The organism is Rhodobacter sp. CZR27 (assembly GCF_002407205.1).
Lineage (GTDB): Bacteria > Pseudomonadota > Alphaproteobacteria > Rhodobacterales > Rhodobacteraceae > Cereibacter_A.
The window spans coordinates 1-105,000 of the sequence record NZ_CP023550.1 but is presented as its reverse complement, the minus strand read 5'-3'; the positions used below and the strand labels follow the sequence as shown (position 1 = coordinate 105,000).

Here is a 105,000-nt window from a genome sequence, read left to right as displayed (position 1 = left end):
AGGGCGCGCCGGGCCTGCCGCCCGAGATCGGAGAGCGTCCTGCGGCCGAGCAGCACCAGCCCCCCGAGCAGCGCCCCCGCGCCGAGGATGGCGAAGACGGGCTGCCCCGCCACGTAGAGAAGGCGGCGGACGAGCGAGGCGGGACTGCCCTGCAGGAGCTCGATCAGCATGCCGTTCCGGTAGGCGTCCGGATAGTTGGCAATCTGCAGGTGCGTGAGCGGACGGAACAGGCCCAGGTACAGCAGCCCCCAGGTCGCGCTGAAAAGCAGGACGGCCAGCGCCCAGTGCCGGCGCTCCGCTCCCTTCGCACGGAACAGCACGACATCGGCCATGATGACGACCGCGACCAGCATGACCGAGAAGGACAGGAACGACAGCAGCAGCGACAGGGCGACGAACAGGACCGGCTCGACCCGCCCCCGGAGTTTCAGCGACAGGGCCGACTGCACAACGACGAGGGCCGCAAGAAGCTCGAAGACATAGTGCTTGATCTCCAGGGCGTAGCGCAGGGTGATCGGGGTAAGCGCCACGATCGCCAGAGCCAGCAGCATCACGGTCAATCCGCGGCGGGCGGCCGACAGGGCGAGGCAGGCGAGACAGGCAAGGGTGGCCGACAGCACCGCCAGGCGCATCACCGGGATGTCGCCGCCGGCGATCCGCCACAGGCCGTCCAGCAGGATCAGCGCAAGAGGCGGTGCCGCCTGATCGTGATAGGGAAGCACCTCGAAATAGCGCCCCCAGGCCTGGCCCAGATTGGCGAGAAGCTGGGTCTCGTCCTGCCAGAGCGGCCGGTCCGCCTGCAGGATCCCGAGCACGGCCAGAAATCCGAGGCTGATGGCCAGGGCGATGCCGACAACCTGTCCCGGAGCCGCCGCGACGCGTTCCTGCGCGACCGCCCCCGCTCCTGCGCCTTCCCTGCGATATGCCACGTCTGTTCATCCCCCTTGAAAGGCTGAAACGTCTTCCGGATCGGTTTCCGGGAAGGGTCGCAGGGGACGCGGCCGGAAGTGCTGCCTCGGTCCCCTGCGGGACCGGAAGGGGAAACACGAGGCCGGGAAGCCCTTTCCATGCATCCTCACCCGGGCAGTTCCCCCGGTGCCGGGCACGGCGCGACGAACGGCAGGCTGGCCCGGCCGGGTTCCAGACTTCGACAGGCGGCCCGCCCTCGTCAAGCATCTTCGGATCCCGGTTGATGCCCGCGCGTCGCGGCCGGGTGGCAAAGGTCGCATTACCCCTCGCAGGCCATCATCCCCGGCATGTCCGGGCCGGGGAACCCGGGCCGCGCCCGCCTTTACAAAGGGCCTTCCCCGGACTAGTCGGCACAGCCAGCGGCGAAACCTCAGCGGGCGGAACAGAGTGCGCTACCATCTTGTCCACGTCGGAAAATGCGGGGGCGAGTCCGTCATCCGCGCCCTCTCCCCCCAGGTCCGGAATCTATCCGTCCATCACGTCGGCGAGGCCAACCAGGACATCGCCCGTGCCGTCCTGCGCCGCGAGGCCGAGGACGTGTTCATCGTCCTGACCCGCGATCCGGTGTCCCGGTTCGTCTCGGCCTTCGAATGGGACCTGCATTCCAAGAGCATCGGCGGCGACGGGGTCCAGATGAAGAACGCGCAATGGGCGCGGGTCTTCCGCAACTTCCAGACCGCCAACGACCTGGCCGAGGCTCTGACCTCGCCCGACGATGCCCGGCGGCAGGTGGCGCATTTCGCCCTGCGCGGCAGCAAGCTGCATCTCCAGTTCGATCTGGGGTGGTATCTGCCCCCGCATATCGCCGCCGAACTGCCCGCGGGACGCACCCACCTCGTCCGGACCGAGCGGATGGAGCAGGATCTGCGGGCCTTCATGGCCTCGCAGGGAATGACATTCGCCGGCGTTCCGGTGACCAAGAACAGCTACAAGCACCGCCTGCCGCCCGAGCGGCTGACCCCGCGGATGAGCGATCTCGCGCGGCGCAACGTGCTGCTGGCCAGCCATGCGACGGCGGCCACCCTCCGGGTGCTGGAGGCGCGCCTGGTCGGCCCGGAGGCCTGTGTCCTGAGCTGACCGGCCACCCGGGAGGGGGTGGTCAGGAGGCGGCCGCCCGCTTCGCCTTCTGGGCCGCCTGCCACAGGTCCACGACGAGATCGGCCATCCGGTCCAGGTCCCGCTCGTCCAGCGAGGGGGCGGGGCAGGCCGCGTAGGACCTGGCCGGGAACAGCCGGTCGCGCCCGGGGAAGAAAGTCTGCCGGACCCATTCGTTGGACCCGGCAAGAACCGCCTGGCACTCGGCCAGAAGCGCCGGATCCGGCGTGATGCGGGCGCCGTCGGCGAAGAAGCGCTCGAAGAGCCCGACGATGTCGCCCCGCATCCGGTTCGGGCTGCCGTCGGGCCTGTATCGCGGCAGCCGGCGGTTGACCCGCAGCAGGATCTGCTGGCCCAGGACCCCGAGCGAGGGGTTCTTGACCTTCACCTCCGTGAAGCCGGCGGCATCGATCCCTGCGGACTGGACGAAATCCGTCAGGATGTCGCCGCCGACCAGCTCCGCGCGGTCGAAAAGCCTGACCGTCATCCGGTCCCGCCCGAAGGCGTCCTGCCAGGTCTTCAGGATATGGGCATAATCCGTGGGACCGCCGGCCACGGGCGCGGCCGGGGCGAGACTGGTCGAGCCGATCTTGAGGGCCGTGTCATACATCGACATGGCGTAATCGACCGGATCGCGCAGATAGGCGAGGATCCGGACCTCGTCGAACAGCGGCGCCAGGCGGGACTGGAGGGCCGCCACCTCCTGCGCACCCAGCTGCCACAGATGCTCGGCCGAGATCAGGCAGCGGTCGCAGTCGCCGGCCGAGGCGATCTCGGCGCGGAACTCCTGCCACCAGGCCTCGCGGGCCGCATCGCGCGAGGCCGCATCGCGCAGGCCCTGCTCGCGGAAGTACCTTGCGGCGCGTTCATCCTTCTGGACGAGGGCAGGCAGGCGGCGGTGGTTCTTCGCCCCGAGCGTGACGGGGTAGTGGATCCCCTGCTCGCGCAGCCTCTGGCGGTTGACGGACATGTATTCCTGGATGGAGGTCGTGCCCGTCTTTCCCGAGCCGATATGCAGTAAGGCTTTCATCAGCACTCCAGAAGAAATCACCCTGCGGCCTTCGGCCGGTCCGGATCCTGCCGGCTGCGGGCTCGCGATCCCGCGCGGGCCATGCGGCCGGCCGGCCGGGATGGGTCGAAGACAAGGCCCGGCCTTCAGGCCGGCGAGGCCGCCGCGGCGGCGGATACGGGCTGCAGGACGGCGTCCGGATCCCCTGCCCCGGCGCTGCCGAGCAGCAATGCCGCCGACCTCTCGTCGAGATGGCGCCGCGCGAAGCGCTCGTTCGACAGCTGGTAGCGTTCGATGACCGCCCTTCGGGCCGCCGCGTCGTAGAAGGGGCTGTTGTCGCCCTTCACATCGGTGCCGCGCAGGTTCAGCGCCACCTTCCGCGCCTTGTCCCGACCCTTTGCGAGCGCGACCTGGATGACCTGGCGCGTGGCGGCGGGCGTCAGCGAGATGTTCCTGTGGCTTGCCGGCCGGTCCGTCCATTCCGGCAGACCGAGGATCCGCTCGAAATGTGTCACGACATCCCGGCCGACGATCTCCGGATGGTAGAGATGGGCGACGATGGCCCTGTCCCCCAGGGCCTGGCGCCAGGGCTCGATCCGGTCATCGAAGTCGAAGCCGCGGACGAAGCGGGCCATGTACTCGCCCGGATCAACCCAGGCGCCGGGCTGGTGGCACTGCCTCTGCCGGAAGGAGCTTTCCATCAGGTCGTCCTGGCGCCGGACGTAGTAGACCACCCTGAGGTCGTGCCCGGCCAGGTTCCGCACGATCTGCCTGACCTTGGCCGGGGTGGCATGGCAGAGATGCTCGGACGAGATCACCACCGGCTTCCCGGCATCCCTGCTCTCCGCCGCAATGGCCTGCAGCTCCTCGACGACCCTGCGGTCGTAGGCATTGCCCTTGAGCGGAAACAGGTTGTGGTGCGCTTCCTGGCCCTGCTGTCGCCCCCGGACGGGGTAGATCACGTCGCCCAGCACGCGGCTGCGCTCGTGCAGCGCCCACTGGATCGCGGTGGTGCCGGTCTTTCCATGTCCGATGTGCAGCCAGATCCGGGCCAAGTCAGCCTCCGCCATTCAAGCTTTCGTTGGGCAAGGTCACGCCTTTCGCGTTGTCTAGCGCATACCCGCGCGGGTGCAAACCGGGGGCCTCGGGATCTTGCGCCCTATTTGCCCGTATAGTCGCGATACCACGCCACGAACCGGGCGATGCCATCGCGCACCTCCGTCTGCGGCCGGTAGCCGGTCAGGCGCTGCAGCAGCGCGGCATCGGCCCAGGTCGCCGGCACGTCGCCCAGCTGCATCGGCATGTAGTTGCGGATCGCCTTTGCCCCGAGGCTCTCCTCGATCGCCTCGATGAAATCCAGAAGCCGCACCTTTTCGGAATTGCCGATGTTGACGATGCGGAAGGGCGCGGCAGGCGAGAGGCTGTCGCCCTCGACCGCCGTCTCGGGGCCGCCCGGCACGGCATCGATCAGCAGCCGGATCGCGCGCACCAGATCGTCCACATAGGTGAAGTCGCGCCACATCTCGCCGTGGTTGTAGATGTCGATCGGCCGGCCGTCGAGGATCGCATCCACGAACCGGAACAGCGCGAGGTCCGGCCGTCCCCACGGCCCGTAGACCGTGAAGAAGCGGAACATCGTGACGGGCACGCCATGCACATGGGCCCAGGCATGGCCCATGCTTTCGTTGGCCTTCTTGGTCGCGGCATAGATCGTGAGCTGGCTGTCGGCCTTGTCGGTCTCGCGGAACGGCATCTCCTCGTTCGCGCCATAGACCGACGAGGTCGAGGCCATCATGAGGTGACCGACCTTCAGCCGCCGCGCTGCCTCCATCACGCTGAAGGTGCCGATGATGTTGGCATCGAGATAGGCGCGCGGGTTCTCGACCGAGTAGCGCACGCCGGCCTGCGCCGCGAGATGGACGATGACCTCGGGGGCGAAGTCATCGGCCACCCGGTCGAACAGCGCCTGGTCCTCGAGCATCCCCTCGGTGGCCGAGAAATTCCCGTCCTGCAGCAGCATCGCATGACGCCGCCGCTTGAGGGCCACGTCGTAGTAATCCGTCATCCCGTCATAGCCATGGACGCGGAACCCCTCGGCCAGCAGGAGCCGCGCGAGATGGAAGCCGATGAAGCCGGCCGTGCCGGTGACGAGGATGCGTGTCAAGGAAGGGCCTCACGGGGTTCGCCGGAAGGACCGCCGTCCCTCCGGCCGCGACCATAGCGGGCCGGCCCGGCCTCCGGAAGCCCGGCCTGTCCGGGAAGACCCCCGCCGCGCCGGCGCCCGGACGAAGGGGCTACCGATTGTCGATCGCCGCCTCGTCGCAGAGGATGTCGATCGTCTTCTGCATGTCGCGCACATGCCTTGCGGCAAGGGTCTCGGCCGCCTCGACCCGCCGGGGTCGCGGAGCGGCCGCCGCCCCGTCGGTGAAATGCCTGACGAACAGCCGCATGACGTGCTCGACGCCTGCGGGCAGGACTTCCCGGCAATCCTCCGCCAGGTACCGGCCCCGGACATGCGGGCTGGTGATGATCTCGTAGGACGGGAAGTAGGCGCAGTCCCGGAAGGTCCGGACCGCCTTCTCGGCCACGATCCTCAGGACCGCCTTCGACCAGGTCGTGGACAGCAGCACGTGCCGGTTCTCGTAGGTCGCGGCCAGCGGCACCGGGGAAACCGTGAGGATGATGCGGACCGAAGGGTTGATCTCGCGGATGAACTGCAGCGCCCGCTGCAGGTCCTCCCAGGTCTCTGTCTCGTCGAAATTGACGAAACGGACCGTCGCGGGATCGTAGGTCCCGCCGGCAATTCCGGGCGCGATGGGGAAGATGGCGCCATCGCGCGTGTCCTCCCAGGCCTCGGTCAAGCCGAGGGTGAAGACGAAGACCTCCATCTCCTCGATGGCCTGGCGGATGCACCGGAAATGGTGCGCCCGGTCCGCCTCGAGTTCCGCCTCGCTCAGGAAGCCGCCGGGCTGGATCTGCGGCCGGAACGGATCGACGACCCCGCCGGATTGGGGCGCGCGCCATGCCTGCGCGATGGGCGTGAACTGTCCATGGGCGCGCTGCAGCAGCTGCTTCAGTTGCCGCGCGGTGTAGACATTCCCGTAGCGCGCGGAGAACATCCCGTAATTGTGCTGTTCCGCCAATCGCTTCGGAATGATCGGATGCGCGCGTTCGGTGACGAGGTGGTTGAACCCGGACCTGGCCATGAACCGCGCGACATGCTGCGCAAAGCAGCTTCCCGCGGTGACGATCCGGTCGTCCTGGCCGATGCGGAAGGGAACATCCGAGACCGGATCGAGCAGGGCGCCGTCCCTTATGCCCGGCTCCTTCTTCCAGAACTGGCAATCGGGAAGACCGACATAGGGATGTTTCACTTGCTGGCTCCAACGACGTCGAGAAGGGTTTTCAGCACGATCTCTCCATAGACCGTATTCGCATGCGTCGGATCGGGGCCGTAGCAGTGCCGCGCCAGGAACCCGTCCCTGTCGCAAAGCTGTGGCGGGATGTCGATGAACCGGGCACCCTCCGCCTCGGCACATTCCCGAAGGACCTCGGTCTGGCATCGGTAGAGCTGCAGCTTCAGCTCGTGGGGCGAGGGGCCGAACCTGAGTTCTTCGCTGAAGGAGCTCGGGTTGGCCTGGATGTAGTCCCAGTCGGAAACGGGCGGCGGAGCGTTCAGGTAATAGCGCGCCGCATCCGGGAAGGAATTGTAGAGCTCATGGATCATGTCCCGCGAGATGATGTTCCTGAAATGCGCCTTCATGAGCTGGTAGGGAATGAAGTGGCGCCGGCTTCCCTCGCGGGGGGCCGACCCGAATTCGGCCTCCCCGATCGAGAAGGGCGTCGGGTTTTCGGTGATGCCAAGGATGTTGTGCTGGTTTCCGCGGATGCACAGGCAGAGGGCATCCGGCTTGGACAATCGGGCGTGGTTCACCACCGCCCGGACGATCTCGGGCTCGGGCAGTTCCTCGCGCCCCCGTTTCCCGACGACATTGGCGACGCTGATGACTTCGAGCTTGTCCGAATTGAACGTTCTGGCGGCCGCGGCGAGGCATCCGACATGGCTGTGCCCGATGACGAGCACGCTCTTTCCCGCCGCCATGGCGGATGATCCGGCCGGATCCGGTTCCTTGACGATGGCGCCGTCACCTGCCTGCATTGCAATTACCTTCGTGCATGAGGGTTTCGGCCCCTGTCCTGCTATTCACGCTGATGGCGTTCCGGATCGAATGCGACACGCGGTCTGTCGGCCGTTCCGGGACATAAACCCTGGAAACGCTACAGCCGGTGACGCCCCGGTTCAACCTCTCGCTGTGCCGCGACATCGCGGATCGCCCCGGCCGGTGGCCACCGCCGGCCCGCGCAGGACCCCGCCCGAAGGGGCGGCGGGGACCGCCGCAATCCCGGGACGGGAACAGGACCTGCCTGATCGTGGTCGGGGCTCCGGAGCCTTTCCCCGGCAGGGCCGGCGGCGATTGGCCGACCCTGGCCCCGCGGGACCCCGACCGCGTCCCGAGACCTTGCCGCCCCGGCGTCGTCCACGGCATCCTGCGGCAAATCCGTCAGGAGGCCTTCATGACAGCATTCCGGAAGATCCTGCTGGCCGCAGCGCTTGGAGTCGTGCTGGCCCCCCCGCTCGAGGCGGCGCCGGAAGCCATCTACGGACCCGGACCCCGCGCCCTCGACAACCGCGAGATCTTCAGCCCGTCCAACCTGCCGCTCTGGAAGAAGCTGGACCGGGCCGGCGTGGAAGGCATCGTGCTCAACCCTTCCTTTCTGGTAGAATCGACCTTCCAGCGGCAGACGGAGCGCCCCCGCCCCGCGGGCAGCCATCTCGACGACGGCGATCTTGCGGCCCTCGCCCGGATGGTGGCCGAGACGGGCCTGACGGTGACCTACGCGGCGGGGATCGGCCTGTCCTCCGACCGGTGCGACCGGGATCTCGGGCCCGAGGACCTGGGCCGGCAGGCCGCGGCCTTCGAGTTCGAGCGCAACGTCGCCCGGCTGCTGGACGCGGGCGTCCGGGTGTCCGCGATCAACGTCGACGGGGCCTTCCTGCGGCTCCTGGCGGATACCAACAAGCGGACCAGTTGCCGGAACGCCTCGGGCGGGTTCGACCTGCCCTTCACGGTGCGCGCGGCGCAGGCCTACATGCTGGGGATGCGCGACCGGATCGAGGCGGCCCAGGGAGGGCGGCGCCTGGTGGTGCGGATGCTGGTGAACCTGCCGAACTGGCAGGCAGGGACCATTCCCCGCATCGGCAACGACAAGCGCATCGTCACCACCGACATCGCCGACGTGCTGCGGGCCTTCGCCCGGCTGCAGGCCCGGGGGGTGTCCGGAACGCGGCCGCTCGAGATCGCCGAGATCGTCATCGACTACCCCTATGCGATCGTCCGGCACAATCCGAGGCACTTCGTCGCCCGGGTCCGCCACCTCTGGGCCGCCTCGCGCGACATCAACGCCTCGGGGCTGGAGCCGCCCTTCGGCTTCATCGTCAACAGCCGCAGCTTCGTGCATGCCTGCATGGACCGGGAAACCGACACCGAGGCCGAATTCCTGGCCTTCCGCCCCGCAGGGCGGACGGTCAGCCCGGCCTGCCGACGGGCGCAGGTCGGCGAGGACACCGCCGCGAACGCGCAGGACGGGATCTTCGACAACGACACCGACTACCTGCGTGACAGCTTCACCTATGCGGATGCGCTGCAGCCCGGCGGCGAGCTTGCCCGGCAGCTCGTGGACCGGGACGGCGTCCGGATCACCGACCACGTCGCGCATCTCTACTTCCAGTCCTGGGGGGTCAATCCGATGAGCAATGCCTGGTACATGGAGCGGCTGATCGGCCGCCTGTCGGGCGGGCGCTGACGGACCCTGCACCCCCGGACTGGCCGGGCGCATCTCCTGGCCGGTTGCGCGCTCCGGCGCAGGCTTTCCCGGCCGGTCGGGCAGGGCCGGGGCGCAGAGCAACGGCGCCCGCCAAGGGGGCCGCCGCGCGACCGGGCCTCCCCCCTCGCCCCGCCGGCGACCCGATGCCGCGCCGGTGGCGGCCGTCTTGAGGCGCCGGGCAAACCTCCTATCTTGGGCGCACCCGCCACCCGGAGCCCCGCCCATGACCGATGGCCCCGCCCTGACCGCGATCCGGTTCGGATACGGCCTGCCGCTGCCGGAAGGGGCGCCGACCACGCCCGAAGGCATGCTGACCCTGCTCCGCGGCCCCGATCGTGCCGCGGAGGACCGGCCGCTGCCGCGGCTGCCGGACCTGCTGCCCGCAATGCGCACGCTCGCCGAAAGCCAGAGGCTGCCGGAAAGCGATCCCGCAAAGACGGCGCGCCTGCGTGAGGCGCGGGAAGCGATCCGCGATCAGGCGCGACGGTCGGCGGCGGTCTCGATCGGCCGGGCGCTGGCCTCGCCCGATGGCTTCCGCGAGCGGCTGGTGCAGTTCTGGTCGGGCCATTTCGCCGTGGTAGCGCGCAGCGCCCGCGACGGGGCGCTGCCGGGCGCCCTGGTCGAGGAGGCGATCCGCCCGCATCTCGCCGGGCACTTTGCCGAGCTCCTGGCCGCCGTGACGCTGCACCCGGCCATGATCTCCTATCTCGACCAGGACAGCTCGGTCGGGCCCGGCTCGCCCGCCGGGCGAAAGCGCGCGAGGGGGCTGAACGAGAACCTGGCCCGCGAGCTGATGGAGCTGCACACGCTGGGCGTGGGCGCCGCCTATTCGCAGGCCGACGTGACCGAGATGGCGGAGCTTCTGACCGGGCTCGGCTTCAGCATCGAGAAGGGCTTCACCTTCCGGCGCAACGCGGCCGAACCGGGGGCCGAGACGGTTCTGGGCACGAGCTACGAGGGCCGCGGCCTCGGGCCGATCCGCAGGGCGCTGGCCGATCTGGCCGCCCGACCCGAGACCGCCCGCCACATCGCGACCAAGCTTGCCCGGCATTTCGTGGCCGACACGCCCGACCCGGATCTGGTGGCGGCGATGGAACGCGCCTTCCTCGACACCGGGGGCGATCTGCCCGCGGTCTATGGCGCGATGCTGGCCCATCCGGCCGCCCGGGCCGCGCCGCAGGCCAAGGTGCGCCAGCCCTTCGACTATGTGGTGGCGGGGCTCAGGGCCTTCGGCATCCGGCCCGAGGAGGTGGAGCGGCTTCCGGGCAAGCGGCTCGACCGGCTGATCCTTGTCCCGATGGCCGGGATGGGCCAGCCCTGGCAGCGCCCCGCGGGACCCGACGGCTGGCCCGAGGAAGCCTCGGCCTGGATCACCCCGCCCCGGCTGTCCTCGCGCATCCTCTGGGCGCTCGAGATGCCGACCGCCTTCCGGCGCGAATTGCCCGATCCCCTGGCCCTCGTCGACCGCGCGCTCGGCCCCTTCGCGGGGGCGGAGTTGCGGCAGGCGGTGAGCCGGGCCGAAAGCCGGCGCGACGCGGCGGGCCTCGTGCTCGCCTCGGCCGAATTCAACCGGCGATAGGAGAACCCCGATGATCGACCGGCGCATCTTCCTGCAGGGGCTCACCGCGCTCGGCTGCTCGGCCGCGGCCCATCCGCTGATCACCACCATGACGCTCGCGGGCGATGCCGCCACCCTGGGCGAGAACCGGCTGGTGGTGGTCGTGCTGCGCGGCGCGATGGACGGGCTCGACGTGGTGCGCCCCTTCGAGGACCCGCTTCTCGCGACCTATCGCCCGACGCTGGCCCGCGGGAACGGGCTTGCGCTGTCGCAGGGCTTCGCGCTGCATCCGGCGCTTGGCGGCCTGTCGGATCTCTGGCAGCGGGGCGAGCTCGGCTTCGTCCACGCCGTCTCGACCCCCTACCGCGACAAGCGCAGCCATTTCGACGGGCAGGACCTGCTCGAGGCCGGCACCAGCCCCGACGTGCCGCGGGGGACGGCCCGCGATGGCTGGCTGAACCGGATGCTGCAGGCGGTGCCGGGCCTTCGGGCCGAGACCGCCTGGGCGGTCGGGCGCGACCCGCTGCCGGTGATCGAGGGCATGGCGCCGGTGCGGTCCTGGTCCCCGGACCTGAGGCTCGACCTTTCGGCGCAGAACCGCCGGCTTCTGGGCGAGCTCTATCACGACGACCCGCTGTTCCGCGACGTGGCGGCCGAGGCGCTGGAGCTTGCCGCGGCGATCCCCGGGGCCGCGGAGGGCGGGGCGCGGGGGCGGAAGGGAAAGGGCAAGGGAAATCCCTTCGCCGACATCGACGGGCTGGCGGGCTTCGCCGCCGAGCGGCTGCGCGGCGAGGCGCGGATCGCGGCCTTCTCGCTCTCGGGCTGGGACACGCACCGCAGCCAGGCCCGGTCGATCCTGAAGCCGCTCTCGCAGCTCGAACGCCTGCTGCTGCGGCTCAGGGACGGGCTGGGACCGGCCTGGGAGAGGACGGCGGTCCTCGCCATGACCGAATTCGGCCGCACCGCGCGCGAGAACGGCTCGGGCGGGACGGACCACGGCACGGCGGGGGCGATGCTGGTCGCCGGCGGCGCGGTGCGCGGCGGGCAGGTGATGGGGCGCTGGCCGGGGCTGGGGGATGCCGCCCTCTATGCCGGGCGCGATCTCATGCCCACTTCGGACGTGCGCGCCTGGGCCGCCTGGACGATGCGCGCGCTCTACGGCTTCGACCGGGGGCTGCTGGAAGGCAGCGTCTTCCCCGGTCTCGACATGGGGGACGATCCGGGGCTCGTGCTCTGACCGGAGGCCCCGGATCCGCGATCAGTACCAGCGCCCCATCGAGATCAGCTCGACCCTCACGGCGATACGCGCGTTCGAGGTGTTGAAGGCCGAGACATTGGCGCCGGTCGCGGTGCGCGCGGTGATGCGCGGACAGATCGAGCTGGCCGCGGTGCCATTGACGCCCATCGTCGTGATGAGGCCCGAGGTGGAGGAGAACGGAGCCGGAAAGGTGATGGCCGCCTCGCCCGAGGTCACGGTGGTCACCGACTGCCAGCAGGTCTGCGTGCCGTCCTGGTGGCGGATGTAGCGGCCGTTGGCATTGCCTGCGCTGTCCACCACGCCACCCGCGAACCAGCCGGACCATGCCCCGCCGCTGCGGGCCCGCGAGAACAGGATGCCCGGCAGGCAGCCCGCCCCGGCCGCGCTCTCCACGAGGAAAAGCTGCACCTCGCCCGCGCCGGACGTGCGGCTCTGGTGCAGCAGGATCCCGCACTGCACCCCCGAGGGCCCGCCGCTGCTGCCCTGGGCACTGTCATAGCCGTAGAAGCCCGGCGCGATCGAGCCGTCCGTCACCTCGGCATTGCCGATCAGCGGCGCCGTGCCCCCCAGCCCGAAGGCCCCGACCGCCAGCAGCCGGCCGGCCGTCGCATCCGCGGCCGAGGCCTGCACCGCCGTGCCGGTGACGCTGCCGGTGACGGTCATGCCCTGCGGCAGCATCACCCGGCCCGTGCCGCGGTCCACCCGGAGCGCGGTGCGGAAGGTATCGCCGTCCGGGCTGACCTTCACCGAGAGGTCGTCGCTGCCCGCCAGCCCGATCTCGGCCCGGCCCGACCAGCCGGTCTGGAACAGCAGGCTCGCCGTATCCCCGGCCGCGGCCTTGTTGACCTTGAGCTGATGCCCCTCGCCGGAATGGGTGAGCAGCGTGGCCGAGGAGGCGACGGCCAGCCGGTTGGTCTCGTCCGCAGCAGTGGAGATGCCGAGCGAGGCGAATTCCGGCGCGAGCTGGTTCAGCGTCTGCCAGCCCGTCACGGTGAAGACGAGGCCCGCCCCCTCGGCCAGCACGAAGGTCTGCCAGCCGGGCTGCGGGGCCAGGAAGCGCCAGACCGCCGTCTCGGCCTCCCAGACCGCGATCTCGTCCGTGTGGCCGGCCCAGGCACCGCTGGCCCCCGCCGGCACCAGATGGCGCGCGCCGGCCGCCGGAGAGGCGGGCGGCGCCGTGCGGTCCCGGTCGAGGACCGTGGGCTGCACCAGCACGTCGAGCAGCCGCAGTGCCTCGTTGTGGGTGACGTGCTTCTGCGCCTGCGAGGGCAGGATGTAGGGAAGCTGCAGGATGGGAGACGTGTCGGACATGGAAACCCCTTCGGCACCGGTTGGGCCGAAGGTTAGGAAGGAAGGGTGAAGCCATGGTGGGAGGAGCGTACGCTGGAGCCGCCGGAAGGCCGCATCCTGCGAGCGCAGGGCGCGGGTCCGCCCGGGTCCCGGCCCGCCCATCGGAAGGCTGGCGCGATCTTGCGGCCCGGAAGCCCGGCGCGGCCCCGTCAGCTCCGCCCGGAAGGCCGCGGACGATCCCGGCGGGCCTGCGGCTCGTCCGGCCCCGCCCCCGACCGCCCCGCCCGCGGGCGCAGGCCGGCCGGGCGGTTCCGCCCGTCAGGCCCGAAGGGTGTCCGTCGCGGCTGCCTGGCCCGAAACCTGGGCCCGGACCCAGGTCCAGGTCTCGGCCAGCCCCTCGTCCAGCCCGATCCGCGGCTCCCAGCCGAAGGCCCGGCGCGCCCTCGAGATGTCGAGCACCACGCGCGGCACGTCGAAGTCCCGCCCGGGCCGGTGCAGCGGCTGGACCGCCTCCCCGCCCGAGGCGCGAACCGTCCGGTCGATGCCCCGCACGATCTCGGCGACCGAGACACCGCTGCCGCTGCCGGCGTTGAAGCAGCCGCAGACGTCGGTCTCGACCGCGCGCAGGCAGAGCGCCGCGAGGTCGCGCACATGGATGAAGTCGCGCACGACGCTGCCGTCGCCCCAGACCTCGACCGGCTCCCCGCGCGCGGTGCGCCACAGATGGGTGCCGATGATGCCCTGGATGCCGGTATGGCCCTGGCGCGGCCCGTAGGGATTGGAAGCGCGCAGGATCACCGGGCGGAGCCCGTGCAGCGCCTCTTCCATGCGGATGTAGTTCTCGATCGCCACCTTCACGATGCCGTAGGAGCTGATCGGGCACAGCGGGTGGTCCTCGGTCACCGGGTCGGTGCGGGGCACGCCATAGACCGTGCCGCCGGAGGACAGATAGACCAGCCGCCGCTTGCCCGCCGCCCGCATCAGGCCCAGAAGCCGCACCGCCGCGACCAGATTGCCCTCGATGTCGGCCACCGGATCGAGGTTCGAGGTGGCAGGCACGGTGGAACTGGCCAGATGGATCACCGCCTCGACATCGTTCATCGCCTCGAACACCTGGGCCGGATCGCCGAGGTCGCCCAGCACGTATTCGATGCCCGGGAGCGGGGCCCGGAACGCCTCGGGCCGGCGGTCGAAGACCCGTACGCGAAGGCCCGCCGATGCCAGGGCATCCACGACATGCGAGCCGATGAAGCCGCATCCGCCGATCACCAGTACCTTCACGCCACCCTCTCGCATTCCGGCCGCAGCACAACTTCCGCGGCAATTTATCGCTTCCGCTTGCTCTGCCGTAAAGGTTCTGTCAACCTTTTCTGCGCCGCAGAAATGTGACTGGCCAGGCCCTCGAATTGTGGTGGACGCGCTGCGGGAGGGTCGGTATCAACGTCCCGATTCACGCTAAGCCGCCGCCTCCCCGGGCCTTTCGAGACCATACATGCTGACAGTGACGACGAGGGCATTCGCCGGAGTGCCGGATCCGGCGCCATTTGCCCAATGGCCGGAACCGCATGTCCTGATCGTCCTGCCGGATGCGGAACTCTCTCAGAAGGCGATCTCTCGGCTGAACCGGACCATGATCGTGATCGAGCATCTGGAGCCGCCGGCGGGCGCCTTCGCGATGCTCGCGGACCTGCCCGGCTGGCTCGGCCACCACCTGTTCGACATCGGGCGCCCGCTGCTGTTCCTCGACCGCCCCCCCGCCGAAGCGGAGATCGCCGGGGAAGCCCGGCGCGGCCGGGCCCAGCCCTACGGCATCGGCAGCGAGCTGGACGGATCCGGCCGGCTGCGCCTGCTGAGGATGGGCGGGATGGTCGCCTCCAGCCCGCTGCTGCCGCACTTCCTGCGCTTCCTGAAGGGGCGCGGGCTGGATGACGCCCTGTCGGTCGACCTTCTTCGCACCACCTTCCCGGATCCCGGAGCATGACCGACCTCGACCTTCTCTGGCGCCGCCATGCCCCCGCGGAGGTGCTGGCCCTCCGGCCGGACTTCCGCACCGACCCGCGCCGACCCGGAGCGCAGACCTTCTATCGCGAGTTGCAGGCGCAAGCGCCGGCCATCGACGAGGTGCTGGCCAGGCTGACGACCGATCCCGCGCTTTCGGCGGCCATCGCCGAGGGCCAGCCCGATGCCGGCCACCTGGTCTGCGAACTGATCCGGACCGGAGAGCCGGCGGATCTCGCGGTGTCGGACTTCTCGATGCGGGCCTATCTCGACTGGCATCCCGACATCGCCCGCACCGGGATGGATCCGCTGCGGCACTATCTGCTCTACGGCGCGCGCGAGGGACGGCGGACGCTGGCCACGCTGCGCGAGGCGCGGCATCCGGGGCGGCGGCCCTACAATCCCGATCTTCCGACCTGCCTGATCGCCGTGCATGAACTGTCGCGCACCGGGGCGCCCATCGTCGGGCTCGACCTCGCCCGGGAAGCGGCCGAGACGCACAACGTCATCCTGGCCACCCTGCGCGACGGGCCGCTGCTCGACAGCTTCCTCGATCACGTCTGCGATCTGGTGGTCACCTCGCAGCCGCTCGACGAACTGCCCTACTGCACCGGCGAGATCTTCCAGAGGATCGGCTTCGCCATCCTCAACTCGGTCGAATGCTTCGCCTTCGTGCCCTTCCTCGTCTCGCGCGAGATCCCCTTCGCGTCCTACGTGCATGAATATGCCGATTACACCTTCCCCGCCTACAAATCGACCTTCACCGCCCTCTTCGCCGATCTTCTGATCTTCTCCTCCGACCATGTGCGCGACAGCTGGACCGGCCGGCTGAAGGATATCGAGTTCGACATCGGCCGCGACACGATGGTCCTGCCGCAGCGCGGCTTCGCCGTGGGCGGAGTGGACGCCGCCCGCATCGCCGAGGCGCGCGGGCGGATCTCGGCGCTGATCGGGCGCGACTGCTCGCAGGTGCGGCTGGTCTGCGGCGCGGGCCATCTGCAATGGCGCAAGGGCTCCGACATCTTCGCCATGACGGCGCAGATCTGCCGCCCCCGGGATCCCGACACGGTCTTCCTCTGGATCGGCGACGGCCTGAACCCCGAGGACATGGGCTTCGGCGTCTGGATGGACTACCACCTGCGCCAGGTCGGCGCCGGACAACCCGAGGGCAACCTGTTCCTGCTGCCCGCCGGCCCCGCCTATCCGGACGTGCTGGCGGCCTCGGACGCGATGTTCGTCTCGTCCCGGCTCGACCCTCTGCCGAACGTGGTGTTCGACGCGCTGGACGCGGGCTGCCGGATCGTGCTGTTCGACGGGGCGAGCGGGTTCGGCGACGCGGTCTACCGCCGCTCGGACCACATCCTGCCGGTGGAATACGCCAATCCCGAGGCCGCGGCCACGGCGCTGCTCGGCCTGCCGCGCAAGACCGGGCTGGACCGCCCCGCCCCGCCCGCGCCGCAGGAGCGGCTCTTCGCCGGTATCCGCGCCGGGCTGGAGGCCCGCCTGCGGGCGCAGCGGTACTTCGTGCGGGGCGCGAGCCGGATCGACGTGCCGATGCTCTTCCCGCGCGAGGACCACGCGGCCTTCCGGGTGCGCGAGCGCGAGAAGATGCTGCGCTACGGCCGGCGCCTGGTCTGGCGGGACATCGGGACGGCCGAGGCCGCGCTGGAGGCCTCGGACAACTGGGTCCACCGCAGGCTGCGGCTCGCCCCCTATGCCACGACGACCGACGTGGCCGCGGTGCCGCCCTTCTCGATCCATGTCCATGCCTTCTACACCGACGACCTGGCCGAGGACATCCGCGCCCATTTCACCTATCGCCTGGCCCGGCGCATCGTCGTGACCACCGACAGCGAGCGGAAGGCCTGCGAGATCCGTGCCCTCATGGCGGCCGAGGGGCTCGTGCCCGAGGTGGCGATCGTGCCCAACCGCGGCCGGGACATCCTGCCCTTCATGGAACTGTTCCTGCCCGGCGGGCTGGCGGGCGAGGACGAGATCTGGTGCCACCTGCACCAGAAGAAGTCGTTCGCCACCACCGACAGCGGCGATGTCTGGCGGCAGTTCCTGCTGCGCATCCTGCTGGGCGACGAGGCCGGGATCTCGGATGCCGTGCTGCGGATCGCGGAAACCGGCACCGGGCTCGTCGCGCCCTTCGACCCCTACCACATCCCCTGGAACGCCTCGCGCGCGCTTCTGCCGAAGGTCGAGCCCCGCCTGCCGGGGCCGCTGCCCGACAACCCGCTGCTCTTCCCGGTCGGCAACATGTTCTGGGTCCGCCGCCAGGTGGTCGAGGCGATGAACGCGCTCTTCGGGCCCGGCTACCCCTGGCCGAACGAACCCATTGCCAACGACGGCACCGAGTTCCATCTGGTCGAGCGCCTCTGGCCGGCGATCACGACCGCCAGCGGGCTCGACTCGGTCTTCGTCCACAAGCTGGACCAGAAAAGGGTGTGAGATGGTGAAGCTGGTCATCCATGTCGGGCATGGCAAGACAGGATCGACCTCGATCCAGCAGAGCCTGGAGGCCGCCCGGGACCGGCTTGCGGCCCAGGGCGTGCAGTATCTCGGCCTGATGCTGGAACATGCAGCCACCGCCGAGCGGCCGCGCTGGCAGGTCCAGACCGGATCGAACGCCTTCTTCCAGGACACCCCGCCGGAGGAGGCCAATGCCCAGCTCCTGCGGGTTCTCGGAGACGAGGCCGACAGGCTCGCCGCCGCCGGGATCCGCACCGCGATCTGGAGCAACGAGTGGCTCTTCACCCGCAGCCGCTGGGTGCTGGGGGCACTTCTGGCGCTGCAGGATCGCGGCCTGGAGATCGAGGTCCAGTGCTACGTGCGCCGCCACGACGAATGGGCCCAGAGCGCCTATGCCCAGTGGGGCCTGAAGCACAAGAGCTACGAGGGGCCGGTGCGGGACTTCGCCTCCTGGCTCGAGACCTTCGGCGACCGCCAGTTCCGCTTCGCTCCCGCGCTTGCAGCCTGGGACGGCGCCTTCGGCCCCGCCTTCAAGGTCTTCAACTTCGACGCCGCCGCGGATGTGGTGCATCACTTCCTGAACCGGAACGGGCTTGGCGAACTGCCCACGGTCAAGGACAACATCTCGCCCGACCGGACGCTGATGGTGACCCAGGCGGTCTACAACGGCCGGCGCAGGGCGCAGGTCCCTCCGCATGCCTTCAACGCCATCCGGACCCTGCTCGAGCGGCACGACCAGAACAACGCGACGCTGCCGCCGCTGGACCAGCTCGCCCCCTCGGCCGAGGCCCTGCAGCAGCTGGTGCAGGAGCGCAGGGACGACATCGAGCGGATAGACGCCCTTCTGCGCCGCACGGGCGAGCCGCCCCTGTCCTTCGAACGCCCCCCGCGTCCGGCCCGGCACCCCAGTTCCTGGGAGATGGACCAGCTCATGCTGAAGCTGATCTTCGCCCTGTCGGAAGAGCTGGTGCAGCTGCGCCGGCAGGTGGCCGGGCTGCGGGAACAGGTGGGCGGCACGTCGCCCGGAGCGCAGGAATGAGGAGGGCCGGGAACGGCATCCCGGGCCGGGGCCGGCCCTGCGGCACCGTCCCGTCACATCCCGGAGCCTTCCAGTCCCCCCTGGCAGACCGGGCGGCGCCTTCGGGGCGTCACCCCTACAAGAGGTCATGACGTCGTGGAAATCATCCTGCATATCGGCATGGGCAAGACGGGAACCTCGTCCATCCAGAACGCGCTCAGGCAGAACCGCGAGCGCCTTGCCCGGCAAGGCGTCGATTACCTGGGCATCTGGTTCGACGCGGCGGACAGGCGCTTTCTCGGCTACGATGGCCAGGCGGCCTTCTTCAGATCCACTCCCGAGGAGATGCGCACTCACGCCGGGCGCTTCCTGGACACGCTGAAGCGCCGGGCCGAAGCCTCCGGCATCGACCGTTTCATCCTGTCGAACGAGGGGACCTTCGCGCAGGGCACCCAGATGCGCCCCTTCATCGAGGACCTGCGCAAGCACGCGACGGTCCGGCTGATCGCCTATGTGCGCAACCCGCGCGAATGGCTGCCCTCGGCCTACATGCAGTGGTCGATCTACCACAAGACCTATCCCGGCCCGATCCGTCCCTATGCCGCGGTCGCCCCCCAGCTCGTCCGGTCCTACGCCGCCATCCAGGTCTGGGGCGAGACGTTCTCCGACCTGCTGACCCTTCGCCCCTTCCGGAAGGACGTGAACGTGGTCGCGGATTTCGGCGCGCAGCTCGGGCTCGCCATCGACATCCCCGAGGCGCGGATTCTGGAGCGTACCGATGCCGGGGAAAGCATGCTGCGCGCCCTCTACAACAACCGGCAGCGGGACAGCGCGCTGCCCCATCTGTTCAACGCGGCCTTCCAGGGGTTGCGGTTCCCGAAGACGCCCCGGATCGAGGATCTGCTGAAGGACTCCTTCAGCTATGACGGGACCGAGGCCGCCATCGCGGAAAACCGCGCCCCCTTCGACTACATCCGCGAGACCTTCGGGATCGACCTCCTGGCGGACGAGGGCAGCCCGCCGAAGACCCCAGCCGCCGATGCGCTGCGCGACCGGCTGCTGGAGCACGTCCTGCAGATCGTGATGCAGCAGGCCGACCGGATCCGGGCACTGGAACAGCGGGTCGAGGAGATGAAGCCCGCCACCCAGCCGCCCGGCCAAGCCTGAGGGGGTCCGGGATGCGCGTGATCCTGCATGTCGGCATGCACAAGACCGGGTCGAGCTCGATCCAGGACCACCTTTTCGCGCAGGACCCTGCGGAGGGGGTCCGCTATGCCCGGTGGAACTCCGGCAACCACTCCGGCCTCTTCCTCCTGCTGTTCCAGGACGAGGAGCTTGTGGGCAGCCACCGCGGCTTCAGGATTCGTGGTCCCGATTTCATCGCGAGCCTGCCCGAGCAGAAGCGGACATGGATGGCCTCCCTCGAGGAGGATTGCGAAGCCTGCCGGGATGGGACGCTGGTCATCTCGGCCGAGGCCGTGTCGGGACCGAATTTCGGGACGGCCGTGCAGCGCCTGCACGACTTCCTGCAGGCCCGGGCCGATGAGGTCCGCGTCATCGGCTATGTCCGCAGCCCCCGCTCCTTTGCGCAAAGCGCCTTCCAGCAGATCCTCAAGGACAAGGGGATGACCTTGCTGGACATCATGACGCTCTGGCCGCAATACCAGACGCGGTTCGCCCGGCTCGATACGCTGTTCGGCCGGGAAAACGTCACCCTCCGCCCCTATGACCGGAAGAGTCTTTTTCATGGGGACGTGGTGGCGGATTTCATCCGCGAGGCCGGCCTTCCCTATCCTCAAGGCGGTTCCGGAGAGGCCAACCGCTCGCTGAGCGCCGAGGCGACGGCCCTCCTCTTCCTGCAGCGCAGCCAGGGCGAGGGCCATGTCTCGGGCTTCAGGGGAGCCCAGAGGCAGAACAGGACCTTCGTCGAAAGCCTGCGGTCCATCGGTCAGGGCAGGTTCGCCTTCGCCGACAGCCTGTGGGCTCCCGTGCTCGAGGAGAACCGGGCCGATCTCGACTGGATGGAGGACAGGCTGGGCGTCTCCCTGGACGACCGGGCCGATCCCGAGGCGATCCAGGTCGGCGGCGAGGCGGACCTGACGCGGATTGCCCTGCAGGCCCAGCCGGCAGTGCAGGAAATCCTGCTTGAACGGCTGGCATCCGGCCCGCCCTCGGTCGCGACCCTGGTGCGCAACCTCGATCTGCTGCGAAGGCTCTGCTACTGAGGTCGCCGGATTCCGGTCGGGCATCCGGCCGGAGAAGACAGCCCCCGCTCGCGCCGGGGCATCCCCTGCCGGGCCGGGGCGGAAACGGACGAGGCCCGTGCAGGCACGACAGCCGCAGGGGAACGCGGAGAGGGACGGGGAGGCACGGGATGCGCATGATCCTGCATGTCGGCATGCCGAAGACGGGGTCGAGTTCGATCCAGCGGCACCTGCACGGGACGGACCTCGGCCACGGCGTCTCCCTTGCCCGCTGGTCGGAACCCAACCATTCCACGCTCGTCTGGCTGCTGTTCCAGGACGAGGAGCGCCTGGGCGACTACCACGGCTTTTCCGCCCGGGGGCCCGCCTTCATGGCGAAGCTGCCGGCAATGAAGCAGCGATGGCTCGCCTCGCTGGAGGAGGATTGTGCCGCGAGCCGGAACGGGACGCTGATCCTCTCGGGCGAGGGGATGGCCACCCACGCCTGCGACAGTGCCCTGCACCGCCTGCGGGCCTTCCTGCGGGACCGCGCCAGGGAGGTCCGGGTCATCGGCTATGTCCGCAGTCCGCGCTCCTTTGCGGCGAGCCACTTCCAGCAGCTCCTGAAGGGCGGACGGATCTCGACCCTGGACGTGGCCTCGCTCTGGCCCGGATACCGCGAGCGGTTCGCACGGCTCGACGAACTGTTCGGACGGGAGAATGTCACCCTGCGCCCCTACGACCGGGACCGGCTTCGGGACGGCGACGTCGTGGCCGATTTCCTGCATCTGGCCGGCCTCGCCCCGCCCGCCGGGAAGAGCCCCGAGGCCAACACCTCGCTGAGCGCCGAGGCGACGGCGCTGCTCTATCTCCAGCGCAGCCGGGGAGAGGGTTTCCCGGCGGGCTTCCTGGGCGCGCTGCAGAGGAACGCGGACTTCATCAGCAGGCTCCGGACCATCGGACGCCGGAAGTTCGACTTCTCCGGGGAACTCTGGACGCCGGTGCTCGAGGCCAACCGGGCCGATCTCGACTGGATGGAGGAACGGCTGGGCGCAAGCCTCCCCGACCGGGCCGATCCCCGGGCCATCCAGATCGGCTCGGAAAGGGATCTGACGAGAACGGCGATGCAATCATATGCCGCGCTTGAAGAACTTGTCGCAAGCAGCATAGTCGAGACGGACCGCCTGGCAGCCGAAGACACCGCCTGCGCCGTCGATCTGCTTCGAAGACTTTCCTAAGAGAACAGGTTACCGAACATCCATGCCGCTCGACCAGGCTCCTCCGCCCCGCATCGCCCTCGTCGTCCTCGGCATGCACCGCTCCGGCACCTCGGCGCTGGCCGGGGTTCTCGGCCACATGGGCTGCGACCTGCCGCAGGACCTGATGCCCCCCACCGAGGCCAATCCCCGGGGCCATTTCGAATCCCTCAAGGTCTATTACCTGAACGACGCGATCCTGGCCTCGGCAGGCTCGTCCTGGGACGACTGGACCGCCTTCAACGACGAATGGTACCTCTCGCCCCGCTTCGCCGAGTTCCGCGCCCGGGCGGCCGAGGTCCTGACCGAGGAATTCGGCCGCTCCAGCCTGATCGTGCTGAAGGATCCCCGGATCTGCCGCCTGCTGCCGTTCTGGAAGCAGGTGCTGGCCGACGCGGGCTTCCGGCCGCTGTTCGTCTGCACCCACCGCGCGCCTTCCGAGGTGGCGGCCTCGCTCACCCGCCGCGAAGGCTGGCCCGAGGCACGCGGCCATCTGCTCTGGCTGCGGCACGTCCTCGAGGCCGAGGCCGGCACGCGCCGGGACGAGCGCATCTTCGTCTCGTATGATTCGCTCCTGTCGGACTGGCGCGCCACCGTGCAGCGCATCGCGGAGGGGCTCGGGCTGCACCTGCCCCGCAGCCTCGAGACGGCGGCCCCCGCCATCGACGACTTCCTGTCGGCCGAGCTGCGCCATTTCCGGCCCGGCGACGACCGGGGAGCGGCCAGCCTGCCGGACTGGATCCGCGAGCCCTATCGGATCCTCGGCCGCTGGTCGGACGACGGGGAGGCGACCGGGGACCAGGCGGCGCTCGATGCGATCCGCGCCGAGGTGGAGCGGGCGATGCCGATGCTCGACATGCTGGGCCGCGCCGTCGAATCCCGCTCGAAGATCGAGGAGTTCCGCTCCAGCCTGACCCTGCGGGAGCAGGAGATCGCGGAGCTGCGGGGCCAGTTGGCGAGCGATGCGGCCGCGAGGGCGGCCCTGCAGGAAGAGCTGGAACGCGCCCGTCAGGCGCAGGCCGAGTGCGAGGCCCGGCTGCGCCATGCCTCGCAGCATCTGGAATCCATGACCCGCCGGCTCGCGGCGGAAATGGAGCGCGGGCTGGCCGCCCAGCTGGCGACGCGGGAACGGCTGCCGCTGGTCGAGCGGCAGCTCGCCGACCTGGAGCATCAGCTGCTGCACAAGACTGCGCATGTCGCCGAACTGGAACGGCACGCAGGTGATCTCGAGACGGAACTCGCCCATGCCCGGCGCCATGTCGCCGAGATGGAGGCCCGCCACGCGGCGATCCTGTCCAGCACGTCCTGGAAGGTGACGCGCCCGATGCGGGCGGTGACGCAGGTCCTGTCGCGCCGGTCCTGACGGGCGCGCGCCCCGAGCGCCGAGGGTCCTCTGCCGCCGGACCCTCGTGGCGCCTCCCGGGTCCGGCCGACCGTGGCCTCAGCCGCTCAGGGCAGGCTTGCGGGCCCGGTACATCCAGCGGCAGCACCGGGTCCAGAACGAGGCCGCAAGGCCGTCGCGGAAGACCACCGTCTCGCCCGGCTCGCTCTGGCTGATGCGGAAGTCGGGCTGGACGGCCTTCACCCGCTCGGAAAGCCGGTCGTTGCGCCGCCGGGAATAGGTCGTCAGCTGCGCGAACTCGCCCCGGGTCCAGAGGCAGGGCGTCGCCTCCTCGCCATGTTCGGCGCGGAAGGCGCCCGTGGTGCTCTCGATCAGCCAGGCGGGGGCGCGGTCCGGTTCCGAGATGGCGCAGGCCGCCCATGTCGGCAACGACAGGGGCGAGACGTTCGACTGCCCGCCATGCACCACCTGGAGGGACGCACCGGACAGGCCGCATCCGAGATGATCGAGCATCGCGCCCACGATGCCGTCGGGATGCCGCCGGCAGGTGTCGAAGTCGAGGAAGGCGATCTCTTCCGGGGCGAAGGCCTCGAGCAGGTGATCGTAGAGCAGGTTGTAGTCGGTCCAGAGCCCGTCGGTCATGTCCTGCTTCAGGACCGACTGGATCATGACCGAGGGCTTGGGCGGCTGCCGCTCCTTGGAGGCCTGCAGATAGATCGACTGCATGAACTGCCACTGCTCGCGCAGGACGCAGACGACCGAGATGCCCTCGAACCCCGACAGCAGCTCGCGCACGGCGCGGAAATCCACCCGCGCCCCGGGCTTGCCGCGCGAGAATTCCTCGGAACTGAGGAACAGCGTGCCCGGGACATGGGCATAGTCCTTCGAAAGCTGCTTCAGCGTCTCGATGCTGCCGTTCGGGACGGCATAGATCTCGGGCAGCCGGTTCCATTCCATCACCAGCCCGTGGTGCCCGGCCACCCGGCTGAGCCGCGGGTAGATCACGCCGTGCTGCCGCAGCAGGGCGGCATTGTGCGCGAACATGTCCTGGATCGTGGTGGTCGCCGTCTTGTGCGTCCCGATGTGCAGAACGACCCGTGCCATTCAGTTCGACCTCATGCCTTGCGCGGGCGGCTCCGCGGGACGGGCGGCGGGCTCCGCCGCCCCCAGATGCTGCCGCATCACCTGGAGATTGAGATCGCCGAAGGTCAGGCTCGGCTCGAGCACCGCCTTTTCGGCCCATTCGTTCCAGGCGTTCACGAACAGCTCGCGGCGATAGGAGGCCGGCACGCGGCGGGCCAGCGCCCCCTCGAGCCAGAGGTTGAAGGTGGCGGGGTTGGCGCCATAGGCGACATGGGCCGCCGCCCCGCGGCGGGCGGTGTTGTCCCAGCCCGGCATGATGCCGGCGATGGTGTTCCTCGGCAGCGTACGGACATAGGTCTCGGACAGCGCCCGGCGCGCGACCGAGGCATAATCATAGACCAGCCCCCTGAAGGCGGGATCGATCTCGGCCGGCATCCGGTTGCCCTCGGGCCCCCCGAACAGGAAGTCGGGCCCCTTCACCAGCCCGTGCGGCGGCATCTCGACCCAGAAGTCGAAGACCCCCTCGGGCACCGGATGGGCGCCCTCGACATGGAAGCGCACGGCGCCCAGCTCGACCTCGCCGATCCCCTCGCGCCGCCAGGCCTCGCGCAGGCGCGCGATGCTCGCCTCGGGGTCGGGCATGTCCTCGGGGCGGTAGATCACGAAGCGCGGACGGCGCCCGTCGGGGCGGGCATAGCGCGGGTCGCGCAGACAGGGCGCGGTGTCGGCGGCAAGCTTCGCCTCGAAGCCCTCGGCATAGGTCTGCTCGAGCAGCACCGTGCCCGAGAGGCCGTCCCAGTTCCGCCGCCAGCTCTCGTTGGCCCAGCAGAGATAGAAGGGGAAGTCGATCCCGGGCCGCGCCATCAGCCGGTCGATCGGCGCCTCGAGGATGCGGCGGCCGTCGAACCAGTAGTGATAGACGCAGAAGGCGTCGATCCCGGCCGAGCGGGCGAGGCGCGCCTGCTCGCCCATCACCTCGGTCACGCGCAGGTCGTAGAAGCCGAGGTCCGAGGGCAGCATGGGCTGGAGGTGCCCGGCGAAGGCGGGCTGCGCCAGCACGGCCGAGCGCCATTCGGTGAAGCCCTTGCCCCACCAGGCGTCGTTCTCGGGCACCGGATGGAACTGCGGCAGGTAGAAGGCGCTGACGAAGGCGGGCCGCGCCGGGGCCGCCGGCAGCGCGCCGGGGCGGATCTGGCTGGTCTGCAGGATCTTCTGCCCGGCCCGGGCCGCCAGGTAGCCCAGCACCCGCTCGATCGCATGGGCGATGGTGCCGTCGACCTGGCCCTCCTCGGGGTCGAAATCCTCGGGGCGCAGCCGCAGGCTGCGCAGCAGCCCCAGCACCAGCGGCTTGACCCAGTAGATCGAGCCGGCGGGGAAGGAGAGCCTGTCGCGCTCCATCGGGATCTCGATGCGCTGCAGCAGGCGGCGCGTCGCCTCGACGTTCGAGCCCCACCATTCGGTGCCGGTATAGTGCTGGCCGTCGGCCACCCAGAAGGCCGCCGTGGGGTCGTTCACGAAGGCCTCGAGCTTCTCCTCGAGCCCCTTCTCGGGCAGGATCCCCTCGATCAGGTGGCGCCGCCAGATGTCGCCGTCCTGCCGGTGCGGCGACTTCTTCGTGTGGAACTTGCAGACGGCGCGGTAGCCGTCCAGCGCGCCCGCGTTGAGCAGCGTGAGGAACGGCAGGATGTCCCGCCCGCGGTTCGGCATCGGCGTGACGAAGGCCGCGGGAAACTCGGCGCGGATCGCCCGGGCCAGCTCGTCCGTCTCGTCCCCCCGGTAGGTCAGGGTGACGTAGAGGTCGAAGGGAAGGGTGAGCCGGCGCAGCCGCTCGGCGAATTCCGGCCAGAGGTCGGGATAGTAGACATGCACCACCACCGCATGGGGCGCGGTGGCGCGGCCCTGCTCGAAGCGGATCTGCGGCAGGCCGGTCGCGGGAAGCACCACGACCTCGGGCAGGTCCTTGGTCAGGCGCTGCTCCGCATGCCCGATGCGGATATAGTGCAGGAAGGGCGCGACCCTGGCCGCCGCCACGTCCGGGTGGTAGCGCAGATAGGCCTCGGGCGAGAAATCGGGATTGGGCCGGTAGCCCATGCGCTCGCCATAGGCGATGTAGTGCTTCTCGGGATAGCGCAGGTAGAGCGGGTTCAGCCCGGGATAGGCGCCGCGGTAATAGGTGCGGTCGAACAGGCCGCTCCTGCGGATCGCCCGGAGATAGCGCCGCTCCGACGGAGTCAGGGTCATCACCCTCGCCAGCCTGATCAGACGGCGGAGGGTTGCGGGTACGGACTCGGACATGGCCATCTCCAGGGTGAACGGCCGCTTCCTAGCAACAGCCTCAGGGGGACGCAAACCCGCCCGGTCAGGCGCCTTCGTTCAGAAGCATGCGGTGATGGCGCGTCAGCAGAAGCATGCCGAAGAACAGGCAGACGAGGGCCACCGAATAGGCATAGAGCGGAGAGGCCAGCCGCGCGTCATAGGTGGAGTAGAACCCCTCGCGCATCTTGGCGATGACATGGACGAGGGGGTTGAACCACAGCATCGAGCGGAAGGGCTCGGGCGTGGTCTCGAGCAGGAAGAAGATCCCCGACAGGATGAACATCGGCCGGTTCAGGATCGACCAGACCCGCTCCCAGACCGGGGCCACGCTGAAGAGATAGCAGTTCAGCGTCCCCACCCCCAGGGCGATCGCCCCCGCCATGCCGAAGGATTCGAGGATGGCCGGGATGTTCAGGCTGACGTTGAGATCGTAGAGCGCGATGATCCCGCTCATCACGATGACGAAGACCACGAGGGTGGTGATCGTGTTCAGCAGGAACCGGCTGAGGATCGCGTCGAAATAGCTGACCGTCGGATAGGCGAGGAGCGGCTTCGAATAGCGGATCGCCTGGCCGAGCTTCGAGGTGAGCGAGGCATAATAGGTGAAGGGCAGGAAGCCCGTGGCGTAGAAGAGGGCGAAGTTGCTGCCCAGCGGCGGCGTGCGCAGGACGAAGGAGAAGACGATCGTCATCAGCGCAAGCCCGCCCACCGGCTCGGCGATGGCCCAGAGATACCCGCCGGGCGAGCGGCCATAGCTCGTGGCCATCTCGCGCAGCATCAGCGACAGGACCGAGCGGCCCCAGACGAAGCCACGCCCCGAGAGAAGGCCGGAGAGGGTCACCATGATCTTCTGCGTTCCGTCCGTTGGAAGCGCCGCCCTTCGCCGGGCCGGCGGCGGCCGGCATAACATCACTTGCACCCAGCCATGTAAAGCTGGCATACCTTGCCCCTGATGATCCATCCCGAGCCAGCGAAACCGCCCCTGTGAACGCGTCCAAGCCGTCGGTGCCGCAGGCGACCCCTGCAGACCTGCGCTCCTCCCAGCCCTCCGCTTCGCCCGACGCGCCCGAGGCAGCGCCGGCCGCCCGGCCTGCGCCGCTGCAGCGGCCGCGGCCCGCGGGGGGGCAGGCGGCCGCAGGGCCACGCGGGGCCGGGGCCGCTGCAGCGGCGCGCGAGGCCGCGGGGACGATCCAGCCCGCCCAGGCGAAGGTGCCCCCGGTTCCGCCGCGGATGCCGCCGCTCACCGCTCCCGCCCCGGAGGTCGCCGCCCGCGGGGCGGAGCCTGCGACCCCCGCAAGGGGTCCGGGCCGTGCCAGGGCCGCGGCGAAGGCGGCAATGCTGCAGGACTTCAGCATCCCCGCCGTCGCCCCCGCCGCCACGGCCCGGCTGCGCCACCACGGCATCCTGGCCAGTTTCCTCGGCATCGTCGTGGCCCCCACTCTCGCGGCCAGCCTCTATCTCTTCGCCGTCGCGGACGACCAGTACACCTCGACCGTGGGCTTCTCGGTCCGGTCCGAGGACATGAGCTCGGCGCTCGACCTGCTCGGCGGCCTCGGCAGCCTCGGGCTTTCGGGCACGGGCGAGGCCTCGGATTCCGACATCCTCTACCAGTTCATCCAGAGCCAGGAGCTGGTGCAGCGGATCGACGCGACGGTCGACCTGCGCGCGATCTATTCCAAGCCGGCCTTCGACCCGGTCTTCGCCTTCGATCCAGACCGCGGCATCGAGGATCTGGTCGAGTACTGGCAGGACATGGTCCGCATCAGCTACGACAGCACCACGGGGCTGCTCGAGCTGCGCGTCCATGCCTTCGACCCGAAGGACGCCCAGACCGTGGCGCAGCTGATCCTCGACGAGTCGACCCGGATGATCAACGACCTCTCGGCGATCGCCCGGGCCGATGCCACGCGCTACGCCAAGGAGGAGCTCGACAAGTCCATCGAGCGGCTGCGGGACCAGCGCGTCGCCCTGACCGAGTTCCGCTCGCGCACCCAGATCGTCGATCCGAAGGCCGACATCCAGGGCCAGATGGGCCTGCTCAACACGCTGCAGCAGCAGCTGGCCGCCACCAGCATCGACATCAACCTGCTGCGCCAGACCACCCAGCCGAACGACCCCCGCATCGCCCAGAACGAGCGCCGCATCGCGGTGATCGAGGAGCTGATCCAGCGCGAGCGCGAGAAGTTCGGCATGGGCGGCGGGGCGGACGGCAAGGAAAGCGACTATTCCACCCTCGTGGGCGAATACGAACGGCTGAGCGTCGATCTGGAATTCGCCGAGAAGGCCTATGTCGCGGCGCTGACCAACTATGACGCCGCGGTCGCCGAGGCGCAGCGCATGAGCCGCTACATCGCGGCCTATGTCCGCCCGACGCTGGCCGAGGAATCGCTCTATCCGCAGCGCGGCCTGCTCAGCCTGCTGACCGGCGGCCTCGCGCTTCTCGTCTGGTCGATCGGGCTGCTGATCTACTACAGCGTGCGCGACCGGCGCTGAGCCAGGGAGGCCGGCCCTTGATCGAACTGCGCAACGTCTCCAAGAGCTATGTCCTGAACGGGACGCGCAAGGTGGTGGCGCGCAACCTGAACTTCACCTTCCCCACCGGCGAGAGCGTGGGTCTTCTCGGGCGCAACGGCGCGGGCAAGTCGAGCCTTCTGAAGATGATCGCCGGCACGATGCTGCCCGACAGTGGCGAGATCGTCTCGACCGGCACGATCTCCTGGCCGGTCGGCTTCTCGGGCAGCTTCCACCCCGAGCTGACCGGGGCGCAGAACGTCCGCTTCGTCGCGCGCCTCTACGGCGTCGACACCGAGGCGATGATCGAGTTCGTGCGCGACTTCGCCGAGATCGGCGAGCATTTCCACCTGCCGGTGCGCAGCTATTCCTCGGGGATGCGCTCGCGGCTGGCCTTCGGGACCTCGATGGCGGTGCCCTTCGACACCTACCTGATCGACGAGGTGACGGCGGTGGGCGACGCGGCCTTCAGCGCGAAAAGCAACGCGATCCTGCGCGAGCGGCTCGAGCGGAGCGGGGCGGTCATCGTCTCGCATTCGATGCCGCTGCTGAAGAAGCTCTGCACCTCGGGCGCGGTGCTGCATGAAGGGCAACTGTTCTACTACGACCGCATCGAGAAGGCCGTCGCCCATCACGAGCACATGATGCAGGGCGTGCTGCCCCCCTGGATGCGCAAGGGGGGTGGCCGGCGCGCCGCCCTGCGCCGGGCCGCCGCCGCCCGGGGCGAGGGCCGGATGGGGCGCAGGGACGCGGCCCCCGAGCCCGCGGCACCGGAGACTTCCGGCACCTGAGCGGGTGGCACGGCCCCGATGCCGCAGCGCGGCAAGCGGGCATCCGGCCAATCTATACAGCGTCTTCGGGATGAGGCATGGTCCGGCTCAACCTTTGGTTGGAGCCCTTCTTGCCGATGTCCGATGCCGTCCCGGCCCTGCCTTGTCCTGCTCCCCTCGCCCTCTTCCGGCCGGAGAGCCGGGCATGACGGAGACGGTCCTGGCGCCGTCCGACGGGCTGAAGCGCAAGACCGTCGTCGCGGTGCTCTGGTCCGTGCTCCGGACGGGCTGGACGACCCTGGCCACCTTCGTGCTCTTCGTCGTGCTGGCGCGCCTGCTCGGCCCGGCCGACTTCGGCGTCTTCGCCCTGGCGAGCCTCGTTCTCGAGGCGGCGCGGATCCTGGCCAATGCCGGCCTTGCCGATGCGGTCATCCGCGAGCGGGAACTGGACGAGACGCTGGCCGACACCGCCTTCTGGGCGGTTCTGGGCCTTTCGGCGCTGGCGGGCGCCGCGGCCTTCGCGGCGGCCCCGCTCTATGCGCGGATGCTGGGACAGGAGGAGGTCGCGGCGGTCATCCGCTGGCTCGCGGTGCTGCTGCCGGTCTCGGCGCTCGGCGCGATCCATGGCGCAAGGCTCGCGCGCGAGTTCCGCCAGAAGAGCCTCGCGCTGCAGGGCATGGTGACCAGCCTCGCCTCGGGGGTCGCCGCGGTCGCCGCGGCCTGGGCCGGCTGGGGGATCTGGGCGCTGGTGGTGCAGTCGGCGGTGGCCTCGACGCTCGGCGTGGGTCTCGCCTGGTGGAGCTTCCGCTGGCGGCCGGGGCTCGGCTTCCGCTGGTCGCGGCTGCGCGGCCTTCTGGGGTTCAGCGCCAGCATGGTGACGACGCAGCTGCTGTGGATGCTGCTGGTGCGGGTGCAGGACCTGTTCCTCGCCCGCTGGCACGGCACCGAGGCGGTCGGCACCTACCGCATCGCCTGGCGGCTGATCGAGCTGATCGGCCAGTCGGTGCTGGCGCCGGCGGGGTCGGTCGCGCTCGTGGCGCTGTCGCGGCTGCAGGGCGATCCCGTCCGCTTCGCCCGCGGCTACAACCGCATCCTGGGCGCCGCGGGGCTTGCCGTCTTCCCGATGATGTTCGGCTTCGGCGCCCTCGCGCCCGAGGTCTTCCCGCTGCTCTTCGGCGAGACCTGGGCCGGCGCCGCGCCGGTCGCCATGGTGCTGGTGCTGATGGCCGTGCCCTTCGTCACCAACTTCTTCGCCGGCCCCGCGCTGGCCGCGGTGAACCGGGCGCAGTCGGTGCTGGCGGTGGCGGCGCTGCAGTTCGCGGCGACACTGGTGCTGACCGCGGCGCTGGTGCCCTTCGGGCTGATGGCGGTGGCCGCGGCCTATGTGCTGCGCGCCTATCTCACCCTGCCCGTCCAGCAGGTCGCGCTGAGGCGCCATGCGGGCGTCGAGCCGCGCGACACGGCGGCGGCGCTGGCCCCGCCGCTTCTGGCGTCGCTGGGCATGGCGGCGGGGGTCTGGATGGCCAAGGACCCGCTCGCCCTCTGGCTGGGCGCGGGCTGGCCGATGGTGGCCGGGGCGGTGGTGCTTGGCGTGCTGCTCCATGCCGGGCTGATGCTGCTTCTCGGCCGGCCGATGCTGCGCGAACTGGCCGACCTTGCCCGGTCGATGAAATCCGAACCGAGGGACGCCGATGCAGGCCGCTGACCCCCTGACCGCCCCTGCCCCCTCCGTCACCCACCGCGAGGTGATCTTTCGCCTGCAGGCCGCCATCGATGCGGCGCTGGCCCCCGTCCTGCCCGCGCTCGCGGCGGAGCCCTTCGCGCTGCTCGACTTTCCCGACCATGCAAATGTCGGCGACAGCGCGATCTGGCTGGGCGAACTGGCCTGGCTGACGCGCAACGCGGGCCGGGCGCCGGCCCTCACCTGCCGCTTCGACGATCCCGCGGATCGGCTGGACCGCCTGCCGCCGGGACCGATCCTGCTGCACGGCGGCGGCAATTTCGGCGATGTCTGGCCACAGCACCAGCTGTTCCGCGAGGCGGTTCTGGCCCGCTTCCCCGGCCGCCCGGTGGTGCAGATGCCGCAATCGATCCATTACGGGGATGCCACCGCCCTCGCCCGCACCGCCCGCGTCATCGAGCGCCACGGCGCCTTCACGCTGCTGGTGCGCGACCGGCCGAGCATGGAACTCGCCCGGCGCCATTTCCCCTGCGAGGCCCGGCTCTGTCCCGACATGGCCTTCGCGCTGGGAGAGCTGCCGCGCCCGGCCGCGCCGGACCTCGACGTGCTGCTGCTGCTGCGCACCGACAGGGAGGCGGTCGGCGGGCCTGCGCCGGCCGACCTGCCCGCGGACTGGCCGGTCGAGGACTGGCTGACGGACGATCCCGGCCTGTATCGCGCGGCCCTGCGCCGGACCCGCCTCGGCGCGGTCCTGAGCCTCGACCCGCCCGCCTGGGCCGGGCGGCCCGCGGGCTGGACCTGGCGAACCGGCTGGCCCGGGCGCGGCTCGGGCGCGGGGTGGCGCAGCTGTCGCGGGCGCGCTTCGTCATCACCGACCGGCTGCATGTCCATGTCGTGGCCACCCTGCTCGGGCTGCCGCATGTCTTCCTGGACAACAGCTACGGCAAGATCGGGCGGTTCGCGGACAGCTTCGGCACAGGGTGGAACGGATGCAGCCGCGCCGCGAGCCGCGCCGAGGCGGTGGCGGTCGCCCGGCGCCATCTGGCGACCGCCGGGGGCTGACCCGCGCGGATCGACGGGACGCCCCCGGCCCCGGGGTGCGCGGAGCGGCGGCCCGTGACGTCCGCGCGGCACGCGGGGATCAGGCGCGGCGCCGGTCCTCGGCCGGACAGGCGGGAACCGGAACCCGCGCCAGGGCCTGCGGGTGCCGCGGACGCCCGAGCGATGCGAGAAGGCGCCGACGCCACTCCGCCGCCCAGCCTGCGGGATGCGGGACGGCGGCCGCGGCTTCCCTCCGTGCGGTCCGGAAATCCCGCAGGGCCCCGCGCATGTAGTTGTAGTGAATCCAGTTCTCCAGCCAGTCGCGCGTGATGCTCCGGGACGCGCCGAAGTGGCAGGACGCACCCTTCACAAGCACCGTCCGCCAGATCCAGCCCGGCGCGCCCAGAAGATGCCTGCGCCCCGGCGCGGGCGGAGGCCCCATCGAGCTGGGCCTTCCGGTCCGGGCAAGGAAGGCCCAGGTCTCGCCCGCCGACCGGAAATAGGCGGCCACGTAGCGGGGCGTCAGGCGCTCGGCGGGGATCACGTGCCGGACAAGGGCGTCCGGGATCCAGATGCCCCGTCCGCCCGCCTCGAGGATCGCCAGCAGGACCGTGGTTTCCTCGCCCAGCCGCGGCCGTCCGGGCGCGACCCCCAGTTCCGGATCGTAGCGGTGGCGGCGCTGCTCGTCGGTGCGCACCGCGAAATTGGCCCCGAAGGGAAGATCGACCGAGCCGCGCTCGAAGACAAGCTCGGTCGGCGACAGGTCGCGCTCGGCCATCAGGAAGCGCAGCAGGTCACGGTTCCCCGACACCCAGCCCGGCACCTCGCCATCGAACACCGGCTCCACCCGGCCGCCGAAGAAGGAGGCGCCGGGATGGCGACGGAAGGCATCGGCATAGGCCGCAAGCCAGCCGCGGTCGACCAGCACGTCGTCATCCGTCCAGCAGATGTAGCGGCCCTGCGCCTCCGAGAGGCCGCGGTTGCGGGCATGCGACAGGCCGGGGACGGGCTCGAGGATGCGGCGGATCGGCAGGCGGCCGGAGAACGCGGCGACCACCTCGGCCGTGCGATCCGTGCTGGCGTTGTCGACGATCAGGATTTCCCAGTCCGCGGCGGGCCGCTGCATCCTTTCCGCCGTCCGGAGGGTGCGCCCCAACTGTTCGGCACGGTTTCTCGTGCACAGGACGATACTCAACAACATCGAATGAACGCCTTCTGCGCCCGCCACGACCCGATATGGCTAAACCCCGTAAAACCTGTCCGAATGGGACTATCGCCCCCTTCTACTTTCGGTGGTTTTTTCCGCCATTTCAATCCAAAAGCTTGCAGCCCCCCGAAGCGGATCGCTTCAGGATTGCGTCACCCCAACCTGCCCGGTGATATCCGCGAAAGGGGCCGCCGGCCCGGGCTAGCCCTGCCCGGCCAGCCAGTCGCGCAGCCGGTCCCGGAACCCCTCGTCGACCGCGGGGCCGAACAGCACCAGCTCGCCCCCGCGGGCGCCCTTCAGGAAGACGCCGGGCCGGATCTCGGCCGCCGCCGCCGCGGCGGGACGGGTCCGGCGGGGCGCGGGGCTGTCGCAGGGCGCGGGGGCGGCTTCGGCCGGGGCCGCGCCGGCCGAAGCCGGATCGGGCTGCCCTGCCCCGGCCACGGCCTCGGCGATCAGCGCCAGCTCGGCCTCGGCCGTGTCCGGCCCGGCGGCCGCCAGCCGCGCCGCGAGCCCCTCGGCGAAGTCCGGTTCCTCCTCGATCCGCCGCGCCAGCGCCAGCCCCAGCCGCTCCGGCAGCGCCGCCGGAAAGCGCAAGGCCCCGTCGAGCGCCTGGTAGATCCCGAGGAACGAGCCGATCTTCGACCGCCGGGCTCGGCTCGCCGAGGCGTAAAGCTGCTGGAGCGCCGCCTTCTCGGTCGGAAACACCCCTGCCTCGACCGCCTTGGCCGCGATCCGCGCCCGTTCGAAATAGGACAGCCCGAGGCGGATCTCGTTCTCCTCGACCATCGCCACATAGGCCTCGGCGGCGGTCTCGGGCCGGCGCAGGATGGCCAGCACGCTGGCGAAGCGTTCCTCTCCGGTCGTGGCCAGCAGGCGGCGCAGCGCGGTCACCCGCCGCCAGCCCGAGATCAGGCCGAAGCGGCCCTCGCCCATGTCGGCGACCTCGATCGGGCTGCGCTGGCCGTGGCTGGCAAGGCTCGCCATCAGGCTGTCGAGTTCCTCGGCCTCGATGCCCAGCCGGTCGCGCACCAGCCAGGACTCCTCGACCCGGTCAAGCGCCAGCCGCAGCACGAGACGCCCCTCGGCGCGGGCCGAGGTCAGTTCTTCCGCCACCTCGCGCAGCGCGGCGGTGGCGGCGGCCTCGCCGGTGACGCGGCTGATCGGGGCAGGGGCCAGGCCCGGGCCGAGCAGGGGTTTCGCCTCGGGCGCCGCGGGGGCGGCGAACCCGCCCATCGGCGGCACTGTCAGTCGCTTGCGCTTGGCCATGGGCCGATCCTTCCTGTCCCTGCGGCGGATTTGTTTCGCGCGCGAAACATTTTGCCCCGCCTCATCCCGCCTGCTTCCCCACCGATTTGTTTCGCGCGCGAAACATTTCCGGGGGTGCGGCTCACTCCGCCGCCTCGGCTGCCGCCAGTTCCTCGCGCCGCCAGATGCCCATCAGCAACCGCTTGAAGGCGGCATAGGTGGCGTCGAAGGTCTCGCGGCCGCGGATGTAGGTGTCGCGGTTGAAGTCGCGGTAATCGGCCTCGTAGATGCCGTTCACCTGCTCGCCGGCCTGGCCGATCAGCGCGGTGAAATCCTGCCGGACCGGGCTCATGGTGCGGCCCATGTAGGCCTGCATCAGCGCCGCCATCTCGCCCTGCTGCGCGCCGTCGAAGCGCGTCAGCACCGCCCGCACCGCATCCCATTCGAACGACAACTCCTCGCGGCCGAGCGCGCGGGCGGCGATGTTCTCGCCCTCCTCGATCGAGCGGAAGGTGGAATGCAGCATGTCGAAGAAGCGCCCCGTCGAGTCGAACTCCAGAAACGAGGCGCCGAGCGGCACCAGCAGGATGTCGGCCGCGGCCAGCCCGTTGATGGTCAGGTAGCCGAGGGCAGGGGGGGTGTCGATGAAGATCACGTCGTAGCGGTCAAGCACGCCATCCTCGCCCAGCACATCCGTGAGCGCGTCCCAGAGCTTCCAGCTGCGCCCCTGCATTCGCCACACGGGGATCTGGAACTCGGCCCAGTAGAGGTTCAGCTGCGCGCCGATCAGGTCGATGTTGGGCCAGTGGGTCTTTGCGATGAGATCCCCCGCGCGGATCTTCAGCGCCTCGGTCAGCGTCTCGTCCATCGGCACCGGCGCCTCGCCGCGCGAGACGCGCAGGCGGTTCTCGGACTGCAGGTGGCCGGCGTAGTGGCGCGCGAGGAGCGGGAAGACCGTGCCCCATTCGTCCGCCACGCGGCCGCCGAAGATCGAGGTCATCGAGCCCTGGCTGTCCAGATCGATCACCAGCACCCGGTAGCCGTCGAGCGCGGCCGACATGGCGAGATGCGCGGCGGTAGAGGTCTTGCCGACGCCGCCCTTGAAGTTCGCCACCGCCACCAGTTTCGCGGGCAGGCCCGCGGGGCGGTAGGGGCGGTATTCCTTGGCCTTGGAGCCTTCGGCGGCGAAGTGGGCGCGGAGCCGCAGCACCTCGTCCAGCGTGAACCACTTGGCGCCGCCCTCGGTCTCCGAGATGCCCTGCGGCAGGTCGGGATTGGCCTTCAGCACGCGGCGGAAATGCGCGGTGGCGACCGGGATCAGGTAGCGCGTGATCTCCCAGGTCGAGAACAGGCGCAGGCTCCGGCGGCCCTCCTCGTCCAGTCCGCGCGAGGCCAGGTCGTCGCGCCCCTGGGCGCAGGAGCGGGCGATCTCGGCGAAGCCCGCGGTGGTCAGCGGCGCCTCGAGTTCGGCCAGCGCCGCATCGGGCGAGATGTTGAAATAGGGCGGCAGCGGCACCTGCGGCTCGCGCGCGGGCGGCCCCTTGCGCAAGTCCACCCGGCCGCGCGCGGCGGTCTTCCGTCCCCTGGTCTCTGCCATGCCTGTCCCCTTTTCCGGGTCATCTGCTCATTTTACGGCAAAGTATCACCTTTTTGCTGACATGGCAATTTTCTGCGCACACGGTGCAACAACTTTCTGATTTTCATGGCTGATTTCCGCCACTTGCGCGGGCGGCCAGCTGGGTCTTTCCCGCGCGCCGTGGCCGGCCTGCATCAGTTAGTTTCGGGTTATATATAGTTACGCGATCCGGCGGATTCGTCCAAGCCCTTGAGGGGCCGGGGAAAACGGACGGGTCCGGAGAGGCCGGGCGACTCCGGAACCCCGAAGCTCCGACTCCGAAGCCACGCTTCCGCGACTCCGGAACCCCGATCTTTCGGAGCGCTGCGGGCGGGCCGTGCTGGACGGAGGGGGCGCTTGGGCGTAGGCTCGGTGTCATCGAAACCACGAAGGCGCGAGACATCCCGGGATCACATCGGGGGCCGCGCCGTCGAGCAGGCACAGGCGACGCGAATGCAGGAGACAGGCGGACGGCGGAAGGCCGCCGCTGCCCGGACGGGTGCGCAGGACACCCGGCGGGCGGGGCATCCTGCCGACCCGACCCCGACCGGTGAGACCGGGACGGGGCAGGGGGGCAGGGGGACGACCGGGACCGGCCCGGACCTGCGGGGCGATCCCGCCGAGGGCCCGACGGGCCGGATCGTCCGCGGCCGGCGGCCCGCGGCGGGGCAGGGGGAGGCCGGAGCCTTGGCCCGGACGGGCGCGCGCCAGGCCGCCGCGGTCCCCGAAGAGCCCGCTGCCCGGCCGCCCGAGACCACGGACTTCTTCATCTGCGACATCCTCGATGCGCTGCCCAAGGACGACATGGCCTCGATGGAGCATCCTGTCTTCTCGCTGGCCACAAGGCCCGACCTGCGCGTGCTCGACTATTCCCACAACGGGGTCCGCATCACGGTGACGCCCTCGGTGCGCGGCCTCGCCACGCTCTTCGACAAGGACATCCTGATCTACTGCATCAGCCAGCTCATGGCCGCGCTGAACGCCGGCCGCGCCATCAGCCGCACGCTGCACCTGACCGCGCATGACCTGATGACGGCGACGAACCGCGAGACCAGCGGCGACGGCTACCAGCGCCTGCGCGAGGCCTTCGAGCGGCTGGCGGGCACCCGCATCACCACCAACATCGAACAGGGCGGCCGGGAGATCACCACCGGCTTCGGCCTGATCGAGAGCTGGCAGATCGTGCGCCGCTCGCGCGGGGGGCGCATGGTGCAGGTGATGGTCACCCTCTCGGAGTGGCTGTTCCAGGCGGTGCTCACGAAATCGGTCCTCACGCTCAGCCGCGACTATTTCCGGCTGCGAAAGCCGCTCGAGCGGCGGATCTACGAACTGGCGCGCAAGCACTGCGGCCACCAGCCGGAATGGCGGGTCTCGATCGCCACGCTCGCCAAGAAGTCAGGCTCGGCTTCGCCGCTCCGGGTCTTCCGCAAGATGATCCGCGACATGATCGAGGCCAATGCGCTGCCGGGCTACCTGCTCGCCGAGGAGCCGGGCGACATGCTCTGCGTCACCCGTCGCGAGGCGGTGCTGGCGCCGGGCCTCGCGCCTTCGCTGCGCGAGGCCACGCTCGAGAAGGTGCGGGCGCTGATGCCGGGCTGGGACGTCCATGCGCTGGTCGCGGAATGGCAGTCCTTCTGGCACCGCAGCGGCCAGCCCCGGCTGAGATCCGCCGATGCCGCCTTTCTCGGCTGGGTCGAACGCCGGGCGGGAGCTTGAGGATGCTGCCCTTGCCGCAGCGCGGCGCTATAGGAGAGCCCATGACCGAGTCCCATCCTCCCCGGATCGCCATCCTGCTTGCCACCTACAACGGGGCGGCAAACCTCGACGAGCAGCTGGAAAGCTATGCCGCCCAGCATCTGCGCCCCGCGATGCTGATCGTGAGCGACGACGGCTCGGCCGATGCCACGCGCGAGCGGGTGGCGGCCTTCGCCGCGCGCCACCCCTGGCTCGAGGTGCGGCTGATCGACGGACCCTGCCAGGGCTCGGCGAAGAACTTCCTGCACCTCCTGGGCCAGGTTCCGCCCGAGGCCGACATGATCGCCCTCTCGGACCAGGACGACGTCTGGCTGCCCGACAAGCTTGCCCGCGGGGCGAGGGCGCTGGCCGCGGAGCCCGCCGACCTGCCCGTCCTCTATGGCGGTTCGAGCTGGATCTGCGATGCCGATCTCGGCAACCGCCGGCCCTATCCGCTGCCGCAGCGCGCGCCGGGCTTCCGCCATGCGCTGGTGCAGAACATCGCCGGCGGCAACACGATGATGCTGAACCGCGGCGGCATCGATCTGCTGGCCGAGGCCAGCCGCGAGCCCGGCCGCCTCGTGGTGCATGACTGGTGGATCTACCAGATCGTCTCGGGCGCCGGCGGGCGGGTGATCTTCGATCCGGTGCCGTTGCTGCTTTACCGCCAGCACGGCGGCAACCTGATCGGGGCGAACCACGGGCTTGCCGCGAAGAAGCGCCGGCTGATGATGCTGCTGAGCGGCCGGTTCCGGCAGTGGAACTCGATCAACATCCGCGCGCTCCGCGCCTCGGCCCACCGGCTCACCCCCGAGAACCGCCGGCTGCTGCAGGAGTTCGACGCGCTGCGCCGGGCGGGCCCGTTCAACCGGCTGCGCCGCCTGAACCGGATCGGGCTCTACCGGCAGGGCCTGCCGGGCAGCATGTCGCTCTGGCTGGCGGCGGTCCTGGGCCGGATCTGAGGCCGGGACGCGTGGACAGGCTCCGGCCGAGTTGCTATCCAGCAAGCGGTTCGAAGCAGGGGATTTCAGGTGAAGATCGAAGAGACGGAACTGCCGGGTGTCCTGATCCTGACGCCCAGGGTGTTCGGCGATGCGCGGGGCAGCTTCTGCGAATCCTGGAACCGGGCGACCCTTGCCGGCCTCGGGATCGACCTCGACTTCGTGCAGGACAACCAGTCGATCAGCGTTCCCGTCGGCACGGTGCGCGGCCTGCATTACCAGGCGCCGCCGCATGCCCAGGACAAGCTGGTGCGCGTGGGCCATGGCGCGATCCTCGACGTGGCGGTCGACGTGCGGGTGGGCTCGCCCACCTACGGCAAGTGGGTGGGGGTGGAGCTTTCGGCCGAGAACGCCCGCCAGCTTCTGGTGCCCAAGGGCTTCCTGCACGGCTTCGTCACGCGGGCGCCCGCGACGGTCGTGCTTTACAAGACCACCGACGTCTATGCGCCCGACTGCGACGGGGCGGTGCATTTCGCCGATCCCGACCTCGGCGTGGACTGGGGCATCGACCCCGCCACGGCGATCCTTTCCGACAAGGACGCCCGCGCGCCGCGCTTCGCGGACTGGACCAGCCCCTTCACCTACGAGGCCTGAGCCCCATGAAACTGATCGTGACCGGAGGAGCGGGCTTCATCGGCTCGGCGGTGGTGCGGCAAGCGGTGGCGAAGGGCCACCATGTCGTCAATGTCGACTGCCTGACCTATGCCGCCTGCCTGGAAAACCTGGCAAGCGTCGCCGATGCCCCGACCTACGCCTTCGAGAAGGCCGACATCCGCGATGCGGAGGCCATGGCGCGGGTCTTCGCCACCCATCGCCCCGATGCGGTGATGCATCTGGCGGCGGAAAGCCATGTCGACCGCTCGATCGACGGGCCGGGCGCCTTCATCGACACCAACGTCCGCGGCACCTATGTGCTGCTGGAAGCCGCGCGCGCGTACTGGGTAGGGCAGGGGAAGCCCGCGGGCTTCCGCTTCCACCACATCTCGACCGACGAGGTCTTCGGCACGCTGGGCGAGACCGGCCAGTTCACCGAAGATACTCCCTACGCGCCGAACTCGCCCTATTCGGCGTCCAAGGCCGCCTCGGACCATCTCGTCCGCGCCTGGGGCGAGACCTATGGCCTGCCTTACGTGCTGACCAACTGCTCAAACAACTACGGGCCGTTCCATTTCCCGGAAAAGCTGATCCCCGTCGTGATCCTGAAGGCGCTGGCGGGAGAGCCGATCCCGGTCTACGGGAAAGGCGAGAACGTCCGCGACTGGCTCTATGTCGAGGATCATGCCGACGCGCTGCTGACCGTGCTCGCGCGGGGCGAGAACCACCGCAGCTACAACATCGGCGGCGAGAACGAGGCGAAGAACATCGACATCGTCCGCAAGATCTGCGCGATCCTCGACCGGAAGCGCCCGAAGACCACGCCCTATGCCGAGCAGATCGCCTTCGTGACCGACCGCCCAGGCCACGACCTGCGCTATGCCATCGATCCGACCCGCATCCGCACCGAGCTTGGCTGGCGGCCCTCGGTCACGCTCGACGAGGGGCTGGAGCGCACGGTCGACTGGTATCTGGCCAACGAACCTTGGTGGCGCGCGCTGCAGGACCGCGCGGGCGTGGGCCAGCGGCTTGGGGTCAAGGCATGACGGACAGCCGGGGCCTCTCCGCCGACGAGGCCCGCCGGCTGCGGCCGGGCGACGAGCATTACCGCGCCTATGTCGGTCCGCCCGGTCAATGGGATTACATGGGGGCCACGCAGTTCCGCCTGCTGACGACGCTTGGCCTGCGCGAAGGGCACCGCCTGCTCGATGTGGGCTGCGGCGGATTGCGCGCCGGGCGGCTGCTGATGATGTATCTGGCCCGCGGCCATTACTACGGCATCGAGCCGAACATGTGGCTGGTCGAGGATGCGATCGAGCGCGAGCTGGGACCGCAGTTCGTGGCCCTGAAGGCCCCCGTCTTCAGCGACAGCGCCGAATTCGCGGCTGATGCCTTTGCGGTGAAATTCGATTTCATCGTCGCGCAGTCGATCTTTTCGCACACCGGGTCCGATCTTCTGTCGCGCGCGCTGGAGCGGTTCCGCACCGCGCTTGCCCCCGACGGGCTGATCCTCGCCACCTTCCTCCATTCCGAGGACCGGCCCGATCTTCCGGTCGAGGCTCCCGGCTGGACCTATCCCGGCTGCACGAGCTTTTCCCGCCCCCGCATTGCCGAACTGGTCTCGGCGGCGGGACTGGTCTCTCGCCCGCTGCCCTGGTTCCATCCGCGCCAGAGCTGGCATGCGCTCGCCCACCGGGTCGAGGCGCTGCCGCCGGCCGACCAGGACCATCACCTGACCGGCGCCGTGCTGCGCGACGCCGAATTCGCTGCAAGTCGGAAAGAGCTTCGATGAAGGACCTCATGGTGTTTGGCCGCACCGGGCAGGTGGCGCGGGAACTGGCGCGCCTTGCCCCCGATGCGCGCTTCCTCGGCCGGGACGAGGCCGACCTGACCGATCCGGAAGCCTGTGCCCGGGCGATCCGCGAGGCGATGCCTTCGGCCGTCATCAACGCCGCCGCCTGGACGGCCGTCGACCGTGCCGAGGACGAGGAGGCCGAGGCGACCCTCGTCAATGGCGAGGCCCCCGGCGCCATGGCGCGGGCCTGCGCGGACCTCGGTATCCCCTTCGTGCAGATCTCGACCGACTATGTCTTCGACGGCTCGGGCGAGCGTCCCTGGCGGCCCGGCGATCCGGTGGGTCCGCTCGGCGCCTATGGCCGCTCGAAGCTCGCGGGCGAGGAGGCCGTGCGCGCCGCGGGCGGGACGCATGCGATCCTGCGCACCTCCTGGGTGTTCTCGGCCCATGGTGCGAATTTCGTGAAGACCATGCTGCGCCTCGGCGCCACGCGCGAGCGGCTGACCGTGGTCATGGACCAGGTGGGCGGACCCACGCCCGCCGCCGAGATCGCCGCCACCTGCCTCGCCATGGCCGAGGCTCTGGTGTCGAAGCCCGAACTCTCCGGCACCTATCACCTGTCCGGTGCCCCCGACGTGAGCTGGGCCGGGTTCGCGCGCGAGATCTTCCGCCAGGCGGACCTTCCCTGCGAGGTGCAGGACATCCCCTCGGCCGAGTATCCGCAGAAGGCGCACCGTCCGGCGAATTCGCGGATGGACTGTTCCGACCTCTCCCGTTTCGGCCTCGCCCGCCCCGACTGGCGGCAGGGCCTGGCCCGCGTCCTTTCCGACCTGCAAGGAGTATCCTCATGACCGCACGCAAGGGCATCATCCTCGCCGGGGGCTCGGGGACGCGGCTCTACCCGGTCACCATCGGCGTCTCCAAGCAGCTGATGCCGGTCTATGACAAGCCGATGATCTACTATCCGCTGACCGTGCTGATGCATGCCGGCATCCGCGAGATCGCGATCATCACCACGCCGCAGGACCAGGACCAGTTCAGGCGCGTGCTGGGGGATGGCAGCCAGTGGGGCCTCAGCCTCACCTATGTGGTCCAGCCCCATCCGGGCGGGCTGGCCCAGGCCTATACCCTGACCGAGGATTTCCTCGCGGGCGCCCCCTCCTGCATGGTGCTGGGCGACAACATCTTCTTCGGCCATGGCCTGCCGGCGCTGCTTGCCGAGGCCGACGGGCAGGAGACCGGCGGCACGGTCTTCGGCTACCACGTGGCCGATCCCGAGCGCTATGGCGTGGTCGCGATGGACGAGCAGGGCCGCGTCACCCAGATCATCGAGAAGCCGAAGGTTCCGCCGTCGAACTATGCCGTGACGGGGCTCTATTTCCTCGACGCGCGCGCGCCGGAATTCGCCCACGGCCTGAAGCCCTCGGCGCGGGGCGAGATCGAGATCACCTCGCTGCTCGAGATCTACCTCGAGGAGGGCACGCTCGACGTCAAGCGCATGGGCCGCGGCTTCGCCTGGCTCGACACCGGCACGCATGGCAGCCTGCTCGACGCGGGCAACTTCGTGCGCACGCTGCAGAAGCGGCAGGGCATGCAGACCGGCTGCCCCGAGGAGGTCGCCTTCCACAACGGCTGGATCGACGCCGCGGCCCTGCGGACGCTGGCCTGCAAGCTCGACAAGAACGACTACGGCCGCTACCTGCAGGCGCTGCTCACCGAGCAGATGATGGAGGGCTGACGGCCCGGCTCCGGCCAGTGGCCGGGGCCGTCTCTGCGGCGCAGTGTCCACTTCTCCACAGGCGGTTGCCTCGTTCGGCCCGATCGACCAACCTGCCGGAGGCGCATCTGCGCCGATGCCGGAGATCCCTCACCCCGGAGACCTCATGCACCTCTCCTCGTTCGAGAACATGCAGCGCTGCATCGACTGGTACTGCCCGCCCGGAGCCCGGGTGGTCGACCTGGGGGCGGCCAGCGTCAACGGCTCCTACCGCGACCTCTTTCCACCGGGTACCGCCTATACGGGCTTCGACCTCGCCCCGGGACCCGGCGTGGATGTCGTGCTCGAGGATCCCTATGTCCTGCCGCTGGCCGACGGTTCGGTCGATCTGGTCGTCTCGGGCCAGATGCTCGAACATTGCCCGCAGTTCTGGCGCGTCTTCACCGAGGTGGCGCGGGTGCTCGCGCCCGGTGGGCTGGCCTTCATGATCGCCCCCTCCGAAGGGCCGATCCACCGTTACCCGGTCGATTGCTACCGCTTCTATCCCGATGCCTGGGGGGCGATGGCGGACTGGGCGGGTCTGAGGCTCGTGCATTGCTGGCGCGACCAGCGCGGGCCCTGGTGCGATCTCGTCGGCGTGTTCCAGAAGGGCGGCACGCTCGAGCGTCTGACGGCGCCGAAGCCTGCACAACCCATCCTGCTGCCCGCAGCCCCCCATCCCGATCCCGCGGCCGAGGCGACGCGGGGCAAGCGTCCCTATCGCGAGGTGCTGGAAGAGATGCACCGCCTGCTCTCCCCCCGGCTTTACTGCGAGATCGGGGTGCGCAAGGGCCAGAGCCTCGCGCTGTGCCGGGGCAGGGCGGTGGCCATCGATCCCTCGCCCGACATCGAGACCCTGCCCGGGACGGCGACGCTCCATCGCTGCACCAGCGACGACTTCTTCTTCTTCGCAGGCGACAGCCCCTTCGACGGGCGGGTGGACTTCGCCTTCATCGACGGGATGCATCTGAGCGAATTCGTCCTGCGCGACTTCATGAACCTCGAACGGCACATGAGCCCGAAGGGTGTGATCGTGGTGGACGACGTGCTGCCCAACCATCCGGTGCAGGCCCTGCGCGAGCGGCAGTCGCAGGTCTGGACCGGCGACGTCTGGCGCTTCGCCCGGCTGCTGTCCGAGATCCGACCCGACCTGCAGCTCACCTGGCTCGACACGGAGCCGACGGGACTTCTGGTGGTGCGCGGGCTGAAGCCGCAGAACCGCGTGCTGTGGAACCGCTACAACCCCGAGATCCGCAAGCTGCTCGAGGCTGGTGACGAGCCGGTGCCCGAGGATCTTCTGACCCGGGCCCATGCCCTGGACCCGACGGCGGAGGCGATCCGCGCGGCCATCGGCCGGTGAACGCCATGCCCGACCTGAGCCTCGTGGTCTGCGCCCATGACATGGAGCGGGAACTGCCGCGCACCCTCTTCAGCCTTTGCCCGCCCTATCAGCGCCTGCCCGCGGGCCTGTCCTGCGAGATCCTGGTGATCGATTGCGGCTCTGCCCGCCCGGTCGAGGCGGCAGCCCTTTCCTGCGGCGGGGTCGATCTGAGGGTCCTGCGGGTTCCTGCCTGTCCCTCGCCAGCGGCCGCGATCAATGCGGCCATGGCCGAGACGCGCGGGCAGCTGGTCGGGCTCTGGATCGACGGGGCGCGCCTCTCCTCGCCCGGCCTTCTTGCCCGGGCGGTCGAGGCCTGGCGGGCCGATCCCTCGCGCGCGATCGGCACCTTGGCCTTCCATCTCGGGCCCGATGTCCAGATGCGCTCGGTCGGGACCGGCTACGACCGCGCCGCCGAGGATGCGCTGCTCGCCTCGGTGCCCTGGCGGAAGGATGGCTACCGGCTGTTCGACATCTCGGTGCTGGCGGGCTCCTCGGCCGAGGGCTGGTTCGGCTGCATCTCGGAAACCAACGGCCTGTTCCTGGATCGCAAGCTCTGGGACCGCCTGGGTGGTCTCGACGAGCGGTTCCACTCTCCGGGCGGCGGCTATGTCAACCTCGACCTCTGGCAGCGCGCGGTGGCGCTGTCGGGGGACGAGCCCTGGATCGTGCTGGGCGAGGGGACGTTCCATCAGGTGCATGGCGGCGCCGCGACCAACGGCACGGCAGCGGCCCGCAAGGCGATGGCCGCGGAATACGAGACGCTGATCGGCCGGCCGCATCGCTCCCTGGTCTACCGCCCGCGCCTGATCGGCACGCTGTCCCCGACGGTGCTGGCCAGGGGGTCCCGTCCGCCACCCGAGCCCCCGCGCCGGGTGCAGTCTGTCGGCGGGCGCGCCTTCCGCATCGCCCTGCCGCCCGAGGTGCTCGACCGGGTGCAGGCCGGCACGCTGCGCACCCGCTACCGGGGGCTGAGATTTGCCAAGAACCCGTTCGACATCGCGCTCTACCTGCGGCTCATCGAGGCGCTGGCTCCGGCCACGATCATCGAGATCGGCACCTCCGAGGGCGGCAGCGCGGTCTGGTTCCGCGATCAGTGCCGCACACTGGGTCTGCAGACCGGGATCCTGAGCCTCGATCTGAAACGCCCGCCCCTCGAGGAGGAGGGCATCCGCTTCCTTGCCGTGGACAGCACCGATCCGGCGGGCACCTTCCCCACGGACCTGATCGACGCCGCCCCGCGGCCCTGGCTGGTCATCGAGGACAGCGCCCATACCTACGAGTCGGTGGCCGCGGTGCTTTCCTATTTCGACCCGCGCCTGCAGCCCGGCGACCGGCTGGTGGTCGAGGATGGGGTGGTGGCCGACATGCGCGCCGAAGCCTACCGGCGCTATGACGACGGTCCCAACCGCGCGGTGGCGGAATTCCTGCTGGCGCATCCCGGCCGTTACCGGATCGATGCCGAACTCTGCGATTTCTACGGGCCGAACGTGACCTGGTGTCCGAACGCCTGGCTGGAGCGGATCTGAGCGTCAGATCCGCTGGTCGTAGGCGCCGACCGACGGTTCCGTCCGGATCACCGCATCGAGATCGGCGAAGATCGCCCGAAGTTCGGCTGCACTCTCCGGGCTCTCGCAGACCACCACCAGGTTCGGCGTGTTCGACGAGGCGCGCACGAGGCCCCAGCCGCCGTTCTCCAGCATCACCCGCGCGCCGTTCACCGTGACGAGGCCGGTGATCCTCTGTCCGCCCAAGGATCCGCCCGTGGCCGCTATCGCCTCCAGACGCTCCACGATCCGCTGCAGGACGCCGTATTTCTCGGTGTCGGGGCAGAAGGGCGACATGGTGGGCGAGGTGAAGGTGGCGGGCAGGGCGCGGCGCAGGTCCGACATCGAGGTGCCCGGATGGCGGTCCATCAGCCGGCAGAGTTCCACCGCGACCCGCATCCCGCAATCGTAGCCGCGACCCACGGGCGGCGCGAGGAAGTAGTGCCCGGACTTCTCGAAACCCGCGATGGCGCCGGTCTCGAACACCCGCCGCTTCATGTAGCTGTGGCCGGTCTTCCAGTATTCGGTCGTGGCGCCCAGATCGCGCAGCACGGGATCCGAGGCGTAAAGGCCCGTCGATTTCACGTCCACCACGAAGCGCGCGCCGGGATAAATCCGCGCGTAGTCGCGCGCGAGGATCACGCCCACCTTGTCGGCGAAGATCTCCTCTCCCTCGTCGTCCACCACGCCGCAGCGGTCGCCGTCGCCGTCGAAGCCGAGCGCCAGATCCGCGCCCGAGGCCCGCACGGCATCCGCCATGTCGTGCAGCATCTCCAGCGCCTCGGGGTTCGGGTTGTAGGTCGGAAAGGTATAGTCGAGTTCGCAATGCAGCGGCACCACCTCGGCGCCGATCCGGGCGAGCAGTTCGGGCGCGAAGGCACCGGCCGTGCCGTTGCCGGTGGCGCAGACCACCTTCAGCGGGCGCGAGAGGCGGAAATCGCCGGCGAGGTCGTCGAGATAGGCCTCCCTCACGCCGTCCTCGAAGACGTAGGCGCCACCGGAGGCGGGCTCGCCGCGGCCCTGAAGCACCAGGTCGCGCAGCTCGGCCATCTCGTCGGGGCCATGGGTGAGGGGGCGCTGGAAGCCCATCTTCACCCCGGTCCAGCCGTTCGGATTGTGGCTCGCCGTGACCATCGCCACCGCCGGCACGTCGAGGTGGAACTGCGCGAAGTAGGCCATCGGCGACAGCGCCGGGCCGATGTCATGGACGCGCACGCCGGCCTGCATCAGCCCCAGCACCAGCGCCTGCTTGATCGCCAGCGAATAGTCCCGGTAGTCGTTGGCCACCACGATGTCGGAAAGCCCCCGTCCGCGCATCTGCGTCCCGAGTCCCAGCCCCAGCGCGGTCATGCCGGGCAGGTTGATCTCCTGGGGGTATTTCCAGCGCGCGTCGTATTCGCGAAAGCCCGTGGGCGCGATCATCGGGTCGCGCAGGAAGGCCCAGCTGTTGGGCGTGACGGTGGCAAGCGGGCGGGTCATCGAAATCCTCCGGTCAATCAATCCGTTCTAGCCGAGCGCCAGCCGTCGGGCGAGTCTCTGCGATGCGACAGGGCGCGCTGCCGGAAGCCATTGGCCGGAAGGGCGGCGCGGCCTAAGCTGGGGCGGTCGATTGTTCCGGAGTCGCATTTCCATGACGCCCATCGTTCCCGTACTGCTGGCCGGAGGGTCCGGCACCCGCCTCTGGCCACTGTCCCGCAAGAGCTATCCCAAGCAGTTCGCGCCGCTCACCGGCGACAGGACCCTGTTCCAGGCCGCGGCCGGCCGGGTCTCGGGCGACGGGTTCGCGCCGCCGGTCGTGGTCACCAATGCCGATTTCCGCTTCATCGTGACCGAACAGCTGCAGGAGGCCGGCATCGACCCCGGCGCCGTGCTGATCGAGCCCGAGGGCCGCAACACCGCCCCCGCCATCCTCGCGGCCGCCCTTCACATCGCGGCGCGGCGGCCCGATGCGCTGATGCTCGTCTGCCCCTCGGACCATGTGGTGCCCGATACCGAGGGCTTCCGCGCCGCGGTCGAGGCCGGCCGCGCGGCGGCGGCGGCGGGGGATCTGGTCACCTTCGGCATCCGCCCGACCCGGCCCGAGACCGGCTATGGCTGGCTGGAGCTGGACGACCTGCCGCCCGAGGGCTGCCTGAAGCCGCTGCCGCTGCGCCGCTTCGTCGAGAAGCCCGACCTTCCGACCGCCACGCGGATGTTCGAGGGGGGACGCTACCTCTGGAACGCAGGCATCTTCCTGTTTTGCGTCCGCACCATCCTTCAGGCCTTCGAGACCCATGTGCCGGGCCTTCTCGATCCCGTGCGCCGCGCGGTCGAGGGGGCAGAACCGGACCTCGGCTTCCTGCGCATCTCGGGCGAGCCCTGGGCCGAGGCCGAGGCGATCTCGATCGACTATGCGGTGATGGAGCGGGCCGGAAACCGCGCCGTGGTGCCGTTCTCGGGCGGCTGGTCCGACCTCGGCGACTGGGAGGCGGTGCGGCGCGAACTGGGCCCCGACGGGAACGGCAATGCACTTTCGGGCGCGGCCACGGCGATCCGATGCGAGAACAGCCTGTTGCGCTCGGAAGCGCCGGGGCTCGAGATCGTGGGCATCGGGCTTTCGGACATCGTGGCCGTCGCCATGCCGGATGCGGTGCTGGTCGCGCACCGCGACTGCGCGCAGGAGGTGAAGGAGGCGGTCGCCGCGATGAAGGCCAAGGGCGCGGCACAGGCCGAGTGCTTCCCCCTCGACCACCGGCCCTGGGGCTGGTTCGAGACGCTGGTGCTGGGCGACCGCTTCCGGGTGAAGCGCATCGTGGTGAAGCCGAAGGGCGTGCTGTCGCTGCAGAGCCACCACCACCGGGCCGAGCACTGGATCGTGGTGGCGGGCACGGCGAAGGTCACCGTGGACGGCGAGACCCGCCTCGTGACCGAGAACCAGTCGATCTACGTGCCGCTCGGCTCGGTCCACCGGATGGAGAACCCGGGCAAGGTCCCGATGGTGCTGATCGAGGTGCAGACCGGCGCCTATCTCGGCGAGGACGACATCGTGCGCTACGAGGATGCCTATGCCCGTGGCTGATCCGTCCGGATCTGATGCGGCCCCGACAGGGCATCCTGAACGACCGTTCGGAAAAGCAGGGGATCGGAAGGCGCGTGCCGCCTGACCCCGCACGCGCGGTTTGAACCTTGCACCGGCTTGGCTTAAGGGTTGGGCCGACAGAGCGGGAGACCCCCATGACCGAGACCCCCACCCCCCGGACCATCGTCACCGTCGGCGACATCGCCATCGGGGGCGACAACCCGATCGCGCTGATCACCGGACCCTGCCAGCTTGAAAGCCTCGAGCATGCCCGCATGATGGCCGGGCGCATCGCCGAGGCCTGCGCGCCCACCGGGACGAAGTTCGTCTTCAAGGCCAGCTATGACAAGGCGAACCGCTCCTCGCTCGGCACCTCGCGGGGGCTGGGGATGGAGAAGGGGCTCGAGATCCTCGGGAAGATCCGCGACGAGTTCGGCGTGCCGGTGCTGACCGACGTGCATGAGCCCTGGCATTGCGCGAAGGCCGCCGAAATCTGCGACATCCTGCAGATCCCGGCCTTCCTCTGCCGGCAGACCGACCTGCTGCTCGCGGCCGGAGAGACGGGAAAGGCCATCAACATCAAGAAGGGCCAGTTCCTCGCGCCCTGGGACATGAAGAATGTGGCCGACAAGGTCGCCTCGACCGGCAACCGGCGGATCATGCTCTGCGAACGCGGCACCTCGTTCGGCTACAACACGCTGGTGACCGATTTCCGCGGCCTGCCCACCATGGCCGCGACCGGCTATCCGGTGGTGTTCGATGCGACGCATTCCGTGCAGCAGCCGGGGGGCCTTGGCGGCACGTCGGGCGGCCAGCGCGAATTCGCCCCTGTGCTGGCGCGGGCGGCCTGCGCGGTGGGGGTGTCCGCGCTTTTCATCGAGACGCATGAGGATCCCGACCGCGCCCCCTCGGACGGGCCGAACATGATCCCGGTGGAGCGGATGGGCCGGCTCATCGCCGACCTGCGCGCCTTCGACGCGCTGGCCAAGTCGCTGTCGGCCTGAGTCAGAGCAGGAAGTCGGCCCCCCGCATCGCCGCGAGGCCAGAGACGAGGATCGAGAAGTCGGCCGCCCCGTCGCCGTTCAGGTCGCCCGAGACGACCAGGGCGCCCTCGGGCCCGCTGATCCGCAGGTCGCCGGCCCGATCGAACCCGCCGGTCCCGACGAAGCGGAAGGCCTGGTTCCCGGCCGCGGTCAGGTTGGCGTCGATTGCCATCAGATCGATCCGGTCGCCCTCGACCCGGTTGAAATCCACGATCCGGTCGCGCGTGGTCGCGGTCGGACCCGAGTCCAGGGCGCTCAGGAAGACGAAGCGGTCCGCGCTGAGGCCACCGGTCAGCAGGTCGCGCCCCTCGCCGCCGATCAGCCGGTCAAGCCCCACATCGCCATAGAGCAGGTCGTTGCCCTGCTCGCCGTAGATCGTGTCGCTGCCCGCGCCGCCCCAGCCGCTGTCGGTATTGCCGCCCAGCCGCAGCGTGTCGTTGCCGCCGCCACCGAAGAAGCGGTTGCTGTTGTAGCCGAAGCCCACCGCGCCTGCATCGAGATCCGTGATCACGTCGGCATGGGCCGAGCCCACGACATCGTTGAAGCCGCGCACCACATCGCCCTGCGCATCGCCGCCGCTGAGGGTCGTGGCATCGCCGTAGGTCAGCCGCACCCGCACCCCGGCTCCGGACGTGGAATAGGAGAGCGTGTCGCCGCCGTCCGCCCCGCCGCTCAGCGAATCTGCGCCGGTGCCGCCCTCGATCGTGTCGAAGCCGAGGCTGCCTCCGATCGTGTCCGCCCCGTCGCCGCCGTAGAGCAGGTCGTTGTCTTCCGCCCCGTTGATCGAGTCGTTTCCGCCACCGCCATGGACCGTGTCGTCGCCGTCGTCGCCGAAGATCGTGTCGTTGCCGCCCGGGCCGAAGCGGAACTGGTCGCCCATGATCAGGTTGCCGAGCGTGTTGCCGTCGATCCAGTCGCTGCCGTCGCTGCCCCGGGCATTCTCGATCACGCCGTTGACGATCAGCCGCGAGCCGCTGTTGCCGATGTAGTAGATCCCCTCACCCGAGGTCGGTCCGGCGCTCGTGTAGGTCCAGCTGAGGTCGATCTCGGTCCCGTCCGGATGGACGCTTCGGAAGACGAGCCAGTCGATGCCGTCGCCGTCATCGGCGAGGATCACCGTCTGTCCGTTCAGCGCGATCTGGTCGATGACATAGGTGTTGTTCGGCACGGGGGATCTCCTTGTCGCACGGCAGGGGTCTTCCGGAAGGCAAGACGGCGCGGCGTCGATGTGGAGCGAGGGATCGGATGGACCGCGCAGGCCCGCAACCGTCGTGGCTGTGTGAGAGGCCGGCACCGTTCCGGCGCCGGACCCGGGAGCCGAGGCGCCGACCTCAGGCGCCGAGCATCCGCCGGCGGCGGATCAGGGCGAGGCTGCCGAGGGCTGCGACGAGCAGCAGGCCGGTGGCGGGCAGGGGCACCACGTTGACGCCGGTCAGCGTGGCCGTCGTGGTGATCCGCCGCGAACCGTCGTCGAACAGCTCCGAGCCGCTGCCGAACGAGATCAGGAATTCCGACCCGTTGACGACGATCGGGGCGATCGCATCCCAGATCAGGCTGCCGTCGACGATCCGGCCGAAGGCCGTGGTCGTGAAGAGGCTTCCGGTGCCCGACACGGTCAGCCTGGGCGAGGAGAAGGCCAGAACGGCGCTGATCGTGTAATCGGCCCAGCCCAGGCCGCGCCCCGTGAGCGTCAGGAAGTCGAAGGTGGCCGAGTCGCCGGTGCCGATCTCGTAGCTGTTGCCGTTGCGCAGGCTGCTCGCAAGCGAGGCGGTGACGCCGCAGTTGGACAGGACGCACAGGCGGTCCGTCGAGGCGAGCGAGACCGAGGAATTCGTCCGGTCCACCACGAAGGACATGGTGGCCGCCTGCGCCCTCTGCGAAGCCGCGCTGCCCGAGGCGAGGGCAAGACAAATGGCCGCACTCTTGAAGAACTTTCCGATCAATTCGAAACTCCCAAAGAATCTTTGGTCCTGCCGGCGGAACGCCGACCTTTTCCGCAAGATCTCCTGACTTTGTGTCAAGATTGGGGCGAATTGAAGTTATTCCTTCATGGAGTTCCTGCGTCCGACGCTCGCGATCAGGGGCTCATCAGGTCCTTCGAATCAGAGCAGACGGTCCGCAGGGCGGGCGCTCCGGACGAGCCGCGACCGCGCGGAGGAGCAGCCAAGTGTCTATGCAGGCTGCAGAAAAGCGGAGTTCTGGCGACAAAGAGGTCTGGATGGATGCCTTGATCGCCTCTTGGTTGCATTTTCGAATCCTGTTGCCGTTTCTGCGGCGAAGTTGTGTCTTTTTTCGTTGATTTTGATGGAGAGACCTCGCATCACATGCCTGGATAAGGGTTCAGCACGAGCGACGATCCAGGCGTTGCCGTGATGTTGTGCAAAAAGGAGGTTTGGAAGTGTTCGATTTCATGAAGGGGTCTCTGCTCGCGTTCGCGACGGCCCTTGCTGTCGGTTTCGGGGGACAGGCCGATGCGGGGACAGTCCATTTGGAGGACGGCGTCAGCTACGTCCTGAACGAGGATGACATCTACATTTATGAAAGCGGCCGCGAGCTAATCAATACGGGCGTGGTTGACCTTGATTTCGCGTTCCAAGGTAGCGATGGACTTCTCGCGAGCGCACTGACGGGCAATATCACAATCAGGGGCGTCATTGATGGGCTTTACATGCAGTGGCGGAACATCAACGGCGGCATCGTAACCCAGGCCCTGTTCCCGACGAACCCGACCAGTCTGGGGCAACACTCCTATGACGCCACGCTGTCGACCCTCTTCACCTCGCCCGATCTTCTGATGCAGACCCTGCATCTTGGCTGGACGAGGGCCGTCAATGCCCAGATCAGCCTCAACGTTGCGGCTGTTCCGCTGCCGGCCGGCGGCCTGCTGCTTGTCACCGCGCTTGGCGGCCTGGCTTTCCTGCGCCGTCGCAAGGCGCTGGCGGCCTGATCCGATCCGCGTCAGGTTTCAGGCGGGAGTCCGAAAGGGCTCCCGCCTTTCGTTTGCTCAGCCGTAATAGCCGTAGCCGTGATCCGGCCCCATGAAGCGGCACTTGTTCAGCACCACGCCCAGCACGTTGGTCTGGCCCGCCAGCTCCTGCTCGCAGACGTCCACCTCGCTGGCCGAGGTGCTCTCGGCCGCGGCGATCAGCAGGGCGCAATGAACCTGGCCGGCGAAGGCCATGGTCTCGTCGCTGACCAGAAGTGGCGGCATGTCGAAGATCACCACGTCCGGCGCATAGCGGCTCTCGATCTCGGACAGGACGGCAGGCACCGAGGCGCCCTGCAGCAGTTCGGCCGGATTGCGGAACGGGGCGCGGTTGGTCGCGATGGCGAGGTTCGTCCCGATGCGCACCGCGTTGTCCTCGAACCGCGCGGAGCCCTGCAGCACCTCGGCGAAGCCGTGCTTCTCCCTGAGCCCCAGCATGCGCGCCAGCGAGGGCCGGCGCAGGTCGATCTCGGCCAGAAGGACGCGCAACTCGGGCTGGCGGGCCAGGCTGAAGGCCAGGTTGAGCGCGATCGTGCTCTTGCCGCAGCCCGCGCCGGGAGAGGTGATGGCCACCCGGCGCCAGCCCTGGGCCCGCATCTGATGCAGCAGCTTGGTGCGCATCACGTCGAAGGCGGCGGTCTCGCGGCCGCCCCGGGTCGCGACGATGTGGTGCCGGGCAAGCTGCCCGGCCTCGGGCGCGACCTGGGGCAGGGCCTCCCACGCTTCGGCGATGCGGGCGGCATCGCTGGCCTGCGGTCGCGAGAAGAAGGCCGGCGGCCGATCCGAGGGGGTGCCGGAGGCGGAGCGCGCGGCCCGGGCCTTGGCGATGGCGGACTGGATGCGTTCCATGGCTTGCCCTCCTATGCGGACCCGATGCGGAAGGTGGCGATGCCGATCTTCCGCATCAGCTGGTTCACCAGCAGGTCGACCGGCGTGACGTAGGTGTGGACCGCCCAGAGACCGGCCGGGATCATGAGGAGCACGGCGGCGACCGCCCCCGCGATCAGCGCCCGGCGGCGGAGGATCTGGCCGCGGGTGCGCATGTAGGGCAGCGTCGCGAAGGGCGTGATGCCGAGCGTCGTCGTCAGGTCCACCGGCCGGCGGATCGCGGTGTTGAGCAGTTCCAGAAGGGCGATCAGCCCGCCTCCGGCGGCGAGGCCGGCGGCGATGCCCGCGGCCGCGATCTTCTTGCGGTTCGGGCTGTTCGGCTCCTGCGGGGCGACGGCCTGTTCCACCACGGTGATGCGCTGGCCCTTGGACATCGCCTCGATCATGTCGCCAGTCTCGGCCCGGGCGCGGTTGGCGACCGCCTCATCGTATTGCGCGCGCAGGTTCTCGTAGTCGCGCTCCAGCGTGTCGAGCTGCACGGCATTGCCGGGCGTGGCCTCGATCGAGCCCTTCAGCTCCTCCATCGAGGCGGCGATGTCGGCCTTCTGCGAGGCGAGGTCGGCCACCTGCTGGTCGAGCTTGCCGAGCTCGAGATGAAAGGCCGTGGCCTCGCCGGGTCCGGTCCCGCCGGTGGCCGGCTGGCCGCCCTCGCGGCGCCGCTGGGCCGAGGCATCGTGCAGGGCGACGAAGCGCGCGCGACGCTCCTTCAGGGCGGTTTCCTCGCGCTCGAGCAGGAGCAGGCGGTCCTGCAGCGCGACCTGCTGCTCGCGGCGGAACTCCAGGCTGTCGGGCAGCGCCTCGTTGTGCTGCTGCCGGAAGGCGAGGATCTCGGCGCCGCGCCTGGCCAGTTCCTGGTCGAGCCGCTCCACCTCGCTGTTGAAGAAGTCGAGCGTCTGGCGCGAGACGCTGGTGCGCATCTTGACGTTCTCGTCGAGGATCATCGTGACCACCTCGTTGGTCACCATGGCCGACAGGGCGGAGGTGGGCGCACTGAAGCTGACGGTGACGACGGTCGCGTCGATCTGCCGGCCCCCCATGTTCGTCCCGCCCGTCGTCTGGATCCGGATGCGGTCGCGCATGTCCTCGACGATCTCGTCGGCGGTGAGCGGGATCGAGGGCTCGCCAGGCACCGGGGCATAGACCTTCAGCCGGTTGGCCATCTCGAGCAGCTTGTCGCGGGTCAGGATGCGCTGCTGGATGATCTGGAGCTGCTCGGTCGCCGCGGTCTGGACCGTCGAGGCGGCCAGATCATTCGGGATCTGTTCGGATTCGACGATCAGCCGGGCCTCGGCCACGTAGCGGGGCGGCAGGACCAGCGCCAGCGTCACCCCGGCTGCCGTGCCCAGCAGAAGCAGGATCAGGAAATACGGCAATCGGCGCAGGAAAAGGGCAATGTAAAATCGAAGGTCCATGATCAATCCGGAGACTTGCGCTGTCCCTGTCGGAGCACGAGGACAGGGGCGGCGGTCCTGCCTCCTCCGAAGAAGACCCCGTCGTCAAGCACCTGCTGGATGATGCCGCGCCCGACCTCCGGCTCGTCGCGCGAGAAGGCATAGACGAGCGCCAGGTCGCAGAGCTGGTTCACCAGCCGCGGCACGCCCCCCGTGGCGGCCTGGATCGCATCCAGCGCAGCCGGGGTGAAGATCTCGCGGCTCGCCCCCGCCACGGCCATCCGGTGCGTCACGTAGTCCCGCATCGTCTGCCCGTCCATCGACGGCAGGTGGAAGCTTGCCGCCACGCGCTGCGCGAACTGGGTGAGGTTCGGCCGCTGGATCATCTCGCGCAGCTCGGGCTGGCCGATGAGGACGATCTGCAGCAGCTCGTCCTTGCCCGCGTTGATGTTGGTGAACATCCGCAGCTCCTCGAGCGCGTCCCGGCCGAGGTTCTGCGCCTCGTCGAAGATCAGGATCACCCGGCGGCCGGCGGCATATTCCGTGATCAGGCAGGTCTGGAAATGCGCGAAGAGGTCGACATAGCCCGCCTCGGGCGCGGCGGACTGGCCGAGCGCCATGAGGACCCAGCGCAACAGGTCGCCCCGGTCGCCCTGGACGTTGGCGACCAGCCCGACCTTCACGTCATCGCCCAGCGTCCTGAGCAGGTGGTGCAGCAGCGTGGTCTTGCCCGCCCCCACCTCGCCGGTGATCAGCGTGATCGGGGCCCGCGTCAGGATGCCGTACTCCAGCGTCGTGAAGGCCGCCCGGTGCGGGGGCGACCAGAACAGGAAGTCCGGATCCGGAACCAGCGAGAACGGCCGTTCGCGGAGGCCGAAGAAGGAGGTGTAGATCTCCAGTGCGCTCATGGTCTCTCTGACGAACGTTTCCCGCGCCTCGATGGACCGGAATTCGGGCCATTGTTGGACGATCGCAACTGATTTCAAGGACCCGCCCCCGACGAATTGTGGCGATCCCGCGTTCGGCGCCTGACCTGAGCCCGAGACGCCGGAATAGCGCGAGTTCCGCTCCTTCACAAGCACGGGCTCGAGTCCGGGCCGCCGACGGGCAGGGCCGGCATTTTTGGCCGAAATTGTCACGAAGAAAAAGACGGATGACTTATTGGTGTGTCCGGCGCCCATAATGCAAGCAAAAGTTGTGTTGTCCGTATTATGGTTAAAATACGGCATTGCCGGGGCGGCGGATGGCCGGCACCGCATCCATTATGTCGCGGCGCCCTGGTGCGTGGCGGGTTTCGGATGGCTTCACATGATCTTAGCCGAACCGCGGGATGCGCTGTCGAACGAATAGGATTTGCCATTACGGTAAAAAAAGTCTATCCGTCCGGATGCGGGGGCGGGATTCGGGGGATGGAAATGAATGGATCCTGATCGCCGACCTGATTTCAGGCCGCACCCCGGGTGCCGGAGGGAAGCGGTCCGCAAGCCTGTTTATTTTATGATTGAGAATTCAATATATGACTGCTCACTATCATGACCTTGTGGAGCGGGCCCAGTCGGATGAACGCATCGCCTCGACCTTCAGGCCCGGCGGCAATGGCGGACGGATCTACCGGGACGGGTTCAAGCGGTTGCTCGACATCCTGCTCATTCTGGCGGCGCTTCCCGTCGTCCTGCCGCTCGTCCTGATTCTCGCCGTTCTCGTGGCCCGGGATGGCGGATCGCCGTTCTACCTGCAGGAGCGCATCGGCCGGAACGGCCGGATCTACCGGATCTGGAAGCTGCGCACGATGGTGCATGACGCCGAGGCGGCGCTCGAGCAGTATCTGGCGCGGAATCCGGCCGCGCGGGCCGAATGGGACCTGACCCAGAAGCTGAAGCGCGACCCCCGCGTGACCCGGGTGGGGCGCTTCCTGCGCATCTACTCGCTGGACGAGTTGCCGCAGCTCTGGAACGTGCTGAAGGGCGACATGAGCCTCGTCGGCCCGCGGCCGATGATGCCCTGCCAGCGCATCCTCTACCCCGGCTCGGCCTATTTCGCGTTGCGCCCCGGCATCACCGGCTACTGGCAGGTCAGGCAGCGCAACCTTTCCTCCTTCGCGGATCGGGCCTGGCACGACACGCAGTATCACCGGGACCTGTCGCTCTGGACGGACCTCAAGCTGCTGCTTTCGACGGTGCGTGTGGTGATGAGGGCCACCGGCCACTGAGGCCGGGCCGCACCCACCCCTGTGAGGATGTCTTCATGATGCGCCGTCTTGCTCCGCTGATGCTTGCCGCCTCGCTGATGCTCTCTGCCTGCGAGAGTTCCGAGGAAAAGGCCGAACGCTACTATCGCTCCGGCATGGAGCTTCTCGCCGCGGGCGACGAAGACCGCGCGATGGTCGAGTTCCGCAATGTCTTCAAGTATGATCCCGCCCATCGCGAGGCGCGCCAGGCCTTTGCCGACCTGCTGCTGAAGCGCGGCCGGGACGCCGAGGCCTATGCCCATTACCTGAAGCTGATCGAGCAGTATCCCGACATCCTGCCGGTCCGCGCCACCCTGGCCGAGATGGCCATCCGGGCCATGGACTGGGACGAGGCCGAACGGCATGGCCGGGCCGCCCTGAACCTGGCCCCCCAGCCGCATCCGCCGGAGCTGCGCGCGATCCGCGTCTCGCTCGACTACCGCACGGCCTGGCTGGCGCGGGACGAGGCGACGCTCGCGCGCCTCGAGCGCGAGGCGCGCGAAATTCTCGCCGAGGCCCCGGCCAACCGCATCGCGCGGCGTCTTGTCGTGGACCGGCTGGCCGGCGGCAGGCACCCCGAGGCGGCGCTGCCCGAGATCGAGATCCTGCTGGCGGCCGATCCGGACGCCCTCGAGCTTCACATGTTGAAATACCGCCTGCTGGCAGGCTCCGGCCAGCCGGAGGCCGCAGGCGAGCAGCTTCGCCGGATGTTCGAGCTCTTCCCGGACAACCGGGATGTGCAGGCCGGGCTGATCGCCTGGTACATGAGCCGGAAGGACCTGGCCTCGGCCGAGGCCCTGCTGCGCAAGCTGGCGGGCGAGCCCGTGGCCGAGCCCGAGGGGCATATCTCGGTGGTGCAGTTCCTGCAGACCACGCAGGGCATCGAGGCCGCCATGGCCGAACTCGACCGCCTGATCGCGGCGAACGAGGGCCTGCCGGCCGCCGATCTCTACGGCGCGCTGCATGCCTCGCTGCGCTTCGACGCCGGGGACCGCCAGGGCGCGTTGGCCGGGATGCGGGCCATCCTGGAGAAGGCGGAAGCCAGCGACCAGACCCGGCGCATCAGGGCGATGTTCGGGCGGATGCTGCTGGTCTCGGGCGACCGGACGGGCGCGCGCGGCCTGGCCGAGGAAGTCCTGGCCGAGGACGCCACCAACGTCGAGGCGCTGAAGCTGCGCGCCCGGCTGCTGATCGACGAGGACCGGCCGAGGGACGCCATCCTCGACCTGCGCACCGCGCTCGACCAGGCGCCGCGCGATGCCGAGATCCTGACCTTCATGGCGCTTGCCCACGAACGCGACGGCAACCTCGAGCTTGCGGGCGAGCAGCTGGCCCAGGCGGTGGAGGTTTCCGGCAAGGCGCCGGCGGAATCGCTGCGCTATGCCCGCTTCCTGATGCGCCAGGGCCGCGACGGCTCGGCCGAGGCGATCCTGACCGATGCCCGGCGCGCCCATCCGGCGGATCTGGGCGTGCTGCTCCAGCTGGCGGACCTGCGGCTGAAGACCCGGAACTGGGTGGGTGCGCAGGAGGTGACGACCACGCTCCGCACGATCGACAGCCCCGAGGCGCAGCAGGCCGCCCGGCAGCTGCAGGCGGCGCTCCTGCTCGGCCAGGACCGGACCGAGGAGGGTCTGGCGCTGCTCCAGTCAGAGGCGGGCGAGACCTCCGAGAACACCCGGGCCATCGCGCTGATCGTGCAGGCCCGGGTGCGCGGCGGCAAGATCGCCGAGGCGCGCAGCTATCTCGACACGATGCTGGCAAAGTCGCCGGACAACGCCTCGCTGCTTCTCCTGAGCGGCAACCTCCACGCGATCGCGGGCGAGCTGGACCGGGCCGAGGCGATCTTCCGCGACCTGATCACCCGCAGGCCCGCGGACGGGGTGCCTGTCCGGCTGCTCTACCAGCTGCTCGTTACCACCGACCGCGCCGACGAGGCGATCGCGGTGGTCGAGGCCGGGCTGAAGGCCGCGCCGAAATCCGGCCTGCTGCGCTGGATCATGGCCGGGCATCTGGAGCAGGCGGGCGACATCGAGGGGGCGATCGCGATCTACGAGGCGCTCTATGCCGATGACAGCAGCAATGTCGTGGTGGCCAACAACCTCGCGAGCCTGATCTCGGCCCACCGCTCCGATCCCGCAAGCCTCGAGCGCGCCCATGTCATCTCGCGCCGCCTGAAGGGTTCGCCCCAGCCGGCCTTCCTGGACACCTACGGCTGGATCGAATACCGGCGCGGCAACCTGCTCGAGGCGCTCTCGAGCCTCGAACCCGCCGCCGCGGGCCTGCCGAACGATCCGCTGGTGCAGTTCCACCTTGGCATGACCTACGCCGGCCTGAACCGCCCCGAGGATGCCACCCGCCAGCTGCGCCGCGCGCTGGAACTGGCGGAAGGAAAGGACCTGCCGCAGATGGAGGAGGCGCGGCGGGTGCTGGAGGAGCTGGAAGGTTGAGAGCCATCGTACAGCTGTCAACTGTGCCGTGAAACCCAGGAGGTACCGTGACCCGGTTCAGTGATCTGACCGCCTTCGACCCCGTCTTCGTTTACGGAGCCATGCGGTCCGGAACGACCATGTTCCGCCTGATGCTGAATGGCCATGGCCGCATCGCCAACCCCGGCGAAGTCGACTTTTTCTTTTCCTTCCTGAAGAAGGATCCGACTCATGCCACGGGCTGGCGGTACGATCTGGAGGCCCTCAGGATCGACCGCATCTTTCAGGGATCCCGACTGCTCTTGGCGGATGGGAAAGATGGTCTGGACCTACTTGCGGATTTCATGCGTCAGCATTCCGAGCGCAATCCGGGAAAGATACTGACCTACAATATTCATCACACTCTGGCGGAGGCGGTCGAGCTCTTCCCGGATGCCCGGATCATCCACATGCTGCGGGACCCCCGGGACGTGGCCTACTCTTCCATAGGCATGGGATGGGCCCACAGCGTATTCTATGGCATCGATCACTGGATTTCCTCCGAGAGGCAATGGGAGTTGCCGAGCGCAAGGCTGCCCGAGGGGAATGTTCTGACGCTCCGTTACAAGCGTCTTCTCTTGGATATCGAGCCACAGCTGAGGGCCGTCTGTGACTTCATCGGCACTTCTTATGACCCCGGAATGGTCCGCTACCACGAGATGTCGACCTATTCCGCGCCCGACGCCAAGCTGATGGAGCAATGGCGCGGTAAGGGATGCCGCTCGGACATAGAACTGATCGAGGGGAAGGCGGGGGATCTCATGGCGGCACGAGGGTATCCGCCCGAGACGCCCGGGCGCCGGCCCGGAGCCTTGGAGCGCCTGATACTGTATGTGCGGCACAAACTCCATCTTGTGCGGGTGGGAACCCGCAGGTTCGGAGTTGTCCTGTTCTGGGGTGAGAAACTCTCTCGCTGGACCGGCTTGCAGAAGCCGCACCGTGATTTCCGCAACCGCATGAACCTCATCGATATGAAATTACTGAAATGAGGGATGTTCGGCTTTGTGTTCCTTGCAGGAGGGGTCGCTGACATGACGGCAATTGGCCGTGAAGCCACCGTGGCGGGCAAGGGGCCTTTCCTGCTGCTCCTAGCAGGGCTTGCCGCCCTGGCCTTCTTCCACGAAGGCATCGCGGCCCTCCTGCGGGCCTGGCAACTGCCGGAGTACAGCCACGGCCCCCTCATCCCGGTCCTGTCGCTGCTCCTGTTCCTGCGCCAGCTGAAGTCCGAGCCGATCCTCGGCGGCCCGGTCAACCGCTGGCCGGGGGTGGGGCTCCTCGTCTTCGCCATGGCGCTCGGCGCGCTCGGCAAGCTGTCGGAGATCGACGATGTCACGGCCTATGCGCTGATCCTCTGGGTGGGCGCGATGCTGCTGATCTCCTTCGGCTGGGAGCAGGGGCGGCGCTTCTGGCCGCCGGTGCTGCATCTGGTCTACATGCTGCCGCTGCCAGGGCTCGTCTACTACAAGCTCTCCACCTTCCTGCAGGCGGTCTCGTCGGAACTGGGTGTCTTGTTCCTGCAGTTGATGCAGGTGCCGGTCTTCCTCGACGGCAACATCATCGACCTCGGCGTCACCAAGCTGCATGTGGCCGAGGCATGCTCGGGGCTGCGCTACCTGTTCCCGATTCTCAGCTTCTCCTACATCTTCGCCGTGCTCTACCGCGGGCCCTTGTGGCACAAGGCCGTGCTTCTCGTTGCGGCGGCGCCGATCGCCGTGCTGATGAACTCGATCCGCATCGCGCTGGCGGGATGGATCGTGAATCACTGGGGGATCGGCCACGTCGAGGGATTTTCGCATTTCTTCGAGGGCTGGGTGATCTTCCTGTCCTCGGTCATGCTGCTCTTCGCGCTGGCCTGGCTGATGCTGTTCCTGCATCCGACCCGTCCCGGCCTCGTCGAGGCGCTAGACCTCGACACCTCGGGTCTTCTGACCCAGGCCGCGCGCGTGCGCCTTGTCGAGCCGTCCTGGGCGTTGGTCCTGTCGGCGCTCCTGCTGGGAGGCGGTGCGCTGCTCTGGCATCTGCGGCCCGAGGTGGAGCGGACGCTCCCCATGCGCGAGTCCCTCGCCGCCTTTCCGCGCGACCTTGGCAACTGGCACTCCGGAACGCCCCTGCGGATCCCTCCGGCCACGCTGAAGGCGCTGGCGGCGACCGATCACCATTCTGCGCAGTTCCGGACGCCGGATTCAGCCGAGACGGTGGATCTCTTCATTGCCTGGTATGAGGACCAGACCAGGGGCGGCACCCACTCGCCCGAGATCTGCCTTCCCTCCTCCGGCTGGGAGATCGCGCGGCTGGAGCGGGTGGACATCGGCCCCGCCGCCGGGCTGGGCGAGCCTTTCCCGCTCAATCGCGTCGTGATCCAGAGGGACGAGGCGCGTATGATGGTCTACTATTGGTTTGAGCAGCACGGCCGCCATGTTGCCTGGGACTTCGAGGCGAAGTTCTGGCTGCTCTGGGACGGCCTGACCATCGGCCGCACCGACGGCGCGCTGGTCCGCATCCTGACCCCCATCGGACGCGACGAGAGCGAGGCGGAGGCCGAGGCGCGGCTGCAGGAGGTGTTCCTTGCGACCAACCGGGTGCTGACCCGCTTCGTGCCGGAGTAGCAAAGGCATGCAATTTCAAGACGCGATGCCGACGTCCATGTTGCGAAAGCCAATCCTATGGGCCCTCTGATCAAGGGATGCCGGAACTTGACCAATATTGATATCACAAAAAAATGTGCAGACGCGGGATCCCTCCTGACCGACGCATTGGGGAACATGGTCCTGATCAGTCTGGTCAGCCGATCCGATCGGCGCGTTGAGTTTCTCGAGCAGTTGCTGAAAATCGGCTTGTCATATGACGATCCCCGAGTAACAATTTTTGATGCCATACGACCAAAGACCCCTGACGGGTTCCCGACTATCGGCGCCAGGGGTTGCTTTCTCAGCCACCTGGAGGTCCTTCGAAGATCATTGGAGAGCGGCGCAAATTCCGTACTGATCTGCGAGGATGACCTGAACTTCACCGCTGATCTCCCTTCGCGGATCAACCATCTGGCTGATCAGCTTGCCAAGCAGTCTTGGGACATGCTCTATGGGTTTTCCCCGCCAGGCCAGGGTCGACCTGTGGATCAAAGTGGCGAACTACTGGAAATAACGCCAGATCAGGAGATCTTATGTGCCCATATGTTGGCCTTCCGGCGGTCAGCCATCGAGAAGGTCGTGCCATATCTACAGATGATGCTGACCAGACCTCCCGGTGATCCGGAAGGTGGCCCGATGCATGTTGATGGAGCCTACAACTGGTTTCGGAAAAGCCATCCGGAACTGCGCGTGCTTGCAGCCAGCCCTCCAGTCGGGTTTCAGCGAGCTTCCGCCACCGATATCCATGCACTCGGCTGGAAGGACAAGTTGCCCGGGCTGCGGAATCTGATGAGGGTCCAGAGGCGGATGCGAAACAGACTTAGTTCAGCCTGAACAACGCGGTCAGGCGGCCGCGATGCTGTGGTGCTGAAATCTGTCGTGCCGGATCGCCGTCAGGACGAGGGTGATGATGGCGGCAAGAAGCTTCCTCAGGTGGGCGAGGATCTTGCGGATGTTGTGGCCGCAGCCGCAGAGGACGGCGAAGAGGGCGTCTCCGAGGGTGCCTTTCAGGTAGCAGCGGGCGAGGCGGCCATCGGTCTTCATGTGGCCGATCGCGGGCTCGATGCTGCTGCGCCGTCGGAGCGCCTTCGCCAGCGAGGGCGTCAGGCCGCGGCGGGTGCCGCTGATCAGCACCTGGGTATGTTCGACGCCGTGGCCCTTGTAGCCGCGATCGACGACAGCCCGCTTCGGCGGGTGGCCGGTGAGGATCGCCACCTGCTCCAGCGCCTCGCCGAGGGTGTGGCCGTCGCAAGGGTTCCCCGGCAGCGAGCGCGTGCCCACCACGAAGCTGCCCGTCAGCGTGGTGGCGATGCTGACCTTGGTGCCGAACTCGTAGCGCACCCGAGCCTTGCCCTTGGAGATGCAGTCGACCTCCGGCTCATGCAGTGAATAGATCTTGCCGGGATCCTTCGGCTTCTGGTGGAGCAGCCGCGAGACCAGCACGAGCTTGTCGAGCATCCGCTCGCGCAGCGGCCCCGCGGGGATCTCGTCGAGCTGCCGCCGGATGTCCCGCATCACGCGGCCGGTGTAGCCTTTCTGCGTTCTCAAGGCCTTGCGCATGCGCCGGAACTGCTTCGCGTGGGCGTAGCGCCCCACCTGCGCCGCCAGCCGCGGTGCCAGGGGGCGTAGCTTTGGCGCAGCTCGATCCCGGCGTCCCGGGCCAGACCCACCAGCTGCGCCCGCGCGCGTTCGTAGAGGCGGGAGTCCGTCGGGTGCGCGATGTTCTTTTCCATGACGGTCGTGTCGACCGCCACCTCGTCGAGGCAGGCATCGTCGACGGCACCCGATTTCCGCCCGGCCTCGATGGTCTTCGTCAGCAGCCATTCGACTCCCTCTTCCCCGATCCGCTTCCGCCAGCGGATGAGCGAGGTGGGATCGATCGGCGGGCGGTGCTGAAAGAAGGTCTCCCCGGTGAAATGCTGAAAGTAGGGGTTCTCGACCCAGCGCGCGACCACAGCCTCGTCCGACAGCCGGAACGCGTGCTGCAGGTAGAGCAGCCCCGCGACCAGCCGCGGCGAGGTCGCCGGCCGTCCGGTGCTGGACGGGAAGAAGCCCGCCCATTCGCGCTCGAAGAACTCCCAGTCGATCAGCCCCGCCAGCGTGACCAGCTCGTGGCGCAGGTCGATCATGTCGACGAGGCGCGGCCGGAAGAGGTCATTCTGCTCGGGCGGACGGGGACGGTGCTTCATGCGGCGGACCAAAATTGCAGGGTTACGGGCGGAATCCTATGAAATCATGCAGGCCATGGCGACTGAAACCTCGGCTTTCACGCGCTGTATTAACCACTTCCGTGTTGTTCAGGCCGGACTATCAAGACGATCTGATGTCTGAGGATGAGCGGGTGTACTACCGCGAAGAAGCGGCACGGTGGTCTACTTGGCTTGGCCAGAAATAGATCTGGCGAGGCTGTGTAGTGGTTGCATTCTGCATTTATTTTTATGACGAGGATAAAATCAAGTTAGGCGAGACGGCGCGAAAATTCCATGATTGGGGCGCGCCGCTGACACCGTTTGGGAGATTGTTGACATGTGTCGATATATGAATCGAATCAACGATGTTCCTCTGGCTTGCATGATGGCTGTGGTGTTGGGAGGCCTGCTCATGGTTACCTCGGAAGTTCTCGCCGAAACCTCAGCGCCTGCCCCGGCAGGCGGGCTCGCGAACCCGACTCTGGCATTCAACCCGAGCGGAGTGAGCGACTGGGGAACCAACATGCCCTTCATCGACCTGATGGACACAGCCCGCACATGGATCGGGCATCTGCCGAACAAGTGGGGAGGAATGTCCGCCGCCGAACTGCAGGAGGGCGGGTTCCTCGACGAGAACGGTTGGGTGAAGAAGATTCCCGAGGGTGTGACAAGGGTCGGAACGATCTGGGATTGGGGCAGCAATCCAGATGCTGTTGCCGATCGCAAGGGCGTCTATGTCCTGACCTACGAGGGCGAAGGCACCATCAATCCGGGTCTGGATGCACGGATCATCAGCTCGGAACCCGGACGCATCGTGTTCGAGAACATGGGTGGTCGCAGCCTCACCATGGACATCACGTCAACCGATCCGAACGGAACGGGCGACTACATCCGTGACATCTCGATCGTGGCCGAGGAGGATCAGGCCCTGCACGAGGCCGGCGCCATCTTCAACCCCGACTGGCTCGCGCTGATCGACGATGCCCGGGTCCTGCGCTTCATGGACTGGGGGGCGACCAACAACTCGACCGTGACCGCGGGCGACATGCCGCTTCTGGAGGCGGAAGGTTTCTGGCCGGCCGAAGAGCAGGGCGTACCCGTCGAATACATGGTCGCCCTGGCGAACGAGACCGGGGCCGATCCCTGGTTCTGCATCCCGCATGGCGCGGACGCGGCCTATATCCGCGCCTATGCCACCTATGTCCGGGACCATCTCGATCCCGGGCTGACCGCTCATGTGGAATATTCGAACGAAGTCTGGAACTGGTCCTTCCAGCAGCCCCACTGGCTCGCAGCGCAGGCACTGGCCGAATGGGGTGTAGGGGATGCCCCGGGCTATCACGTGAAGAAGGCGGTCGAGACCGCGCTGATCTGGCAGGAGGTCTTCGGCAGCGAGGCCGACGCCCGGCTGGAGAATGTCCTTGCCACCCAGACGGTGAACACCTGGCTGACCCAGCAACTCCTGAGCGGGGGCCGCTGGAGGTCGATGGAGCCCGATGCCTGGGTCGACCCGACCACCGTCTTCGACCAGCTTGCCGTGACGACCTACTTCGGCGGAGCGGAGACCTCCAATGCAACGCTTCGGGCCGAACTCCTTGCCCGGATCCAGGATCCGGACGGGGATGCCGCGGCCTGGCTTGCGGAACGGCTGATGGATCCTGAGCATCCTTACTCCATCCCCCAGATCGGCGACTACCTGCAGGCGCAGGCGGATCTGGCGCATCGGTACGGTCTCGACCTCGTGGCCTATGAGGGCGGCCAGCATGTCCACCACTCCTTTGCGGTGCAGGGCCTGACCGAAGCCGAACTGGCAGTCCTCACCACCTTCATGGCCGAGTTCGTGCGCAGCGACGAGATGGCCATGCTCTACAACGAACTCTGGCAGGTCTGGGCCGAGGTCGGCGACGGCCCGTTCATGCAGTTCGGCGACGTCGGGGCGAGCTCCCGGTGGGGATCCTGGGGCCTCTACAACAGCCTCGGGGACGAAAATCCCCGGGCGGCGCTGCTCGAGATGCTGAACCGCAACTCGCTGCCCTGGTGGGAGGATGCGGAGGGCGGCGCGCATTACCAGCAGGGGGTCATCCTCGAAGGGACGGCCGGGGCCGATCTGCTGACCGGCACGGACCGGATCGACTACCTGATCGGCGGCGCCGGCGACGACATCCTGATCGCCGGCACCGGCGACGACGGTCTGAACGGCGGGGAGGGAACGGATCGCCTGGTGCTCTCCGGCAACCGGGCGGACTATCGCCTTGCCGTCGAAGGCGCGGGATACCGGCTGACCGGCCCGGACGGGTCGAAATTCGTCATCCATATCGAATCCTTCACCTTCGACGACGGGCAGGTGACGATCGAGGATCTGCTGGCCGGCCTTCCGCCCGAGGACCGCGACCTTGACGTGCCGCTGCCGGATCCCGCCAACGTGCGATCGCGGGGTGCCTGCCTGGATGCGGAGGACCTCGACAACGTCCGGATCGTCTCGCAGACCGGGGTCATCATCGGCGGGGTCAACGTCTGGTCGACCCTCGGCCGCGAACTCGGCCTCACGGCAGCCGATGCCAGCGGCAGCTATGTGGTGAATACCCGGGGCGCCCAGGCCATGTTCGGCGATCAGGCGGTCACCGCCTCCTACTGGTCCCTGCAGGACAACCGCGCCGATCAGGGCGGCCCGCTCCTCGGGGAGAGCGCGCTCGAGACGGCGCTTCGCCTCGCCTCGGTCGTCACCCATGCGCGCGAGATCACGGCAACCGCCTATGGCGACACTTTCCTCGGGCGCGAATGGGCGGACACCGTCCATGGCGGCGCCGGCAGCGATTTTCTGGGAGGCGGCGCCGGCAACGACCTGCTGCATGGCGATGCCGGCAACGACCAGGTGCTGGGCGGCAGCGGCGACGACACCCTGACCGGCGGCGAGGGCGACGACACGCTGACGGCCGGCACGGGGGAAGATGTCCTCGACGGAGGCGATGGCACCGACCGTGCGGTGCTGGGCGGATCCATGGCGGATTATCGTCTCGTGGCCGAAGACGGGGCCTACAGGCTGACCGGCCCGGACGGCGCGAAGGTCATCGCCGGGATCGAGCTGTTCTCCTTCGACGATGGCCGGATGACGCTCGAGGAACTGCTCGAGGCCTCGCAGCCGCGCCCGCCTGCCGGCCCGCTGGAACTCGTGGTGCCCGGTGTCCGTGCGGACGCCGAGGGGGAGGGCGTTCACGCCGTCTCGGAAACGGGGATCGTCATCAACGGGATCGGACTGTCCTCGGCGCTCGGCCAGCAACTTGGCCTGGCGGCCTCCGACAGCAGCGGCAGCTACGTCTTCTACGTCGCCGGAACCGAGGCGTCGTTCGGCGATCTCTCCGTCGGGGCGTCCTACTGGTCGCTCCAGGAGAACCGCGCCGAGCGGGCGGGCGCGCTGCTCGGCCCCGATGCGCTCTCGACGGCGCTTCTCCTCGGGTCGGTTGCCACCCATGCCGGCGAGATCACGGCCACCGGCCATGCCGACCATTTCCTGGGGCGCGGCTTTGCCGACATGGTTCATGGCGCGGAGGGGAACGACTATCTCAGCGGCGGGGGCGGCAATGACCTGCTCCATGGCGACGGCGGGCGTGACCGGCTTCTGGGCGGCAACGGCGCCGACCGGCTGATCGGGGGCACGGAGAACGATTATCTTGAGGGCGGAGCCGGCCGTGACACCTTCGTCTTCTCCGCCGGTTGCGGACGGGATGTGGTGGCGGACTTCACCAGTGTCGATGTTCTGGAGCTGTCGGACTTCCTGCCGGACGGGCGAAGCCTTGCCGATGCGGCCCGCCTCAACGGCGCCGGGACTCTGGTCCTGTCGAACGGCACCGACATTCTCGTCTTCAGGGGGCTCGATCTCGGCGACCTGGACCTGCTGGTCTGACGGCCGGCATCACCGAGGGGCTGCATCCTCGTCCGCCTTCCGGGTCAGGCGCTCCCGGAGGGCGGCGACCGTCAGCCCCGGCAACACGGCCAGGCAGGCGGCATAGCGCCCCGCCAACCGGCGCGGATCGGACAGCATGCGCCATGCCCATTCCATCGCGATCCGCCGCACCCAGACCGGGGCACGGACCTGGGCGCCAGCGATGAAATCCAGTCCCGCTCCGATCGAGACGAAGCCCGCAGCCGGAAGCCGCGCCGCCCCCCGTGCCGCCAGGACCTCCTGCTTCGGGGCGCCAAGAGCGAGCAGGACCAGCCGGGCCTCCGACGCGGCGAGATTGTCGAACAGCGCGTCGGCCTCCGGGCCGGCGGGATCGAACCCCATCCTGGGAGCGAACCGGGCCACGATCCTCAACCCGGGATGGCGGGCCTCAAGCCGTCGGGCTGCCAGATCGAGCACTTCCCGTGTGGAGCCGACAAGGGCCACCGGCACGGACAGTCGTCCCGCCAGCGCCACCAGCGGTTCGATGAGTTCCGAGCCCGGGACCAGTTCCACCGGGCGCCCCGCGAGCCGCGACAGCCAGACGATGGGATTGCCATCGGCCACCACATGGCTCTGGACGCCGTAGGCCGCCCGAAAGACGGAATCCCGGCCCATCTTCACCACATGGTCCAGATTGAGCGTCGCCACCGAGAAGCCGTGCCCGTCCCGGAACCGGCTCTCGAGATCCGAAAGCAGTTCGGTCCGGCCGGGGGTCGTGACGCGGATCCCTCCCTTGTCCGCGGCCCGGGCTTCGTGAAAGCGGATATGCTTGGTCATGATCGTCGATTGCCATTCGTGATGCGGCCAGCATAGACCGCGCGCCGGACATGCGAAACGGTTCGGGCACCGTCCTGCTGTCCGCCCGGCAATGTCTCCTGCCTCAGGACAGGCAGCCGTGCCGTCACCGCTGACTCAGCGTCCACCGCGGCTCCAGACATCGCTGTCGCGCCCGCCAAGCCGCACCGCGACCGAAACCGCGCCATAGACCAGATAGCTGACCGGCCGGGTGGCGAAGAGCCGGAGATGGTCCATCGCCCGGACCGGCGGCTTGCCCTCGTTGGCTTCGAGATCCGGATAAAGCCGGCGCAGCTGGCGCCCTCCTGCATCCTGTCTCCGGCGCACGCGGACCAGGGCGGGAAAGCCCTCGACCAGGGGCCAGTCATAGCCCGCCCCGACCTCGATCCGCTCGGCCGGGGAAAAGAGCCAGCGCACATAGGAGTCATCGGCGATGATCGCGGGAAAGTCGCCCCAGCGCGCCCGCCCGGCGGCATTGACCGCGAAGAACCCGGCTCCCGGAGCCGTTCCGGGGCGCATGAACGGCAGGTGTATCCACAGGTCCCCATAGCGTCGCGAAGCCCAGCTGCGCGCCCGCGCCACATGCAGCCGCCCCGTGACATAGGTCGGCTCCGGACGATCCAGGGCGGCCAGGGTCAGCGCCAGCAAGCCGGCACCAATCCTCACATCCGCATCCAGATAGGCCCGTGCTGCCCCAAGCGCGGCCGCATCCCCCCGGTTGAGCGCCCCGGCCTTGCCACCTTCCGGGATATCGAGGACCTTCAGCCGCCAGCCGCGCTCGGCAAGCCTGCCTGCCAGCATGCGGGCGCGTGGCACCGTCGCGTCCGAGCAGCCGTTGGCCGCGACCACCACCTCCAGGGAGCCGGGCGCCACCCCCTCCTGGGCAAGTATCGCCTCGAGACAGGAGACGATGTGGCCTTCCTCGTTGGCGGCCGGGATGATCACGCTCATCGCAGGCATCCCGGCAAGCCTTCCAGGACCGGGTCCGCCGCCGAACGGCTCTCCAGACCCCGTCCGGGATTGCGCCATCGTGTTTGCTCCTGCCTGCCGCCTCGGTCTGGAACCTACTCTGCGGAAAGAACAGGCGACAAGCGACGGGGTGGAGCGCCGGAGGTTTCCGCGACCAATTGTCCGTGGTGCGGCAGCCGGGTTTCGGCAATGGTCCGACCGGGCTGCGACCATCGGCTGCATGTTCCAGGCAGCGGGGGAAGGCTCGTCCGGCGGTGAAAGGCAAGTGATCGAACCATGAAGGTCGCCTATCTGATGAACTCCTATCCCCAGGTGAGCAGCACCTTCATCGGGCGGGAGATCGAGGGACTGGAGCGCGCGGGGATCGAGATCCCGCGCTTTGCCTTCCGGCGCTGGGAAGGAGCGCTCGTGGATCCGCGGGACATCGCCGAAGCGGAACGCACCGACTATCTGCTGGACGACGGAGCCGCGAGGCTGTTCGGCGGACTGATTGTCGAGGTGCTGTTCCATCCGCGCGGGCTGCTTCGCGCCCTGGGTCTGTGGCGGAAGCTTCTCGCGGCAAGGGGCGGACCCTTTGCCGGCCATTTCGTGCGCCATGCTGCCTATCTTCTGGAGGCGGTGGCCCTGCGCCGTCGGCTGCGCCGGACTCCGGTGGCGCATGTCCATGCCCATTTCACGACCAATACGGCGGCCGTTGCGATGATGGTCCGTGCCATGGGCGGGCCCTCCTACAGTTTTACCGTGCATGGTCCGGACGAATTGTTCGACCCCGAGGGCAACAGTCTCGGGCTGAAGATCGAACATGCGGCCTTCGTCGCCTGCATCAGCCATTTCTGCCGATCGCAATGCATGATCTTTTCACCGCCCGGGACATGGGACCGGCTGCGCATCGTGCATTGCGGCGTGCGCCCGGATTTCTATGCAGGCAGGACCGATCCACCCGGCCCTGCGCGCGCGCCTGCGGGCAGGGCGCTCTTCGTCGCGCGGCTTTCCAGGATGAAGGGGGGGCTGGTGCTGATCGAGGCCATGGCGCGCGTCCATGCCATGCGTCCCGAGGCTGAACTGGTGCTCATCGGCGATGGCGACCTCCGCCCGCTGATGGAGCAGAGGGTGGCCGATCTTGGCCTTGGCAAGGTCGTGCGCTTCCTGGGGTTCCGCAGCCAGACGGAAGTGCGCGACGCGATGGCTTCGGCTGACATGCTGGTCCTGCCCAGCTTCGCCGAGGGCGTGCCGGTGGTGCTCATGGAGGCGATGGCCTCGGGCCTGCCGGTGATTGCATCGCAGGTGGCGGGAGTGTCGGAACTCGTCAAGGATGGCGTGTCGGGCTTCGTGATCCCGCCCGGAGACGTGGAAACCCTGGCCGCGCGCATGGAGACCCTGTTCGGCAACCCTGACCTGCGGGCCCGCATGGGTGAAGCGGGGGCCGCAACGGTGCGCGCAGACTTCGACATCGACACCGAAACGGCCTGGCTCTCCGATCTCGTCCGGGCAACGGCGACGGGCAATCCTCTGCCGGCAGGGCTGCGTCCAGGAAGTCCAAGAGTTTCACAGTCACCGCTCGCGTCGACTCTTCGATTTTCGGTTGCTGAATAAGGCGGATCTTCTTTGTTTTATCAAGGCCGGCTTGCGTATTTATGAATTGAATTTCCTTGAATTGGTATGGCCTTGATGGCATGGAGGAATGACATTATGGTAAAACTTCGTCCGCGTGTCCTGGTTGTTGCAGAAGCGGCAAATCCGGAATGGGTTAGTGTGCCGCTGGTAGGCTGGTCGCTTGTGGCTGCCCTGCGTAAAGTTGCAGATGTCCATCTCGTTACGCAGATCAGAAATCGCGATGCCATATTGCGCGCTGGGTTGATTGAAGGAAAGGATTTTACGGCAATAGATTCCGAAATTATTGCGCGACCACTGTATCGGCTGTCTGAGGCTTTGACCCGCGGTAAGGGCGGGTGGACAACCAAGCAGGCGATTTCCCTGGTGTCTTATCTCTGGTTCGAGCGACTTCTGTGGAAAGAGTTCGGGCACCGCATTCAGGGAGGCGAATTTGATATGGTTCATCGCGTCACTCCCCTCAGTCCCACTGCGTCGAGTCCGATCGCGGGAAAATGCCGCAAGGCAGGCGTACCATTTGTTATGGGGCCGCTAAACGGAGGGGTGCCTTGGCCAAAAGGGTTCGACAAGGAAAGACGACTTGAGCGCGAATGGCTTTCTTATGTGCGCGGCGTCTACAAGATTCTTCCCGGCAGGAACTCTACTCTGGCAGCGGCGTCTGCAATCATCGTAGGCTCACGATATACGGAGCAAGAGGTTCCTGCTCGATATCGCGAGAAGTGCATCTATATTCCGGAAAATGCAATAGACCCAAGTCGTTTTTCCCGAAAGGCAAGCCCTGGTTCTGGAGGGAGATCTCTGAGAGCCTGCTTCGTCGGACGTATTGTTCCCTACAAGGGAGCAGACATGGTCATTGAAGCCACCGCAGGGCTTCTGCGGACGGGGCAAATCACCATAGATATTGTTGGAGATGGTCCTGCTTTAAAGGATCTCAAGATGCTGGCAGAACGGGAGGCCGTTGGGGCAGGTGTCAGGTTTCATGGTTGGCTGGAACATGCACAGGTGCAGGACGTTTTAAGTCAGTGTGACCTGTTTGTCTTCCCATCCATCAGGGAGTTCGGGGGCGGCGCGGTGCTGGAAGCGATGGCAGTGGGCCTGCCTCCCTTGATCGTAGACTACGCCGGACCGGCGGAGCTGGTATCGAGTGCCACTGGATACAAGGTTTCCTTGGGAAAAAGACACGAAATCGTTCGTGAATTGCGTGATGTTCTGAATGAACTTGCCAAGGACTCGTCCTCCCTTGGCGTCAAGGGTGCGGCAGCACGATTGTGTGTTGCGGAACACTTCACGTGGGAAAAGAAGGCCAGCCAGATCTCGCAGATTTATGCTTGGGTCCAGGGTGAACGGACGGATCGGCCAGTTTTCTTCCCCTGAAATCAAAAGCCAGATGTTCGAGTTCTGCCAGGCAGTCCCTGGATTTCAGCCTGGTGTGGTTGGCGGGCGCTTGCATATCCGCCCGCCAATGCTCCTGCCAGCATCCAGGTAATCGGCGTCAACGTGGCATTCGGGAGAAGGTCGACATAATTGGCCGCGAGCATCATGGCTGCGCCTGATGCGGCGAATGTGGCGTGACCACGGTTGCGGCCGATTGCCTGTCGCAGGGCGGGAATGACCAGCAGACCGAACAGCGCCAGGTAGCCCGCCCATCCCGTGGTTCCTGCGACAATGATCCAGGCGCCATCCGTGACGCTGAGATCCTCTCCTGTGGCAGGGTCATAGACACGAGAGCGTCCCCAGCCGCCCCAGCCGAACACGGGTTTCAGATTGGCCCTCTCGAGCAGCATGTCCTCGTTCTGCAGACGGAAGTTCAGCGACTGCGCCCTTTCCGCATCGATCGCTGCGGCCCAGCCGGAGATCTGCTGCACCGGGATCCAGCCGGCGCCGCGCAGCATGGGGTAGAGAAGCAGCACGGCACCCAACGCGGCTGCCACCATCATCTGTTTGCGCGGGCCAAGCAGAAGGGCGACCGGAGCAAGAAGCAGGGTGATAGCGAGGGCTCCCAAGGTCTTCGACAGGACCAGCACGATGACCAGCCAGAGCGCGGTCAGCAACCACCTTCTGCGTTCCCGGCTCGTCCCGGCAAGCCTCGAGAGCGTCAGTGCCGCAAGGACCGTCATCGCCATGAAGATCCCGACCCAGAGCCCGTGCGGCAGGAACACGATCGGCCGGAAGCCACCGGCCCGGATGTGCTGGAGGAAGGAGTGCGGGAAGTAGCCGTAGATCCAGGTGTTGAGCTGCGGGCTGAGCCGGACCTCGATCAGGATGAGGGCGGAATAGGCCAGTCCTCCCGCGACAAAGGCACGCAGCAGCTTTTCCCGGGCCGCCGGGGTGGAAAGATAACGCCTTGCAAGCAGGAACGGGAGCAGGGTCACCAGGACGCCGCTGACCATCGAGACGGCGTCGTAGAGCCGGATGGAGGGTATCAGCCGCCCACCCGCAAGGACAGGCTCCGGATTGGTCAGGGCCGTGAGGAACGGGGTGACGAGGGCTGCCGCAATCAGGAGGTTGATGATCCCTTGTCCGCCCGGCTGGTCCATCCCCTCCTCGGCTTGGCGAGGGGCGGCCTGTTCCTGCGGGACGGATCGCCTTGCTGGGCGGAGCCGCGGGGGGAGCCTGCCGCCATCCCCCGTATAGCCCAGGGGAGCGGGCTGCCGGTCGCGCCTGTCCGCCTTGCGTCGCTGTCCTGTGCGCTGCAGCAGGCGTTCCCGGCGCGAGACCGCAAGGCACATCACGGCAGCCGACAGGCTCGGGATCAGTGTCTTGTCGACCGCCGGAAGGGCCGGCAGGTCGAAGACGGGCAGGGACGGCAGGAACAGGTAGCCGCCAAGGATCGACCAGACGAGTGCCGTGGGCAGGGAGAGGCGTCTGAACATCACGAAGACGACCAGAGGCCATGCGAGCAAGGCAAGATAGGCAAAGAGATTCGGCATGACATTCCGACTTGTCGGGCCTTGCATCTCTTCATGAGAGTGGCGCGGGAATCTAGTCAAACCTGGACCAAACCCGTAGGGTCACCGCCGATCGGCGGGAGCGGTGGCGGCCGCAGGGTCCCGCCGTTCCCTTTGTCTTGCATGGTGTCGAATGAAGTCGAAGCTTGATCGATCGTCCGATGTCGCGGTGATCATCGTCAACTATGGCACGGCGGAACTGGCGATCGCCGCGGTGCAGAGCGTGCTGGACCGCGGCCATGGCGGCCGTCGGGTCGAGGTGCATCTGGTGGACAATGCCTCGCCGGACGGAGATGCGGCGCGCTTCATCGAGGCTCACGCCCGACGGGACTGGGGCGCGCGGGTCACGCTCTGGCTGGAGAAGGAAAATCATGGTTTCGGCAGGGGCAACAACCTCGTCCTTCAGGCGCTGAGCCGCCTTGCGGAGCCTCCGCGCTACGTGATGCTGCTGAATCCCGACGCGCGGCTGGAGAACGAGGCTCTGGCCATACTGGCGGACGTCCTGGATCGCCGGCCGGATGTTGCGGTCGCAGGAGCCGGCATCTCCAAGCCGGATGGAACGCCGGTGACCGCGGCCTTCCGCTTTCCATCCGTCATCGCCGAATTCGCACAGGCCGCAAATTTCGGGCCGATCGGGCGCCTTGCGTCCAGCAGGCTGATGCCTCTCGCCTCGAACCTGCCGGAGGGTCCTGTGGGATGGGTGTCGGGAGCGGCGCTCCTTGCCCGTTTCGAGGCGTTCCGGGCGGTGGGCTTCTTCGATCCGGTCTACTTCCTGTACTACGAAGAGGTGGATCTGATGCTGCAACTCACACGCAGGGGGGGCGAAGTCCGCTATGTCCCGGCGGCACGGGTGATCCATGCCGAGGGTGCAGCCACGGGGGTCCGCAGCGGAACAAGGGAACGGCGACGGCGCCCGGCCTACTGGTACCGATCCTGGCACCATTACTGGATGAAGAACCACGGTCGGGCCGGGGCGGCACTGGCTGCCGCCGGCTGGGTCGCGGGTGCGGCCTTCAACCAGGTGATGTCGAAGGCGCGCGGTCAGCAGCCGCACGCACCGCTGGGATTCTTCGCCGACTTCTGGGGTCTCGCCGTGCGGCCGATCCTCGGGCTTGAGGAAGCGCTGCATGAGTGATGTCGGACCGTCCGCCCGGTCAGGGCATGTCCCGGACGCGGTTGCAGCATCCTTCCTGCCCAATCCCGGAACAGCGAACTGCAATCCACAGGGAATTGGCTTCTGGAGGCTCGTCGCGGAGGATTGCACGACCCAGGAAGGCGGATTGCTTTCGCAAGGGTTCTGGGCGCTGTTCTGGCACCGCTTCGGAAACTGGCGGATGGGCGTGCGGCCAAAGCTCCTGCGGGCCCCGCTGAGCCTGGCCTACCGGTTCGGATTCCTCGGCTGCCAGTGGTTCTGCGGCATCATGCTGCCCTATACCTGTCGGGTCGGTCGCCGGGTTCGGCTGGAGCATTTCGGCGGCATGATTCTCGTGGCACAGGCCATCGGCGACGATGTTCCGGCGGGTGCCGTCGTGTGTGGGGTTCCCGTGCAGATGATACGGATGCGGAAGAGATATTGATGTCGTCCACGCTCATCCCGGTCGTTGCCGTCGCCATCGGACGGAACGAAGGTGAAAGACTTGTGCGGTGTCTTGCGTCCTTGCGCAAAGCCGGTGTCGCTCGGGTGATTTATGTAGACTCCGGTTCGACCGACGGATCCATCAGCGCCGCACAAAAGGCAGGTGCCGAGGTGGTGAATTTGGACATGTCCACCCCCTTTACCGCCGCCCGAGCGCGGAACGTGGGTGCAAGTATCGCTATGGCAGGGTGCGAAGAAACCGCGTTCATTCAGTTCATTGACGGCGATTGTGAGCTTGATGCCCGCTGGATAAGGTTGGCGCATGAGTTCTTGGTGCAAAATTCCACCGCTGCCATCGCGTTCGGTCGGCTGCGTGAGCGTCATCCCGAAGCCTCGATCTATAATCGCCTCTGCGACAGCGAGTGGAACACTCCGGCAGGTCCTTCGAAGAGTTGTGGAGGCATTGCACTGATAAGAACCCAGGCCTTCTCGGATGTTGGCGGGTTCAATCCGCGGCTCATTGCCGGAGAGGAACCCGAGATGTGCGTCCGGCTCAGATCGAGAGGCTGGGAGATCTGGCGACTCGACATCGACATGGCTCTCCACGATGCCGCGATGACCCGCTTTGGCCAGTTCTGGAAGCGGGCCCGTCGCTCGGGGCATGCCTTCGCGGAGGGCGCCGCCCTGCATGGATCGCCCCCGGAATGGCATGGGGTTGCGGGCTTGGTCCGGGCCCTTCTCTGGGGAATGGCGCTGCCGCTGGCAATCCTGGCGCTGTCCCTTGCCTTCTCGCCCTTGTGGTTGCTGCTGGTGACACTCTACCCTGTCCAGATCGCGCGCCTCGCGTGGCGTGACGGGGGCAGCCGCCCCGCCTGGGAGCGCGCGACCCTGCTGACGCTGGGCAAGTTTGCGGAAGCCCTGGGCGTTCTGGAATATCTCTCGCGCCGGCTGGCGAGGCGGCCCGCAGGGCTGATCGAGTACAAGTAGGAACGTCCCGTGCGCCTGTCGGCCCTGCAGTTTCAAGACCGGAAGAGCCTGTCGGAGCGCTTGCGCCTGTCCGACCGGGAGTCCCTCAGCCGGAAGGCCGTGAACGTCGCAGGCTGGACCATTGCGCAGACCGGCGCGACCTATGCGCTCCGCCTGGCCAGCAACCTGATCATGACCCGGCTTCTGATGCCGGAGGCCTTCGGTCTGCTGGGCATGGCCGTGATGGTGATGGTCGCCCTCGCACTCTTCACCGACATCGGGATCGGACCCAGCGTCACCCGCGAGCCGGATGGCGACCGGCCGGAGTTCCTGCGGGTGGCCTGGACGGTCAAGATCCTGCGCGGCCTGGTGATCTCGGGCGGCGTCCTGATCGTGGCGGCCGTCCTGTGGAAGCTGGGTCCGGCGTTTGCTCCTCCGGGTACGGTCTATGAGGACCCGAGACTGGCGGGGCTCATTGCCCTGACCGCCCTCTCGCCGCTTCTTGCCGGGCTGGAATCCACGTCGCGGGATCTGGCCGGGCGACGGATGGACTTCCGCATCGTCACCCTGACGACGATCGGATGTCAGGCCGCGAGCATCCTGGCGATGATCTGCTTCGCGCTGTTCAGCCCGACGGTCTGGGCCCTGATGGCCGGCATGCTGACGTCGAACCTGCTCTTCTGCCTGGCCACGCACCTGTTCTTCAGCGGCCCCTCGATGCGCCTTGCATGGAACACCGAGATTGCCGGGCGGCTCTGGACCTTCGGGAAGTGGATCATCGTCTCGTCGATGTTCACGTTCCTCGGGCTCAACGGCGACAAGCTCATCCTCGGCGCCCTGCTCGGGGCAAGCGATTTCGGCCTCTACGTCATCGCCCTTGTCTGGCTGGAGGCGGGAACGTCCCTCATCCGCATTCTCGGGGATCGCATCGGCTTTCCCGCGGTCAGCCATGTGATCCGGACCCGCCCCCATGACCTGCGGCGGGTGTTCCGGAAGTACCAGATCTTCACGGATGTCCTGTGCGTCAGCGCCTTCCTGTTCCTGTTCCTCGAAGGACAGAGGCTGATCGACCTTCTCTACACCGACCATTACGCGCCGGCCGGAGCCTATCTGCAGATCATGGCCCTTGCCTTCCTGACGCTGCGCTTCGACACCCTGAACAGCCTGCTGCTGAACCTGGGCGACAGCCGGGCCACGGCCTTGGTTGCGGCGACGCGCGCCGTGGCGCTCTGCACCTTGCTGCCGGTGGCCAACCTGCTGTTCGGCATCACCGGCGCGCTGGTCGTGAGCGCGCTGGTGCCGGGGATCACCGTGCCTTACGTGCTCGGCCGCCTGCGGCCGGACCTGGGCGAGCGAATGGTGCAGGTCCAGATGTTCTGGCTGGGAGTTCCCGTCCTCGCGGCGCTGGGAGTCCTGACATTCGGTTGAAGAGCCGGGCCTGAAGGACGGCGAAGTGGCTGATCCTGCGGCGGAAGTCGATCCGGCCAGGACGACGCCTCGCGAGTCCGGATGTCGCCTTGCGGTCTCGATGGCGTGTCCCGCCACAGACCGGGCAGGGCGGTCAGCCTCCGCAGACGAAGTCGCTCCAGTCAAGCGTTGCGCAGCGCGCGCCGATCCAGTCCCGCACCGGTGGCGGGCAGCCGATGCAGTCCAGCGCCCGCAGCAGGCCCGCCCGGTGCCTTTCGGTGGCAAGGAAGTGGTAATGCGCCAGAACCGGGGTTCCCGTCGCGAAGGGCGGACGGCCGTCCTGCGCGCCGAGATGCAGCGGGATGTTGTAGCCGGGGCCGTAGACGCGGATCGCGGCGCTGCGCGCGGCGATCGCCGCCGACATCGCCGCCTGGCTCGACCCCCACCAGCGGGCCGCCTCGGGGCCGGTGTCGCCGGTGGAGGCATAGATGCCGACGGTCTGGCCGGGCCGCGTCTGCAGGCCCTGCCGGAACGAGTCGAGGAAGATCCGCCGCGTGGCTTCCAGGATCCCGAGCCGGGTGCGCGCGACCAGAAAGCCGCCGTTGTAGGAGGCGCGCACCCGCGTCCGGCAGACGGCGGTTTCCAGCATCGGCAGATGGTCGGGCAGAAGACCGGCCAGGCCGCAGATCGCTTCCCAGTAGGGCTCCATCTCGTCGCCCGGGCCCGTGCTGGTGGTGCCCTTCACGTCTACCGGCCGCACCCCGGCATCCGCCTCGAGGAAGTCCGGGCCGCCGAGGAAGACCATGTCGGTGTCGAGCACGCAGAGATAGGGCCGGCCGATGCGGCTCTCGGCCCAGGCGGCGGCCACGATGCGGTTGACGGTGCCATAGTCGCTGCCGGTGGTGTTCAGATCCTGGACGATGCAGGTGACCCCCAGCGCCCGGAGCGCCGCCACCACGTCCGGCGCCGGGGCCCGGCCGGGCCGGGGCGAGATGGCCCAGACCGGACAGGAGCGGTAGCGCCCGCCGTAGCGGCGCAGGCTTTCGCACAGCAGGATGGCCTGCGCCCCGAGCACATTGTCCTCGACGCAGATCAGGAAGCCCAGATCCTGCGGCGCGATCGGCACCGCCGCCGCATCCGCGGCCGGCGCGAAGCCGTCCGTCGACCGGCGCAGCAGCATGGCCCCGGCCGCGGTCAAGCTGCCGCCGCCCGCTGTGCCCGCAGCCTTGCCTCGAGCCGCCGGCCGTCCTCGATGGCCGCCGCATCCGCCCGTGCCCGCGGCGAGGCGAGGAACACCGCGAGCATCCGCTCCACCACCTCCCACGCCGGGGCCAGCATCTCCGGCCGGACCTTCTGCCCGCGCAGGAAGGCGCTTACCGCGCCGGCCAGCGTGTCGTCATGCAGGTCGTAGACGAGGCCGAGGTCGGCCCAGAGCGCCTCGCGGATCGCATGGGTGCGGTTGCGGGGCCGGGTGTTGTTCCGCACCGTCAGGCCCTGGCGGTTGATGCGGTAGCGGGTCAGCGGCTCGGGCAGGTTCCCGGCGCGGCAGAGCGGCAGCAGCGAGAACCAGAGATAGTGGTCCTGCGAGACCAGCTCCTCCTCGCGGTAGCCGCCCACCGCCTCGAACAACTCGCGCCGGAAGGCAGCGGCCGAATGGTAGAACGGATTGTGGAACAGGATCGTCCAGCGGATCTCGAGATCGGTTTCGGGCATCCGCACCACCGGGCCGCGCCGCTGCTCCTCGTCGACGATCTGCACCGCGCTGCCGAGCAGTCCCAGGCCGGGATCGCGCTCGAATTCGGCCACCAGCCGCCCGACGCGCTCCGGTTCGGCGGCATCGTCGGCATCGAGGCGCACGATCAGCCCGGACCGCGCCGCGGCGATGCCGAGGTTGGCGGCGGCGGCAGTGCCGATGTTGCGGGGGCAGTGCAGGATGCGGATGCGCGGATCGCGGGCCGCCACCGCCGCGAACAGGTCGTCCCGGTCGTTGCCGTCATCGACGATGATCAGTTCCAGCTCGGGGAAATCCTGCGCCAGCACGCTCGCCACCGCCTCGTCGAAGAAGCGGAAGTCGCGGAACACGGTCATCACCACCGAGGCACGCGGAGATGCGGTCATGGCAGGGCCGGATCGCGGCCGGCCCGGCGGTTCCAATCCGGGGATGAACGGGTCTCGGACAACATGGGCAAGGCCTATTTGCGACCGGGACGGGATGCAACAGGAGACTGGAACCATCCCCGGGGCCGTCACCCGCCCGGCGCCGACAGGGCCGGATCGCCGGACGTGCCGCCCGCCGGCGGGCATCCCCGCGGCACCCGGGCGTGCATTCCGGATCGGTCACCCTCTCGAGGTCAGCCAGACCCCGGCCAGCGTCACCGCCAGGCCCGCGAACATGGCGGGGGTCAGGGGCTCGCCGAACAGCGCCCAGGCCCAGAGCATGGTGACCGGCGGACTGAGGTAGATGGCGGCGCTGACCTTGGCGACCGGGAACAGGCGCAGGCTGGTGTAATAGACGGAATAGGTGGCGAAGGTCGCGACCAGAACCAGCCAGGCCATGCCGATGGCGAACTCCTGCGTCATGGGCGGCCTGAGCCCGTCGCCCGCGGCCAGCGCGCAGAGGCCGAAGAGCGCGGCCCCGGTGAGCGTGTGGATGCAGAGGCTCTGGTGGAGCGGCATGTGCAGCGACCTGCGCCCCTTGTGCAGCACCGAGGCCAGCGCGAAGACCAGCATCGAGCCGACCGTCAGCCCGTAGGCCCAGAGCGGCGCGGTCCCCAGGCCGAGGCTGTCGAAGCTGACGATCAGCACGCCGCCCACCGCGATCGCCGTGCCCAGCCATTGCCGCCGGCTCAGCCTTTCGCCAAGCACGGGCTGGGACAGCGCCGCAATGGCCAGCGGCAGCAGGTCGGAGATCAGCGCGACCAGCCCGGTGGGCACGCGCTGCTCGATCGCCAGCGCGAAGCCGCCGAGGTAGAGGAAGACCGCCATCACCCCGAAGCCCATCTGCGACAGCACCGGCCGCAGCCGCAGGCCTGGCCCGAAGGCCAGCGCGAAGGGCAGCAGGATCAGCCCCGACAGCAGCGTCCGCCAGAACAGCAGCAGGAAGACGCTCGCTTCCTCGTTGGCGAAGCGGATGCCGACGAAGCCGGAACTCCAGCCGATGATCAGCATCGTGGCCATGACCGGCCAGAGCAACCGGTGCCGGGCGGGCGTTGCCGGCGACGGGGAAAGGTCGGTCATCAGGGGTCCGATACGCGATGTCTGCCGCTCCGGCATAGATCGCCAGGCGAAAGGGCGCACATGACAAATTTCGATGACGGCATGAAGCTGCAGCCGCAAAGGTATTTCATCCTTGCCCGAGGATGGCCATGATCGCATTGTTCCCCGGGCCATCCTCGGAATGGGACATGACAGACCTCACGGGCCGCCGCCTTGACATCGATGCCCTGCGGGCCTTGTGCGCGATCCGGCAGCACGGTGGGATCACCCGCGCGGCCTCGGCGCTCGGGCTGACGCAGTCGGCGGTGAGCCACAGGATCAAGCGGCTGGAGACCGGCCTCGATTGCGACCTGCTGAGCCGGCGGCCCGGCGCGCCGATGTTCACGGCCGCGGGCGAGGACCTTCTGGACTATGCCGGCCGGATCCTCGCCCTGCATGACGAGGCGCTGCTCGGCCTGACCCGGACCGATCTGGCGGGCCGCATCCTTCTCGGCCTGACCGAGGACACCACCTGTTCCGACCTGTCGCGCATCCTCGGCCGGTTCCGCCGCCTTCACCCGCAGGTCGCCGTCCGCACGCGGGTGCGCATGAGCCTCGTGCTGCGCGCCCTGCTCGACCGGGGCGAGCTTGACGCCGCGATCCTTCAGGTCTTCGCGCACGAGGTGCGCCCGGCCGATCTCGTCCTGTTCCGCGAGGCGCTGCATTGGGTGAAATCGCCCGACCTGACGCTTCCGCCCGAAGGGTCGATCCCGTTCCTGTCCTTCGACGACGACTGCTTCTATCGCCGCTGGGCGCTGGACATCGGCCAGGACGGCGGCGCGCAGCTCGAGACGGTCTTCGAATGCTCGAGCGCCGCGGGCATCGTGGCGGCGGTCAGCGCGGGACTGGGGGTCGCCCTCCTGAGCGACCGCCACCTGCGCCCGGACATGGAGATCATCCGCCAGCGCCTCCCGGCACCGCCCGCGCTGGCCTATGTCGTGCGCCGCGCCCGCAAGGCGAGGAACCCGGCGCTGGACAGCCTGATCGCCGTGGTCGAAACCGAGGTCAGCCGCTACGGCGGGCTGTCCCTCGCGGGGTAGGGCGGCGCCCGAAGGGACCCGGTCCTTCGGGGCAAGGGCGCTCCGACCGCTCGTGCGGTGTCCCCCTTCCGGCATGAGGCCCCATGAAGACCGAAGGCCGGCCCTCACGCCTTCCGCGCGGCGATGGCTCCCCTCGGACGCCTGGCCCCTGAAGTCCACCATCGGCGCTCGTCGCTGTCCTCTGCGGCTGCGGCCGCAAGATCCCCGCCCGTCCGGGGCACTTCCTGCCGCCTTCATCACCCTCGTTCTGGCTGCTGCGGCAGGAGCGGCTTGAACAGCCTCGCAGCCGCCTGACCGCGTTCTTCAGGCGGAACTGGCCAGAGGGGAAATGCGGTGCGGCAGAGGTCCTCTCCTTCCGGTCGTGGGGGCCCTTTCTGAAGGATGTAGCCTATTTCTTTCAGGTTGAAAATTTTTGGCGGCAAATTCGCCAAAGATGCATCGGGTGGGTTTCAGCCTGCCGCTTTCGGGGCGGGAGGGGAAACCGGAATCCGCTGCCTCTGTCCGGATCGGTGGCTGCAAATGGCGCGGGAAATACAACGGCCCCGATCAATCCAGGGAAGATTGCCGTTCCAGATCATATTTCTGCCGCCAGGAAGATGGTCCCGGGCTTCAGGGCATTGCATAGTCGAAAGGAAATCGGAAGGTAAGGGGAAGGATGAGGCCCCTCTGCGCCTTTGCGACTGCATTACTTCCTATAGATAAGTTCTCCCTTGGGGCTTCCCTGCTATCCTGCAGGTGACCCATCGGGTCCCGACGATTCGAGAAATTTATGATCTGAATATTATCGATGTGAAGGGCCATTACGGTGCAAGTCATGATGCGTCTTTTCCTGTGCATCTTCCTGGCTGCCCTGCCCGACAGAGTGCCTGCCTCCAGCCAGGATGATTATCTGATCAATATTGGCGATCAGATCGAACTTGATATCCTGGACGATGACGAGGCCTCGCAGAAATATACCGTCGGCAGCGACGGGGCGATCCAGCTTCCGCTGATCGGCGGTTTCAAGATCGCGGATCTTTCGATCGAGCAGGCGCGCGACCGCCTGCATGACGCCTATGTCTCGAGCGAGATCTACGTCAACCCGACCTTGGCCCTGTCGGTCGCGGCCTTCCGCCCGGTCTTCGTGCTGGGCGACGTGCGCCAGCCCGGCTATTACGACTTCCATCCCTTCCTGACCGCCGAACAGGCCCTGGGCCTCGCCGGGGGCGCGATGCTCTCCTACGACAACGAGGAGGCGCGCATCCTCGAGAAGCGCAACCTCTCGCAGCAGCTCGACCTCGTGAAGACCGATCTCGCCCGGCTGGCCGCCCAGTCGGCGCGCATCGAGGCGCAGCTCAAGAACCAGGAGGCGATCCAGTGGGGCCTCGTCCCGCAGGAGTTGCGCAGCATCATCCGGCGCGAGGATTTCGACGAGCTGAAGCCGAACGAGGACAAGATCATGTCGCTCGAGCGCGCCAATTTCGGCGTGCAGCGCTCGCTTCTGGCCAATGCCCTCGTCGAGGTCGAGGAGCAGCTCCGCCTGCTGTCGGACCGCGAGCGTGTGCAGGCCGATGCGCTGGAATACGACCGGCAGGATCTGGCGCGCAAGCGCGAGCTGGCACAGGGCGGGCTGGTGACCAGTTCGGCGCTCTCGCAGCTCGAGCGGGCGGCGAAGGCGGGCGAGGGGCAGCTTCTGCAGATCCAGGAGCAGCAGTCGGTGGCGCGGCGCAATCTGGGCGAGCACCGGCGCGAGATCTCGCGGCTCGAGACCGGCCGCGGCGATGAATTGCTGACCCAAGCGCAGATGCTGAAGGCCGAGATCGACAAGAAGATCACCGAATTCCAGTCGGTGACCGAGCGGCTGGGCCTGATCAGCCAGTGGATGACGGCGGCCACCAACACGCGCAACGAATTCCGTATCGACTACGAGGTCCGGCGCCGGACCGAGGCCAGGCTGGTCAGCCTCGGCGTGTCCGGCCAGACGGAGCTTCTGCCCGGCGATCAGCTGGTGGTGTCGCTGCGCCCGCCGGAAGGTGCCGAGGAGGGCACACAATGAAGCAGACCATCCCGGAGGCCGCCGCCCGTCCGCCGCTGGCCGAGGACAAGGACGCCCGGCAGAGGATGGCCGTGGTCGAGGCGGTCGATCTCGGCTTCGCCGTCGAGGTGCTCCGCCGGCGCAAGTGGCAGATCCTCGCCTCGGGCGCCATCGCGGTGGCCGGCATGTTCGCGGCCATCAGCCGGATGGAGCCCACCTATACCGCCTATGCCCAGGTGATCCTCGATACCCGCCAGGAACGGGTGACGGACGTGAAGCAGGTGGTCTCGGACCTCGACGTCACCAACCCGGTGATCGCGGGCGAGATCGTCTCGCTGAAGTCGAACACGCTGATCGGCAAGGTGGTGGACCGGCTCGGGCTGACCTCGCATCCGGAATTCGCGCTGGAAGGCGGCGAGACGATCCCCGAGGCGGAAAAGCGGCGGATCACCATCCTGCGGATCGCCGCGCGGCTGACCGTGACGCAGGTCGGCATCTCCTATGCCATCGGCATCGCCTTCAAGGCCAGCGACCCGAAGCTCGCCTCGCTGGTGGCCAATACGCTGGCCAAGGAATACATCGCCGACCAGGTCGAGACCAAGCGGAACTCCACGCTCCGCGCGACGGCCTGGCTGCAGAAGCGGCTGGGAGAGCTGTCCACCGCGGTCGAGGCGGCCGACCAGGCGATCCTCGACCTGCGGGCGCGCACCGCCGACGAGAACGGCGCCAACCAGGAGACGACCGAGCGCTTTCTCGTCGACCTGAACCAGCGCCTGGTGACCACCGCCTCGGAACGCTCGGACGCGACGGTGCGCTACGAGATCGTGACCAAGCGGCTGGAGCAGGCGGGCCTTACCTCGGTCGCGCATGTCGTCTCGTCGCCGCTGCTCGAGACGCTCCAGCGCGAGCGCATCGAGATTGCGCGCGAACAGGCCTCGAACGCCGACCGGCTGGGCCGGCGCCATCCCGAGATGATCCGGCTGAACGCGCGGCTGCAGGACCTCGACCGGCGGACCGAGGCCGAGGTGCGCCGCATCATCGAGAACATGAAGAGCGACGTGGACGTGGCCACCCAGCGCGAGCAGGCGCTGCAGGACCAGATCCGCCAGATCGAGAAGCGGCTGGTGAAGCTCTCGGCCGCCGCGGTGAAGCTGAACCAGCTCGAGCGGCAGGCCTCGGCCACGCGGATGGTCTACGAGAACTTCCTGTCGCGCCTGACCGAGACCAACGCCCAGTCGGACTTCCAGCGCCCCGATGCCCGCATCGTCACCGAGGCCACGCCGCCCGACCGGCCGACGGCGCCGCGCAAGAAGCTGCTGCTGGCGGTCGCGGGCGTGTTCGGCCTGTCCTTCGGCACGGCGCTCGCCTTCCTGATCGAGGCGCTGAGCCGGCGCATCCATGCCAGCGACGACCTGCGCCGCATCACCGCAAGCCCGGTCATGGGCCTCATTCCCTACGAGCCGCGGCGCCGGCGCAACCCGGGCTGGCTCTCGAAGGAACTCACCCTCACCGACCGCTCGCCCTACATGGAGGCGATCAGCGCGCTGCGGGCCCAGCTGTTCGACGTGCGCAGCCTCGGCCGCCCGAAGGTGCTGATGATGACCTCGGCGCTGCAGGGCGAGGGCAAGTCCAGCACCTGCGCCGCGCTGGCCGTCGCGCTGACGCGGGTCTCCACCAGCGCGATCATGATCGACCTCGACCTGCGCCGGTCGATCACGCGCAAGGTGTTCGACCTCACGTCGCAGCGCGGCTGCGTGGCGGACTATCTGGCGGGCGGGATCGACCTCGCCCAGCTCCAGCCGGCCGAGCTGCCCTCGGGGCTGACGGTGCTCGCGCCGCTGCGGTCGGTGTCCAACAGCGCCGACCTTCTGTCCTCGCCCCGCCTGGGAGAGCTGATCAACCGCCTGCGGCTGCGCTACGACGTGGTGCTGATCGACGCGCCCCCCGTTCTCGACATCGCCGATGCGCTGGTGGTCTCGCGCCATGCCGACAGCACGCTTCTGGTGGTCCGCAGCGGCAAGACCCCGCGGACGCTGGTGGAGGACGCCTACGAGCGCCTGCAGGGCGCCGACGTGCCGGTGATCGGCACCATCCTGACGCAGGTCCGCAAGGGCCATACCGCAGCCCGCGAGATGTACAGGTATGATTATGCTTGATGACCGGATCCGCGAACAGCGCGTTGCCATCATCCATTACTGGCTTGTGTCGATGCGGGGCGGCGAGCACGTGATCGAGGAACTGCTGCGCCTGTTTCCGCAGGCCGAGATCTTCACCCATGTCGCCGACCGCGCGAAGCTCTCGCCGCTGATCCTCGACCGGCCGCTGCACGAGACCTTCATCAGCAGGCTGCCCTTCGCGCGCCGGCACTACCAGAAATACCTCGCGCTGATGCCGCGGGCGCTGGAAGAGATCGACCTGTCGGAGTTCGACCTGGTGATCTCGTCGGAAAGCGGCCCGGCCAAGGGCGTGATCGTGCCGCCGCATGTGCCGCACATCTGCTACATCCACACGCCGATGCGCTACCTTTGGGATCACTATCCCACCTATCGCGGCCGTCTCTCCTGGCTGAAGCGGGCCTATTTCTCGCGGCTGGCCCACCGCTTGCGGATCTGGGACGTGTCCTCGGCCTCGCGGGTGGACCGCTTCATCGCCAATTCGCATTTCGTGGCCGAGCGGGTGCAGCGCTACTACCACCGCGACTCGGACGTGGTGAACCCGCCGGTCGATCTGGAGACCTTCCGCCTGCCGCCGGCCGGGACGAAGCGCGGGCCCTATCTCTTCGTCTCGCAGCTCGTGCATTACAAGCGGCCCGACCTGGTGATCGAGGCCTTCCGCGGTCTCGACCAGCAGCTTCTGGTGGTGGGCGAGGGCGAGGAGGCCGACAGCCTCGCGCGGAACCTGCCGCCCAACGTGACGATGCTCGGCCGGGTGCCGACCGGGGACCTGCCCAGGCTCTACGGTTCGGCCAGGGCGCTGATCTTCCCCGGCGAGGAGGATTTCGGCATCGTCCCGGTCGAGGCGATGTCCTGCGGCACGCCGGTGATCGCCTATGGCCGCGGCGGCATCCTCGACAGCGTGACCGACGGTGTGTCGGGCCTGTTCTTCGAGAAGCAGGGCATCGAGGACATCCGCGAGGCGGTGCTGCGCTTCGAGCGCGAGGCCTTCCGCTTCGACCCGGTGCGGATCTCGGCGCTCGCGCAGCGCTTCAGCGCCGAGCGGTTCCGGCGCGAGATCGCGGCGATCGTCACCTCCGAGATGGCGCGTCACTCGGTCAGGACGAAGAGCGTCAGCGCCGATCCGCTGTCGGTGCCGCTGCCGCGGCCGGTGGCTGTCCCGGTGTGAACCGTGATCCGGGCGGGGCGGCCTTCCGTCCCCCCGGCATTCATCCCGCCGGTATTCAGGTTCCGCTCCAGCCGGGGGAAGCTCGACCCGGCGAGCGTCAGGCGCAGGCGGTGGCCGGGGCGCAGCAGATAGGCGATATGGCCCATGTCCACCGTCACCCCGGCGATCTCGCCCGGCGTCATCGGGCGCGGCTGGTCGAAGCCCGCGCGGTAGCGCAGGCGCAGCGCGCCCTCCTGGATCATGCGCGAGCGTCCGTCGGGGCCCACGTCCGACAGCCGCGCCACGACGTCGGCATCGGGCGTGTCGATCTCGACCCGCAACCGGGCCGACAGCGGCCCCGCGATGCGAAGATCACGCTCCAGCGGCGCCGAGGTATAGACCAGCACGTCCTGCCGCGCCTCGACCCTGTCCTGGTAAAGCGGCCCCGCGCGATCCTCGGGGTTGCCGGTGCAGCAGATCGCGCCGCCGACGGAAGGAACCGGATCGTCCGGGTCCGAGACGAAGCTGTCCGCCCCCGGCGCCGCCGCGGCCGGCAGAAGCTTGCCGTTCCCCGCGGCGGATCGCGCATCGCCCCCGGAGGCGAGCAGGAACTCCCGCGGCTCGGCGCCCTCGGGCGGCCAGGTCCCGGCCTCGCGCCAGCGGTCCTCGACCAGCATGTAATAGAGATAGGGCGGCAGGTCGGGGGCGGGTCCGTCCTTCAGCCAGTGGTCCATGAACTGCAGGAACAGGCTTCCGAAGGGCAGGAAGGCGTCCTTCCCCACCGGCAGGTCGCCCACCGCGCCGCTGCGCGCCGCGCCGGAGTGGTTGCAATGCGTGCCCGGCGCCACGATCAGGTGCTGGTCGGGCGCGGTCTTCCGCATCGCCCGGGCCAGGGCAAAGGTGCCGCCCAGCGAGGGATCGTACCAGGTGTCCACCATCAGCCCGGGCGTGGCGAAGCGGTCGCCGTCGTCGACATAGCCCGCGGCCTTCCAGTAGGCCCTGTCCTCGAAGCGGCGCAGGAAATCCTCCCAGTCGGTCGGATCGGGGCGGGCGCGGGCCACCATGTCGATGACCGGCAGGGTCCGCAGCGCGACGGCCGGATCCCCCGTCGCGCCCGCCATCCGGTCGGGGGTCTTGCCGCCCACCCGCGAGAACCAGCCGAAGCCCGAGGCGAGTGCCGGGATGCCGCCCTCGAAGGCGCCGAAATAGCTCGCGCGCCCCTCGAGCGCGCCCGCCGCCCCGCCGGCGCCCAGGGGGATCATCGCCCGGTGCGCCGGGTGCCGCTCGGCCGCCAGGAGCACCTGCGTCTCGCCGAGCGCCGAGCAGCCGACCGTGCCCACCTTCCCGTCCGACCAGTCCTGCGCCACGATCCAGTCGAGCGTCGCCACGGCGTCCTCGCGCTCGTGCGGATAGGGGGCGAAGGTGCCTTCGGAGGCGTAGCGCCCGCGCATGTCCTGTGCCACGACCGCATAGCCCCGCGGGGTGAAGAGGCGCACCCAGTCGAGCACCTCGGGATACTGGCGCTTGCCGTAGGGCAGGCGGATCAGGATCGCGGGATGCGGCCCCTCGCCCTCGGGCAGGTAGACATCCGTGGCAAGCCGGGTGCCGTCGCGCGCGGGGATGGCGAGGCTTTCGACCGCCTGCCCGAAGGCCGTCGACCCGTTGCGCCAGGCCCAGAGCCGGACCTTCCCGGCCAGCCGTTCGCTCATCCCGGTGGCAAACAGCGCCAGCCCCAGCGCCAGCAGCAGGAGGGCGGCAAGGCCGAGGCGGATCATCGCCCGGCCTCCTGCCCGCAGGAACCGGCTTGCCGCGGCCGCCCGGGCTGCGGCAGGAGAGGCGGATGACCCATCGCATCGAACTCTGGACATGGGACCTGGACCGGCCGGGCGAGGCGGCGCTTCTGGCGCCCGACGAACGCACCCGGGCGGCCGCCTTCGCGACCGAGACGCTCCGCGCCCGCTTCATCGCCGGGCGCAGCGGACTGCGGCTGCGGCTCGGCGCGCATCTGGGCCTCGATCCGGCGCGGATCGCCTTCCGCTACAACCGCTTCGGCCGGCCGGAGCTGCCCGGCGGCCCGTCGTTCAACCTCAGCCATTGCGGCGGGCTCGCGGCCCTCGCGCTCTGTTCCTCGGCCGCCGTGGGGGTGGACATCGAGGCGATCCGCCCGATCGAGCGCGCCGTGGCCACCCGCTTCTTCGCGCCCTCCGAACTGCAGGCGCTGGAGCCCCTGGCGGGCGCGGACTGGGAGCAGGCGTTCTTCCGCCTCTGGACCCGCAAGGAGGCCTTCCTCAAGGCGGTCGGCACCGGGCTCGATACACCGCTTGCGAGTTTCGACGTGACGGCGGAGGACAGCCCCCGCCTGATCCGGGCCGAGGGGCAGCGGGTGCAGGACTGGACGCTGATCCATCTTTCCCTCGCCCCCGACCTGCCCGGCGCGGTCGCGGTCGAGTCCCGCGGTGCCCCGGTGGAGCTTCTGCGCCGCGACTGACCCCCGCGCTTGTCGGCGCGGGCGCGTCGTGCGGCCTGCCGATCCCCGCGCCGGGGTGGCCCGGCGCAGGCGCTTCGCCCGCCGGATCACCGCCCCGCGGACCCTTCGGCGAGGAAGGTCTCGATCTCCTCGGCCAGCCGGGCGGTGCCGATGCGCAGATCGCCCAGGGCCACGACCTCGGGGATGCGGACGGTCTTCAGCCGGCCTGTCACCACATGCTCCCAGCCGATCGAGGCATCGAAACCCTCGGCACGCGGCACGTCGTCGGTCACCACATGCAGCACCGGCACGTCGATGGGCGCGGGGCGATAGCGGTCGCGGGCGGCGACGAGGAAGTCGATGAAGCCTTCCTCCTCCGGCTCGAGGTCCGTCCGGCGCACCCGGCCGATCAGGCGCAGCGCACGGGCGACATGCAGGACCCCCGAGCGGCGGATGATCGTATAGCCGCCAAGGAAGGCGTCGGTCGACATCTGCCCCACCCACCAGCGCCGGACCCGCCGCTTGAGGGTATGGCGCCGGTCGACCCAGCGCAGCCGCCGGTCGGCCAGCATCCGCTCGACGAAGCCGGGCTCCCACACGTCCTTGAGCACCACGGCCGCGATGTCGTGGCCGCGGGCCTTCAGCACCCGTGCGGCCTCCAGCGCCACGTTGCCGTGGACGCAGATGCCGAACAGCAGGAACGGCCCCTGCGGCTGGGCCTTGAGGATGACGTCCGCATAATCGGCGGCGATCTCCTCCATGCTGCGCCGGCCGTGCTCCTGCCCCGGCGAGCCGTCGAACAGCCGCACGCAGATCGCCGGGCGATCGGTCGCGAAGCCCGCATGGATCGCTGTCGCCGTCCAGGCGTTGTTGACCGCGATGAGCGGCGTGCCGGTGCCGCCCTGCTGAAGCGGCAGGATGCGCCAGTCGTCCTTCTCCCGCGCAGGCGCCGCCTGCGCGCGGATCACGCCCGCCAGGTCGCAGAGCCGGGGGTTGTCGTAGATCGCGCCGATGCCGATCTCGACCCCCATCTCGGCGCGCACCCGGGTCAGCATCCGCAGAACCAGAAGCGAATGGCCGCCGAGGTGGAAGAAGTTCGACGTGGGCTCCACGGCGTCGCGGTCGAGCACGTCCTTCCAGATCCGGATGAGTTGCGCCTCGATGCTGCGGAGCGGGGCCGATGCGGCGGGGGCCGCCGGGATGGCCGATGCCGGCTTCTTCGGCACGCGCAGCCGGTCGCGGCGCAGATGGCCTTCAGCGTCGCGGGGCAGGGCGAGAAGCAGGCTCACCCCCCAGGGCACGTCCGCCGGATCGAGCCGCGCCGCCAGGTGGGCCGTCACCTCGGCCGGCAGGTCCTCGAGCGGGCCGGCATGATCCGGCTGCGGCACCACGAAGAGATAGGTGCCCTCGGGCTCGGCCACCGCCGCGGCATCGGCCACTCCGCCCATGTCGCGGGCGGCGGCCTCCAGCCGGGCGAGGCGGCCGGCTTGCCGGTCGCGCCGTTCCAGCACCGCAAGGTCGAGCGGCAGGGCCTTCAGCGGCGCGTCGGGATGGTCCAGCGCCTGCCCGAAGCCCGCCACCAGCAGGTCGAGCAGCGCCTGCGCGGTCGCGGGCCGGAACAGTTCGGTCGCGTATTCCAGCGTCACCCGCCAGCCCGAGGGCCGTCCGACGATCTGGAAGTTCAGGTCATAGACCGCCCCCGGCGTGTGCGACGGCGCCGAAAGCAGCTCGAACCGCCCATAGCGGCGGTTCTGCAGGAAGGTGCGCTGGATGTTGAAGTTGATCGAGATCAGCGGCATGCGCGAGGGATCGCGCGGCGGGTTCATCAGCTCCACCAGCTTGTGGAACGGCATCGACTGATGCGCCAGCGCCTCCTGCACCACGGTGCGCACGCGGCCGAGATGATCGGCAAAGGCCGCCTCGGGGTCGGTCGGCAGGCGCAGCACGAGGTTGTTGATGAAGACGCCGATCAGCGGTTCCAGGTCCACCTCGTTGCGGCTGGCGACCTGGGTGCCGATCAGGACGTCGCTCTGGCCGGTGAAGCGGGCCAGGCAGGCCGAAAGGACCGCCGTGCCATAGGCGAAGACCGAGACCTCGCGCCGCTTCGCCTCGGCCTCCAGTCGCTCGCCGAAGGCGGGCGGCAGCACGGTCGAGGTCATGGCAGCGGCGGTGCCGCGGCGGCCCGAGCGGGGGAAATCGGCCTCGATCTCGAAATAGGGCGCGTCGGCCAGCTGCGCCTTCCAGAAGGCGCCGTCCTCCTCCAGCACGCCGCAGGCGAGATATTCCTGCTGCCAGAGCGCATAGTCGCCATATTGCAGCGGCAACTCGGGCAGGTCGGGCTCGCGTCCCGCCTCGATCGCTTCGGCGATGGTGCCGATCTCGTGGCCGAGGACGCGGATCGAGAAGCCGTCGAAGCAGACGTGATGCGCCACGATCATCAGCATCGCCCGTTCCGGCGACAGGCGCACGAGCGTCGCCCGCATCAGGCCGGGCTTCGAGAGGTCGAAGGGCACCGCGCCGGTTTCCTGCGCGATGGCCTCGATCCGCTCCGACGGGTCCTCGCCCGCCGCGACGCGCAGCTCGACCACGCTGAGGCGGAAGCGGACCGCGGCCGCCACTTCCTGCAGCAGTTGGCCGTCCTCCTCGACCAGCCGGGTGCGCAGGATCTCGTGCCGGTCGACGACGCGCTGGAAGGCGGCCTCGATGCTCGACGGCTGGACCTGGCCGCGGATCTCCCAGCGCACGGCCACGTTCAGCGCCGGGGTGCCGGGCGTCATCTGGTCGAGGAACCAGAAGCGCAGTTGCGTGGCGGTCGCGGGGAAGCGGGCGACGACCGGCTCGGTCAGGGGAAGCGGGCGGTTCATGATGCGATGGCTCCTTCGCGCCGCGCGCCGTGGCGGAACGAGCGCAGCGAGGGCCGGGCGCCCGCGGGCGTGCCGGAGGTCTCGCGGCTCGCGGCAAAGGCGGCGAGGTCGCGGATCGTGGGATGCTGGAGAAGGTCCCGCGCCTCGAGGTTCAGGCCTGCATCGAGCATCCGGGCGGCAATGCGGAAGATGGTGAGCGAATCCGCCCCCAGCGCATAGAGCGTGTCGGTGGTCGAGATCGCCTCCAGCCCCAGCACCTCGGCCCAGATCCCGGCAAGGCGCTCCTCCAGCGGCGTCGTGGGGCGCGTCATCTCGCGCAGCGGCGTGACGGGCGCCGCGGCCTCGGGCGCGGGCAGCGCCTTGCGGTCGAGCTTGCCGTTCAGCGTCTGCGGCAGCGCGCTCAGCGTGACCCAGCGCGAGGGCATCATGTAGTTCGGCAGCACCTGTTCGAGCGCCTCCATCAGCATCTCGGGCGTGGGAGCCGCGCCGGCCTCGGGCACGATCCAGGCCACCAGCTGCTTCTCGCCGCGCGGATTGGCGCGCAGGTCGACCGCGGCCTGGGCCACGCCGCCCGCGGCGCGCAGCGCCATCTCGATCTCGCCCAGTTCGATGCGGAAGCCGCGCAGCTTGATCTGGCCATCGCCGCGGCCGAGCAGTTCGACCGAACCATCCGCCAGCAGCCGCGCCCGGTCGCCGGTGCGGTAGAGCCGTTGGGTCGTCCCCCCGACCGTCAGGTCGCGGAAGGCAGCCCGGGTCAGGTCCTCGCGGCCGAAGTAGCCGATGGCGAGGCCCGCGCCGCCGATGTTCAGCTCTCCCGTCACCCCCACCGGCAGCGGCAGGCCCTCGGGCGAGAGGACATGCAGCGTGGTGTTGGCGATCGGATGGCCGATGGTGATCGTCGCGTCCTCGGGGCGGATGCGGTTCACCGCCGACCAGATCGTGGTCTCGGTCGGCCCGTAGAGGTTCCAGAGCTCGGCCCTCTCTGCCATCAGCCTGCGCGCGAGGTCGAGCGGCAGCGGCTCGCCCCCCGCCATGACCTTCAGCCCCGCGGGGATCTTCAGCCCGGCCTCGAGCAGCATCCCCCAGAGCGTGGGCGTGGCCTGCATCACGGTGATGTCGCCCTGGCCGAGACGGGCCGCGAGGCGGAAGCCGTCCAGCACGTCCTCGGTCGCGGCCACCACCACCGAGCCGCCCGCGATCAGCGGCAGGAAGAGTTCCAGGATCGCGATGTCGAACGAGACCGTCGTGACCGAAAGCAGCCGGTCGGCGGCGGTGAAGCCGGGCTCGGCCGCCATCGAGGAAAGGCAGTTCACCACGGCGCGGTGCGGGATCTCGACCCCCTTCGGCGTGCCGGTGGAGCCGGAGGTAAAGATCACATAGGCCGGGTCGTCGGGGCCGGTCGGCGGCAGCGTGACCGGTTCCGGCGCCTCGCCCGAGACGGCGACCGGCGCGATGCCGAGACCCTCGGCATAGGCGGGAAGCCGGGCCTCGGGCAGGATCAGCGCCTGCGCGCCAGCCGCTTCCAGCACGTGGCGCAGCCGGGTCTCGGGGTGGCGCGGATCGAGCGGCACGAAGGCATGGCCCGCCTTCAGCACGCCGAGCAGCGCCACCGGCAGCTGTTCCGAGCGGTCGAGCGCCACGGCCACCCGGCCGCGGCCCCCGGGCAGCGCCGCCAGCAGCCGCGCCGCCAGCGCGTCGCTCTGCCGGGCCAGTTCGGCATGGCTGAGGCGCCGGCCGGCGAATTCGACCGCCGGAGCGTCGGGCCGGCGGGCGGCCGCAGCCGCCACCAGCCCGTGCAGCGTGGGCGCGGCCGGGGGCGCGATCGCGGTAGGGGCGAGGCGGGGCAGCTCGCCCTCGTCGAGCAGCGGCAGGCTGGCGAGCGGGTGGTCGGCAGCCTCGGCCATCCCGCGCAGCACATGGGCGAAATGGCCGATCCAGCGCCGGACGGTCGCGGCATCATAGACGTCGGAGTTGTAGTCCACGTCGAGCCGCAGCCCCTCGCGGCTTTCGATCATGTTGAAGAACAGGTCGAAGTTCACCGCGGCCTTCGGGTTCGGATGGGTCGAGACCGAAAGCCCCGGCATCGCCAGCCCCTCGGCCACCTTTTCCAGGTTGAACTGCACCTCGGTCAGCGGCAGCCGGTTCAGGCTGCGCTCGATCTTCAGCTCGCGCACCAGCGTGCCGTAGGTGACATCGGAATGGTCGAGCGCGGCCAGCACCTTGTCGCGCACGGCCTTCAGGTGACCCGCCACCGTGGCGCCCTCGGCGAAGGGGGCGCGCACCGGCAGGAAGTTCACGCAATGGCCCACGAGGTCCGGGTCAGGCAGCAGCGCCTGTCCCCCGGTCGGCACCGCCAGCACCACGTCCCCGGCACCCGAGAGCCGGCCGAGCGTGATCTGCAGCGCCGCGAAGAGCGTCGAGAACAGCGTGCAGCCCTGCTTCGCCCCGGCCTTCCGGGCAAGCTTCAGCACCTCGGCGTCGAGGCGCTCGGTCACGGTGCCGCCCCGGAAGCTCTTGATCGCCGGATGCGGCCGGTCGCCCGGCAGGTCGGGCAGGGCGGGGACGGTGGCATATTCGCCGCGCCACCAGGCCTCGTGCGCCGGATCGTGCGACCGCCGCGCCAGCGCATGGGCGGCGAAGGAGGGCGCGGGCGGCAGCGCCGCTGCGCGCCCCTCGATGCGCGCGGCATAGAGCGCGGCGAGGTCGGTGAAGATCACGTTGTAGGACCAGCCGTCGCAGACGATGTGATGGGCGGTGGCAACCAGCGTGTGCCGGTCGGGGCCGCGGCGGAGCAGTCGGAAGCGGATCGGCGGGCCCGCCACCAGGTCGAGCGGGGTCTCGGCCTCGGCCTGCAGGATCCTGGCCATCGCCGCTTCGGGGTCGGGTTCGGCGGACAGGTCGGTCACCGGCAGGGCCACGGGCGCGGGATCTGCCACGTCGAAGCTCTCGCCCGAGCGGGCGAAGACCAGCCGCAGGCTGTCGTGCCGGGCAAGGATGTCCGACAGGCTCGACTCCAGTGCCGCAACGTCGAGCGGTCCGTCGAGATGCAGCGAGGCGCCCTCGTTGAAGCTGCACGAGGCCGCGTCGCCCAGCTGGCTCGTCATCCAGATCTCGCGCTGTGCCTCGGTCAGCGGGATGGCTGTCGTGGGCGGCGCCGCGGCGGCGGGGGTGGCGGCTGCGGGAGCCGCGATTGCCGCGGGCGGCGCCGCCGCCTCGGCCACGGGGGCAAGGATGCCGACCGACTGGAGCTGGTCCAGCGCGCTCTCGAAGGCGCGCGCGATGCGATCGCACTCCTCCTCGCCGTGGGTGGTTGTCAGGAAGCCGCAGTAGCTGTCGATGATGTGGATGCCCTCCATCCGCATCAGCGGATAGGCGAGCGAGGCGCGGGCCTCATGCTGCGAAAGGTTGAGCGCGAACCAGCTCGAGAAATCGCGGATGAGGTCCGGCAGCCCGCGCGCCGCGAGCGCCCGGTTCAGCCTCGCGGCCAGCCGCGCCGTCCGCTCGGCGGTGGCGGTCCAGAGCGCGTCGCCCTGCGTTTCCAGATGGTCGAGCACGGCATCGACCGCGGCCACCACCAGCGGATGGCGCACGAAGGTGCCGGCGAAGAAGGTGGGCGGCGTGTCGGGGCGGCTGTCATCGCCATAGCCCCAGATCCCGCCGTCGAGCGCGTTCATGAAACGGCCCTTCCCGGCCAGCACGCCCACCGGCATGCCGCCGCCCGGCACCTTGCCATAGGTCGCCATGTCGGCCTCGATGCCCCAGAGGCCCTGCATCCCGCGCCGGTGGGTGCGGAAACCGGTCACCACCTCGTCCATCACGAGGGCCGACCCCTGCTCGGCGGTGATCCTGCGCAACTCGCGCACGAACTCGGCCGGGCGCAGTTCGGGGTGACGGCTCTGCACCGGCTCCACGATGACGGCGGCGACGCTTGCCCCGTTCGCGCGGAGCCAGTCGAGGCTTTCCGGCGCGCCGTAGCCCAGCACCACCATGTTGCCGAGGCCCGAGCGCGGGATGCCCGGCGCGATGGGCAGCGCCACTGGGTCGCCGCCGCGGCTGCGGCCCTTCACCAGCACCTCGTCGAACTGGCCGTGGTAGTCGTTGCCGAACACCACGATCCGGTCGCGGCCCGTGACCGCGCGGGCGAGCCGCATGGCGGCCATCACCGCTTCCGATCCGGTGTTGCAGAAGGTCACCCGCTCATGCCCCACCATGCGGGCGAATTTCGCGGCCACGGGGCCGGCGAGTTCGGCCTGCGGGCCGATGGGGAAGCCCTTCTCCAGCTGGCGCCGCACGGCCTCGAGCACGAAATCGGGCGAATGGCCGAAGGCGGTCTGGCCGAAGCCGTTCACCAGGTCGACGAACTCGTTGCCGTCGATGTCCCAGATCCGCGAGCCCTTGGCGCGCTCGGCGACGATCGGGAACACCAGCTCCTTCCATTCCTGCCGGAAGCCCGCCGCAGTGCGCGGATCGGCATGGACGGCGCGGTGCTTCGCGGTATGGGCCTTGGAGCCCGCGTGTTTTGCCGAATAGCGGCGGGCGAGATCGTCGACGAAGGCCTGCTGGCGCGCGTCGAACCGCCCGCCCGACAGGTCCACGCCGCGGCCGAAGCGGAACTGGGCCGCGGCCGGCGGTTCCTCGGCTGCCGTCTGCACGGCGGGTGCGGCCAGCGGGGCGGGGGCTACGGGGGCAGGGGAGACGGGGGCAGGCGTCATGGCCGCCGCGGGAACCGGCTGGGCCGGCGCTGCCGCGGCGCCCTGTCCAAGCGCGCGCAGCTGCTCGGCGAAGATCGCCTGCATGGTCAGCATCTGCGATTGCAGCACCTCGGCCAGACCGCCGGCCGCCGGCAGGGCCGGGGCGGCGAGCGGGGCCACGGCCATCGCCGGCTGGGCCTGCACTGCGGCGGACATCGCGGGCGGGGCCAGCACCGCAGCGGAAGAAGGGTCGGCGACCGCCACCTGGGCAAAAGGCGCGGCCGCCGACGCCGCCGGTCCGGGGGAATCCGGCGGCAGGACGGCATCCATGTGGGCGGCCAGCGCCGCCACGGACGGATAATCGGAAAGCAGCTGCCGGAAGGTCAGCTCGAACCCGTAGTCGCGCGACAGCCGCTGCGTGACCTGGCCGAGGAACAGGCTGTCGAAGCCCAGCTCCAGAAAGCTCGCCTCGGCCTGGTCGGGGCCCAGTTCCTCGCCCGAGAGATCGGCGAGAAGGGCCAGCACTTCGGAGGCAAGGCGCGCGCTGCGGGACGGCATGGACATGGGAACGGACACTCCAGAGGAAGGGCTCTGCGGAACGGGCACGACCGGGGGCGGCGGGGCCGCGGCCACCGGGAGGGCTGCGGCCGGCAGTCCGGCCGGAGCGGGAAGGGCGGCCGGCTGCGGCGCCACGGCCGGGGCGGGCGCGGCGGCGGTCGCGCGCCCCGCCAGCGGCGGCGCGTCGATCCAGTGCCGGCGCCGCTCGAACGGATAGGTGGGAAGGGACAGGCGGCGGTGGCCGCGCGGAGCCAGCGACCAGTCCACCGGCACGCCCGCCGCCCAGAGCCCGGCAAGCGCTTCGGCCATGGCGAAACCGTCCGGAACCGGCCTGGTGTGGTCCGGCAGGGATTGGAGGATACCGCCATGGCCAAGGCGCGACAGGCATTGCGCGGCGAAGGTCGAGAGCGTGCTTCCCGCCCCCACCTCGAGCAGCACGGGTGCCTGCCCTTCGGATGCCGCAACCCGGATGGCGGCATCGAAGTCGACCGTGGCGCGCGCCTGATGCGCCCAGTAGGCCGGGTCGCGCGCCTCGTTCTCCGTCACCCGGGCCCCGGTGACGCAGGAAATCCACGGGATCTCGCCCGCCTTCAGGGCGAGACCGGCAAGTTCCCCCGCCAGCGCCGTGCAGACCGGGTCCATCATCGCGGAATGGAAGGCGTGCGAGGTATGGAGCCGCGAGCAGGCGATGCCCGCGGCCTGCAGCGCCGCCTCCATCGCAGCGATCGCCTCGAAGGAGCCGGCCAGCACGTTCAGTTTCGGCGCATTGCGTGCCGCCAGATCGACGCCCGGCAGCAGGAGCGGCGCGATCCGGTCGATCTCGGCCCGGACGGCCAGCATGGCGCCGCCGGGCATGTCCTGCATCAGTTGCCCGCGCCGGGCGATGATCTTCAGCCCGTCGGCAAAGCTCATCGCGCCCGAGACCACCGCGGCGGCGAATTCGCCAACCGAATGGCCGATCATTACCGTGGGCCGGATGCCACGCGAGAGCCACAGCTTCGCGGTCGCGACCTGTGTCAGGAACAGCGCGGGCTGGGTCAGCCGCGTATCGCGCAGCGCCCGCGCCATGTCGGCGTCCGAGGTGTCGCCGAAGCACAGGAGCCGGTTGATGTCGAGACCGATAAGCGGCTCGAGGATCGCCGCGCCTTCGTCGATCCAGCGGCGGTATTCGGGCTCCTCGGCGTAAAGCCCCGAGCCCATGCCGGGATATTGCGAGCCCTGGCCGGGAAACAGGAACACCACCGGCGGCGGGTCCGCCGGCACCGGCCCCTTGACCGCGCCAGCCTTGCGCAGCCGCGCCGCGGCCTCGGCAGGATCGCGCGCGGCGACGGCGAGGCGGTGGTCGTGGACGGTGCGCCCTTCCTGCAGGGTGAAGGCGACATCAGCGAGATCGTCCGCGCGGGTCTCCAGATGTTCGGCCATGCGCAGGGCGAGCGCCGACAGCGCCTCGGGCGAGCGGGCGGAAAGCGGCAGGACCTGCGGCGTCGTCACCGGGGCCGTTGCGGGAACCGCCGGCGGCTCCTCCAGCACCAGATGGACGTTGGTGCCGCCCACGCCGAAGGAACTGACGCCCGCGCGGCGGGGGCCGTCGCCGGCCCAGGGGGCAGGCGCGGTGGGCACCCGGAAGGGCAGATCGTCGAAGGGGATCTTCGGGTTCGGCCGCTCGAAGTTCGGCATCGGCGGGATCAGCCCCTCGCGCAGCACCAGCGCGGTCTTGATCACGCTGGAGACGCCCGCCGCCGCGTCGAGATGGCCGATGGTGCCCTTGAGCGAGCCGAGCGCCACGCTGGCCCGCGGCAGGTCGCCGAAGACGGTGGCGAGGCCGCGCACCTCGATCGGATCGCCGAGCGGCGTCGCCGTGCCGTGGCACTCCACATAGCCGACCGAGGCCGGATCGGTGCCGCCGTCGCGATGCGCCATGCGGATCGCCGCCGCCTGCCCCGCAACGGAGGGCGCGGTATAGGCGATCTTGTCCCGCCCGTCGTTGTTGATGCCGATGCCGCGGATCACCGCGTGGATGGTGTGGCCCGCGGCCTGCGCGTCCCTCAGCCGCATCAGCACCACGGCGCCTGCGCCATGGCCGAAGACCGTGCCGTCGGCGCGGGCGTCGAACGGGCGGCAGGTGCCGCTCTCCGAGACCATCCCGCCCTCGGTGCAGTGATAGCCGCGCCGCTGCGGGAAGGTGATCGAGACGCCGCCCGCGATCGCCATGTCGGACTGGCCCGCCCGGAGCGACAGGCACGCCTGGGCAATCGCCACCAGCGAGGTCGAGCAGGCGGTGCTGACGGTCAGCGCCGGCCCCCTCAGCCCCAGCTTGAAGGCGACCCGCGTCGCCAGCGTGTCGGCGATGTTGCCGAGCGCTTCCGGGAACATCCCGACCTGGTAGCCGCTGGTGAAGGCCTCGGCGGTGGCCCGGTCGCGCAGCAGGTGATTGACGAGGTAGGTGCTGAAGGAGGCGCCCGCGAAGACCCCGATGGCGCCGGGATGGCGGGCGGGATCGAGGCCCGCATCCTCCAGCGCCTCGACACAGGTCTCGAGGAACACCCGCGCCTGCGGATCGGTGACGGCGGCTTCCTTCGGATACATGCCGAAATAGCGCGCGTCGAACAGGTCGACCCCGTCGAGCCCCGGCCGCACCGGGACATAGCCGCGCGCGGCGCGTTCGGCGGGGGTGAAGGCGTCCTCGAGTTCCGACGCCTCGAAGCGGCGGAAGAGATTGGTGCCGCTGGTCACATGCTGCCAGAGCGCCGCGACCGAGGGCGCGCCGGGGAAGCGGCCCGCCATGCCGACGATGGCGATGGCGCCGTCGTCGGGCAGGGCGTCGCCGCGGGCCTCGGGACCCGCCTGCGGCCCGCCCTCGGCCAGAAGGGCGGCCAGCCGCGCGGCCAGATCCTGCAGGCGGGGGGTCTCGAACATCACGGTGATGTCGATGCGCCGGCCGAGGTCCTTCTCCAGCAGGGCATGGACGTCGATCAGCTGCAGCGAGCTGCCGCCCATCTCGAAGAAGGTGCGGTCGGGCGGGATCGGGCCGCAGCCCAGCACGCGCTGCCAGAGCGCGGCGATCCGCGCGCGCAGCTCGGCGGCCGTCCGGGGGACAGGCCGTGCCGCCGGGGGCGCAGGTTCGGACGGGGGCGCGGGCGGCGTCTCGGCCGGGGCCGTCTGTGCCTCGGCCTGCCGCGTCTCGACCATGGCGACCAGCGCCTTGCGGTCGATCTTGTTCGCGGCCGTCAGCGGCAACTCGTCCAGCACCAGGACCAGCCCCGGCACCATCGCCTCGGGCAGCTCCTTCGCCATGCCGGCGCGGATCGCATCCGCCGCGGCCTCGGGCGCCAGATCCACCCCGGCCGCGAGCTTGGCAAAGCCTGCGATGCGCCGGTCGCCGTTCGGGGCGCGGATCAGGTCCACCGAGCCGTCCGCCACCAGCGGCTGGCGGCGCAGCACATGCTCGACCTCGTCGAGTTCGATCCGCCGCCCGCCCAGCTTCACCTGCCGGTCGAGCCGGCCGAGGAAGCAGATCTCGCCATCCGCCCGCCGCCGCACCAGATCGCCGGTCAGGTAGATCCGGCCGTGCCGCCCGGGCCGCGGGTCGGGCACGAAGCGCTCGGCGGTCTGCTCGGGCTTGTTGCGGTAGCCCCGCGCAAGGCCCGGCCCGGTCAGGGCCAGCTGCCCGGCCTCGCCGTCCGGCAGCTCGGCGAGCCGCTCGTCCAGCACCAGCACCTCGTCATGCGCCGCGGCCCGCCCGATCGGCAGGGGGCTGCCGTCGAAATCGGTGGGCGTCACCACATGCAGCGTGCCGATCACCGTGTTCTCGGTCGGCCCGTAGGCATTCACCAGCTTGAGGTTCGGGCCATGCTTCAAGGCCTCGGCCGCCAGCCGCGGCATCATCACGTCGCCGCCCACGATCACGAGGCGCAGCCGCCCGACCGTTGCGGGGTGATGCTCGGCCATCAGGTGGAAGATGCCGGTGTAGAACACGAGCGCGGTGACGCCGTGCCGGTCGATCGTCGCGGCCAGCGCGTCCAGCGCGGGTTTCGGCGTCTCGAGCACCACCAGCGCCGCCCCATTGAGCAGCGGCCCCCAGATCTCGAGCGTGGAGCCGTCGCAGCCGAAGGTCGAGCTGTGCAGCGCGATGTCCGAGGGCAGGTACTGGCAGTCGGGCTGCCGGATCGCCAGCCGGGCCACGCCCTGCTGCGGGATCTCGACGCCCTTGGGCTTGCCGGTCGAGCCCGAGGTATACATGACATAGGCGAGATCCGCGCCGGTGCGGAACGGCCAGACGCGGGGCTCGTCCGCGACGGGCGCGCCGTCCTCGGCGACGGCCAGCACCGGCCGGCCCTGGGCCAGCGTCCGCGCCAGGTCCGCCTCGCCCGTCACATGCAGGAGCAGCACGGGACCCGCATCCGCGACCATGTAGTCGAGCTGTTCGCGCGCATAGGTCGGATCGAGCGGCATGTAGGCCCCGCCCGCGCGCAGGATCGCCAGCATCGCGATGAGCGCCTCGGTCGAGCGGCCCGAGACGATGCCCACGAGGTCGCCCGCGCGCACGCCGGCCCGCACCAGCCGGACCGCCAGCGCCGTGGCCCGGACGTGCAGCTCGCCATAGCTCAGGCGCGTCACCTCCGAGATCAGCGCCGGGGCGTCGGGACGGGCCCGCACCACCCGTTCGAAGAGATCGAACAGCGGCAGGGCCGGGATGAAGTCCTGATCGGAAATCTCAAGCGGAGCGGAGTCTCTGCTGGACACTACGCAACACCTTTTAATCGGCGGGCAGAAAGGCCCGTTATCTGAACGTATGAACTCAATCCCGCGCGTCCGGCTCGCGACGCTTCAATGTCGCTTCAATGCGGTACCCGCAGGCCTTCGGCATTATAACCCGGCGGCTCCAATTCCACCGCCGGGTCCATTCTTCGCGGGAACCCCGCCCCCTTGTCAATCCGGCGCGGAAGGAGGGGTCGCGGATTTTGTCGAATTGTCATGACCGGGGCGAGGATCGGCCGGATTGGGCCTTGCAACAAAGGCACTTGACCGGATCGGCCTGTCCCCTTGGATAATATCCGTCTTCCCGCCAGATATCTTAATACTTCCGGCCGGTA

At 69.0% G+C, this 105,000-nt stretch carries 73 protein-coding genes and 2 pseudogenes (1 of these 75 only partly in view); 45 read left to right on the top strand and 30 right to left on the bottom strand.

The window, feature by feature from the left end; genetic code table 11:
- Positions 1-929: the 5' portion of a hypothetical protein gene (locus CK951_RS20315; RefSeq protein WP_096788038.1), read on the bottom strand. It extends 718 nt beyond the left edge of the window; the window shows 929 of its 1,647 coding nt (coding positions 1-929); its start codon is at positions 927-929; the stop codon falls past the left edge of the window.
- Between the two features lie 427 nt (positions 930-1,356).
- On the opposite strand from CK951_RS20315, the gene CK951_RS20310 reads away from it, so the two are divergent.
- Positions 1,357-2,046: a hypothetical protein gene (locus CK951_RS20310; protein ID WP_096788037.1), complete on the top strand. Its 690-nt coding sequence runs from the start codon at positions 1,357-1,359 to the stop codon at positions 2,044-2,046.
- 22 nt (positions 2,047-2,068) lie between these two features.
- Here CK951_RS20310 and CK951_RS20305 read toward each other — a convergent pair whose 3' ends face one another.
- From CK951_RS20305 to CK951_RS21835, 5 genes are all read right to left on the bottom strand, one after another.
- Positions 2,069-3,094 (bottom strand): hypothetical protein, encoded by a 1,026-nt coding sequence (locus tag CK951_RS20305; RefSeq protein ID WP_157764697.1) that lies wholly within the window; start codon positions 3,092-3,094, stop codon positions 2,069-2,071.
- A 125-nt stretch (positions 3,095-3,219) separates the two neighbouring features.
- A complete protein-coding gene (locus CK951_RS20300) occupies positions 3,220-4,128 on the bottom strand; it encodes a hypothetical protein (RefSeq protein WP_198402518.1) in 909 nt (302 codons plus the stop codon).
- Positions 4,129-4,232: 104 nt separating this feature from the next.
- Complete coding sequence (locus CK951_RS20295) at positions 4,233-5,237, bottom strand: NAD-dependent epimerase/dehydratase family protein (protein WP_096788035.1); 1,005 nt, start codon at positions 5,235-5,237, stop codon at positions 4,233-4,235.
- A gap of 130 nt (positions 5,238-5,367) precedes the next feature.
- The gene (locus tag CK951_RS20290; protein WP_232520800.1) at positions 5,368-6,447 is read right to left on the bottom strand and encodes a GSCFA domain-containing protein; all 1,080 of its coding nucleotides are present in this window, start codon (positions 6,445-6,447) and stop codon (positions 5,368-5,370) included.
- Positions 6,444-7,232 (bottom strand): hypothetical protein, encoded by a 789-nt coding sequence (locus tag CK951_RS21835; RefSeq protein ID WP_232520799.1) that lies wholly within the window; start codon positions 7,230-7,232, stop codon positions 6,444-6,446. Before CK951_RS21835 ends, CK951_RS20290 begins: the two co-directional genes overlap by 4 nt.
- Positions 7,233-7,648: 416 nt before the next feature.
- On the opposite strand from CK951_RS21835, the gene CK951_RS20285 reads away from it, so the two are divergent.
- The 3 genes from CK951_RS20285 to CK951_RS20275 all read left to right on the top strand — a co-directional run bounded on the left by CK951_RS20285 (position 7,649) and on the right by CK951_RS20275 (position 11,754).
- Positions 7,649-8,938 (top strand): hypothetical protein, encoded by a 1,290-nt coding sequence (locus tag CK951_RS20285; RefSeq protein ID WP_096788033.1) that lies wholly within the window; start codon positions 7,649-7,651, stop codon positions 8,936-8,938.
- Positions 8,939-9,182: 244 nt separating this feature from the next.
- A complete protein-coding gene (locus CK951_RS20280; RefSeq protein WP_232520816.1) occupies positions 9,183-10,538 on the top strand; it encodes a DUF1800 family protein in 1,356 nt (451 codons plus the stop codon).
- A 10-nt stretch (positions 10,539-10,548) separates the two neighbouring features.
- A complete protein-coding gene (locus CK951_RS20275; protein WP_096788032.1) occupies positions 10,549-11,754 on the top strand; it encodes a DUF1501 domain-containing protein in 1,206 nt (401 codons plus the stop codon).
- A 21-nt stretch (positions 11,755-11,775) separates the two neighbouring features.
- On the opposite strand, the gene CK951_RS20270 is transcribed toward CK951_RS20275, so the two are convergent.
- On the bottom strand, positions 11,776-13,086 hold the full coding sequence (locus tag CK951_RS20270; protein ID WP_096788031.1) for a DUF2793 domain-containing protein: 1,311 nt from the start codon (positions 13,084-13,086) through the stop codon (positions 11,776-11,778).
- Between the two features lie 297 nt (positions 13,087-13,383).
- Entirely contained in the window at positions 13,384-14,346 is a 963-nt protein-coding gene (locus tag CK951_RS20265) for an NAD-dependent epimerase/dehydratase family protein (RefSeq protein ID WP_096788095.1), read from the bottom strand.
- 211 nt (positions 14,347-14,557) lie between these two features.
- Between CK951_RS20265 and CK951_RS20260 the strand changes: the two genes are divergently transcribed.
- From CK951_RS20260 to CK951_RS20230, 7 genes are all read left to right on the top strand, one after another.
- A complete protein-coding gene (locus CK951_RS20260) occupies positions 14,558-15,046 on the top strand; it encodes a hypothetical protein (RefSeq protein ID WP_096788030.1) in 489 nt (162 codons plus the stop codon).
- Complete coding sequence (locus CK951_RS20255; protein ID WP_096788029.1) at positions 15,043-17,517, top strand: rhamnan synthesis F family protein; 2,475 nt, start codon at positions 15,043-15,045, stop codon at positions 17,515-17,517. Before CK951_RS20260 ends, CK951_RS20255 begins: the two co-directional genes overlap by 4 nt.
- A 1-nt stretch (position 17,518) precedes the next feature.
- Complete coding sequence (locus tag CK951_RS20250) at positions 17,519-18,577, top strand: hypothetical protein (protein WP_096788028.1); 1,059 nt, start codon at positions 17,519-17,521, stop codon at positions 18,575-18,577.
- Between the two features lie 135 nt (positions 18,578-18,712).
- Positions 18,713-19,723, top strand: a complete 1,011-nt coding sequence (locus CK951_RS20245) for a polysaccharide biosynthesis protein (RefSeq protein ID WP_096788027.1) — start codon at positions 18,713-18,715, stop codon at positions 19,721-19,723.
- Positions 19,724-19,734: 11 nt separating this feature from the next.
- Complete coding sequence (locus CK951_RS20240; protein ID WP_096788026.1) at positions 19,735-20,781, top strand: hypothetical protein; 1,047 nt, start codon at positions 19,735-19,737, stop codon at positions 20,779-20,781.
- A 149-nt stretch (positions 20,782-20,930) separates the two neighbouring features.
- Entirely contained in the window at positions 20,931-21,977 is a 1,047-nt protein-coding gene (locus tag CK951_RS20235; protein WP_096788025.1) for a hypothetical protein, read from the top strand.
- Positions 21,978-21,999: 22 nt separating this feature from the next.
- A complete protein-coding gene (locus CK951_RS20230) occupies positions 22,000-23,358 on the top strand; it encodes a sulfotransferase family protein (RefSeq protein WP_096788024.1) in 1,359 nt (452 codons plus the stop codon).
- 78 nt (positions 23,359-23,436) lie between these two features.
- On the opposite strand, the gene CK951_RS20225 is transcribed toward CK951_RS20230, so the two are convergent.
- The 3 genes from CK951_RS20225 to CK951_RS20215 all read right to left on the bottom strand — a co-directional run bounded on the left by CK951_RS20225 (position 23,437) and on the right by CK951_RS20215 (position 27,580).
- Positions 23,437-24,441, bottom strand: a complete 1,005-nt coding sequence (locus CK951_RS20225; protein ID WP_096788023.1) for a hypothetical protein — start codon at positions 24,439-24,441, stop codon at positions 23,437-23,439.
- Positions 24,442-26,661, bottom strand: a complete 2,220-nt coding sequence (locus tag CK951_RS20220) for a glycoside hydrolase family 99-like domain-containing protein (RefSeq protein WP_232520815.1) — start codon at positions 26,659-26,661, stop codon at positions 24,442-24,444. It abuts the gene before it with no gap.
- A 118-nt stretch (positions 26,662-26,779) separates the two neighbouring features.
- Positions 26,780-27,580 (bottom strand): ABC transporter permease, encoded by an 801-nt coding sequence (locus tag CK951_RS20215; protein ID WP_096788022.1) that lies wholly within the window; start codon positions 27,578-27,580, stop codon positions 26,780-26,782.
- 509 nt (positions 27,581-28,089) lie between these two features.
- Here CK951_RS20215 and CK951_RS20210 point away from each other — a divergent pair.
- From CK951_RS20210 to CK951_RS22180, 5 genes and pseudogenes are all read left to right on the top strand, one after another.
- Positions 28,090-29,229: a sugar transporter gene (locus CK951_RS20210; RefSeq protein WP_096788093.1), complete on the top strand. Its 1,140-nt coding sequence runs from the start codon at positions 28,090-28,092 to the stop codon at positions 29,227-29,229.
- 17 nt (positions 29,230-29,246) lie between these two features.
- Entirely contained in the window at positions 29,247-30,038 is a 792-nt protein-coding gene (locus CK951_RS20205; protein ID WP_232520813.1) for an ABC transporter ATP-binding protein, read from the top strand.
- A gap of 184 nt (positions 30,039-30,222) precedes the next feature.
- Positions 30,223-31,722, top strand: a complete 1,500-nt coding sequence (locus CK951_RS20200) for a lipopolysaccharide biosynthesis protein (RefSeq protein ID WP_198402524.1) — start codon at positions 30,223-30,225, stop codon at positions 31,720-31,722.
- Positions 31,709-32,239, top strand: a pseudogene (locus CK951_RS22185) (polysaccharide pyruvyl transferase family protein); the annotation flags it as partial. The gene CK951_RS20200 and the pseudogene CK951_RS22185, both read left to right, overlap by 14 nt.
- Before the next feature lie 296 nt (positions 32,240-32,535).
- Positions 32,536-32,760 carry a polysaccharide pyruvyl transferase family protein gene (locus CK951_RS22180; RefSeq protein WP_394341577.1) on the top strand — a complete coding sequence of 75 codons (225 nt, stop codon included), beginning with the start codon at positions 32,536-32,538 and terminating at the stop codon, positions 32,758-32,760.
- 79 nt (positions 32,761-32,839) lie between these two features.
- Here the strand turns inward: CK951_RS22180 and CK951_RS20190 are convergent, their stop codons facing one another.
- From CK951_RS20190 to CK951_RS20180, 3 genes are all read right to left on the bottom strand, one after another.
- Positions 32,840-33,940, bottom strand: coding sequence for a glycosyltransferase (locus CK951_RS20190; protein ID WP_096788019.1), 1,101 nt, complete (start codon positions 33,938-33,940; stop codon positions 32,840-32,842).
- Between the two features lie 207 nt (positions 33,941-34,147).
- A complete protein-coding gene (locus CK951_RS20185) occupies positions 34,148-35,212 on the bottom strand; it encodes a ParB N-terminal domain-containing protein (RefSeq protein WP_096788018.1) in 1,065 nt (354 codons plus the stop codon).
- A 121-nt stretch (positions 35,213-35,333) separates the two neighbouring features.
- Complete coding sequence (locus CK951_RS20180) at positions 35,334-36,788, bottom strand: AAA family ATPase (RefSeq protein WP_096788017.1); 1,455 nt, start codon at positions 36,786-36,788, stop codon at positions 35,334-35,336.
- A gap of 822 nt (positions 36,789-37,610) precedes the next feature.
- Here CK951_RS20180 and CK951_RS20170 point away from each other — a divergent pair.
- The 9 genes from CK951_RS20170 (at position 37,611) to CK951_RS20130 (ending at position 46,593) form a co-directional block, all read left to right on the top strand.
- Complete coding sequence (locus CK951_RS20170) at positions 37,611-38,522, top strand: replication initiator protein A (protein ID WP_096788092.1); 912 nt, start codon at positions 37,611-37,613, stop codon at positions 38,520-38,522.
- Positions 38,523-38,563: 41 nt separating this feature from the next.
- Positions 38,564-39,502 carry a glycosyltransferase gene (locus tag CK951_RS20165; RefSeq protein WP_096788016.1) on the top strand — a complete coding sequence of 313 codons (939 nt, stop codon included), beginning with the start codon at positions 38,564-38,566 and terminating at the stop codon, positions 39,500-39,502.
- Between the two features lie 69 nt (positions 39,503-39,571).
- A complete protein-coding gene (gene rfbC, locus CK951_RS20160) occupies positions 39,572-40,135 on the top strand; it encodes a dTDP-4-dehydrorhamnose 3,5-epimerase (RefSeq protein WP_096788015.1) in 564 nt (187 codons plus the stop codon).
- Between the two features lie 5 nt (positions 40,136-40,140).
- Complete coding sequence (rfbB, locus tag CK951_RS20155; RefSeq protein ID WP_096788014.1) at positions 40,141-41,181, top strand: dTDP-glucose 4,6-dehydratase; 1,041 nt, start codon at positions 40,141-40,143, stop codon at positions 41,179-41,181.
- On the top strand, positions 41,178-41,927 hold the full coding sequence (locus CK951_RS20150; protein WP_096788013.1) for a cyclopropane-fatty-acyl-phospholipid synthase family protein: 750 nt from the start codon (positions 41,178-41,180) through the stop codon (positions 41,925-41,927). The genes rfbB and CK951_RS20150 overlap by 4 nt, the downstream gene beginning before the upstream one ends.
- Positions 41,924-42,781 carry a dTDP-4-dehydrorhamnose reductase gene (rfbD, locus tag CK951_RS20145; protein WP_096788012.1) on the top strand — a complete coding sequence of 286 codons (858 nt, stop codon included), beginning with the start codon at positions 41,924-41,926 and terminating at the stop codon, positions 42,779-42,781. The genes CK951_RS20150 and rfbD overlap by 4 nt, the downstream gene beginning before the upstream one ends.
- Complete coding sequence (rfbA, locus tag CK951_RS20140; RefSeq protein ID WP_096788011.1) at positions 42,778-43,668, top strand: glucose-1-phosphate thymidylyltransferase RfbA; 891 nt, start codon at positions 42,778-42,780, stop codon at positions 43,666-43,668. Before rfbD ends, rfbA begins: the two co-directional genes overlap by 4 nt.
- A 145-nt stretch (positions 43,669-43,813) precedes the next feature.
- Positions 43,814-45,046 (top strand): methyltransferase domain-containing protein, encoded by a 1,233-nt coding sequence (locus CK951_RS20135; RefSeq protein WP_198402522.1) that lies wholly within the window; start codon positions 43,814-43,816, stop codon positions 45,044-45,046.
- A gap of 5 nt (positions 45,047-45,051) precedes the next feature.
- Positions 45,052-46,593: a CmcI family methyltransferase gene (locus CK951_RS20130; protein ID WP_096788009.1), complete on the top strand. Its 1,542-nt coding sequence runs from the start codon at positions 45,052-45,054 to the stop codon at positions 46,591-46,593.
- A 3-nt stretch (positions 46,594-46,596) separates the two neighbouring features.
- Here the strand turns inward: CK951_RS20130 and CK951_RS20125 are convergent, their stop codons facing one another.
- Positions 46,597-48,090, bottom strand: coding sequence for a phosphomannomutase/phosphoglucomutase (locus CK951_RS20125; protein WP_096788008.1), 1,494 nt, complete (start codon positions 48,088-48,090; stop codon positions 46,597-46,599).
- Between the two features lie 151 nt (positions 48,091-48,241).
- Between CK951_RS20125 and CK951_RS20120 the strand changes: the two genes are divergently transcribed.
- Positions 48,242-49,669 (top strand): mannose-1-phosphate guanylyltransferase/mannose-6-phosphate isomerase, encoded by a 1,428-nt coding sequence (locus tag CK951_RS20120; RefSeq protein ID WP_096788007.1) that lies wholly within the window; start codon positions 48,242-48,244, stop codon positions 49,667-49,669.
- Positions 49,670-49,824: 155 nt separating this feature from the next.
- Entirely contained in the window at positions 49,825-50,673 is an 849-nt protein-coding gene (gene kdsA / locus CK951_RS20115; protein ID WP_096788006.1) for a 3-deoxy-8-phosphooctulonate synthase, read from the top strand.
- Position 50,674: 1 nt separating this feature from the next.
- On the opposite strand, the gene CK951_RS20110 is transcribed toward kdsA, so the two are convergent.
- Both CK951_RS20110 and CK951_RS20105 read right to left on the bottom strand, forming a co-directional pair.
- Entirely contained in the window at positions 50,675-51,880 is a 1,206-nt protein-coding gene (locus CK951_RS20110; protein ID WP_096788005.1) for a calcium-binding protein, read from the bottom strand.
- 163 nt (positions 51,881-52,043) lie between these two features.
- Positions 52,044-52,655 (bottom strand): VPLPA-CTERM sorting domain-containing protein, encoded by a 612-nt coding sequence (locus tag CK951_RS20105; RefSeq protein WP_157764695.1) that lies wholly within the window; start codon positions 52,653-52,655, stop codon positions 52,044-52,046.
- Positions 52,656-53,110: 455 nt separating this feature from the next.
- Here CK951_RS20105 and CK951_RS20100 point away from each other — a divergent pair, with 455 nt between their 5' ends.
- Positions 53,111-53,659, top strand: coding sequence for a VPLPA-CTERM sorting domain-containing protein (locus CK951_RS20100; protein ID WP_096788003.1), 549 nt, complete (start codon positions 53,111-53,113; stop codon positions 53,657-53,659).
- A gap of 57 nt (positions 53,660-53,716) precedes the next feature.
- Here the strand turns inward: CK951_RS20100 and CK951_RS20095 are convergent, their stop codons facing one another.
- From CK951_RS20095 to CK951_RS20085, 3 genes are read right to left on the bottom strand one after another with little or no spacing between them, the layout of a single operon-like run.
- Positions 53,717-54,547, bottom strand: coding sequence for a CpsD/CapB family tyrosine-protein kinase (locus CK951_RS20095; protein WP_096788002.1), 831 nt, complete (start codon positions 54,545-54,547; stop codon positions 53,717-53,719).
- Positions 54,548-54,558: 11 nt separating this feature from the next.
- On the bottom strand, positions 54,559-55,998 hold the full coding sequence (locus CK951_RS20090; protein WP_232520812.1) for a Wzz/FepE/Etk N-terminal domain-containing protein: 1,440 nt from the start codon (positions 55,996-55,998) through the stop codon (positions 54,559-54,561).
- A gap of 2 nt (positions 55,999-56,000) precedes the next feature.
- Positions 56,001-56,885 (bottom strand): ExeA family protein, encoded by an 885-nt coding sequence (locus tag CK951_RS20085; protein WP_096788000.1) that lies wholly within the window; start codon positions 56,883-56,885, stop codon positions 56,001-56,003.
- Positions 56,886-57,493: 608 nt separating this feature from the next.
- Between CK951_RS20085 and CK951_RS20080 the strand changes: the two genes are divergently transcribed.
- The 5 genes from CK951_RS20080 to CK951_RS21260 all read left to right on the top strand — a co-directional run bounded on the left by CK951_RS20080 (position 57,494) and on the right by CK951_RS21260 (position 64,130).
- A complete protein-coding gene (locus tag CK951_RS20080; protein ID WP_096787999.1) occupies positions 57,494-58,186 on the top strand; it encodes a sugar transferase in 693 nt (230 codons plus the stop codon).
- Positions 58,187-58,221: 35 nt separating this feature from the next.
- Entirely contained in the window at positions 58,222-60,651 is a 2,430-nt protein-coding gene (locus CK951_RS20075; protein WP_096787998.1) for a tetratricopeptide repeat protein, read from the top strand.
- Between the two features lie 47 nt (positions 60,652-60,698).
- Positions 60,699-61,658: a sulfotransferase gene (locus CK951_RS20070; RefSeq protein ID WP_096787997.1), complete on the top strand. Its 960-nt coding sequence runs from the start codon at positions 60,699-60,701 to the stop codon at positions 61,656-61,658.
- Positions 61,659-61,700: 42 nt separating this feature from the next.
- On the top strand, positions 61,701-63,275 hold the full coding sequence (gene xrtD / locus CK951_RS20065) for a VPLPA-CTERM-specific exosortase XrtD (RefSeq protein WP_096788091.1): 1,575 nt from the start codon (positions 61,701-61,703) through the stop codon (positions 63,273-63,275).
- A gap of 87 nt (positions 63,276-63,362) precedes the next feature.
- A complete protein-coding gene (locus CK951_RS21260) occupies positions 63,363-64,130 on the top strand; it encodes a glycosyltransferase family 25 protein (RefSeq protein WP_157764694.1) in 768 nt (255 codons plus the stop codon).
- Positions 64,131-64,139: 9 nt separating this feature from the next.
- Here CK951_RS21260 and CK951_RS20060 read toward each other — a convergent pair.
- Positions 64,140-65,485: pseudogene (locus tag CK951_RS20060) on the bottom strand (IS5 family transposase).
- Positions 65,486-65,897: 412 nt separating this feature from the next.
- Here CK951_RS20060 and CK951_RS21830 point away from each other — a divergent pair.
- Positions 65,898-69,386, top strand: a complete 3,489-nt coding sequence (locus CK951_RS21830; RefSeq protein ID WP_232520811.1) for a calcium-binding protein — start codon at positions 65,898-65,900, stop codon at positions 69,384-69,386.
- Between the two features lie 9 nt (positions 69,387-69,395).
- On the opposite strand, the gene CK951_RS20050 is transcribed toward CK951_RS21830, so the two are convergent.
- Together CK951_RS20050 and CK951_RS20045 are read right to left on the bottom strand one after the other, a co-directional pair.
- Entirely contained in the window at positions 69,396-70,202 is an 807-nt protein-coding gene (locus tag CK951_RS20050) for a WecB/TagA/CpsF family glycosyltransferase (protein WP_096787995.1), read from the bottom strand.
- A 135-nt stretch (positions 70,203-70,337) separates the two neighbouring features.
- Complete coding sequence (locus tag CK951_RS20045) at positions 70,338-71,171, bottom strand: glycosyltransferase family 2 protein (RefSeq protein WP_332461077.1); 834 nt, start codon at positions 71,169-71,171, stop codon at positions 70,338-70,340.
- A gap of 294 nt (positions 71,172-71,465) precedes the next feature.
- Between CK951_RS20045 and CK951_RS20040 the strand changes: the two genes are divergently transcribed.
- Positions 71,466-72,782, top strand: a complete 1,317-nt coding sequence (locus CK951_RS20040) for a glycosyltransferase (protein WP_096787993.1) — start codon at positions 71,466-71,468, stop codon at positions 72,780-72,782.
- A gap of 96 nt (positions 72,783-72,878) precedes the next feature.
- Positions 72,879-74,174: a glycosyltransferase family 4 protein gene (locus CK951_RS20035; RefSeq protein ID WP_096787992.1), complete on the top strand. Its 1,296-nt coding sequence runs from the start codon at positions 72,879-72,881 to the stop codon at positions 74,172-74,174.
- Between the two features lie 2 nt (positions 74,175-74,176).
- Here CK951_RS20035 and CK951_RS20030 read toward each other — a convergent pair whose 3' ends face one another.
- Complete coding sequence (locus CK951_RS20030; protein ID WP_096787991.1) at positions 74,177-75,730, bottom strand: hypothetical protein; 1,554 nt, start codon at positions 75,728-75,730, stop codon at positions 74,177-74,179.
- Between the two features lie 151 nt (positions 75,731-75,881).
- On the opposite strand from CK951_RS20030, the gene CK951_RS20025 reads away from it, so the two are divergent.
- The 4 genes from CK951_RS20025 (at position 75,882) to CK951_RS20010 (ending at position 79,718) form a co-directional block, all read left to right on the top strand.
- Complete coding sequence (locus CK951_RS20025; protein WP_096787990.1) at positions 75,882-76,883, top strand: glycosyltransferase family 2 protein; 1,002 nt, start codon at positions 75,882-75,884, stop codon at positions 76,881-76,883.
- A gap of 145 nt (positions 76,884-77,028) precedes the next feature.
- Positions 77,029-77,325, top strand: a complete 297-nt coding sequence (locus tag CK951_RS20020) for a hypothetical protein (protein WP_232520810.1) — start codon at positions 77,029-77,031, stop codon at positions 77,323-77,325.
- Positions 77,325-78,311, top strand: a complete 987-nt coding sequence (locus CK951_RS20015; RefSeq protein ID WP_096787989.1) for a glycosyltransferase family 2 protein — start codon at positions 77,325-77,327, stop codon at positions 78,309-78,311. The genes CK951_RS20020 and CK951_RS20015 overlap by 1 nt, the downstream gene beginning before the upstream one ends.
- 9 nt (positions 78,312-78,320) lie before the next feature.
- Entirely contained in the window at positions 78,321-79,718 is a 1,398-nt protein-coding gene (locus tag CK951_RS20010; RefSeq protein WP_096787988.1) for an oligosaccharide flippase family protein, read from the top strand.
- Between the two features lie 133 nt (positions 79,719-79,851).
- On the opposite strand, the gene CK951_RS20005 is transcribed toward CK951_RS20010, so the two are convergent.
- From CK951_RS20005 to CK951_RS19995, 3 genes are all read right to left on the bottom strand, one after another.
- Positions 79,852-80,895 (bottom strand): hypothetical protein, encoded by a 1,044-nt coding sequence (locus CK951_RS20005; protein WP_157764692.1) that lies wholly within the window; start codon positions 80,893-80,895, stop codon positions 79,852-79,854.
- Positions 80,892-81,815 (bottom strand): glycosyltransferase, encoded by a 924-nt coding sequence (locus tag CK951_RS20000; protein ID WP_157764691.1) that lies wholly within the window; start codon positions 81,813-81,815, stop codon positions 80,892-80,894. Before CK951_RS20000 ends, CK951_RS20005 begins: the two co-directional genes overlap by 4 nt.
- Before the next feature lie 219 nt (positions 81,816-82,034).
- Positions 82,035-82,934, bottom strand: coding sequence for a DMT family transporter (locus CK951_RS19995; protein WP_096787985.1), 900 nt, complete (start codon positions 82,932-82,934; stop codon positions 82,035-82,037).
- Between the two features lie 167 nt (positions 82,935-83,101).
- Here CK951_RS19995 and CK951_RS19990 point away from each other — a divergent pair, with 167 nt between their 5' ends.
- The 4 genes from CK951_RS19990 to CK951_RS19975 all read left to right on the top strand — a co-directional run bounded on the left by CK951_RS19990 (position 83,102) and on the right by CK951_RS19975 (position 89,348).
- Positions 83,102-83,992 carry a LysR family transcriptional regulator gene (locus CK951_RS19990; RefSeq protein ID WP_096788089.1) on the top strand — a complete coding sequence of 297 codons (891 nt, stop codon included), beginning with the start codon at positions 83,102-83,104 and terminating at the stop codon, positions 83,990-83,992.
- An 814-nt stretch (positions 83,993-84,806) separates the two neighbouring features.
- Complete coding sequence (locus tag CK951_RS19985; RefSeq protein ID WP_096787984.1) at positions 84,807-86,027, top strand: polysaccharide biosynthesis/export family protein; 1,221 nt, start codon at positions 84,807-84,809, stop codon at positions 86,025-86,027.
- Positions 86,024-88,162 carry a polysaccharide biosynthesis tyrosine autokinase gene (locus CK951_RS19980; RefSeq protein WP_096787983.1) on the top strand — a complete coding sequence of 713 codons (2,139 nt, stop codon included), beginning with the start codon at positions 86,024-86,026 and terminating at the stop codon, positions 88,160-88,162. Before CK951_RS19985 ends, CK951_RS19980 begins: the two co-directional genes overlap by 4 nt.
- Complete coding sequence (locus tag CK951_RS19975; RefSeq protein ID WP_232520809.1) at positions 88,149-89,348, top strand: glycosyltransferase; 1,200 nt, start codon at positions 88,149-88,151, stop codon at positions 89,346-89,348. Before CK951_RS19980 ends, CK951_RS19975 begins: the two co-directional genes overlap by 14 nt.
- On the opposite strand, the gene CK951_RS19970 is transcribed toward CK951_RS19975, so the two are convergent.
- A complete protein-coding gene (locus CK951_RS19970; RefSeq protein ID WP_157764690.1) occupies positions 89,270-91,102 on the bottom strand; it encodes a CocE/NonD family hydrolase in 1,833 nt (610 codons plus the stop codon). The genes CK951_RS19975 and CK951_RS19970 overlap by 79 nt on opposite strands.
- 65 nt (positions 91,103-91,167) lie before the next feature.
- Between CK951_RS19970 and CK951_RS19965 the strand changes: the two genes are divergently transcribed.
- The gene (locus CK951_RS19965) at positions 91,168-91,815 is read left to right on the top strand and encodes a 4'-phosphopantetheinyl transferase superfamily protein (protein WP_096788088.1); all 648 of its coding nucleotides are present in this window, start codon (positions 91,168-91,170) and stop codon (positions 91,813-91,815) included.
- 86 nt (positions 91,816-91,901) lie between these two features.
- On the opposite strand, the gene CK951_RS19960 is transcribed toward CK951_RS19965, so the two are convergent.
- Together CK951_RS19960 and CK951_RS19955 are read right to left on the bottom strand one after the other, a co-directional pair.
- Entirely contained in the window at positions 91,902-94,658 is a 2,757-nt protein-coding gene (locus tag CK951_RS19960; RefSeq protein ID WP_096787980.1) for a condensation domain-containing protein, read from the bottom strand.
- Positions 94,655-104,650: a hybrid non-ribosomal peptide synthetase/type I polyketide synthase gene (locus CK951_RS19955; RefSeq protein WP_096787979.1), complete on the bottom strand. Its 9,996-nt coding sequence runs from the start codon at positions 104,648-104,650 to the stop codon at positions 94,655-94,657. Before CK951_RS19955 ends, CK951_RS19960 begins: the two co-directional genes overlap by 4 nt.
- Positions 104,651-105,000: the final 350 nt, after the last annotated feature.

Bases quoted from the DNA above. Each gene is read 5' to 3' on its own strand.
- CK951_RS20270 (WP_096788031.1), bottom strand. From the start codon at position 13,086: ATGTCCGACACGTCTCCCATCCTGCAGCTTCCCTACATCCTGCCCTCG.
- CK951_RS20040 (WP_096787993.1), top strand. From the start codon at position 71,466: ATGAAGGTCGCCTATCTGATGAACTCCTATCCCCAGGTGAGCAGCACC.
- CK951_RS20135 (WP_198402522.1), top strand. From the start codon at position 43,814: ATGCACCTCTCCTCGTTCGAGAACATGCAGCGCTGCATCGACTGGTAC.
- rfbB (WP_096788014.1), top strand. From the start codon at position 40,141: ATGAAACTGATCGTGACCGGAGGAGCGGGCTTCATCGGCTCGGCGGTG.
- CK951_RS20120 (WP_096788007.1), top strand. From the start codon at position 48,242: ATGACGCCCATCGTTCCCGTACTGCTGGCCGGAGGGTCCGGCACCCGC.
- CK951_RS20180 (WP_096788017.1), bottom strand. From the start codon at position 36,788: ATGGCAGAGACCAGGGGACGGAAGACCGCCGCGCGCGGCCGGGTGGAC.
- CK951_RS20025 (WP_096787990.1), top strand. From the start codon at position 75,882: ATGAAGTCGAAGCTTGATCGATCGTCCGATGTCGCGGTGATCATCGTC.
- CK951_RS20045 (WP_332461077.1), bottom strand. From the start codon at position 71,171: ATGAGCGTGATCATCCCGGCCGCCAACGAGGAAGGCCACATCGTCTCC.
- CK951_RS20050 (WP_096787995.1), bottom strand. From the start codon at position 70,202: ATGACCAAGCATATCCGCTTTCACGAAGCCCGGGCCGCGGACAAGGGA.
- CK951_RS20170 (WP_096788092.1), top strand. From the start codon at position 37,611: ATGGCCTCGATGGAGCATCCTGTCTTCTCGCTGGCCACAAGGCCCGAC.
- CK951_RS20075 (WP_096787998.1), top strand. From the start codon at position 58,222: ATGATGCGCCGTCTTGCTCCGCTGATGCTTGCCGCCTCGCTGATGCTC.
- CK951_RS20275 (WP_096788032.1), top strand. From the start codon at position 10,549: ATGATCGACCGGCGCATCTTCCTGCAGGGGCTCACCGCGCTCGGCTGC.
- xrtD (WP_096788091.1), top strand. From the start codon at position 61,701: ATGACGGCAATTGGCCGTGAAGCCACCGTGGCGGGCAAGGGGCCTTTC.
- CK951_RS20285 (WP_096788033.1), top strand. From the start codon at position 7,649: ATGACAGCATTCCGGAAGATCCTGCTGGCCGCAGCGCTTGGAGTCGTG.
- CK951_RS20280 (WP_232520816.1), top strand. From the start codon at position 9,183: ATGACCGATGGCCCCGCCCTGACCGCGATCCGGTTCGGATACGGCCTG.
- kdsA (WP_096788006.1), top strand. From the start codon at position 49,825: ATGACCGAGACCCCCACCCCCCGGACCATCGTCACCGTCGGCGACATC.
- CK951_RS19970 (WP_157764690.1), bottom strand. From the start codon at position 91,102: ATGATCCGCCTCGGCCTTGCCGCCCTCCTGCTGCTGGCGCTGGGGCTG.
- CK951_RS20015 (WP_096787989.1), top strand. From the start codon at position 77,325: ATGTCGTCCACGCTCATCCCGGTCGTTGCCGTCGCCATCGGACGGAAC.
- CK951_RS20255 (WP_096788029.1), top strand. From the start codon at position 15,043: ATGACCGACCTCGACCTTCTCTGGCGCCGCCATGCCCCCGCGGAGGTG.
- CK951_RS20230 (WP_096788024.1), top strand. From the start codon at position 22,000: ATGCCGCTCGACCAGGCTCCTCCGCCCCGCATCGCCCTCGTCGTCCTC.
- CK951_RS19995 (WP_096787985.1), bottom strand. From the start codon at position 82,934: ATGACCGACCTTTCCCCGTCGCCGGCAACGCCCGCCCGGCACCGGTTG.
- CK951_RS19965 (WP_096788088.1), top strand. From the start codon at position 91,168: ATGACCCATCGCATCGAACTCTGGACATGGGACCTGGACCGGCCGGGC.
- CK951_RS20260 (WP_096788030.1), top strand. From the start codon at position 14,558: ATGCTGACAGTGACGACGAGGGCATTCGCCGGAGTGCCGGATCCGGCG.
- rfbD (WP_096788012.1), top strand. From the start codon at position 41,924: ATGAAGGACCTCATGGTGTTTGGCCGCACCGGGCAGGTGGCGCGGGAA.
- CK951_RS21830 (WP_232520811.1), top strand. From the start codon at position 65,898: ATGGTTACCTCGGAAGTTCTCGCCGAAACCTCAGCGCCTGCCCCGGCA.
- CK951_RS19980 (WP_096787983.1), top strand. From the start codon at position 86,024: ATGAAGCAGACCATCCCGGAGGCCGCCGCCCGTCCGCCGCTGGCCGAG.
- CK951_RS19990 (WP_096788089.1), top strand. From the start codon at position 83,102: ATGACAGACCTCACGGGCCGCCGCCTTGACATCGATGCCCTGCGGGCC.
- CK951_RS20030 (WP_096787991.1), bottom strand. From the start codon at position 75,730: ATGCCGAATCTCTTTGCCTATCTTGCCTTGCTCGCATGGCCTCTGGTC.
- CK951_RS20090 (WP_232520812.1), bottom strand. From the start codon at position 55,998: ATGGACCTTCGATTTTACATTGCCCTTTTCCTGCGCCGATTGCCGTAT.
- CK951_RS20250 (WP_096788028.1), top strand. From the start codon at position 17,519: ATGGTGAAGCTGGTCATCCATGTCGGGCATGGCAAGACAGGATCGACC.
- CK951_RS20000 (WP_157764691.1), bottom strand. From the start codon at position 81,815: ATGACCGCATCTCCGCGTGCCTCGGTGGTGATGACCGTGTTCCGCGAC.
- CK951_RS20215 (WP_096788022.1), bottom strand. From the start codon at position 27,580: ATGGTGACCCTCTCCGGCCTTCTCTCGGGGCGTGGCTTCGTCTGGGGC.
- CK951_RS20235 (WP_096788025.1), top strand. From the start codon at position 20,931: ATGCGCATGATCCTGCATGTCGGCATGCCGAAGACGGGGTCGAGTTCG.
- CK951_RS19960 (WP_096787980.1), bottom strand. From the start codon at position 94,658: ATGAACCGCCCGCTTCCCCTGACCGAGCCGGTCGTCGCCCGCTTCCCC.
- CK951_RS20125 (WP_096788008.1), bottom strand. From the start codon at position 48,090: ATGACCCGCCCGCTTGCCACCGTCACGCCCAACAGCTGGGCCTTCCTG.
- CK951_RS20085 (WP_096788000.1), bottom strand. From the start codon at position 56,885: ATGAGCGCACTGGAGATCTACACCTCCTTCTTCGGCCTCCGCGAACGG.
- CK951_RS20150 (WP_096788013.1), top strand. From the start codon at position 41,178: ATGACGGACAGCCGGGGCCTCTCCGCCGACGAGGCCCGCCGGCTGCGG.
- CK951_RS21835 (WP_232520799.1), bottom strand. From the start codon at position 7,232: ATGCAGGCAGGTGACGGCGCCATCGTCAAGGAACCGGATCCGGCCGGA.
- CK951_RS20220 (WP_232520815.1), bottom strand. From the start codon at position 26,661: ATGACCCTGACTCCGTCGGAGCGGCGCTATCTCCGGGCGATCCGCAGG.
- CK951_RS20185 (WP_096788018.1), bottom strand. From the start codon at position 35,212: ATGGCCAAGCGCAAGCGACTGACAGTGCCGCCGATGGGCGGGTTCGCC.
- rfbA (WP_096788011.1), top strand. From the start codon at position 42,778: ATGACCGCACGCAAGGGCATCATCCTCGCCGGGGGCTCGGGGACGCGG.
- CK951_RS20080 (WP_096787999.1), top strand. From the start codon at position 57,494: ATGACTGCTCACTATCATGACCTTGTGGAGCGGGCCCAGTCGGATGAA.
- CK951_RS20225 (WP_096788023.1), bottom strand. From the start codon at position 24,441: ATGGCACGGGTCGTTCTGCACATCGGGACGCACAAGACGGCGACCACC.
- CK951_RS20190 (WP_096788019.1), bottom strand. From the start codon at position 33,940: ATGTTGTTGAGTATCGTCCTGTGCACGAGAAACCGTGCCGAACAGTTG.
- CK951_RS20200 (WP_198402524.1), top strand. From the start codon at position 30,223: ATGACGGAGACGGTCCTGGCGCCGTCCGACGGGCTGAAGCGCAAGACC.
- CK951_RS20305 (WP_157764697.1), bottom strand. From the start codon at position 3,094: ATGAAAGCCTTACTGCATATCGGCTCGGGAAAGACGGGCACGACCTCC.
- CK951_RS19985 (WP_096787984.1), top strand. From the start codon at position 84,807: ATGATGCGTCTTTTCCTGTGCATCTTCCTGGCTGCCCTGCCCGACAGA.
- CK951_RS20095 (WP_096788002.1), bottom strand. From the start codon at position 54,547: ATGGAACGCATCCAGTCCGCCATCGCCAAGGCCCGGGCCGCGCGCTCC.
- CK951_RS20240 (WP_096788026.1), top strand. From the start codon at position 19,735: ATGCGCGTGATCCTGCATGTCGGCATGCACAAGACCGGGTCGAGCTCG.
- CK951_RS20035 (WP_096787992.1), top strand. From the start codon at position 72,879: ATGGTAAAACTTCGTCCGCGTGTCCTGGTTGTTGCAGAAGCGGCAAAT.
- CK951_RS20165 (WP_096788016.1), top strand. From the start codon at position 38,564: ATGACCGAGTCCCATCCTCCCCGGATCGCCATCCTGCTTGCCACCTAC.
- CK951_RS19975 (WP_232520809.1), top strand. From the start codon at position 88,149: ATGATTATGCTTGATGACCGGATCCGCGAACAGCGCGTTGCCATCATC.
- CK951_RS20130 (WP_096788009.1), top strand. From the start codon at position 45,052: ATGCCCGACCTGAGCCTCGTGGTCTGCGCCCATGACATGGAGCGGGAA.